This is a genomic window from Rhodococcus opacus (assembly GCF_012396235.1).
Lineage (GTDB): Bacteria > Actinomycetota > Actinomycetes > Mycobacteriales > Mycobacteriaceae > Rhodococcus_F > Rhodococcus_F opacus.
Window position 1 is genome coordinate 1 of the sequence record NZ_JAAXPA010000010.1, and the last position, 115,343, is coordinate 115,343.

Annotated in this window: 94 protein-coding genes and 10 pseudogenes (1 of these 104 running past the window's edge); 56 read left to right on the forward strand and 48 right to left on the reverse strand. The window is 66.1% G+C overall.

The window, feature by feature from the left end; translation table 11 throughout:
* Positions 1-385: acyl-CoA dehydrogenase family protein (locus HGB39_RS15290; RefSeq protein WP_210752633.1), on the reverse strand; the 385-nt coding region annotated here is incomplete at its 3' end.
* A gap of 204 nt (positions 386-589) precedes the next feature.
* Here HGB39_RS15290 and HGB39_RS15295 point away from each other — a divergent pair.
* Positions 590-1,108 (forward strand): MarR family winged helix-turn-helix transcriptional regulator, encoded by a 519-nt coding sequence (locus HGB39_RS15295; protein WP_051055155.1) that lies wholly within the window; start codon positions 590-592, stop codon positions 1,106-1,108.
* Complete coding sequence (locus HGB39_RS15300) at positions 1,105-2,016, forward strand: LysR family transcriptional regulator (protein ID WP_005568041.1); 912 nt, start codon at positions 1,105-1,107, stop codon at positions 2,014-2,016. Before HGB39_RS15295 ends, HGB39_RS15300 begins: the two co-directional genes overlap by 4 nt.
* 83 nt (positions 2,017-2,099) lie before the next feature.
* Here HGB39_RS15300 and HGB39_RS15305 read toward each other — a convergent pair whose 3' ends face one another.
* The 6 genes from HGB39_RS15305 to HGB39_RS15330 form a co-directional block, all read right to left on the reverse strand.
* Positions 2,100-3,314: a CaiB/BaiF CoA transferase family protein gene (locus HGB39_RS15305; protein ID WP_005568043.1), complete on the reverse strand. Its 1,215-nt coding sequence runs from the start codon at positions 3,312-3,314 to the stop codon at positions 2,100-2,102.
* Between the two features lie 14 nt (positions 3,315-3,328).
* Entirely contained in the window at positions 3,329-4,831 is a 1,503-nt protein-coding gene (locus tag HGB39_RS15310) for an aldehyde dehydrogenase family protein (protein WP_005568045.1), read from the reverse strand.
* A gap of 53 nt (positions 4,832-4,884) precedes the next feature.
* A complete protein-coding gene (locus HGB39_RS15315; protein ID WP_005253494.1) occupies positions 4,885-5,454 on the reverse strand; it encodes an adenylate kinase in 570 nt (189 codons plus the stop codon).
* Positions 5,455-5,522: 68 nt separating this feature from the next.
* The gene (gene mmsB / locus HGB39_RS15320) at positions 5,523-6,428 is read right to left on the reverse strand and encodes a 3-hydroxyisobutyrate dehydrogenase (protein WP_005568047.1); all 906 of its coding nucleotides are present in this window, start codon (positions 6,426-6,428) and stop codon (positions 5,523-5,525) included.
* A gap of 258 nt (positions 6,429-6,686) precedes the next feature.
* Positions 6,687-6,941: a hypothetical protein gene (locus HGB39_RS15325; protein ID WP_005568049.1), complete on the reverse strand. Its 255-nt coding sequence runs from the start codon at positions 6,939-6,941 to the stop codon at positions 6,687-6,689.
* Between the two features lie 96 nt (positions 6,942-7,037).
* Positions 7,038-8,090, reverse strand: a complete 1,053-nt coding sequence (locus HGB39_RS15330; protein WP_005568050.1) for a GlxA family transcriptional regulator — start codon at positions 8,088-8,090, stop codon at positions 7,038-7,040.
* Positions 8,091-8,149: 59 nt separating this feature from the next.
* On the opposite strand from HGB39_RS15330, the pseudogene HGB39_RS39855 reads away from it, so the two are divergent.
* Positions 8,150-8,588, forward strand: a pseudogene (locus HGB39_RS39855) (HD domain-containing protein); the annotation flags it as partial.
* Here the strand turns inward: HGB39_RS39855 and HGB39_RS15340 are convergent.
* From HGB39_RS15340 to HGB39_RS38665, 3 genes and pseudogenes are all read right to left on the reverse strand, one after another.
* Entirely contained in the window at positions 8,583-8,747 is a 165-nt protein-coding gene (locus tag HGB39_RS15340) for a hypothetical protein (RefSeq protein ID WP_162276263.1), read from the reverse strand. The pseudogene HGB39_RS39855 and the gene HGB39_RS15340 overlap by 6 nt on opposite strands.
* Positions 8,748-9,041: 294 nt before the next feature.
* Positions 9,042-9,476, reverse strand: a pseudogene (locus tag HGB39_RS15345) (carboxymuconolactone decarboxylase family protein).
* A gap of 109 nt (positions 9,477-9,585) precedes the next feature.
* A pseudogene (locus HGB39_RS38665) lies at positions 9,586-9,789 on the reverse strand (HD domain-containing protein); the annotation flags it as partial.
* 131 nt (positions 9,790-9,920) lie between these two features.
* Between HGB39_RS38665 and HGB39_RS15355 the strand changes: the two are divergent.
* The 8 genes from HGB39_RS15355 (at position 9,921) to HGB39_RS15390 (ending at position 19,518) form a co-directional block, all read left to right on the forward strand.
* Positions 9,921-11,465: a flavin-containing monooxygenase gene (locus tag HGB39_RS15355; protein WP_043790434.1), complete on the forward strand. Its 1,545-nt coding sequence runs from the start codon at positions 9,921-9,923 to the stop codon at positions 11,463-11,465.
* Positions 11,462-12,394, forward strand: a complete 933-nt coding sequence (locus tag HGB39_RS15360; RefSeq protein ID WP_043790424.1) for a metal-dependent hydrolase — start codon at positions 11,462-11,464, stop codon at positions 12,392-12,394. Before HGB39_RS15355 ends, HGB39_RS15360 begins: the two co-directional genes overlap by 4 nt.
* On the forward strand, positions 12,391-13,494 hold the full coding sequence (locus tag HGB39_RS15365) for a PDR/VanB family oxidoreductase (protein ID WP_043790426.1): 1,104 nt from the start codon (positions 12,391-12,393) through the stop codon (positions 13,492-13,494). The genes HGB39_RS15360 and HGB39_RS15365 overlap by 4 nt, the downstream gene beginning before the upstream one ends.
* Entirely contained in the window at positions 13,491-14,003 is a 513-nt protein-coding gene (locus HGB39_RS15370; protein ID WP_043790429.1) for an SRPBCC family protein, read from the forward strand. The genes HGB39_RS15365 and HGB39_RS15370 overlap by 4 nt, the downstream gene beginning before the upstream one ends.
* Positions 14,000-15,484 (forward strand): aldehyde dehydrogenase family protein, encoded by a 1,485-nt coding sequence (locus HGB39_RS15375; protein WP_005568061.1) that lies wholly within the window; start codon positions 14,000-14,002, stop codon positions 15,482-15,484. Before HGB39_RS15370 ends, HGB39_RS15375 begins: the two co-directional genes overlap by 4 nt.
* Positions 15,484-16,455 carry an SDR family oxidoreductase gene (locus HGB39_RS15380; RefSeq protein ID WP_005568062.1) on the forward strand — a complete coding sequence of 324 codons (972 nt, stop codon included), beginning with the start codon at positions 15,484-15,486 and terminating at the stop codon, positions 16,453-16,455. Before HGB39_RS15375 ends, HGB39_RS15380 begins: the two co-directional genes overlap by 1 nt.
* On the forward strand, positions 16,452-18,296 hold the full coding sequence (gene fadD11 / locus HGB39_RS15385) for a fatty acid--CoA ligase FadD11 (RefSeq protein ID WP_005568064.1): 1,845 nt from the start codon (positions 16,452-16,454) through the stop codon (positions 18,294-18,296). Before HGB39_RS15380 ends, fadD11 begins: the two co-directional genes overlap by 4 nt.
* Positions 18,297-18,390: 94 nt before the next feature.
* Positions 18,391-19,518 (forward strand): acyl-CoA dehydrogenase family protein, encoded by a 1,128-nt coding sequence (locus HGB39_RS15390; RefSeq protein ID WP_005568065.1) that lies wholly within the window; start codon positions 18,391-18,393, stop codon positions 19,516-19,518.
* A 312-nt stretch (positions 19,519-19,830) separates the two neighbouring features.
* Here HGB39_RS15390 and HGB39_RS15395 read toward each other — a convergent pair whose 3' ends face one another.
* On the reverse strand, positions 19,831-20,997 hold the full coding sequence (locus tag HGB39_RS15395) for an MFS transporter (protein WP_005568067.1): 1,167 nt from the start codon (positions 20,995-20,997) through the stop codon (positions 19,831-19,833).
* A gap of 33 nt (positions 20,998-21,030) precedes the next feature.
* Entirely contained in the window at positions 21,031-21,738 is a 708-nt protein-coding gene (locus HGB39_RS15400) for a GntR family transcriptional regulator (RefSeq protein ID WP_007297032.1), read from the reverse strand.
* 226 nt (positions 21,739-21,964) lie between these two features.
* Here HGB39_RS15400 and HGB39_RS15405 point away from each other — a divergent pair, with 226 nt between their 5' ends.
* The 6 genes from HGB39_RS15405 to HGB39_RS15430 all read left to right on the forward strand — a co-directional run bounded on the left by HGB39_RS15405 (position 21,965) and on the right by HGB39_RS15430 (position 30,771).
* Positions 21,965-23,353, forward strand: a complete 1,389-nt coding sequence (locus HGB39_RS15405) for an MmgE/PrpD family protein (RefSeq protein ID WP_005568069.1) — start codon at positions 21,965-21,967, stop codon at positions 23,351-23,353.
* A 43-nt stretch (positions 23,354-23,396) separates the two neighbouring features.
* Positions 23,397-24,527: an ABC transporter ATP-binding protein gene (locus HGB39_RS15410; RefSeq protein WP_005568070.1), complete on the forward strand. Its 1,131-nt coding sequence runs from the start codon at positions 23,397-23,399 to the stop codon at positions 24,525-24,527.
* Complete coding sequence (locus tag HGB39_RS15415; RefSeq protein ID WP_247607426.1) at positions 24,524-26,299, forward strand: ABC transporter permease; 1,776 nt, start codon at positions 24,524-24,526, stop codon at positions 26,297-26,299. Before HGB39_RS15410 ends, HGB39_RS15415 begins: the two co-directional genes overlap by 4 nt.
* Before the next feature lie 31 nt (positions 26,300-26,330).
* Positions 26,331-27,473 (forward strand): ABC transporter substrate-binding protein, encoded by a 1,143-nt coding sequence (locus HGB39_RS15420; RefSeq protein WP_005568072.1) that lies wholly within the window; start codon positions 26,331-26,333, stop codon positions 27,471-27,473.
* Between the two features lie 74 nt (positions 27,474-27,547).
* A complete protein-coding gene (locus tag HGB39_RS15425; RefSeq protein WP_037202900.1) occupies positions 27,548-28,690 on the forward strand; it encodes an acyl-CoA dehydrogenase family protein in 1,143 nt (380 codons plus the stop codon).
* 17 nt (positions 28,691-28,707) lie between these two features.
* Positions 28,708-30,771, forward strand: a complete 2,064-nt coding sequence (locus HGB39_RS15430; RefSeq protein ID WP_064080974.1) for a 3-hydroxyacyl-CoA dehydrogenase NAD-binding domain-containing protein — start codon at positions 28,708-28,710, stop codon at positions 30,769-30,771.
* Between the two features lie 438 nt (positions 30,772-31,209).
* On the opposite strand, the gene HGB39_RS38155 is transcribed toward HGB39_RS15430, so the two are convergent.
* Both HGB39_RS38155 and HGB39_RS38160 read right to left on the reverse strand, forming a co-directional pair.
* Positions 31,210-31,566, reverse strand: a complete 357-nt coding sequence (locus HGB39_RS38155) for a hypothetical protein (RefSeq protein WP_155756137.1) — start codon at positions 31,564-31,566, stop codon at positions 31,210-31,212.
* Entirely contained in the window at positions 31,554-32,117 is a 564-nt protein-coding gene (locus HGB39_RS38160; RefSeq protein ID WP_052023996.1) for a hypothetical protein, read from the reverse strand. The genes HGB39_RS38155 and HGB39_RS38160 overlap by 13 nt, the downstream gene beginning before the upstream one ends.
* 220 nt (positions 32,118-32,337) lie before the next feature.
* On the opposite strand from HGB39_RS38160, the gene HGB39_RS15440 reads away from it, so the two are divergent.
* Positions 32,338-32,472 carry a tryptophan-rich sensory protein gene (locus HGB39_RS15440; RefSeq protein WP_005568076.1) on the forward strand — a complete coding sequence of 45 codons (135 nt, stop codon included), beginning with the start codon at positions 32,338-32,340 and terminating at the stop codon, positions 32,470-32,472.
* A 54-nt stretch (positions 32,473-32,526) separates the two neighbouring features.
* On the opposite strand, the gene HGB39_RS15445 is transcribed toward HGB39_RS15440, so the two are convergent.
* Positions 32,527-32,784, reverse strand: coding sequence for a DUF7218 family protein (locus tag HGB39_RS15445; RefSeq protein WP_005568077.1), 258 nt, complete (start codon positions 32,782-32,784; stop codon positions 32,527-32,529).
* A gap of 715 nt (positions 32,785-33,499) precedes the next feature.
* Between HGB39_RS15445 and HGB39_RS15450 the strand changes: the two genes are divergently transcribed.
* The 4 genes from HGB39_RS15450 to HGB39_RS15465 all read left to right on the forward strand — a co-directional run bounded on the left by HGB39_RS15450 (position 33,500) and on the right by HGB39_RS15465 (position 41,202).
* Positions 33,500-34,390 (forward strand): phosphatase PAP2 family protein, encoded by an 891-nt coding sequence (locus tag HGB39_RS15450; protein ID WP_064080973.1) that lies wholly within the window; start codon positions 33,500-33,502, stop codon positions 34,388-34,390.
* A 287-nt stretch (positions 34,391-34,677) separates the two neighbouring features.
* Positions 34,678-35,325, forward strand: a complete 648-nt coding sequence (locus HGB39_RS15455; RefSeq protein WP_043793328.1) for a HemK2/MTQ2 family protein methyltransferase — start codon at positions 34,678-34,680, stop codon at positions 35,323-35,325.
* Entirely contained in the window at positions 35,322-39,746 is a 4,425-nt protein-coding gene (locus HGB39_RS15460) for a non-ribosomal peptide synthetase (RefSeq protein WP_005572619.1), read from the forward strand. Before HGB39_RS15455 ends, HGB39_RS15460 begins: the two co-directional genes overlap by 4 nt.
* A gap of 37 nt (positions 39,747-39,783) precedes the next feature.
* Positions 39,784-41,202, forward strand: coding sequence for a sensor histidine kinase (locus HGB39_RS15465; RefSeq protein WP_005572620.1), 1,419 nt, complete (start codon positions 39,784-39,786; stop codon positions 41,200-41,202).
* Here HGB39_RS15465 and HGB39_RS15470 read toward each other — a convergent pair.
* The 4 genes and pseudogenes from HGB39_RS15470 to HGB39_RS38670 form a co-directional block, all read right to left on the reverse strand.
* A complete protein-coding gene (locus HGB39_RS15470; protein WP_043793331.1) occupies positions 41,178-41,852 on the reverse strand; it encodes a response regulator transcription factor in 675 nt (224 codons plus the stop codon). The genes HGB39_RS15465 and HGB39_RS15470 overlap by 25 nt on opposite strands.
* 346 nt (positions 41,853-42,198) lie before the next feature.
* Positions 42,199-42,738, reverse strand: a complete 540-nt coding sequence (locus HGB39_RS15475) for a hypothetical protein (RefSeq protein WP_005572622.1) — start codon at positions 42,736-42,738, stop codon at positions 42,199-42,201.
* 13 nt (positions 42,739-42,751) lie between these two features.
* Positions 42,752-43,129 (reverse strand): hypothetical protein, encoded by a 378-nt coding sequence (locus HGB39_RS15480; RefSeq protein ID WP_005572623.1) that lies wholly within the window; start codon positions 43,127-43,129, stop codon positions 42,752-42,754.
* Positions 43,130-43,836: 707 nt separating this feature from the next.
* A pseudogene (locus HGB39_RS38670) lies at positions 43,837-44,136 on the reverse strand (VOC family protein); the annotation flags it as partial.
* Positions 44,137-44,323: 187 nt separating this feature from the next.
* Here HGB39_RS38670 and HGB39_RS15485 point away from each other — a divergent pair.
* The 3 genes from HGB39_RS15485 to HGB39_RS15495 all read left to right on the forward strand — a co-directional run bounded on the left by HGB39_RS15485 (position 44,324) and on the right by HGB39_RS15495 (position 46,307).
* The gene (locus HGB39_RS15485; protein ID WP_005572625.1) at positions 44,324-44,590 is read left to right on the forward strand and encodes a sigma factor; all 267 of its coding nucleotides are present in this window, start codon (positions 44,324-44,326) and stop codon (positions 44,588-44,590) included.
* Between the two features lie 139 nt (positions 44,591-44,729).
* The gene (locus HGB39_RS15490; RefSeq protein ID WP_005572626.1) at positions 44,730-45,011 is read left to right on the forward strand and encodes a DUF4190 domain-containing protein; all 282 of its coding nucleotides are present in this window, start codon (positions 44,730-44,732) and stop codon (positions 45,009-45,011) included.
* 981 nt (positions 45,012-45,992) lie between these two features.
* Positions 45,993-46,307: a hypothetical protein gene (locus HGB39_RS15495; RefSeq protein ID WP_005574014.1), complete on the forward strand. Its 315-nt coding sequence runs from the start codon at positions 45,993-45,995 to the stop codon at positions 46,305-46,307.
* A 134-nt stretch (positions 46,308-46,441) separates the two neighbouring features.
* Here the strand turns inward: HGB39_RS15495 and HGB39_RS38675 are convergent, their stop codons facing one another.
* Together HGB39_RS38675 and HGB39_RS38680 are read right to left on the reverse strand one after the other, a co-directional pair.
* Entirely contained in the window at positions 46,442-46,795 is a 354-nt protein-coding gene (locus tag HGB39_RS38675; RefSeq protein ID WP_005574016.1) for a TetR/AcrR family transcriptional regulator, read from the reverse strand.
* Positions 46,796-46,903: 108 nt separating this feature from the next.
* Entirely contained in the window at positions 46,904-47,092 is a 189-nt protein-coding gene (locus HGB39_RS38680; RefSeq protein ID WP_005574018.1) for a TetR family transcriptional regulator, read from the reverse strand.
* 366 nt (positions 47,093-47,458) lie between these two features.
* Between HGB39_RS38680 and HGB39_RS15505 the strand changes: the two genes are divergently transcribed.
* The 3 genes from HGB39_RS15505 (at position 47,459) to HGB39_RS15515 (ending at position 49,646) form a co-directional block, all read left to right on the forward strand.
* Positions 47,459-47,743, forward strand: a complete 285-nt coding sequence (locus HGB39_RS15505; RefSeq protein ID WP_005574021.1) for a hypothetical protein — start codon at positions 47,459-47,461, stop codon at positions 47,741-47,743.
* Positions 47,744-47,783: 40 nt separating this feature from the next.
* Positions 47,784-48,419 carry a TetR/AcrR family transcriptional regulator gene (locus tag HGB39_RS15510; protein WP_005574022.1) on the forward strand — a complete coding sequence of 212 codons (636 nt, stop codon included), beginning with the start codon at positions 47,784-47,786 and terminating at the stop codon, positions 48,417-48,419.
* A gap of 939 nt (positions 48,420-49,358) precedes the next feature.
* Entirely contained in the window at positions 49,359-49,646 is a 288-nt protein-coding gene (locus HGB39_RS15515; RefSeq protein ID WP_005574023.1) for a hypothetical protein, read from the forward strand.
* Positions 49,647-50,132: 486 nt separating this feature from the next.
* Here the strand turns inward: HGB39_RS15515 and HGB39_RS15520 are convergent, their stop codons facing one another.
* Positions 50,133-51,401 carry a serine/threonine-protein kinase gene (locus HGB39_RS15520; RefSeq protein ID WP_005574025.1) on the reverse strand — a complete coding sequence of 423 codons (1,269 nt, stop codon included), beginning with the start codon at positions 51,399-51,401 and terminating at the stop codon, positions 50,133-50,135.
* Positions 51,402-51,564: 163 nt separating this feature from the next.
* Between HGB39_RS15520 and HGB39_RS15525 the strand changes: the two genes are divergently transcribed.
* Both HGB39_RS15525 and HGB39_RS15530 read left to right on the forward strand, forming a co-directional pair.
* A complete protein-coding gene (locus HGB39_RS15525) occupies positions 51,565-51,894 on the forward strand; it encodes a hypothetical protein (RefSeq protein ID WP_005574026.1) in 330 nt (109 codons plus the stop codon).
* A pseudogene (locus HGB39_RS15530) lies at positions 51,891-52,695 on the forward strand (GvpL/GvpF family gas vesicle protein). The gene HGB39_RS15525 and the pseudogene HGB39_RS15530 overlap by 4 nt, the downstream one beginning before the upstream one ends.
* A 928-nt stretch (positions 52,696-53,623) precedes the next feature.
* On the opposite strand, the gene HGB39_RS15535 reads toward HGB39_RS15530, so the two are convergent.
* On the reverse strand, positions 53,624-53,782 hold the full coding sequence (locus tag HGB39_RS15535) for a hypothetical protein (protein ID WP_155756124.1): 159 nt from the start codon (positions 53,780-53,782) through the stop codon (positions 53,624-53,626).
* A gap of 428 nt (positions 53,783-54,210) precedes the next feature.
* The gene (locus HGB39_RS38685; RefSeq protein ID WP_081276655.1) at positions 54,211-54,573 is read right to left on the reverse strand and encodes a PAS domain-containing protein; all 363 of its coding nucleotides are present in this window, start codon (positions 54,571-54,573) and stop codon (positions 54,211-54,213) included.
* Between the two features lie 346 nt (positions 54,574-54,919).
* Between HGB39_RS38685 and HGB39_RS39860 the strand changes: the two are divergent.
* From HGB39_RS39860 to HGB39_RS40215, 5 genes and pseudogenes are all read left to right on the forward strand, one after another.
* Positions 54,920-55,135, forward strand: a pseudogene (locus HGB39_RS39860) (nitroreductase/quinone reductase family protein); the annotation flags it as partial.
* Positions 55,136-55,576: 441 nt separating this feature from the next.
* Positions 55,577-56,245 (forward strand): hypothetical protein, encoded by a 669-nt coding sequence (locus HGB39_RS15550; RefSeq protein WP_155756125.1) that lies wholly within the window; start codon positions 55,577-55,579, stop codon positions 56,243-56,245.
* Positions 56,246-56,563: 318 nt separating this feature from the next.
* Positions 56,564-57,853, forward strand: coding sequence for an ISL3 family transposase (locus HGB39_RS15555; protein ID WP_043786923.1), 1,290 nt, complete (start codon positions 56,564-56,566; stop codon positions 57,851-57,853).
* 244 nt (positions 57,854-58,097) lie between these two features.
* Complete coding sequence (locus tag HGB39_RS15560; RefSeq protein ID WP_376744844.1) at positions 58,098-58,982, forward strand: IS110 family RNA-guided transposase; 885 nt, start codon at positions 58,098-58,100, stop codon at positions 58,980-58,982.
* Positions 58,894-59,445 carry a transposase gene (locus HGB39_RS40215; protein ID WP_376744845.1) on the forward strand — a complete coding sequence of 184 codons (552 nt, stop codon included), beginning with the start codon at positions 58,894-58,896 and terminating at the stop codon, positions 59,443-59,445. The genes HGB39_RS15560 and HGB39_RS40215 overlap by 89 nt, the downstream gene beginning before the upstream one ends.
* Positions 59,446-60,392: 947 nt before the next feature.
* On the opposite strand, the gene HGB39_RS39865 is transcribed toward HGB39_RS40215, so the two are convergent.
* The gene (locus HGB39_RS39865) at positions 60,393-60,845 is read right to left on the reverse strand and encodes a Clp protease N-terminal domain-containing protein (protein ID WP_005560720.1); all 453 of its coding nucleotides are present in this window, start codon (positions 60,843-60,845) and stop codon (positions 60,393-60,395) included.
* 535 nt (positions 60,846-61,380) lie between these two features.
* On the opposite strand from HGB39_RS39865, the pseudogene HGB39_RS15570 reads away from it, so the two are divergent.
* Positions 61,381-61,847, forward strand: a pseudogene (locus tag HGB39_RS15570) (DUF3109 family protein); the annotation flags it as partial.
* A 314-nt stretch (positions 61,848-62,161) separates the two neighbouring features.
* Here the strand turns inward: HGB39_RS15570 and HGB39_RS15575 are convergent.
* The 4 genes from HGB39_RS15575 to HGB39_RS15590 all read right to left on the reverse strand — a co-directional run bounded on the left by HGB39_RS15575 (position 62,162) and on the right by HGB39_RS15590 (position 66,142).
* On the reverse strand, positions 62,162-63,670 hold the full coding sequence (locus HGB39_RS15575; protein WP_005562638.1) for a tripartite tricarboxylate transporter permease: 1,509 nt from the start codon (positions 63,668-63,670) through the stop codon (positions 62,162-62,164).
* On the reverse strand, positions 63,670-64,293 hold the full coding sequence (locus tag HGB39_RS15580) for a tripartite tricarboxylate transporter TctB family protein (protein WP_005562639.1): 624 nt from the start codon (positions 64,291-64,293) through the stop codon (positions 63,670-63,672). The genes HGB39_RS15575 and HGB39_RS15580 overlap by 1 nt, the downstream gene beginning before the upstream one ends.
* The gene (locus HGB39_RS15585) at positions 64,290-65,267 is read right to left on the reverse strand and encodes a Bug family tripartite tricarboxylate transporter substrate binding protein (RefSeq protein WP_064080525.1); all 978 of its coding nucleotides are present in this window, start codon (positions 65,265-65,267) and stop codon (positions 64,290-64,292) included. Before HGB39_RS15585 ends, HGB39_RS15580 begins: the two co-directional genes overlap by 4 nt.
* Before the next feature lie 77 nt (positions 65,268-65,344).
* Positions 65,345-66,142 (reverse strand): alpha/beta fold hydrolase, encoded by a 798-nt coding sequence (locus HGB39_RS15590; protein WP_005574790.1) that lies wholly within the window; start codon positions 66,140-66,142, stop codon positions 65,345-65,347.
* A 433-nt stretch (positions 66,143-66,575) separates the two neighbouring features.
* On the opposite strand from HGB39_RS15590, the gene HGB39_RS15595 reads away from it, so the two are divergent.
* Genes HGB39_RS15595 through HGB39_RS15610 form a run of 4 tightly spaced genes read left to right on the forward strand, consistent with a single transcriptional unit; the run spans position 66,576 to position 70,228 of the window.
* Positions 66,576-67,937, forward strand: coding sequence for a cation:dicarboxylate symporter family transporter (locus HGB39_RS15595; RefSeq protein WP_242323067.1), 1,362 nt, complete (start codon positions 66,576-66,578; stop codon positions 67,935-67,937).
* 45 nt (positions 67,938-67,982) lie between these two features.
* A complete protein-coding gene (locus HGB39_RS15600; protein WP_043794065.1) occupies positions 67,983-68,519 on the forward strand; it encodes a carboxymuconolactone decarboxylase family protein in 537 nt (178 codons plus the stop codon).
* Complete coding sequence (locus HGB39_RS15605) at positions 68,516-69,316, forward strand: SDR family NAD(P)-dependent oxidoreductase (RefSeq protein ID WP_005574796.1); 801 nt, start codon at positions 68,516-68,518, stop codon at positions 69,314-69,316. The genes HGB39_RS15600 and HGB39_RS15605 overlap by 4 nt, the downstream gene beginning before the upstream one ends.
* A gap of 30 nt (positions 69,317-69,346) precedes the next feature.
* Positions 69,347-70,228 carry an amidohydrolase family protein gene (locus tag HGB39_RS15610; protein ID WP_005574798.1) on the forward strand — a complete coding sequence of 294 codons (882 nt, stop codon included), beginning with the start codon at positions 69,347-69,349 and terminating at the stop codon, positions 70,226-70,228.
* 67 nt (positions 70,229-70,295) lie between these two features.
* Here HGB39_RS15610 and HGB39_RS15615 read toward each other — a convergent pair whose 3' ends face one another.
* The 3 genes from HGB39_RS15615 to HGB39_RS38690 form a co-directional block, all read right to left on the reverse strand.
* Complete coding sequence (locus tag HGB39_RS15615) at positions 70,296-71,087, reverse strand: IclR family transcriptional regulator domain-containing protein (protein WP_005242619.1); 792 nt, start codon at positions 71,085-71,087, stop codon at positions 70,296-70,298.
* 175 nt (positions 71,088-71,262) lie between these two features.
* Entirely contained in the window at positions 71,263-73,410 is a 2,148-nt protein-coding gene (locus tag HGB39_RS15620; RefSeq protein WP_005571574.1) for an acetate--CoA ligase family protein, read from the reverse strand.
* Positions 73,411-73,666: 256 nt separating this feature from the next.
* A complete protein-coding gene (locus HGB39_RS38690) occupies positions 73,667-73,831 on the reverse strand; it encodes a hypothetical protein (RefSeq protein WP_240960934.1) in 165 nt (54 codons plus the stop codon).
* Here HGB39_RS38690 and HGB39_RS15625 point away from each other — a divergent pair.
* Positions 73,799-74,503, forward strand: coding sequence for an acyl-CoA thioesterase (locus HGB39_RS15625; RefSeq protein WP_248949841.1), 705 nt, complete (start codon positions 73,799-73,801; stop codon positions 74,501-74,503). The genes HGB39_RS38690 and HGB39_RS15625 overlap by 33 nt on opposite strands.
* Before the next feature lie 616 nt (positions 74,504-75,119).
* On the opposite strand, the gene HGB39_RS15630 is transcribed toward HGB39_RS15625, so the two are convergent.
* The 3 genes and pseudogenes from HGB39_RS15630 to HGB39_RS15645 all read right to left on the reverse strand — a co-directional run bounded on the left by HGB39_RS15630 (position 75,120) and on the right by HGB39_RS15645 (position 79,794).
* Positions 75,120-75,356, reverse strand: coding sequence for a hypothetical protein (locus HGB39_RS15630; RefSeq protein ID WP_005571572.1), 237 nt, complete (start codon positions 75,354-75,356; stop codon positions 75,120-75,122).
* A 217-nt stretch (positions 75,357-75,573) separates the two neighbouring features.
* A complete protein-coding gene (locus tag HGB39_RS15640; RefSeq protein WP_005571570.1) occupies positions 75,574-77,625 on the reverse strand; it encodes an NAD(+) synthase in 2,052 nt (683 codons plus the stop codon).
* A 1,297-nt stretch (positions 77,626-78,922) separates the two neighbouring features.
* Positions 78,923-79,794, reverse strand: a pseudogene (locus tag HGB39_RS15645) (universal stress protein).
* An 800-nt stretch (positions 79,795-80,594) separates the two neighbouring features.
* Between HGB39_RS15645 and HGB39_RS15650 the strand changes: the two are divergent.
* The 3 genes from HGB39_RS15650 (at position 80,595) to HGB39_RS15665 (ending at position 83,511) form a co-directional block, all read left to right on the forward strand.
* Positions 80,595-80,906, forward strand: a complete 312-nt coding sequence (locus HGB39_RS15650; RefSeq protein ID WP_039951491.1) for a DUF4193 domain-containing protein — start codon at positions 80,595-80,597, stop codon at positions 80,904-80,906.
* Positions 80,907-81,286: 380 nt separating this feature from the next.
* The gene (locus HGB39_RS40595) at positions 81,287-81,700 is read left to right on the forward strand and encodes a DUF3592 domain-containing protein (RefSeq protein WP_514120896.1); all 414 of its coding nucleotides are present in this window, start codon (positions 81,287-81,289) and stop codon (positions 81,698-81,700) included.
* A 608-nt stretch (positions 81,701-82,308) separates the two neighbouring features.
* A complete protein-coding gene (locus HGB39_RS15665) occupies positions 82,309-83,511 on the forward strand; it encodes a patatin-like phospholipase family protein (RefSeq protein ID WP_052024052.1) in 1,203 nt (400 codons plus the stop codon).
* 358 nt (positions 83,512-83,869) lie between these two features.
* On the opposite strand, the gene HGB39_RS15670 is transcribed toward HGB39_RS15665, so the two are convergent.
* The 3 genes from HGB39_RS15670 to HGB39_RS15685 all read right to left on the reverse strand — a co-directional run bounded on the left by HGB39_RS15670 (position 83,870) and on the right by HGB39_RS15685 (position 88,666).
* Positions 83,870-84,094, reverse strand: coding sequence for a DUF3263 domain-containing protein (locus tag HGB39_RS15670; RefSeq protein ID WP_005571558.1), 225 nt, complete (start codon positions 84,092-84,094; stop codon positions 83,870-83,872).
* Positions 84,095-84,280: 186 nt separating this feature from the next.
* Positions 84,281-87,082, reverse strand: coding sequence for an AMP-binding protein (locus tag HGB39_RS15675; RefSeq protein WP_064080426.1), 2,802 nt, complete (start codon positions 87,080-87,082; stop codon positions 84,281-84,283).
* A 237-nt stretch (positions 87,083-87,319) separates the two neighbouring features.
* Positions 87,320-88,666, reverse strand: coding sequence for a phosphoribosyltransferase family protein (locus HGB39_RS15685; RefSeq protein ID WP_005564928.1), 1,347 nt, complete (start codon positions 88,664-88,666; stop codon positions 87,320-87,322).
* A gap of 442 nt (positions 88,667-89,108) precedes the next feature.
* On the opposite strand from HGB39_RS15685, the gene HGB39_RS15690 reads away from it, so the two are divergent.
* Complete coding sequence (locus HGB39_RS15690; protein ID WP_005564926.1) at positions 89,109-89,987, forward strand: SPFH domain-containing protein; 879 nt, start codon at positions 89,109-89,111, stop codon at positions 89,985-89,987.
* Between the two features lie 354 nt (positions 89,988-90,341).
* Here HGB39_RS15690 and HGB39_RS15695 read toward each other — a convergent pair whose 3' ends face one another.
* A complete protein-coding gene (locus HGB39_RS15695) occupies positions 90,342-90,614 on the reverse strand; it encodes a hypothetical protein (protein ID WP_005265613.1) in 273 nt (90 codons plus the stop codon).
* Between the two features lie 197 nt (positions 90,615-90,811).
* Between HGB39_RS15695 and HGB39_RS15700 the strand changes: the two genes are divergently transcribed.
* The 6 genes from HGB39_RS15700 (at position 90,812) to HGB39_RS15725 (ending at position 94,378) form a co-directional block, all read left to right on the forward strand.
* Complete coding sequence (locus tag HGB39_RS15700; protein WP_043788862.1) at positions 90,812-91,270, forward strand: Hsp20/alpha crystallin family protein; 459 nt, start codon at positions 90,812-90,814, stop codon at positions 91,268-91,270.
* Between the two features lie 84 nt (positions 91,271-91,354).
* Positions 91,355-91,519, forward strand: coding sequence for a hypothetical protein (locus HGB39_RS15705; protein ID WP_043788861.1), 165 nt, complete (start codon positions 91,355-91,357; stop codon positions 91,517-91,519).
* A gap of 62 nt (positions 91,520-91,581) precedes the next feature.
* On the forward strand, positions 91,582-92,016 hold the full coding sequence (locus tag HGB39_RS15710) for a CBS domain-containing protein (RefSeq protein ID WP_005564923.1): 435 nt from the start codon (positions 91,582-91,584) through the stop codon (positions 92,014-92,016).
* 58 nt (positions 92,017-92,074) lie between these two features.
* Positions 92,075-92,512, forward strand: a complete 438-nt coding sequence (locus HGB39_RS15715) for an SPW repeat protein (protein ID WP_005261611.1) — start codon at positions 92,075-92,077, stop codon at positions 92,510-92,512.
* Positions 92,454-92,774, forward strand: coding sequence for a cold-shock protein (locus HGB39_RS15720; RefSeq protein WP_100228409.1), 321 nt, complete (start codon positions 92,454-92,456; stop codon positions 92,772-92,774). The genes HGB39_RS15715 and HGB39_RS15720 overlap by 59 nt, the downstream gene beginning before the upstream one ends.
* Positions 92,775-92,878: 104 nt before the next feature.
* Complete coding sequence (locus HGB39_RS15725) at positions 92,879-94,378, forward strand: GNAT family N-acetyltransferase (protein WP_005261608.1); 1,500 nt, start codon at positions 92,879-92,881, stop codon at positions 94,376-94,378.
* A gap of 92 nt (positions 94,379-94,470) precedes the next feature.
* On the opposite strand, the gene HGB39_RS15730 is transcribed toward HGB39_RS15725, so the two are convergent.
* From HGB39_RS15730 to polX, 3 genes are all read right to left on the reverse strand, one after another.
* Entirely contained in the window at positions 94,471-97,086 is a 2,616-nt protein-coding gene (locus tag HGB39_RS15730; protein WP_005261607.1) for a cation-translocating P-type ATPase, read from the reverse strand.
* A 314-nt stretch (positions 97,087-97,400) separates the two neighbouring features.
* A complete protein-coding gene (locus tag HGB39_RS15735; protein WP_005564921.1) occupies positions 97,401-98,579 on the reverse strand; it encodes a site-2 protease family protein in 1,179 nt (392 codons plus the stop codon).
* Positions 98,580-98,841: 262 nt separating this feature from the next.
* Positions 98,842-100,575, reverse strand: a complete 1,734-nt coding sequence (gene polX / locus HGB39_RS15740; protein WP_043788863.1) for a DNA polymerase/3'-5' exonuclease PolX — start codon at positions 100,573-100,575, stop codon at positions 98,842-98,844.
* Positions 100,576-100,703: 128 nt separating this feature from the next.
* Between polX and HGB39_RS15745 the strand changes: the two genes are divergently transcribed.
* On the forward strand, positions 100,704-102,512 hold the full coding sequence (locus HGB39_RS15745; protein WP_005564917.1) for an adenosylcobalamin-dependent ribonucleoside-diphosphate reductase: 1,809 nt from the start codon (positions 100,704-100,706) through the stop codon (positions 102,510-102,512).
* Between the two features lie 164 nt (positions 102,513-102,676).
* Here the strand turns inward: HGB39_RS15745 and HGB39_RS15750 are convergent, their stop codons facing one another.
* Positions 102,677-104,740 carry an erythromycin esterase family protein gene (locus tag HGB39_RS15750; protein WP_043788860.1) on the reverse strand — a complete coding sequence of 688 codons (2,064 nt, stop codon included), beginning with the start codon at positions 104,738-104,740 and terminating at the stop codon, positions 102,677-102,679.
* Between the two features lie 374 nt (positions 104,741-105,114).
* On the opposite strand from HGB39_RS15750, the pseudogene HGB39_RS15755 reads away from it, so the two are divergent.
* Positions 105,115-106,103 (forward strand): annotated as a pseudogene (locus HGB39_RS15755) (transposase); the annotation flags it as partial.
* Between the two features lie 571 nt (positions 106,104-106,674).
* Here the strand turns inward: HGB39_RS15755 and HGB39_RS15760 are convergent.
* From HGB39_RS15760 to HGB39_RS15770, 3 genes and pseudogenes are all read right to left on the reverse strand, one after another.
* Positions 106,675-107,097, reverse strand: a pseudogene (locus HGB39_RS15760) (helix-turn-helix domain-containing protein); the annotation flags it as partial.
* Between the two features lie 224 nt (positions 107,098-107,321).
* Positions 107,322-107,615 carry a DUF4193 domain-containing protein gene (locus HGB39_RS15765; protein WP_005564907.1) on the reverse strand — a complete coding sequence of 98 codons (294 nt, stop codon included), beginning with the start codon at positions 107,613-107,615 and terminating at the stop codon, positions 107,322-107,324.
* Between the two features lie 13 nt (positions 107,616-107,628).
* The gene (locus tag HGB39_RS15770; protein WP_081276543.1) at positions 107,629-107,967 is read right to left on the reverse strand and encodes a WhiB family transcriptional regulator; all 339 of its coding nucleotides are present in this window, start codon (positions 107,965-107,967) and stop codon (positions 107,629-107,631) included.
* A gap of 1,196 nt (positions 107,968-109,163) precedes the next feature.
* Between HGB39_RS15770 and HGB39_RS15775 the strand changes: the two genes are divergently transcribed.
* On the forward strand, positions 109,164-110,525 hold the full coding sequence (locus tag HGB39_RS15775; RefSeq protein WP_100229342.1) for a sensor domain-containing diguanylate cyclase: 1,362 nt from the start codon (positions 109,164-109,166) through the stop codon (positions 110,523-110,525).
* Positions 110,526-111,017: 492 nt separating this feature from the next.
* Here the strand turns inward: HGB39_RS15775 and HGB39_RS15780 are convergent, their stop codons facing one another.
* Both HGB39_RS15780 and HGB39_RS15785 read right to left on the reverse strand, forming a co-directional pair.
* Positions 111,018-111,164, reverse strand: coding sequence for a hypothetical protein (locus tag HGB39_RS15780; protein WP_005564901.1), 147 nt, complete (start codon positions 111,162-111,164; stop codon positions 111,018-111,020).
* Between the two features lie 258 nt (positions 111,165-111,422).
* Complete coding sequence (locus HGB39_RS15785) at positions 111,423-111,968, reverse strand: dihydrofolate reductase family protein (RefSeq protein WP_005564900.1); 546 nt, start codon at positions 111,966-111,968, stop codon at positions 111,423-111,425.
* A 1,184-nt stretch (positions 111,969-113,152) separates the two neighbouring features.
* On the opposite strand from HGB39_RS15785, the gene HGB39_RS15790 reads away from it, so the two are divergent.
* Both HGB39_RS15790 and HGB39_RS15795 read left to right on the forward strand, forming a co-directional pair.
* Positions 113,153-114,382 carry an Lsr2 family DNA-binding protein gene (locus HGB39_RS15790; RefSeq protein ID WP_043788857.1) on the forward strand — a complete coding sequence of 410 codons (1,230 nt, stop codon included), beginning with the start codon at positions 113,153-113,155 and terminating at the stop codon, positions 114,380-114,382.
* A 655-nt stretch (positions 114,383-115,037) separates the two neighbouring features.
* Positions 115,038-115,343: the 5' portion of a hypothetical protein gene (locus HGB39_RS15795; RefSeq protein WP_064080425.1), read on the forward strand. 426 nt of this gene lie beyond the right edge of the window; 306 of the gene's 732 nt are visible here — the first part of the coding sequence; its start codon is at positions 115,038-115,040; the stop codon falls past the right edge of the window.

A 115,343-nucleotide genomic window follows, 5' to 3' on the forward strand; every position in this document is an offset into this window, starting at 1 on the left:
CGGCACCCGGCTCGGTCAGGCAATAACTGCCCAGCTGATCCATCGAACACAGCCCCGGCACCCACGCGCGCCGCTGCTCCTCGGTGCCGAACCGGTCGATCATCCAGGTGACCATGTTGTGGATCGAAATGTACGCGGCGATCGACGGGCACCCCTTCGCGAGCTGCTCGAAGATGCGGGCCGCGTCGACACGAGTCAGCTCGGACCCACCCACATCCTCGCGGATGTAGATCCCACCCATCCCCAGCGACGCCGCCTTACGCAGGACATCCACCGGGAAATGCTTGGCCTGATCCCACTCCACAGCGTGCGGCGCGAGATGCTCGGCCGCGAAGTCACGGGCAGTGTCGCTGATCGCCCGCTCGTCATCGGTCAAGGTGAACATATGAATCGACCCTTTCAGATCGGAGAAGTTGGAAGTACTATAGTTGGATATCCATGTAAATTGCCAATGGGTGTGACCCACTCCAAACCGAAACACTTCGACACGGGAAGTGCCGACACAGTCCCGTCGCCAAACGCGAGTTTCGCGAAATACACACTCAGGGCGTTCATTCGATGCTCATTCCGGACAACTAGGAGGCTTCCGGTGGCCACTGCGCAACCACCCCACTCGGCGCCGGCTGCCGAATCTGTGCCGCCGTATACATCGCTGATCGCCGCCGTACTGCAGACGCAGAAGCTGATCACCCATCAACTCAACTCCACGTTGCGACCACTCGGACTGTCGTTCGCCCGGTACGAGGTCTTGGCCATGATGATCGCCGCGAACGCCCCACTACCCATGGTGCGGATCGTCCGTGCTCTCGACAGGCATCCCACCACCATCGGAACGCTGATCGAAGGGCTCGAAGGTTCCGGGTTGGCCTTACGGACGATCAATCGGTCCGATCGCCGTTCGACCCTCGTCACGATCACCGACAAGGGTCGCGAGGTGGCAACCTCGGCGACCCGCGCCCTCGATGCCGTCGCCCTCGCGGACCCGAAGGTCATGCGCCGTCTCCACGAGGACCTGCAGCAGCTACTCTCCGCAACCCGGCGTGCATCGACCGCCGCACGGGGCGGACACCACACCACGGCGGCCGACCTACCGGGAGGCCGGCCGTGATCGACGTCCGGAACATCCGCTCGGATGACCTTCGGTACCTGCTCGCCGTCGCGCGAACCGGACGCCGCCAATCCGCGGCGCTGGACCTGGGCGTCGACCACACCACCGTCTCGAGGCGTGTGCGTGCGCTCGAGAAGGTCCTGGGTGTCCGTCTGCTGCAGCGCAGTGCCGACGGATGGGAGCTGACCGATGTCGGCCGATCGATCGCGGAGAAGGCGCGACTGATCGAGGAAGCCGTTCAGGAAACCGCCGACGTGGTCCTCGGTATCAGTGAGAATCCACTCCGGGGAACCATCCGGATCACCGCTCCGGACGGATTCGGGTCGTTGTTCGTCGCTCCCGCATTGGCCAAGCTGCGGATGAGTCACCCGCACCTTGTCGTCGAGTTGATCACGGATACAAGGCAACTGAATCTGTACCAATCAGGGTTCGACCTCGCTGTCGCGGTGGGCACACCGATCACCAGTCGGCTGGTCTCCGAACGTGTTTGCCAGTACTCGCTGGGGTTGTACGGCAGCGAAGGATACTTCCGCGAGCACGGCGAACCCGGCAGCCTGGACGAGCTGACAGCGCACCCGCTGGTCTTCTTCGTCGACTCCTTGCTGCAGGTCGGGGATCTCGACCTGAGCCGGCATCTGCCCGGTGTCGCTGCAAAGTTCATGTCCACCAACATCTTCGCTCATGTCGCTGCCACGCGTTCCGGCGGTGGCATCGGGCTGTTGCCGGCGTTCATGGCGGACCAGCACACCGATCTGCGCAGGATCTTGCCGGAGGCCGTCGATGTTCGCCTTGCCTTCTCCCTGGCCGCGCGCCGCGAAAGCCTCACCAATCCGGCGGTCCAGGCCGTCCGGCAAGCGATTCAGGAAGAGGCGCGCAGTCGGCGAGACGAACTGGTCCCCACTGTGTAGGTTCCCGGCGCACCCGGGGCGGTGTTGCAGGAGGCAGACTCCTGCAACACCGCCCCGGTGTGCCAGTCGGACTCTCACCGAGTTCACGCCTGCGCGGGCACCATCGCATCGAGCGGATCGGTGGCGTCGACCGAGTCGAGCCAGTCGAGAATCTGTTCGGTGTGCTGTCCGAGCACCGGCGGCGCAACATGCGCGGACCGCACCAGCGACTCACCGCCGGCCGTTTCCATCCGCAGGGACGGACCCGGCAACTGCACCGGCCCCACCACGGGATGCTCGACCTCGAGGAGCAGGCCCTGGCTGCGGGTCTGCTCCCATTCGTAGACCTCGTCGATGGTGCGGATCGACCCGGCGGGAACACCCGCGGCCTCGAGCGCGGCGAGGACGTCAGCCCGAGGACGTCGGGCGAAGTCGGCCTCGATTGCGGTGATCAGCTTGTCGCGGTTCGCGACCCGGTCCCGGTTGACCGTGAATCGTGGATCGTCCGCCGACAGCCCGGCCACCGGAGCGAATTTCGCCCAGATCGCCTCGCTGCCGACCGCGATCTGAACGTATCCGTCGGCGCAGCGGAAGCTTCCGTACGGCGCGATCTGCGGGTGGTGGTTACCGGACCGCTGCGCGACCTGCCCACCGACCGTCCACTTGGTGCCCTGGAAGGTGTGGGCGCTGATCGCGGCGGCCAACAGGGACGTCCGGACGACCATGCCCTTGCCGGTCTTTTCCCTCGAGGCCAGTGCGGCCGAGACTCCCGTGGCGCCGTGGACACCGGCGAGGACGTCGGCGACCGGGACTCCGATCCGCGTCGGCTCCCCGTCGGGGTCACCGGTCACCGACATCAGCCCGGCCTCGCCCTGGGCGATCTGGTCGTAGCCGGCGCGGGATCCCTCCGGGCCGTCGTGCCCGAAGCCGGTGATCGACAACGTGATCAGCCGCGGGTTGAGCTCCTCGAGTACGTCGGCCGGAAAGCCCAGCCGGTCGAACGCGCCCGGCCGCAGATTCTCGATCAGCACGTCCGCCCGCCGAACCAGGCGACGGAGCGCATCCTTACCGTGCTCGGATTTGAGGTCGAGCACGATCGATTCCTTGTTCCGGTTCGCCGACATGAAGTACGACGACTGCGGGTCGTCGGCCGGCCCGACGAACGGCGGCCCCCAGGTGCGGGAGTCGTCGCCGGTGCCCGGGGCTTCGACCTTGATCACCCGGGCACCGAGGTCACCGAGCATCATCGCGGCGATCGGCCCGGCCAGCGCCCGGGAGAGGTCGAGCACGAGGATGTCATTGAGTGGTCCGACAGTCATGGTGCGCTCCCTTCTCAGAGTGTGCGCAGGCGCACGTTGACCTGCTTGGTCTGGGTGAATCCGGCGATCATGCCCTCGAGCGACACTTCGCGGCCGAGGCCACTCTGCTTGTATCCGCCGTACGACTGGCCGACCATCTGGCCGCCGCCCTGGTTGACCTGCACCCACCCGGTTTCGAGGGCATGGGCGGTGGACAGCGCCAGATCGAGATTGTGGGTCCACACGTATGCGGCCAGACCGTAGTGCGAGTCGTTGGCCATGTCGATGACGTCGGAGTGGTCGTTCCACGGGATCGCGACGAGCGCCGGCCCGAAGATCTCCTCACGGGACAGGCGCCAGGAGTTGTCGGCGCCGGAGAACACGGTCGGGCCCATGTAGTAGCCGTCGGAGTTGCCGAGCTTGTCCGGTGAGCCGTCGAGGACGGTGGCAACCTTGGTCGAGCTCAGGCCGTCGTCGAGGAACCCGCAGACCGAGGCGAACTGCTTGTCGTTGACGATGGCGCCCATGTCCGTGGACTCGGCGAGCGGATTCCCGACCTTCAGCCCGGCCAGGGTGTTCACCAGCCGGTCGAGGACCTCGTCGTAGACGTCCTGGTGCAGGAACAACCGGGAACCGGCGGTGCAGCTCTGTCCCTGCCGGTGTACCCGGGTCGACAGCAGCAGTTGATTGATGAAGTCGTCGTCGATGTCCACGTCGGGGAATACGATCGAGGGGTTCTTGCCGCCGAGTTCGAGGGAGACGTGTGCCAACCGGCCACCGGCCTCACGGGCAACATGACGTCCCACTTCGGTCGAGCCGGTGAAGGAGATCTTGTCGACGTCCGGGTGCTGGACCAGTGCTTCACCGGCCACCCTGCCGGATCCGGTGAGGACGTTGAGCACACCGCCCGGCAGGTGTTCGGCGCAGATCTCGGCGAGCAGCAACACGCTCAGCGGAGCCGCCTCGGCCGCCTTGACCACGACGGTATTTCCCGCGACGAGGGCGGCGGGGATCTTGAATCCGGCGATCATCAGCGGGGAGTTCCAGGGCAGGATGCATCCGATGACGCCGAGGGGCTCCTGGCGGGAGTACTGGAGCTGATCGTCGCCGGCGGGGAGAACCGTGCCCTTGATCTCGCCGGCGACACCGGCGAAGTACCGGAACAGGTTCGCCAGGGTGGCGACCTCGGGGCGTGCCTGGGTGCGCAGCGCATTGCCGGTATCGAGGGCGGTGAGGCGGGCCAGTTCCTCGGCGCGCGCGTCGATGGCGTCGGCGATCTGGCTCAGGATCCGGCCTCGCGCCGTGAAGTGCTGAGACCGCCACCGAGGGAAGGCTTTCTGCGCAGCACGCACCGCGCGATCGACGTCCTCGGTGCTCGAGGACGGGACACGGCCGATCACGTGCTCACGAAGAATCGGGGTGGTCACCTCACTCCACTGACCGGAACTGGCGTCCACCCAGGCCCCGTCGACGAACATGGGGTAGTCGCGGGCCTCGGGAATATGGAGCTCAGCGAGTGAGGTTTGTGTGGAGGTCATGTCGGAATCTCCTTGATATTCGGATGGCTCTGCTGGGGTGCAGGGAACAGCGTTCAGGTGGACGGAGCGACGCTTCCGCGCTCGGACAGCGCGCCGATCGCGAGGGCGTAGACCTCGTCGACCTCACCTTCCGCATCGACGGCCAGCAGAAGCGGCGAGTAGTAGTCGAGCAGCGGTCGGGTCTCGTCGTGATAGACCCGCAGACGTCGACGAATGACGTCCTCGGTGTCGTCGGCGCGGCCACGGGCCAGCATCCGTTCGACGACTGCATCGTCCGCTATCGAAAAGTCCAGGACGGCGTCGATCTGGCTCAGCTGTCGGCCAAGGAGCTCATCGAGGGCGATCGCCTGAACCACGGTGCGGGGGAAGCCGTCCAGAATGAATCCTGTGGCCGTGTCGTCGGCCGCGAGGCGCTCCGCGACCATCCCGATGGTGACCTCGTCCGGGACCAGTTCGCCGGCATCGAGGAACGATTTCGCCGTCCGCCCCAGTTCCGTGCTCTGTGCGATGTGGCTGCGGAACAGATCGCCGGTCGAGATGTGGGGGAGCTGCAGCGCCGTCGAAAGCGACTGCGCCTGTGTGCCTTTGCCCGCTCCCGGCGGCCCTGTCAGAATGATGCGCACAACGAATTCCTTTCACATCGAGCAGCGTCTCACTCCCGCGGCACGGGGCGAGGTCTACGTGGGAGGGGCTACGACTGTTGTGCCTGCACGTCATATGCACCGGCACGGATTGCCGTCACGATCGCAGAGAAGTCACGGCCTGGGCCGTCCTGGGCGACGAACTGTTCGTAGAGTTCGGTGGCGCGTCGTCCGAGCGTCGTTTCGACACCGTTGTCCGTCGCTGCGGACTGCGCGAGTCGGAGGTCCTTGAGCATCAATGCACTCGCGAACCCGCCGGCATAGTCGCGGTTGGCGGGGCTGGTCGGAACCGGTCCGGGAACCGGGCAGTTCGTGGTCAACGCCCAGCACTGACCGGACGCGGTCGACGAGACGTCGAACAGTGCCTGGTCGGTCAGGCCCAGCTTTGCGCCAAGCGCGAAGGCTTCGCTGACGGCGATCATGGAGATCCCCAGGACCATGTTATTGCAGATCTTCGCAGCCTGACCTGCTCCGGAGTCGCCGCATCGGACGATACGGGACCCCATGGCGTCGAGCAGTGAGCTTGCTCGGTCCACCGCGTCGGCCGGGCCGCCGACCATGAAGGTGAGCGTTCCGCCGTCCGCGGCGACCGTGCCTCCGGACACCGGGGCGTCCACCGCCTGATGCCCGGCGCCGACAGCCAGTTCAGCGGCGGCTCGCGCGTCGCCGACATCGATCGTCGAGCAGTCGAGGAAGAGGGTTCCCTGCGATGTGGCCGGGACCAGGTCGGCGTAGACGTCGAGCACGTGCTTGCCGCTGGGCAGCATGGTGATGATCACGTCGGCACGCTCCGCTGCATCGACAGGAGATGCAGCAGAGTCGATTCCGTGTGATGACGCCATCTCGGATGCCGCTGGGGAGGGGTCGAATCCGATGACTGTGTGGCCGTTGCGCACCAGATTCGTGGCCATACCCAAGCCCATGTTTCCGAGGCCGAGGAAAGCGATCTTGCTCATCTGTACTCCTAGCGGTGTGGTAACCGACGTTCAACGCGCAGTCCGAGTCGATGCCGGCAGGTGACGTCGACTCGGACGAGCCCATGGGATAGACCCCGGGAATCTCTTCGCTTCGCGCAGTTTCCGGCGGGGACGAATACAAGTGTGCCCGGGTATGGAGGCCGGGGGAATCACCTAACCTGCAATGGGGATGTGCAATATTGCATCACCGCGCGCCGACAGCAGACCCGAAACCGCCATCTTCGTCGGAAGGGGCGATCACCTGGGACCGTTGGGCGGTGGGCCGAGGTCGACGGAGATTTCCATGCTCCCGAATCCGAGGTAATCCACTCGCAGCCCGCCCAGCCTCAGCGTGGCGGTCGCTTCCTGTACCTGGGTAGTCAGCCGGTGAAGCCGGGCGCGGTCCCATTCCGGCGTGTAGGGGTCGTCGTTGTCGAGCAGGAACGCGAACAGCTCGTCCAGGGCCCGCCGGAACTCGCGTACGTCCTGCCGGGCGGCGATGTGCTCGACCACGGTCCTCACCTCTGGTCGGTGTATCGGCGCCGGCTCTTCGCGCGTTGCACAACGACAGGAATCACCGGGTACGGCAATCGCACACCCCCGGGCGGACTACCCCGCGTCGGCGCGGTGCGCGGTGCCGAAGCGGCGTTGGTAGGCAGCCGGTGACATCGACAGCTCCCGCACGAAGACTCTTCGTAGGCTCTCGTAGCTCGGGAAGCCGGCGAGTGATGCTGCCTGTGTTGCGTTGTGCCCCTGGCCGAGCAGCGCCTTTGCCATGTCGAATCGGACCAGCTCGACATACCGGGCAGGTGTGGTGGACAGCTCGGTTCGAAAGAGTCGCGTGAGGTGTCGAGGGCTCACGTTGAGGTGTCCGGCGAGTTCGGCGAGCGAATGCTTCCCGGCGGGGTCCGCCGTCACCAGATCCACAATTCGGCGGAGGGCTGGTGTGCGCGGCGGTGGGCCTTGGAGTGGGGCAGAGAACTGCGATTGTCCGCCCGCGCGCTGCAAGTAGACCACCAGGCGTCGGGCGACGTCGCGCGTCAGATCGGGGCCATGGTCTTCCTCGACCAGCGCCAGCGCCAGGTCGATGCCGGCGCTCACGCCCGCGGACGTGTACGTGGTGCCGTCGCGAACATAGATCGAGTCGGGTTCGACGAGGGTTGTCGGGTGCCGGGCGGCAAGTTCGTGTGCGACTTTCCAGTGCGTGGTCGCGCGTTTGCCCTCCAGGAGGCCGGCCGCCGCGAGGATGAACGCGCCTGTGCAGATCGAACCGACCCGAGCAGATCGCGTTGCGAGCGTGCCCGTTGCCTCGACGAGGTCGCGGGAGATGGCGGTTCGAGGGTAGATGTCGCCGCCGGCCACGAGGAAGGTGTCGGGTGCCGGTTCCGATCCTGCGTCGCCGTCGACGGAGATCTTTATCCCGATAGACGACGCAACACCGGCACCGGTCGGCGACAACAACACGATCTGGTAGTCGGCGCCGCATCGATTCGCCTCCGCGAACACCTCGGCGGGGCCGGCGACATCGAGCAGCTTCACCCCGTCGTAGACCAGGACCGCGACCCGATGCGGGTGGGGGCTCGTACGCACGCTCACCGCCTGTCCGAATTCGGGTGATTCATGGCCGGACCGAGGCGGCGCCGGACCCTCGATGTTCGGCACCGTAGAGGGACGGACACATCGTCTGTTCTACAACATCGAAACCTGAAAGTGCAGGGCTCATGACCGAGATCATCGCAGGAGTAGAGATTCCCGAGACACAGGCGGCAGCCGAAGCCACTCGCCTCGTCCATGGATACGACGAGCCCCCTGATCTTCCATCACTCACGGCGCGAGTTCCTCTTCAGCACGCTCCAGGCTCGCGAGCTCGGCCTGCAGCCAGACCCTGAGCTGCTCTACCTCTCTGCCCTCTTCCACGACACTGGCCTGCTCACGCCCTTCTCGAATGTCGAGCAGCGGTTCGAGCTCGATGGGGCCGATCATGCTCGCAAGTTTCTGCTCGATCGCGGTTTCTCCGCTGCTGCCGCCGAGGTGGTCTGGACGGCGATCGCGCTGCACACCACACCCGGGATTCCCGGCCGGATGGGGGACGAAGTCGCCGCCACCCACTTCGGCGTCCTCACTGATGTGGTCGGGCTGGGTCTGGCCGGACCTTCACCGACTACATCGCACGATCGGCGCCGTGGAAGGATCATGTTCGTCGAGTCGCAGACCGTCCCGGAGCTCGCGCAGCGGGGCGAGCAACTCGTCAAGGAATGCACGGCCGATCGCGGCATCGCTCGGCAGGCCGAGCGGCGACGAAGCACGCGACAAGGTCACCACTCAACTCCACTCGACAGCGATCTTCGACGCTCTCTCCTTCCTTCGCCAGCACTGGCTCATCGGAAACTCTCGAATCTCCAAAAGCTTCGTCGTAGAGCATGTTTCGTTGGTGATCGATCCCAGGTCGACCTCAACAGCGCGTCGGATCCAACCACACATGGTTTCCCATCCGCTTGGATGAGGGTGCGGCAGCGCTTTCGGTGGATTTCGTTCAGAGGGCGAGCTGGTCGTCGCAGGCCCTTCCGAGAGCCGGCCCTCGGCGACAGCGCCGAGGGCCGAGGGCCGAGAACTTTACGGCGCAACCGGGTAGTGACTGGTGATCGCGACCCGATTCCAGGCGTTCATCACGGTTGCCAGCCAGCTGATCGCGGACATCTGCTCATCTGTGAGGGAGCCGTCATCCCAGGTTCGCCGTTCCGGAACGGCGAGAGCGGTGACCTGTTCGGCGAGAGCGAGAGCCGCGCGCTCCTGGTCGCTGAAATACTGCGACTCCCACCACGCTGCGACGACGGCCAGTCGATCCGTCGTCTCTCCCTTGGCGAGGGCGTCGCGGGTGTGCAAGCGAACAGAAGGCGCAGCCGTTGAGTTGGGAGACGCGGATCTTCACCAACTCCACCAGGAGCGGTCCACTCCCGCCGTTTCCAGAGCAGCTTTCACTTCCGCGTCCAGCGTCGTCAGGCTCCGATAGACGGACGGGTGCTGCTTGCCGAGATTCACGCTGGTCATGACGTTCCTTCTGAGTAGGTTGTCGAATGGTTGTGGGTCCGGGCGCCCGCACCGATGGTGCTGAACGAGGTTGCCTGAAGATCGCGCGCTGTCTTCCGGTGCGTCCCGGTCATGCAGACCACGGCGACCCCGTGATGCGATCAACCATGCTCATGCTGCGGAAGCCGGGAACGAAGTGGTCCAGTACGTCGGCATTGACGGTGCCGTAGGTGGTGTCCGGCCGGTGGCTGAGCCCGTCGACGAAGGCACGCAGAAATTCGTTCTTGAAGTCACCCCGCGGATGGACAGCGGTGATCTCCTCGACCCGGCGCGGACGACGTGCCGAATTAGATCGTGTGGCTGCGTGCGGCGTCTTGTAAATGTTGACATCGACCGCTGTTGACAGCGTGTGATGTCAGTTCTAGTGTCTTCGGCATGCGCGGCATCAACGAGGAGGGCGCCCGAATGGTCAGGTCTGCAATACCGGTGGAACTTCCGGTCGACAACGTCGATCAGGCACCCGAAAGGGTCGACGTACTCATCGTCGGCGCGGGATTCGGTGGGCTGGGAACTGCGATCAGACTGAAACAGGCCGGCATCGACGACTTCGTCGTGCTCGACCGTGCGGAGGACATCGGCGGAACGTGGCGGGTCAATACCTACCCGGGAGCGCAATGCGACATCCCCTCGATCCTCTATTCATTCTCTTTTGCTCCCAACCCGAACTGGACCAGGCTCTACCCGCTGCAGCAGGAGATCCACGACTATCTGCGCGCCTGCGCTGAGAACTTCGGCATCGTCCCGCACCTGCGGATGGGTCATGACGTGCAAGACGCGACCTGGGACGACGACTCGCAGGCGTGGCACGTGACCACCAGTCATGGAAACTGGGAGGCGCGGATTCTGGTCGGGGCGATGGGCCCGTTCAGTGAACCGGCGGTACCGAACCTTCCCGGACTGGCGAGCTTCCAGGGCGCTGTTTTTCACTCCGCCGCCTGGGACCACGAGCACGATCTCGCCGGGGAAAGGGTCGCGGTGATCGGAACCGGTGCCTCTGCGGTGCAGATCATCCCCCGAATTCAGCCGAGCGTCGGTTCGATGACGGTGTTCCAGCGGACCCCGACGTGGATACTTCCGCACCCCGACCAACCGATGACCGGATGGCCACAGAGATTGTTCGCGCGGGTACCTGTTGCCCAGCGGCTGGCGCGGGCCGGTCTCGATCTGGTCCAAGAGGCGATGGTTCCGGGTTTCGTGTACAAGCCGGCGCTGCTGAAAGGGCTGGCGGCGCTCGGCCGCGCCCACCTGCGCCGCCAGGTCCGCAACGCGGAGCTGCGGACAAAACTCACGCCCACCTATGCGTTCGGTTGTAAACGACCGACGTTTTCCAACTCCTTCTATCCGGCGCTCGCGCAGCCGAATGTGGACGTGGTCACCGACGGAATTCGTGAAGTGCGATCGAACGGGATCGTCACCGAGGACGGCGCTCTCCACGAGGTCGACACGATCGTGATGGGAACGGGCTTCCGGCTGACCGACAATCCCGCGTTCGATGTGGTGCGAGGGCGCGACGGTCGTACCCTGGCCGAGGCGTGGAACGGCAATGCCCGAGCCTATCTCGGCACCACAATCAGTGGATTCCCCAACTTCTTCATGTTGCTCGGCCCCAATTCCGTCGTCTACACCTCGCAGGTTGTGACCATCGAAGCTCAGATTGCGTACATCCTCAGTTGCCTGCAGGAAATGAACGCGCAGGGGGCGGCGAGTATCGACGTCCGCCCCGAGGTTCAGCAGGCATTCGTCGACGAGGTCGACAAGAGGCTACAGACCTCGGTGTGGAACACCGGTGGGTGCACCAGCTATTACCTCAGCGGCGAGGGCCGCAACTTCACCTTCTACCCGGGGTTCAACCGCCGCTTCCGCGCGCGGACCCGGCGGGCGGACCTCGACCAATACATCCTCAGCGGGGTCGGAGCCTCGGCAAAATCGACAGTGAGGACAGCAGGATGATGTCGTTTCCCCGAATAGGCCGAAACCCTGTGGTCGATCCGGTCGGTGCGCGGCGATACACGGACGAAGCGCACGCGATCACCGCTCGTGACGTCGAGTTCTCCTGGGACGGAGTGCCGTTGCACTATGTTCCCGGCGAGCCGATGGCCACGCATGTCATCAACTTCATGCACTTGGTACTTCCCGAAGGCGAGCGCGCGATGTCCGCGACGTTGGCCGAGGCGCTGCCACTGATCGAGGACGAGCGGCTCCACGAGGAGGTCGTCGGGTTCGTCGGCCAGGAGGCGACTCACGCCGCGTCGCACAAGGGGGCCCGTGAACACCTCGCGGAACTGGGCATGGACATCGAACCGATGTCGAAGAAGATGGACTGGCTCGTAGACCGGATTCTGGGAGATCGAGGGCTGTCCGCCCGTGCGAAACGGGCGTGGCTGTGTGAGCGGCTGGGTTTGTTCGCCGCCATGGAGCACTACACCGCCGTGGTGGGGGAGTGGCTGCTGACGGACCCCGCACTGGAGAAGGCGGGCATGCACCCGATGATGCTCGACATGGTCCGGTGGCACGGCGCCGAGGAGGTCGAGCACCGCAACGTCGCCTTCGACGCCTACATGTACGTCGACGGCAGCTATGCCCGCCGCGTACGAACGGCACTGATCGCCAGCCTCACCCTCATCCTGCTGTTCCTGACATCGATGAACTACCTCTTCCGCACCGATCCGTCGGCGGACAAGGGGCACTTCTGGCCACTGCAATTGATCCGTGCAACCAGGCGGGGGCTCGTGCCCAACATCAAATTCCTGATCACGGAAATCCCGCCGTACCTCCGTCCCAGCTTCCATCCCTCGCAGATCGGTGACATGGATGTGGCGATGCGCTACCTCGCACAGTCGCCTGCCGCCAACCGTTCCTACCGAGAAAGCGACTCATGACAATGACGACGTCGGACAGTTCCGCAGGCTCGGACTCCGATACGCCCGACTTCGAACCCTCCAGGGTTCTCCGGCTGGCTGCGCGGGCGACGGTCGCGTACCGAAACGTGTTCGCCGCCAGTCGCGCTGCTCCGTGGCTGTCGAGGCCGAAGCCCGTGCGTCACTGGGGCTTCGATATGAATCTGATTGTTGCGGAGGTGCGGACCGAGGCAGCTGATGTCGTCAGCATGACAGTGGTGTCGCCGGACGGACGCGACCTCCCGTCCTGGATCCCAGGCGCGCACCTCGACCTGATCCTCCCCTCGGGAAAGCAACGGCAGTACTCACTGTGCGGCGACCCCGACGATCTGTCGTCCTACCGCATCGCGGTGCGTCGGATCGACACCGGCCTGGGTGGTTCGCGGGAGGTCCACGACTCCGTGCGGACCGGGACCCCGATCACCGTGCGGGGGCCTCGCAATGCCTTCCCACTGGTTGCCGCGGAATCGTATCTGTTCGTCGCGGGCGGAATCGGAATCACTCCGATCCTGCCGATGGTGAAGAGATGCCACGACCGTGAGCTGCCATGGAGGTTGGTCTATCTCGGACGCTCCCGAGAAACCATGCCGTTCCTCGACGAACTCGCCTGGTATCCCCGTGGCCAGGTCGAGATCCGGCCGGACGACGAATTCGGTCCTCCTGATGTCGCCGGCATCGTCGCCACGGCTTCCCCTGGTGCCGCCGTCTACATGTGTGGCCCGACACCGTTGATGACCACCGCGCGTCGGCTGATGTCCGAGATCGACCCGACCGGATCGCTTCACACCGAACGCTTCTCACCACTTCCGGTGGTCGATGGCCGTGAGTTCGAGATACGACTCGCCCGCCGAGGGACGACTGTGTCGGTCGGGCCGGACGAGACCGCGCTCGCGGCGATCCGCCGGGAGGTCCCGGGTGTCGCCTACTCGTGCCGGCAGGGCTTTTGCGGCACCTGTCGCGTGCGCGTCCTGGCCGGCGAGGTCGATCACCGCGACAAGATCCTGACGCACAACGAACGGGAGAATTCGATGCTGGTCTGTCTGTCCCGCTCGGCCGGTGGATCGCTGGTGATCGACCTGTGATGCGCTGGTACCCACTCGCCGCCACCGACGACGAGTTCCTGCAGACCGCCCGATTCCGGCTCGTGCACATCGTGAACGTGTCGACGGACACCGACCACGTGTGGAGTGTGTTGACCGCACACGACGCACTGGTGTCGTGGGCGCGGCTGATCACGGCAAGCGAGTGGACGTCGTCCCGGCCCTTCGGTGTCGGTACCACCAGAACCGTGACGCTCGGTCACGGCGCCGCGGCGCTGAGGGAACGCTTCTACCGCTGGGACGAGGGCAGACGGATGACCTTTACCGCCGAGTCCGCCAGCAGACCCGGATTCCGCCGGTTCGCCGAGGACATCACCCTGGAACCGACGTCCGACGGAACCCGGCTCACCTGGACCTTTGCGATGGACACCACGCCCGGGTTCGCCCCATTCCTCGTACTGTCCCTGCCAATCCTCCGTCGGGTGACACGGGGATGGGCGCACGCGCTCGCCGACAAGACGCTCGACGAACCGAAGGGAACCCGCCGATGATCACGACCACGGCTGCGGCCGACATGTTCGATGTGATCAGTCCGGCGACCGGGCGGGTGGTAGGAACCCACCCACGCGGGTCGGCCGACGACATCGACGACGCGGTGCGCCGAGCGCGCGAGGTCGCCGGCTGGTGGGGGTCGCTGGGATTCGACGAACGGGCCCGGCGACTCGACGCGTGGCGGGGCATCATCGCCCGTCGGGCACCGGAACTCGCGGAGCTCACCCACCTCGAGATGGGTAAGCCGCGCGCAGACGCGATGCTCGAAATTGCGATGGCCTCGGAACACCTGGCGTGGGCGGCCAAGAACGCCGCCCGTGTACTGGGTCGGCGCCCGGTCCGCTCCAGCCTGCTCACCGCCAACCAATCGGCGAGCGTCGAATATCTCCCCGTCGGAGTCGTGGGGGTGATCGGACCGTGGAACTACCCGATTTTCACCCCGCTCGGTTCTTTGTCCTTCGCGCTCGCAGCCGGGAACACCGTTGTCTACAAGCCCAGCGAGTACACCCCGGGCGTCGGTGTGTGGTTGGCCCAGGCATTGTCCGAGGTCGTGCCGGAACACCCGGTTCTACAGGTGGTCACGGGTGACGGCTCCACGGGAGCCGCGCTCTGCCGATCGGGCGTGGACAAGATCGGGTTCACCGGTTCCACCGCCACTGGAAAACAGGTGATGACCGCGTGCGCGGAGACACTCACTCCGGTTCTGATGGAGTGCGGCGGAAAGGACGCCTTGATCGTCGATGCTGACGGCGACCTCGACGCGGCGGCCGACGCGGCCGTGTGGGGTGGGTTCTCCAACGCCGGTCAGACCTGTCTCGGGGTGGAGCGGGTGTACGTGCACGAAAAGGTATTCGACGCGTTCGCCGATCGGGTGGTCACTCGTGCACGCACGATCCGGGCCGGTTCCGGCGGGAACGCCCAGATCGGTCCCATCACCATGCCCACACACATCGACGTCATCCGTCGCCACATCGACGACGCGATCGGGAGGGGCGGCCGCGCCGTACTCGGAGGGCCGGACGCCATCGAGGGCAACCTCGTGCAGCCGACCATTCTGGTGGACGTGCCGGAGGACAGTGTCGCGGTCACCGAGGAGACATTCGGGCCCACCATGACCGTGACCAGGGTGCGGGATATGGACGACGCGGTCGACCGAACCAATGCGAGCCGATACGGATTGGGGCTGAGCATCTTCTCCCGCCGACGCGGCGAGGAGATCGCGACGAGAATCCGCACCGGCGCAGTGTCGGTCAATTCGTACGTCATGTACGCCGCCGTCCCCAGCCTGCCGCTGGGTGGTGTCGGTGATTCCGGATTCGGCCGGGTCCACGGCGCTGACGGGTTGAGGGAGTTCACGTTTGCCCGTGCGATGACGAGGCAGCGATTCCCGTCGATTCTTCCGCTCACCACGTTTCGGCGCACACCGCGGATCGACACTCTGGTGCGCGTTCTCGTCAGACTGCTCCACGGAAGGCATTGATGATGGCCACGTTCAGAACCCGATCGACGATCGCTCGCACCCTGAGAGACCTGGGACTCCCACTTCCCGGTCGAGGCGCCGAGTACAACGTTGCCGGAAAGGTGGTCCTGATTACCGGCGGCGGCGGCGGTATCGGACTGGCATCGGCGCGAGCACTGCATGCCCGCGGCGCGACCGTCGCGCTGATCGATGTCAACCAATCCGCGCTGACGGCGGCCGAATTCGCGCTCGGACGACGGCGGGTCCTCACCCTGGTCGCCGACGTCCGCGACCGTCGCGGCATGGATGCAGCCGTACACCGGGTGATCGAGCGGTATGGGCGGCTCGATGTGGTGATCGCGAACGCCGGAGTGACCCCGCCCCCGTCCACCCTCCGCCAGATAGATCCGGCGGGCTTCGACCGCGTGATCGACATCAACCTCACAGGCGTCTTCAACACCGTCCATCCGGCGATCGACGAAGTGATTACGCGACGCGGCCACATCGTGGTGGTGTCGTCTGCGGCGGCCTTCGCACCCGGTCTCGGTGGTGCGTCCTACATGATCAGCAAGGCCGCCGTCGAACAACTCGGCCGGGCACTCCGTCTCGAACTCGCCGGCTACGGCGCCTCCGCGGGTGTCGCGTACTTCGGGATGGTCGACACACAACTGGCTCGGGCAACGCTGGACGACGACGAGATCGGCAGAAGGCTCGATGCGCGTCTTCCTCGTCCGCTGCGCCGCCGCATCAGTCCGGAGGATGCCGCGACTGTGATCGCGGATGCCATCGCTCGCCGCGCCGGACGCACCCTCGCTCCGGCGGCATGGCAACCGTGGGCACTGGGACGAGGACTGGTGAACGTGCTCGCCGACGGCTACCTGGCGGCCGATGCCGAATGCCACCAACTGATCCGCGAGCTCGAAGAACGCCCCGTCACCACATATCCGAGTGGATCCACAGCAGCCGGTCCTGAACCGAGGAGAACGCCATGACCATCGATGAAGCGCCCCACACCCTGTGCGCAGCATTTCAACGCACCGCCGCCATCGACCCGGACGCCATCGCACTGCGAACGGTCGGCGATTCACAGACGTTGACCTGGCGGCAATACTCGAGCCAGGTCCGCGAAGTGGCGGCTGGATTCGCCGCACTCGGAGTCCGCCGCGGCGACACCGTCGCCTTGATGATGGCCAATCGCGTGGACTTCTACCCCATCGACGTCGGAGCGCTACATGTCGGGGCGACGTCGTTCTCGATCTACAACACGCTTCCTCCCTCTGCCATCGCATACGTTCTCGGCAACGCCGAAGCCAAGGTCGTGGTGTGCGAGGCCCAGTACGTGGAGCGAATCAGGGAATCCGGCGCACTGCTGGAGCAGATCGTCGTCATCGATGCGGAGGCAGGAATTGCCCCGGCCGGGACGCTCACCTTGGACCAGATGAAGGCTCTCGGCTCACCGGAGTTCGACTTCGACGCCGCGTGGCGCTCGGTGCGGCCCGACGATGTTGCAACCCTGATCTACACCTCCGGCACTACCGGCAACCCGAAAGGGGTGGAGTCGACTCATGCCGCATTGCTGTTCGAGGCCGGCGCGGTGTGCTGGATCCTCCCGATCGAGTTCGGGGACCGCATCACCTCCTTCATGCCGTCGGCACACATCGCCGATCGGATGACGGCTCTGTACTTCCAGATGGTGTTCGGAACGCAAGTCACCGTGGTCGCGGACGTACGGCAGATCGCTGCCGCACTTCCCGACTGCCGGCCGACCATCTGGGGCGCGGTACCGCGGGTCTGGGAGAAGCTGAAAATCGCGGTCGAACGGGCGGTGGCGAACGAGCCGGACGACGCACGACGGCGCGCGTTGCAGTGGGGCCTCGAGGTCGGCGCGCGCCGGATCGAGTTGCTCCGGGTAGGTCTCCCCGTACCGGAAGAATTGGAACACGAGTTCGTCAAGGCAGAATCGGTGGTGTTGGCGCCGATGCGCGCCGAACTCGGATTCGACAAGCTCCGATGGGCCGTGTCAGGAGCGGCACCGATACCCGCCGACACGCTGGCATTCTTCGCGGGGCTCGGGCTGCAGATCTCCGAGATCTGGGGGATGTCGGAACTGACCTGCATCGCCAGTGCGGCCCCGGCCGATCCCGCCAAACTGGGAACGGTCGGCAAGATCGTGCCCGGCATGGACATGCGGGTCGCGAACGACGGTGAGCTTTTCGTTCGTGGTCCCCTCGTCATGAAGGGTTACCGGGGAGAGCCTGCCAAAACTGCCGACGCCGTCGACGCCGACGGATGGCTGGCCACCGGTGACGTGGTGTCCATCGACCGGGACGGATACCTCACCGTCGTCGATCGGAAGAAGGAACTGATCATCAACTCCTCGGGGAAGAATATGTCCCCAGCCACCATCGAGAACGCAATCAAGGCCACCTCCTCGCTCATCGGCGGCGTGGCCACTATCGGAGATGCGCGGCCGTACAACACGGCCCTGATCTCGCTCGACCCCGAGGCCGCGGCTAATTTCGCCGCGGCGAAGAACATCCGGGTCGATGCCGCTTCCCTGGCAGCGGACCGCGACATGATCACGATGATCGCCGCCGCGGTCGCGATGGCCAACACCGGCCTCTCTCGCGTGGAGCAGGTCAAACGCTTCCTGATCCTCCCCACCTTCTGGGAGCCGGGCGGTGACGAACTCACCCTGACGATGAAGCTGCGCCGTAAACCGATCGCCGAGAAGTATGCATCGGAGATCGAGCTGCTCTACCGCGAACTCCTCGCCCAAGGTGTGTATGAGCCCGCCGCCGACCGGACGTCGGAGGTCCCGGTCGGGACCTGACATCACTAACCCATCGTGACTTAATCGCAACAACTTTGGAGACGAACCCTTGACTTCTTCCACTGTCACCACGGAAAGCGGCGCATCCCCGTGGATGGACGACGAGCTCGACGCAGTTGCCGAACTCGCACGCAACTTCTTCGCCAAAGAGGTCACCCCCCACCAACGCCGGTTCACCGAACAGGGCTTTCCGGACAAGGAGGTCTACGGCACCCTGGGTAAGCTGGGCTTGTCGGGTATGTCGATTCCTACGGAGTTCGGTGGAGGGGGAGGAACTTTCGCCCACGATGCCGTGCTGTTTCACGAACAGGTGATGGCAGGTGACCACTCGTTGCAACTCGGTGTGCACTCGGGAATCGTTCCGCACTACCTGAACGCGTACGGAAGCCACGAGCAGAAATCGCGATGGCTTCCCAAGCTCACAAGCGGTGAATGGGTCGGTGCCATCGCCATGACCGAACCGGGAACCGGCTCAGATCTGCAAAACATCACTACCAAGGCCGTACGCGACGGGGGCGACTATGTCATCACCGGCGCCAAGACCTTCATCTCGAACGGTCGCAACTGTGACCTCGTCATCATCGCGGCCAAGACCGATGCCACGCTCGGGTCGAAGGGGGTGTCTCTCATCGTCGCCGAGGTGAACGACGACACTCCCGGATTCTCGCGCGGACAGATCTTCGACAAGCTGGGCCAGAAGGGGCAGGACACCACTGAACTGTTCTTCGACGGTCTTCGCGTCCCCGTGGACAACCTCCTCGGAGAACGCGAGGGTGCCGGATTCGTCCAGCTGATGCAGCAACTACCACAGGAAAGATTGATCTGCGGCGTCGCTGCCGTCGCCGCGATCGAACGCGCGGTAGCCCTCACCATCGAGTACACCAAATCGCGGACAATGTTTGGGAAGACACTGTTCGATCTCCAGAACACGCGCTTCGAACTTGCCGAATGCGCTTCCCTCGCAAGGGTATCGCGCACCTTTATCGACGACTGTATCGGCAAACACCTTCGCGGCGAACTCGACGTCACCACCGCCGCGATGGCGAAGTACTGGTTGACCGATCAACAGTGCGCCGTGATCGACCGCTGTCTACAACTGTTCGGAGGATACGGCTACATCCTCGAATACCCCATCGCCCAGATGTACGCCGACGCCCGCATCCAGCGCATCTACGCCGGATCCAACGAGGTCATGAAGGAATTGATCTCGAGAGCGCTGTAGCAAGCAGTCCGCCCAGCATCTTCGCGTAGTGGCCGATGACACCAGTTCCTGGGTCACGGCGGCGACGGCGGTCTTTCCCACCCCGGCGGGCGACGACGGGCACGATCGTGACTGTGGGATCGCCGAGGAGTGTGAGGACTTCCGTGACGTCGGCCGCCCGCCCGACGTGACCGGTCGGTGGCGGCACAGTGTGCCGCGAACATCTGGGTCCATGGGAACCCCCCTTCGTCGAAGGTGCCGTGCGCAGCGGAGATGTGGATCGAACGGTGTGCGATACCGGATCAGCGGGACCGTTACCGCTGCCGGCGGTGGCTATTCGCGGGTGAGAGCCCTCCACGTCGAGAATGCTGCGCCGGCGAGGAGCCCACCGGTCAGCACGAAGACGGCGTCGGTCCCGGTGGAGCCTGCGATTGCGCCTGCGGTGAGCGGGATGAAGACTTGCCCGAGCCGATTGCCGGTCAGGCGAAGTGAGAGCGCCGACGCACGGTTCGAGGGAGGTACCAGTCCCGCAACCCAGGTCATGGTGAGGGGCTGTGCGAGGCCCCAGAAGAAGCCGGCAACTGCCATGAGGATGCCGACGATGATCGGTTGAGGCACAGCCGGTATCAGGGCGACTGGCAGTGCCGAGCACAGTGTGCCGGAGATCAGGAGCCACCGGCGCGGTGCCAATTGCAGAAGTCTGGTCAAGAACACACGAGAAACGATCGCGGCGATCGAGCGGGCTGTCAGGATCGCGGTGACCGTCAGTACGGAAAATCCGTACTGCTCCCCGAGGACCGGCAGGTAGGCGGTGGTCAGGTCCATCGAGGTCAGCACGATCAGGCTGCTGAAGACGGCGGGGCGCATGCCGGAGGTGGACAGCATCGCCATCGTCGACTGGCGTACGGGAGCTGCGGATTTTCGCGGTGTCGCGGTCTTGGGTGTCCGAAGGTGCGGTGACAGGCTCGCGGTGGCTGCGAGTGCCGCGAGCACCAGCATCGCGAGTAGCGCGCCGCTGGTTTCGACGTGTCCTTCGTGGCTGCGGGATGCGATGATTCCGGCCACCGGAATGCCGATGGACTGTCCCACGGAGATCCAGACGGTCAGGCCGCCGAATCTGCGGTCGTATTGATCGGGGGAGGACATGAGCGGTACGTATCCCTGGCCGGATACCAGGGTCAGGATGTGGCCGAATCCGAGCAGGATGCTGCCGGCGGCGAGCACGACCAGGTCAGTGCTGGTGATGATCACGACGACCGCGACGCCGGAAAGCGCTGCGCCGATACGCAGTACCGCGGCCGCGTGCCTGCCGTCCACGGCCCGGCCGATGGGGATCGCTGCGACCAGCGGGACGAGCGAATACAACGCGGTCAGGATCCCCACGGTCGCGCCGTTACCGCCGAGCTCGAGGGCTCGGTACGAGATCATCACGCGCACTGCCGCGTATACGGCCTGTAGGAGTGCGGTGACGAGGCAGAGGGAGACGAACCAGGACTTCACGAGTGAGTAGAAGAGATTCGGCGCCTGACGAACTCAGACATTCCCGAAGTCTTCGCGCTCGTCCGATCCGGCCGCGCGCAGTTCGGGTTGGCTCTCCCGAATCTTGTAGGCGCGCTGGATGTGCTGTGCCATGAAGTCACCAGCGGCCTGGGCGTCTTTCCGCACGATGGCCTCGAGGATCTGGTCGTGATCCTTTTCCAGTTCGTGGGCGTCGGGTGGGTGTCGCCACACAGTGGTGCTGGGTGTCAGTCTCGACCACAGCAGTTCGATGTGCTGGACGACCAGGGGAGAGGTCTGGCTGTAGATGGCGAAGTGGAAGGCCCGGTTCATCAGGGACAGGTCGGCCGCGGTTGCTGCGCCGTCGCGTTGCGCCCGGTCGAGGGCGGCGTGCTTTTCCCTGATGGTCTCGAGCCCTGCCGGTGTCATCCGTTCGACCGCCATCACGGTGGCCTCACGTTCGGCGGCGGCCCGCAGCCGGTACAGGTCGCGGGCGGTGTCCGGGGTCATCTCCCGTACGGAGGCGCCCTTGTGTGGGGAATAGCTCAGAACCCCGTCGGCCGCGAGTAGTCGCATCGCCTCCCGCACGGGTGTGGCGCTGACGCCGTACCGCTTGGCCAGTACGGTCTGCTTGATCAGTTCGCCCGGTTTGATCGCGCCGGAGGCGACGTCCTGCTTCAGTCGCTCGGCGACGTATTCCGTCCGGCTCACCGGAGGAGCGGCTCCCATGTCACTCGACGTCATGACGGCTCCTTTCGGGAGCAAACCGAGCAGCGAAACCACCACTCTATTTTCTGTACTCCATAGTGTCTATCAGCCCGAACCGGAAGGCGCCCATTCAGGTGGCTTTCTATCGATAGTAGACAACACTCTATAGAGTATGTAACTTGAGTCACGCAGACACGCCGATGTGATCGGAGCCTCCACGGGGCTTCTCGGATCGCGGCCCGGAACTACTGATGGAGACCCCATGACCTCCTCTGATCGCCTGACCTGGAACATTGCCGAGTGGATCGTCGACCAGCAGCAACGCCCGCTGCCCGAAAGGATGGATCACCACGTCAGGCGGCTGCTGCTCGATCACCTTGCCGGTGTCGTTGCCAGTTCGCCGGGTGCGGTGTCCGGGGCAGTCGGCGAACATGTGCACCGCATGTACCCCGGCACCACGGCGACCGCCATCGGTCACGGCCGGAGCTCCGCGTTGGGCGCGGCCCTGATCAACGGCACCAACGGGCATGGCATCGAAACCGATGAGGGGTACACACCAGGCAGTATGCATCCCACCTCGGCGATCTTCCCGGCGGTGTTCGCGGTCGCCCAGGAGAAGGGGATCAGCGGGGATCGTGTGCTGACCGCGGCAGCCATCGGGATGGAACTGTCCTGCCGGATCGCTGCCGCCGGTCACCCGGCTACCCGGAACCGGCATTTCCACAACACCGCCATTGCGGGTGTCTTCGGGGCCGCGGCCGCAGTTGCGGTACTTCTGGAGCTCGACGTCACCGGAGTGGCGAACACCCTCGGTATCGCCGGCTCACATGCGAGCGGATTGTTCGAATTCCTCGGCCAGTCGGCGGAGATCAAACGATTCCATCCCGGCAAGGCTGCCCGTGACGGCATCACCAGCGCGGATCTCGCGCAGGCAGGGTTGACGGGCCCGACCACGATCCTCGAAGGCAAAGACGGATACTTCGCCGCCTACGCGGGAGTCGAGGGCACCGATTGGGACCCTGGGATCCTCCTGGGCGGCCTGGGGGAGGAGTGGGTGCTGCTCGGGACCTACGTCAAGCCGTACCCGTGCTGCCGTCACCTGCACGGGGCAATCGACGCCGCCCTTCACCTGGTCAAAACCCACACCATCGACCCGGCCGACATCGCATCGGTCACCGTCGGCACGTTCGCCATCGCCACCCGGCACGCAGGACGACAGCTCGACACCATCCTCCAAGCACAGTTGAGCCTTCCGTTCACCGTCGCCGTCGCGTTGCTCCGCGGCGGGGTGACCCTGACCGACTTCAGCGAAGACACTCGGTCGAACATCGCGGTACAGGCACTGATGAACAAGGTGCAGGTCGTCCTCGACGACGCCGCCGACGCGGCATACCCGAAGTCCGGCCGCCCGGCCGATGTCACCGTCGTCATGAACGACGGCACCCGATACCAGCACCGCGTCGAACAGCCCTACGGCGAACCGTCGAACCCGCTGTCCGACAGCGACCTCGAAGGCAAGGCCCGTGCTCTGGTCGAACCCGTCATCGGCGCCGACGGCACCAAGAACCTGATCGAGTCGTCGTGGAACTTCGACTCCCTCGAGTTCCTCGATTTCCTCGACTCCGCGGTCCGCAACGCCGACCCCCGATAAACGCCACGGCCCACCCACCAGCTCCACTAGGAAGGGACCTCTCATGGAGGTTGTAGTACAAGATCTCGAACTCGCCTACGGCGACTTCGTCGCGATCAAGAGACTCGATCTGACCATTCCGGACGGCGAATCAGTGGTCCTGCTCGGCCAGTCCGGGTGCGGAAAGACGAGCACCATGCGGTGCATCGCCGGACTCGAATCACCTACCGGTGGAAGGATTTCCATCGGAGACCGCACCGTATTCGACGGCGCCAGCGGAAAAGTCGTCCCGGTGTTCAAACGCAACGTCGGGATGGTCTTCCAGTCGTACGCGGTCTGGCCCCACAAGACGGTCCTCGAAAACGTCTCGTTCCCGCTGAAGATGAAGGGCATCGCCCGGGCAGACCGCCGCCGCCAAGCCCTCGAGGTCCTCGAGATCGTCGGCCTGGCGCACCTCGCCGAACGCGGAGCCAGCATGCTTTCGGGCGGACAGATGCAACGAGTCGCGCTGGCGCGCTCGATGGCAATGTCGCCCAGCGTGCTCCTGCTCGACGAACCCCTGTCCAACCTCGATGCACGTCTTCGCGACGACCTCCGCGTCGAACTGCGCCGCATCCAAACCGAACGCGGCCTGACCAGCCTGTATGTCACACACGATCAGCAGGAGGCGCTCGCGCTGGCCGATCGGATCGCGATCATGCAGGAAGGCCGCATCACCCAACTCGGCACCCCCGAGCAGATCTACGGATCTCCCGTGAGCGCATCGATCGCCGGCTTCCTCGGCGTGACCAACATCTTCCCCATTGCCCCCTCGTCAACACCTCGCTCACTGGAGCTGACCGACCACGACATCACCCTGCGAAGCACCTACCCGGTTCCCCGCACTGCTGCCAGCGTGTGCATCCGGCCCGAGGACATCACGGTGACGCTCGAACAACCGACCGACCGGGTGGGTCACGACGCCGACACCAACTACCTCAGCGGCACCGTCGAAGTTGCGGTGTTCCAGGGCGCATCCATCCGCTGCAAGGTGCGCACCGACAGCGGCCTGCCACTCGACGCCATCTGCGCACCGCCCGCCGTCGGGACCTTCGCACCCGGCGCCCGTGTGTCCATCTCCATCGACTCGGACCGGGTGAAGGTCCTCCCGAACGAGGCACCGGTCAGCGACATCCCGCAGGCGGTGGCGGCATGAGTTCGACCAGCGTGCTCGAGCCTGCACCACCGATGACACCCCGGCCGCCGGCACCCACGCGGCGACGCGCCCGTCGCATCGGCCGGCGAGGAAAGGTGGCAAGCCTGCCGCTCCTCGCGGTGGTCGCCTTCCTGGTGCTGGTCCCCGCCGGGTTCGTCCTCCTCGCGGCATTCAGCAAAGAGGTACCGAGACCAGGCAGCATCGGCCTCGATCTGACCCTGCAGAACATCCGGGTTCTCACCGAAGCGGGCGTTCTCGGCGCCACGCTGAACTCACTCATCATTGCGTTCTCGGCAACTCTGCTGGCCTTGACGATCGGTGGATTCCTGGCCTTCGTGACCGCGCGGACCAATGTCCCCTGCAAGGGATTCATCTTTCTGATCGGTCTCATGCCGCTGTTTCTGCCGTCCTACGTCGGCGCGCTGGCCTGGTCGCTGCTCGGCAGCCCCGGCGCCGGCCTGATCAACGTCGCCTTCCGCGATCTCGGTATGGGCAGCCCGGTCAACGTGTACACCATCGGCGGCGTCGTCATGGTGATGGCGATGTACTACGCGCCCTACGCGTTCCTGCTGATGCACAGCTCGATGTCCCTGATGAATCCCGACCTCGAAGACGCCTCCAGCGTCCACGGCGGATCCACCTGGCACACCATCAGATCGGTCACCACACCCCTTGCCCTGCCTGCCATTCTGGGATCGGGCCTGCTGATGTTCATCCTCATCCTGGAGAACTTTCCGGTCGCGCAGGTCCTGGCCACCCCCGGACAGATCGACACCCTGCCGACGTTCATCTACCGACTGATGAACACCTCACCCTCACGCGGCAACGAAGCCTCCGTGATTGCCATCGTGCTGGTGGCCGCGGTCGTCACCATCACGATGGTGCAGCGGCGCATCCTGGCCAAGCGCTCCTACACGACCATCTCGGGCAAGGGCGTCAAGGCCCGCACCCTGCCGCTGGGACGATTCAAGGCACCCGTCGTCGCTGTGGCCCTGGTGTACTTCCTGCTCGCGATCGTGTTGCCGCTGCTTGCCCTGTTCCTCTCGGCGATCCGCAGCTCCCCGTACATGCAGTCCTTCGCCAGCCTGACCGAGCCCGGCGCCCTCGACATCACCTCCTTCGCGCACGTGTTCACCTCCGAGGTGTTCACCACCGCGGCGACCAACAGCGTGATCGTCTCCCTGCTCGCCGCGCTCGGCGGCACCATCCTCGCGTTCCTGGTCGGCTACACCGTCTACCGCACCAGCTCCTACGCACGCGGCCTCCTCGAGGCGCTGTCGATGGTGCCCCTGGCAATCCCCGCGATCGTGCTCGGTATCGGGTTGCTGTGGACCTGGCTCGTCATGCCCATCCCGGTCTACGGCACCCTGTGGGTGCTGATCATCGGCTTCGTCGCGGTGCAGATGCCCCAAGGCTTCCGCGGCATCGCCGCCGCCATCCAGGCCACCGACCGCGACCTCGAGGACAGCGCCGTGCTCCTCGGCGCCCGCCGCACCCGCGCCATCGGCTATGTCACCATCCCCCTGCTGCGCGTCGCGGTGTCCTCGACCTTCCTGATCCTGCTCATGCTGAGCATGCGCGAGCTGACCGTGCCGCTGTTCCTCTACACCACCGACACCCGCATCCTCTCGATCGCCATCTACGACCAGTTCGAGAACGGCGGCGCACTGCAGGAAGCGTCGGCGATGGCCCTGATCTACTGCGCCATCATGTTCCTCCTCAGCTACCTGCCCCGCCGATTCGGCGCCAAGAACGGAGCCGGCGGTGCCTGAGCGAACCCCCTCGAACACCGAAAGGAACACCATGCGCAGCACCACACGCCCCGGTGTGCGCCGGTGGCTCACCGCGGCCGCCCTGGCCGCCGCGACCGTCCTGACCGTCACCAGCTGCGGCTCACCCGACGGCGGAAAAGACGACCAGGCGCGCGAACTCCTCCCGCCGTCCGCCGTCGACACCTCCGACGGCCTGCGCATCGACGGCGAACTCGTCGCCGACAAGCAGCTCTACGACGCCGCCAAGAACGACACTGTCATCTTGTACTCGGGTACCGGCAAGGAAGCCGAGGACCTCACCGCGGCCCGCTTCATGCAGGAAACCGGCATCAAGATCGAACTGACCCGCCTGCCCACCAATAAGCTGGCCGAGCGCGCGCTCTCCGAACACGGAGCCGGCCAGCTGCCCGCCGAGATCATCCGCATCACCGACCCCCGGGTCGCCCGCGAGTTCGAGAAGCAGAACGTGTTCGTGCCCTACCAGACCCCGTTCCACGACCTGCTGGTCCAGCAGAACACCGGTGTCCGCGACACCTTCGTGAACTGCTACTACTTCGTCAACGCGATGGGCTACAACTCCGCGATGATCGAGGACGACCAGCCCACCAAGTGGGAGGACCTGACCGATCCGCGCTATTCCGGCAAGCTCGGCGTTGTGTCGGTGACCACCGGCGGCACCTTGAACGCCCTCGCGCACTTCCAGATCGAGACCCTCGGCGAAGACTTCCTGAAGGCGCAGGGCGCGCAGAACCCCCGCATCTTCGACTCCACCTCCACCGAAGTCGACGCCCTCGCCCGCGGCGAGATCGCAATCGGTTCACTGAGTTTCAACAACGCCTTCGCCGCCCAGCTCGCGGGCGCCCCGATCAAGCTGGTCATCCCGGACAAGGGTGTCTCCGGATCGGAGAACCTGATGGGAATGACCGCCAAAGGTGTGCAAAGCCCGGCCGCGAAGGTCTTCATGAACTGGACCATGTCGAAATCGGGCCAGAGCTTCGCCGCCGCACAGGGATTCGTCCCGGCCCGCACCGACATCGGGCCGGTCAAGGCCGGTGAATACCAGCTGCCGCAGGCGAACTCGCCGCAGTTTCACCTCTTCACCGAGGAGCAGTTCGCGCAGTATGCGGTCCGTGACGAAGAGATGTGGAAGAAAGCCTTCAACTACATGGGCTGACAAGACAGTCCGCACGATTTTTCCGCCGTTATCCCTACCCACTATCTCTATAGAGTATTGACTTAGGAGTGATCATGACCGCCGTACTGACCGAACGTGAGGCCCTGCTCGACTCGGTGCGTTCGTTCGCCCAGCGACATCTCGCCGACGGGGCGCTCGCACGCGCCCACGACCCGAACTACTCCTGGGACATCGCCCAGCTCCTCGGCGCCCAGGGCCTGCTCGGGCTGACCATTTCTGCCGAGGACGGCGGCCAGGGTGCCGGACTGGCCGATGCGGTCGCCGTCATCCAGGAAGTGGCGATGGTCTGCCCGAAGAGCGCAGACATTCTGCAGGCCGGCAACTTCGGTGCCATCCGCACCTTCGCCGAGTTCGGAACACCGGAGCAGAAGGCCAAGTACCTGTCCGATCTGATCGCGGGCCGGACCCTCATCGGTCTCGGGATGAGTGAGCCCGAGGCCGGGTCGGCGGCGACGGAGTTGACCACCAGCGCCACCGAGGACGGCGACGGGTACCGGATCAACGGCACCAAGATCTGGGGGACTCACAGCGTCGATGCCACCTTGTTCCTGGTCTACGTCCGATTCGGACCCGGGACCGGCAACATCGGCTCCATCCTCGTCGAACGCGGCGCGAAGGGGCTGACCCTCGGAACCCCGTCGACGTACATGAGCGGTGAGCAGTGGGCACAGCTGTACTTCGACGACTGCTGGGTGCCGAAGGGGAACGTCCTGCTCGGGCCGGGCGGATTCAAGAAGCAGATGAGCGGATTCAACGTCGAGCGCATCGGCAACGCCTCCCGCGCTCTCGCTCTCGGCCGTCTCGCGTTCAACCTCGCCCGCGACCATGTCAGCGAACGCACCCAGTTCGGCCGCACCCTCAACGAATTCCAGGGTTTGCAGTGGAAGTTCGCCGAGGTCGCGGTCGCTCTCGACTCGGCCGAGTTGCTCCTCGATCGGGCCGTGCGGAACGCCGCCGCCGGGCTGCCGTCCGCCTATGAGACCTCGGTGGCGAAGCTGGCCGCCAATGAAGCCGGTTTCAAGGCCGCCAACGAGGCCATGCAGGCCATGGGCGCACTCGGTTACAGCACCGAATCCCTGGTCGAATACTGCATGCGCCGGACCCGCGGCTGGATGATCGCCGGCGGCTCCATAGAGATCCTGAAGAACCGGATCGCCGAGGAGATCTTCGGCCGCCGCTTCAGCCAGCGTCGATGACCGGAAGGACACGCTCCATGACACAGCAGGTGTCCCCACTTTCCCTCGGCACCATCCCGGTCACCTACACCGTCGAAGACCGGGTGGGGGTTCTGACCATCGACAACCCCCCGGTCAACGCCAGCAGCGCCGCGGTACGCGCGGGCCTGATGTCCGGACTCGAGGTGGCCGAAGCCGACGACGAGGTCGACGCGATCGTCCTGATCGGGGCGAGCGCCAACTTCGTCTCCGGATCCGACCTGCGCGAGTTCAGCGGCCCGGTCCCCGAACCGCAACTGCCGTCCGTCATCGCCGCCATCGAGGCCAGTGCCAAACCGGTCGTCGCGGCGCTGTCAGGCGCCACACTCGGGGGCGGCTTCGAACTCGCGCTCGGATGCGACGGCCGGATCGCACTTGCCGGTGGGGTGGTCGGGCTCCCCGAGATCACGCTGGGCATGATCCCAGGCGCCGGCGGCACCCAGCGGCCACTGCGCCTGGTCGGGCCGGCCCGCACACTCGAACTGGTCACCTCGGGGGAGCGGCTGCCCGTGGAGCAGGCTCACCGCGAAGGACTGATCGACGAGGTGGTCACGGGCTCCCTTCGCGCACAGGCGATTCGCTTCGCCCGTGCGCTGCGAGGCAAACGCATCCTGCGGAATCTGCCCGTTCGCGGTGCCGATCCCGGTGAGGTCGAGCAGGTGGCAACCACGGCGCTCCGCAGAGCGGCCCGGCCGCAAACCGTCGCCGCCGTCGGCGCGATCCTCATGGGTGGCTCCGCGCCGGCGGACCGGGCCTTTCAACATGAGCGCGCGGAGTTCAACAGGCTGCGGAACGGCACCGAATCGTCTGCGCTGCGGCACCTGTTCTTCGCCCGCCGGGCCGCCCTGAAAGCCAACCGGCCCGCTCTGCCGCGAGAACTGAAGTCGGTCGGCGTCGTCGGCGCCGGGACGATGGGTGCGGGCATCGCCCGCGCCTTCGTCGAGGCCGGTGTCCCGGTGGTCCTCGTCGATCAGCAGCGCCAGGCGGCCGCTGCGGCGGCCGAACGGCTGCAGCGCACCTATCAGGGCATGGTCACTCGCGGTCGACTCACCGAATCCGATGCTCAGCACCATCTTTCCCTGCTGACTGCCGGGACAACGATCCGCGACCTCGAGGAAACCGACCTGGTGGTCGAGGCCGTCTACGAGGACCTGGAGGTCAAGCAAACGGTCCTGCGCCAGCTCGAGACCGTCCTGCGCCCGCACGTGCCGCTGGCGACCAACACCTCGTACCTCGACGTCAACGAGATCGCCGCTGCGGTTGCCCGACCCACCCGGGTGCTGGGGATGCACTTCTTCAGCCCCGCCCACCGGGCCGCCGTGCTCGAAATCGTTCGCGGCGAGAAGACCTCGACAGAAGCACTGGATGTGGCACTGACCGCCGCGAAGGTACTGGAGAAGATGCCGATCCTCGCCGGTGTCTGCGACGGGTTCATCGGCAACCGGATCTACAACGCCTACCGCCGACAGTGCGAACTCATGCTGGAAGAGGGCGCACTCCCACAGCAGGTCGACGCGGCTCTCACCGAATTCGGTTTCGCCATGGGACCCCTCGCGGTCTCGGACATGTCGGGTCTCGACATCGCCTGGCGGATGCGCAAGAGCAAAGCGGGTGCCCGCGACCCTCGGGAACGGTACCCGGACGTCGCCGACGCGCTGTGTGAACTGGGCCGATTCGGGCAGAAAACCGGGGACGGCTGGTATCACTACGAGCCAGGATCGCGCACCCCACACCCGGACAGCACGGTCGAGGCCCTCATCGAGCAGTCCTCGCAACGCAAGGCCATCACACGAGCGGCGTTCACCTCTCAGGGCATCGTCACTCGCGCGTTGGTCACGATGGCGAACGAGGCGGCACTGCTGCTCGTGGACAAGATCGCCGACCGGCCCTCGGACATCGACCTGATGCTCACCCTCGGATACGGATTCCCCACCCACGAGGGCGGGATCACCCACTGGGTCGGGCGGCAGGATCGCCGCTTCCTCGAACACGAACTCGACGCCCTGGCAGCCCGCACCGGGCACGGCTTCACCAAGGGAGAGCTCGACCTGCTGCGTTCCTGAGAACGACGAGTCGCCCGGTGAGCGGCCACCACCGTCCGAGACCGGTGCCGTCCGGGGGGATGCCCGACGATCCACACCATGTCCCCGACCTGCCCGCCGTCCAGCACCCGGTTGGGCAGCGCAGCTGCGTCGACGACGGTGAGCTCGTCGAGCACACGGTAGGCATTGGTGCCGTCGAAGATGGCCGGTGGTGTGCCGGCCAGAAACGGCCGATACGAGTCCACCGCTGTGCTCAGCGGCGGCCCCACGGTCGCGATGCCGTGCAGGTCGACCCGAACCAGACGGGTCACGCCCAGGGTGCCGGTGCTGGGGTCACGCTGGCGGAACAGCAGCAGAAACCCGTCGTCGATGGTGTTCATCGACTCGATGTCGCCCCACCCGCTGGCACTGCTCGATACCGCATCCTGATCCGGTCGGATCAGCAACAGCTCGGCCGCATTACGGCTCGGCACCGCCACGGGCGAGCAGGACCTCGCCGTGGGTGGCGCCGTCGCGGATCGGCGAATCGCTGACCTTGGCCGCGGTGCCGTCCAGGTTGCAGTGGTAGATCCCGTCCCAGCCACCGACCCAGCACCCTCCCGCATGCGCCCACACGCGCCGGGTCCGGACTGCCGGAGGGTTGTCGAAAATCTGCCCGGAAAGTGTGTACTCGGTGACGTGGCGGTGGGAGTCGAGACGGACGACCAGGGGGCAGCTCGCGGTCGACCAGCCACAGGTCGGTGCCGTGTGCGACACGGCGCCGGGGACCACACTGGGGCGCAGCGGTGGCGGTGGGACGTCGGTCAGGTCCAGCACGCCCACCTCGCAATTGCCGTCTCGGTGGTTCGGGTGACACCGGCGAAGAAACGCGGTGCGGTGGTGACCTCGCGGTAGTGGCGGGTCCCGGGCATCTGCTTCCACGGGGAGTGCGGGATATCGGGGTCTCGGTGGTATCGGTCGGCGGCCACCTGGACGCGGATGATCCGACCGCGGATCCGTCCGGTGGTGGCGTACGCGAGGTCACCGATCAGTCGCCCCGTGACTTCGACCTGACCGAGTACCGGACGGCGGGTGTACCAGGTGGCCGTCCAGCCGGCACCACGCAACAGCACAGCCCAATCCCACCACTGCTCACCGGTTCCGGGTTGCTGGCGTGTGGGTTTGCCCGAGTGCAGAGGTTCGCCCGAGGCGCGGAGCGTGACGATCGACGGATCGGCCGGATCGGTGGGGAACTCTTGGAACAGCAGCGGAAACTCGCCGATCACCCCGACTTCCGGTGGTGGTGTCTCGCCGTCCTCGATCGACGAATCCGTCACCAGCACCGGCAGGTGCGTTGGTGGACGCCACTTCTCGTGCTGATCGGTCACTCTGTCAGCTTGCACGAGGTACTGCTGTCCTCACCGACTTTCCGAGGATGGAGCGTCGAGATGAGCCAAACGCACCGATCGTCGGCAACGAGGTGCCGGTCAAGGATCGCTCTTCGACCCGCGTGAGCGTACTGGTCCGAGTCGCCCTACCTGGGCATACCCACGCGCCGGCGGTGGCCGGAGCCCTTGTCCCAGGTTCCGCTTCCCGAGGTGACGGCGGTTGCACACCGATCTGGTCCGCCGCACCGCCGAGGTCGACCGCACCGCGGCAACCGCTCTGGCCCCCTATCCGCTGTGGTGCGTCTTCGCGACGGTTCTGTCCGCCAGCATCTGGCACCGCAATCGGAGCCGCTGATCGGGTTTTCCGCAGTTGCACAGGGCGCACAGGCTCCGCGATAGAGCCTGGAAATCAGTGATGACGCAGCTCGTCGATCAGCTCACCCTTGCGCTTGGACGAGTACCCCGACATCCCCAGCTCTTTGGCCCTCTTCTTCAGCTCGTCAACCGTCCAGTCCTCGTATGATCCGGACTTGCCTCCCTTACGGCCGACGGTAGAGCGTCCCTTCTTCGCGGACGCGTTGGCGATCCGGGCCGCTTTCTGTTTCGATGCACCGTCGTCCCGTAATTCCTCGTATTGCTTCTCGTCTTTGATCGACGACCTGGCCATGAGTCGACTCCTCCCGTGCAACGTCTGACGTCCGGCGAGTACCCGCATTCGGTGGAGATACGCCCGCGGCGAACACATCAGGGTGTCTGCAACCAGCCCGGCGCGAACGAACAGGGAGGCACCTCGGTCAGCCCCGTCTTATTCCGATGGCCCCCACCCGCCAGGTGAGACACGGACATGAGACGGAATCGGGCGGCTCCTGCCGCACTAGTCATTCCGTGGCCAGGACCGGGTCGGCAAGCGCGCCGCAACCTCGGCCGCGGACTTCCGAACGGGCGATTCGCCACGCCATGTGACGACGGGAGTGCGGTCGATCTACTCTTTGTGTTCGAACCCGTGCCGCACCACCTCTATCCCGTCGGAGGTGGATTTCCCCGACTGGCAAAGAACTGGGTTCAATCATGGCCGTTCTTGTTCCGGCTGCGTTGAGCTACAGGAGTCCTGCGATGGACATCAGCGGTTGATCATCGATGTCTGCGTTGGCGGGCCCGGCACCAAGGCCTCCGCAGTCCGCTGGACGCCGCGGCGTCTCGGCTCGTCGAGACTCTGTTGGGGATTGGCGATGGAGACTGGAAGACCCGTCGGTAATTCAGGCTACCGCGCGAGTCGCCGCATCGAGACAGGTCGGGGGTGGAAATTCCTGTTCAGCGGCATCGGGTGTGATCGCGGTCGCGTTCTCAGCGGCTCCTCAGCTACCGGCGCCGATACTGCGGCCGTGAGAGATGCAGGACAAGTCCCGGTCCATACGAACCTGGTCGGGCGGGCCCACGACGCGGTTGCCGAACTACAACAGAACGGTGCCGCGACGCTCGTCCTGGCCGTCCTGGTCGGGGGTCTGGCGATGTTCCTCGGAGCGTCGATGTGGCGGAGTTGGTCAGGTGAGCGGCGTGCGACCGGATCTGCGCTGGTCGGTCTGCAATGTGCCGGATTGGCGGCGGCGCTGATCGCGCTGGCCTACCAGGTCAGAGTAGGGGCCTGGTTGATTATTGCAGACCCGGCGGTCCTGGGCTGGTTCGCCGAGCACAGGTCGAACTCGGTGACCGGCCCGGCTATCGCGGTCACCGATGCCGGCGGACCGGCGGGCACCATTGTCCTCGCGGTCGTGTTCGGGGCGGTGCTGGCCCGCCGGACCCGCTCACCGATCCCCGCGCTGGTCCTCATCGGGACCGTCGGCGGCGCGGCCCTGGCCTCCACCATGACGAAATACGTTGTCGGGCGGACTCGCCCACCGATCGTGACGCAGGTGCTGCTCGAGACGGACTACTCCTTCCCGTCCGGTCATGCGACCGGGGCGATGGCGTTGTTCACCACGGTCGCCGTCATGGTCGGGTACACACTGCCGCGGATCCGTCGAGCCCTGCTGCTGATTGTGGCCGCGGCGGTGACGGTCGTGGTCTCTGCAACCCGCCTGTACCTCGGCGAGCACTGGCTCACCGACGTGATCGGCGGCGTGCTCCTCGGCGGCCTCGCCGCGGTGATCGGCGGTGCGCTCTACACGGCCTGGATGGACCGCACCCGCACCCACGGCTGGCAGTCGACGACCCCGAATGAGAACGCCGCGCACCCTGACCACACCAACAAGACGACGGCGGGACGCGCAGGATGAATGTGGCACTGGGGTTCGCGTTGCCGGACGTGGCCAGAACCTGGCGAGCTCATACCCGGCGGTCTGCGCCCATGTGCGGTGGACGCACTTTCAGCGTTCTTTCAGCTTGCATGTGTGACGATCTGGCAAAGTGACATCAACAACCGAACAGCGACAGCGGTTTCGTCCCGCGCGCCATGCACGACATTGCTTCGGCATGGTGATCCGAGCTGTGAGCGCTGAACGCGCACTGCGATCAGAGTTGGATCGCTGCGCTGACGGGAGGCTGGGAGGAAGGGGGGGCGTTGGTGATCTTTCGTTTTCCGGGTGTGTATCGGCCTCAGCATGATTCGCGGCTTCTTGTGGATTCGCTCGGCGACGAGCAGGTGGACGCGGGTACGCGGATTCTGGATTTGTGTGCGGGTGCTGGGGTGGTCAGCGTGTGGGCGACTCGGTCCGGTGCGCGCAGCGTGACCGCGGTCGACGTTTCGCGTCGGGCGTTGGTCAGTACCTGGCTCAATGCGGCGGTTCGCGGGCACAGTGTGCGGGTTGTTCGCGGTGATCTGGTGTCGCGAGTACGTCACCGGCGGTTCGACTTGATCGTAGCGAACCCACCTTATGTTCCTGCCGAGCACGATGGGCTGCCGGCGAGGGGTCGTGCGCGGTGTTGGGACGCCGGGCACGAGGGGCGGGCGTTGTTGGACCGTATTTGCGGCGATGCCCCGGATCTCCTTGACGAGGGGGGCCGGTTGATTCTCGTGCAATCGACGCTGAGCGGCACGGAGAAGACGCGAGTGATGCTGGGGGAAAGCGGCTTACACGTTGAGGAAGCACGCCGTGTCCGCGTCCCGTTCGGTCCGGTGCTGCAAGCACGGCGGGATCTTCTCGTTGATCGCGGTTTGATCGGGCCACAGCAGTGCACCGAGGAGCTTGTCGTGTTCCGGGCGGTCAAATGAGCACCCAGCTGACGCATTCCAAGTCGTCCGGCCGGTTGGTGCCACTGACCGCGGCGCAGCAGGCGATCTGGCTTGCGCAGCAGCTGACCCCCGAGGTGCCCTACGTCATCGCCCAGTACGTGGATCTGAGCGGGCCCATTGAGGTGGAGAAGCTGTGCGAGGCGCACACGCGGGCGATGGACGAACTGGGCGCGGAGGTCGTGCTGGTCGACGTCGACGGACACCCGTATCAACGTGAGAGGATTCGATCGGCAGGTCAAGTCCTGGTTTTGGACTTCCGCGCCGAACGCGACCCGGCCGAGTTCGCGCGGGAGTGGATGCGACGTGACTGCACGGTCCCACTCGCGATGGGCGATGACTCGCTGGTCTTCTCGCGTGTTCTGCGGGTCGGTGACGATCGTGTGTTCTGGTATGCGCGTGCCCACCACCTCGCATTGGATGGATATGCGGCGATGCTGCTGATGCAACGGACCGCGCAGTGGTACGTCGCGGCTCTCGGCGGCGGCGAGCCGGGTCCGCACCGGGTGGTGGGGCCCGAGCAGTTGAGCCGAGCGGATCGGGACTATCGATCGTCGGGGCGGTTCGATGCCGATCGTGAGTACTGGGCCGGGCTCGCCCCTGATCTGCCACCGGTGGTCAGTCTTGCCGGGCGGAGCGCTGCGCCTCGGCCGGCTGTCCGGGTCACCGGCGACCCCATGGCGGTGTCTTCCATGCCGATGCCGGGCGGCCGGTCCGTCCTCGATCGCACCGCTGTCCTCGTGGCGGCGTTCGCCGTCTATTTGGCACGGATGACTGACGTCGACGACGTCATGGTGTCTCTTCCGGTGACGGCCCGCACCACCGGATCGTTGCGGGCGGCGGCGGGCTCGGTCTCGAATGTGGTGCCCTTGGCACTGCCGGGGATCGGGGCCACGACCGTCGAGGAAGCGATCGGAATCGCCCGGGCGGCACTGATCGCGGCGTTGCGCCACCAGCGGTATCGGCGTGAAGACATCGGTCGTGAGCGCGGCACGGCCACTGGTGAGCTCGCCTCGTTCGGCCCCGTGCTGAATTTGATGCTGTTCGAACCGGACATCAGCCTCGGTGCGGTCACCGGTCGCGTGCACGTTCTCACGACCGGTCCGACCGCGGATCTGGCGGTGAACATCTACCCGGGCTCCACGGATCTGATGCCGCGGATCGACTTCGAAGCCAACCCCGCCCTCTACGGCGAGAGGGAACTGAGCAGCCACCACCGCCGGTTTACCCATTTCCTGCAGACATTCGTGACCGTCATCGGAGAGGACTGCGCCGTCGCCGACCTGGAGTTGTTTCTGCCCGGGGAACGCGAGGTCCTGACACCGGCGCGCGGCCCGGCCGATGTCGAACCGGCAACCCTCACACAGTTACTCGCCGCCGCTACCGGTGCATCCGGTGAGCGAATCGCGGTCCGCGACCGCGGACGATCCTTCTCCTACCGGGATCTCGACCGTCATTCGACCGCGTTGGCCGGCAGGCTGCTGGGCGCCGGCATCGGTCCGGAAGATCTCGTGGCGGTTGCCGTACCCCGTTCTTACGAATCGGTGGTCGCCGTGTGGGCGGTCGCCGCCGCTGGCGGAGCCTATGTCCCCGTCGACCCGACGTATCCGCGTGCACGCATCCAGTACATGCTCGACGACTGCACACCTGTTGTCGGCCTGACCTCCTCCGACACTCGGGGCCAGCTGCCGGCAATAGTGCGATGGCTCACCGTCGACCTCGATACGCTCGACGTGCCGCCACCGCGCCCGGTGCGCCCGGTGCGTCGGGAAAATGCCGCGTATGTGATCTACACGTCCGGGTCGACCGGCGCACCCAAGGGTGTTGTCGTCACCCACGACGGCCTGGCCAATCTCGCGCAGGAGATCCGCGACAACTACGCGCTCTCCGCCACCTCACGGGTCCTGCATTTCGCTTCCCCGAGCTTCGACACGGCTCTGGTCGAAGTCCTCGCCGCCGCCCTGGCCGGCGCCACCTTGGTGGTGACCCCACCGGATGTGGTTGGCGGCCAGGAACTGGCCGATCTCCTGCGCGACGAACACGTCACCCATGTGCTGTCGACTCCGTCGGCGCTGGCGACGGTGAATCCTGACGGCCTCGACGACGTGGAACTCGTCCTGGTCGGCGGTGAGGCGTGCCCACCGGAACTGGTGACGCGCTGGGCGCACCACCGGACGATGCGCAATGCTTACGGCCCGACCGAAACCACGTGCAGTGTCACACTCAGCTCCCCGATGGCCCCGGATCGGCCGGTGACGATCGGTGCACTGATGCGCGGCGTCGACGCGGTGGTGCTGGACCGGCGCCTGCGGCCGCTTCCCTCCGGCGCGGTCGGCGAACTGTATCTCGGCACCCCCGGGTTGGCCCGCGGTTACGCGCACCGAGGGGGGATGACCGCCGGCCGGTTCGTCGCCAATCCGTTCGGCAAACCCGGCTCGCGCCTGTTCCGCACGGGCGACCTGGTCCGATGGACACCCGAGGCGACACTCGAGTACGTTGGCCGCAGCGACGACCAGGTCAAAGTCCGCGGGTTCCGGATCGAACTCAGCGAGATCGACACCGCCCTGCGTGGCCACCCGGATGTGGAGTTCGCGACGACCGTGGTCCATAACAGGGCGGGGGATGCGCTGCTGGTGTCGTATGTGCTGTTGCGGACGTCGTCGGAGGTGACTCCGGCGATGCTGCGGGCAGCGGTAGCCCAGCTGCTGCCGGACTACATGGTGCCCGTGGTGATCACCGTCTTGGACGACGTTCCGCTGACGCCGACGAAGAAGCTCGACCGGGCTGCCCTGCCGGCCCCCGAGTTCGGCTCCGTCGTTCCCGCGGCGCGGCCGCCGCGCACACCCGATGAACACGCGGTGGCTGGCGTGCTCACCCGGGTACTGTGCACCGACGTCGTGGACGCGGAATCGTCCTTCTTCGACCTCGGTGGGGATTCGCTCTCCGCCACCCGGGTGATCGCGGCACTCAACGCCGATTTCGGCGCCCAGTTGGGGGTGCGCGATCTGTTCGAGTTCCCCACCGTCGCCGCCCTCGCCCAGCTTCTCGCCGAGGAACACCCGGAGTCCGGTGAACTCTCCTCGCTGCGCGCGTTCGCAACACAACCGCTGCCCCAAAGGGTCCCACTGGCCCCAGCGCAGCAATTCCTCGACCGCACCGCCACCCGCCCAGCCCTGTACAACCTCCCGTTCACCGTCACGATCCGCGGTGTCCTCGACATCGAGGCGCTGCGCGATGCCACCACCGACGTGCTCGACCGGCATCACCCCCTGCGCACGGTGTATCCCGATTCGGCGGACGGCCCCTGCCAGCGGTTCCTCGAGGTCACCGACGCCGTCCCCGACCTCACCCCGGTACACGTCACCGCATCCGAACTTGCGCAACACATCCGTTGGCTGCTGCACCGTGGCTTCGACGTTCGTACCGAACCGCCGTTGCGGGCCACACTGTTCGCCAGCGGGCCCGAGGAGCACCTGCTCGCGTGCGTGATCCACCACATCTCCGCGGACGGGTGGTCGCTGGCAGTCCTCGCCCGCGACCTGTTGACCGCGTATGCGTCCCGTGCTGCGGGCACCGCGCCGAGGTGGGCGCCGCTGCCGGCGCAGTACCCGCACTACAGTCTCTGGCGGCACGACCTTCTCGGCGACGACGCTGATCCCGGCAGCCTCACGGCTCGTCAGATCGAGTTCTGGAGAGCCGAACTGGCAGGGTTGCCCGGGGAACTGACGCTGCCGGCGGACCGACCCCGTCCACAACGGTGGACGTATGCGGCCGGCCGGCTGAGCTTTGCGATCGACGAACAAACGCACCGAGCACTGTTGCATGTCGCCCACGCGCGGCGGGCGACCATGTTCACCGTGCTGCATTCAGCGCTGGTACTGCTCCTCGCACGCCTGTCCTCCCAGCGCACGATCGCGATCGGCACACCGACAGCCGGCCGGACCCATCCCGACCTCGATGACGTCGTCGGCATGTTCGTCAACACTCTCGTTCTCGGCTCGACGGTCGACCCAGACACATCCCTTGCCGACCTTCTCGACCAGTCCCGCGACACCGAGCTGAATGCGTTCGCGCACGCCGACGTCCAATTCGAGCATCTCGTCGACGTGCTCGACCCGCCCCGATCACCGTCGCTGCACCCGTTCTTCCAGGTCGCGTTGTCCCTGAACAACTTCACCGCCGTCACCCTCGACTCCGACGGACTGGAGTTCGAGATCGCACCGCAACCGCTGGATATCGCCAAATGCGATCTGCACTTCCACTTCACCGACCACCACAATGCCGATGGTGACCCGGCCGGCATCGACTGTGAACTGGTGTATTCGGCCGATCTGTTCGACCGCGACACCGTCGCCGGATTCCTCCCCGTGCTGCGCGCCATCCTCGCCGAGGCCGTCGCATGAGGTTGGGCACCGCACCGACACCGGGGCGGCGGATGCGGTGTCGGTCAGACTGAACACCATGGACCGCCGCAGCCTGAACCCCGGAAACTGGAATGTGCGGGTGCGATCCACCGCGGCCGCGGTCCTCGCCGTCACGGTGTGCCTGCTCCTCGCCGGCGGGGCACTCCTGTTCGTGCTGTACCGCAATCTCGAACACTCCGCCCGAGCCGCCGCAGACTCACGGTCCCACCAGATCACCGAGCAATTGCGCACTCAGCCGCCGCAGGAACTCGACGCATCGCTACTCGCCACCGACGGCCAGATCGGGGCCGTCCAAATCCTCGACAGCGCCGGAAACGTGCTCGCCACCTCGGCCGGGATTCCGTCGTCACCGGTCCTCGCCGCCCCGCTGCCACCCGGCGAGTCCGCCTACCTCGGAAACCTCCACTTCGGGCACGAACGCGACTACTGGGTGGCCGCCCACGGCACCATGTCCCTCAACGGGCCGGTCACCGTGGTCACCGGTGCCGACCGCGAACCGGTTGAAGGTGTCCTGGCCACTGTCGCGGCGCTGCTCGCGATCGGTGCGCCGGTCGTCCTCGGCTTCGTCGCCGTCGCCACGTACCGGCTCATCGGCGCGGCCCTGCGCCCGGTGGAGAGGATCCGCGCCCGTGTGGCGGCGATATCGACCGATCAACTCGACGAGCGGGTTCCCGTGCCGGCGGCCCGGGACGAAATTGCCGATCTCGCGGTCACCATGAACAGCATGCTCGCCCGGCTCGAGGCCGGGCATCTGGCCCAGCGGCGTTTCGTCAGCGACGCCTCGCACGAACTGCGCAGCCCGCTGGCGACCATCACCGCCGCACTCGAACTCGCACAATCCCGTCCCGAATTGATCGACATGGCCCTGGTCGACGAGTCGTTGCTTCCCGAAGCCCGACGAATGCATGCGTTGGTCGAAGATCTTCTCCTGCTCGCGCGTGCCGACGAAGACTCACTGACCCACCTGCGCGTCGACGTCGATATCGACGATCTGATCCTCGCCGAACGCGCCCGCCTCCGGGGCCTTCCCGGCATAGCGGTCTCAGCCACCGTCGACCCTGTCCGGGTGGCCGGGGATCCGCAGCAGTTGGCCCGGCTGGTCCGCAATCTCGTCGACAACGCCGTCCGCCACGCACACACCCGAATCACCCTTGCCTGCCGCAGGTGCGAGGGGAACGCCGTCATCGACGTGACCGACGACGGGCCGGGCATCGCTCCGGCGGACCGGGCCCGGATCTTCGAGCGATTCGTCCGCCTCGACACTCCCCGAACCCGCGAATTCGGTGGTTCCGGACTCGGTCTCGCCATCGCCGCCGAGATCGTTGCCGCACATCACGGGTCGATCGATATCCGCGATCATGAAGATGAGGGTGCGCACTTCGTGGTCACGCTCCCGATCGGCGACGACCCCTATGTCTCCGACGGCATCGAATAGCCCACGCCGCGGACGGTGTCGATGCTCGTCGTGCCGAACGGGGCGTCGATTTTGCGTCGAAGGTAGCCGATGTAGACCTCCACGATGTTGTCGTCGCCCTCGTAATTGACATCCCAAACAGATTGCAGAATATCGTGTTTGGTGACGACCGCACCGGCGTGGCGCATCAGGTATTCGAGCACGCTGTACTCGCGGGGCGTGAGCTGGAGGCGGGTGCCTCCGCGGGTGACCCGCCGCATGGCCGGGTCCAACTCGAGCCCCGCAGCACTGAGAACCGGGGGCCGCGGCGGAGCCCCACGTCGCACCAGCGCCCGCAAGCGGGCCACCAGCACCACGAACGAGAACGGTTTGACCAGATAGTCGTCGGCACCGAGGTCGAACGCATCGGCGAGGTCGTATTCGCCGTCCTTGGCCGAGAGCATCAGCACCGGCGTCCACACCTGCTGCTGCCGCATCTCCCGGACCACGTCGTACCCGTGTTTGCCGGGCAACATGATGTCGAGAACCACCACATCGAAGCCGCCACTAACCGCGGCCGCCAACCCGGCCACACCATCGTGCTCGACCTGCACGGTGCATCCGTCAGCCGTCAAGCCGCGCCGCACCGTCTCAGCCAGGCGCGTTTCGTCCTCGACCAACAACACCCGCACCGTCGCCTCCTCCAACAACATTCCGTAATCAGTGGACCCCAACGGTACGACCGGCAGCGCGGTTACCGCCCTACCGGACCCGGACCGGTCGAAGGTGCTGCACCTGCAAATTTCCGGACCAGCACCGGAAGGATGGACGCTCTCGTGCGAAGGTCGGAGTGTCGGAGGCCTCCAAGATTGCCGGTGTTGCGGTGGGCGCCTCGGAGTCGCAAGGGAGCCTGGTGCGCCTTGGTGATCGACAGTTCATCGACGGCGTAAATGCGGAGGACCCCCGTACCGTGCGCACTTCAATCGACCCTGGGGCACCACCATCACCTGGTCTTCCAGCGCCGTCGCACCGGTCTGCTCATGTCCGCACCCGGGCTACATCGACCCCCGTGTCCTGGGCGAAGTCGTCCCGGGCTGTGTCCGGTGCCATCCCGACAGTCGCCAAACCCAGCAGTACCCCCGCCAGCGCAAGCACCAGCGGCGCGGTTGCCGGGGTACCACCGACAGCGCCGGTCGATGCCAGCCACAGATGTTCCCAGCCAGGCAGCTCCGCCCATGCGTACTTGTGGTTGAGGACCCCGGTGTCGAGGTTCGCGCTCACGTGCTCATACACCCCGAACAGAGCCGCCGGAGCGGCGCACAGAGCGATGATCCGGGCCTGCACGATGGCGATCCGTGAACGGTTGAACACGACGATCAACGCCGAGCAGACAAGCACACCCAGCACAATCCACGGCACGATCTGCTCGGAACTCTTCCAGTGCCGCAACGATGCCAGCTCAACCGCGACGAATGCGCATGAAAGCACAGACAGCGCGAGCAGTGCCGCCTGAAACCGCGCGACAAGCCGTGCTGGACGTGCGTCGCCGCGGTCCGGGGCAACCACCTCATCGTCCATGCCCGCTCATCTCCTACTGTGGGGCCAGAACACTCAAAATCGTGTCCAGCGTCTGTTGATCGATTCCGTATTTGCCCAATTCCGTCGCCAGGGTGTCGGACATCGTGTCGGGACTATAGGGGCCGTACTCCGTGACCTCCTTCGCCCACTTACCCGCGTTGCTGACGCCAGCTGCCTCGAACGCCGCCTGAATCTGACTCTGGCTCGCCGTGTTCGGGTCGACCTGAGCCACTCCCGCGGCACCGCCGCCTGGGGTCATGGTGGAAGACGCAACCACCGACGTCGTCGGACTCGGCGACGACCCGGTGCCACTGTCGTTGGAGCTGCATCCTGCAAGCAGGCCGGCAGAAAGCAGAAGCGGAATGCCGAACTGGACGATCTTTTTCGCCATAGTGGTCAACCTACTTTCGGTGTCTCGGCAGCGCCCTGGCTGTCGGCTGAGAACAAGCTGGCAGAGCACGCCACGGGCCGCGACCGTCTCGCGAGGGAAATGCTCCCCGATACCCGACCGACATGACCGCCATGGTTCGCGCTGGCCGCTGAAGAAATGCTGAAAGCAGTGCCTGACGTCGACTTGCGCCACCGACCGGCGGACCCCGCCGCCGACACCACCGTGCCGTAGCTCGGTAAGCGGTCAGCCGCGACGGTAATCGTCTGCCAGCACTGACACTGACAACGTCGGGATCGACACCTAATCCGCCGAGACCGTGCACGGATTACAGATCAACATATTGACCAATCTCAGGTGGTCATCGCGTTGGGCAGTGGACTTTGGGGCTCGCGCAGAATTCACTGGTAACTGATGGATTCGATGAGCTGCGCACGCAATCCGCGAGTTGCCAGCGGATTCCGAGACTCGTCGGCCGAGAGGCAACCGACCTCAGCGCACCGTTCAACGCACCAGCCGGCGATCTTCACCGGACGGGTCAAATGGCGATCCGCCAGCTCAGACCGATGCCGGGTGAATGCCCCTTTCCGGGACGATGCCGGTCAATGTTCGGCATTCGGGACGCCTGCCAAGGGAGAACCGGCAGTCCGGAGGCCGCCTCGGTAAGCACCCGCATGAGCAGACGGGTCTTGCGGTTGACGGTGGCGTCGGCCTATTCGCTCGGCTGTCGACACGATGATCCCTTCGGGTCCGCGCACGTAGGCCATCCACCAGATGTCCTCGTACTGACCGATCCCGCCGACCAGGCCGTTGCCGTCCGCGGCGACTCGGTGGAGGCCGCCTGGAGGTCGTCCACCTCGAGCGCCACGTTGCGCATTCCTAGTTCGGTGGACATAGCCTTCAGGCGATCCGGGCTGGTGCTCGTCGTGGACGAAGTTCGTCAGCTCCACACTGGCGCCGCCGTCCGGTGGCCGCAGCATGGCGATCTCGCTGCGGGAGTAGCGGATGCCGTGTCGGATCGCTGACAACCGGCGTAGCGAAAAGTTCTCGGAAGAAAAACGGGAGGTGGTGTCGGATCGGGGCGGTGGTGTTCGTAGTAGGGGTGAGGCCGCCCACAAGGGGGCGGCGCCAAGGTGAGGAACCGCGATCAACGCCCGCGAGGCGATCACCCACGTCCACCACGAGGAGTGGGCCCGGGTGGCCGCCGCCCTGACCAGGCGATTCGGTAACCTCGACATCGCCGAGGAGGCAGCAGCCGAGGCGTTCACGACCGCCGTCGAGCGGTGGCCGCCCGACGGCGTACCGCCCAACCCCGGCGCCTGGCTGACCACCACCGCCAACCACAAGGCCATCGACCGGATCCGGCGCGAGAACAAGCGCGACGACAAGCACAAGGAGGCTCAGATGGTGTACGACGATGACCCGAGTCTCCCGGCGCCATCGACGACGACTGGCTCCGGCTGATCTTCACCTGCTGTCACCCGGCGCTGGCGATGGAGGCCCCGATCGCGTCACCACTTATCCCGACCAGACAGAGGACGCCGCCGCCCGCGGCGGCACACCTCGCGCCGGCAACCGGCCGTCGGGACTGCCGCGTTCGTGTGTGCTGATCGCGATCCTGTCCCCGGTCGGATTGGTGCTGGGCATCATCGGGTTGATCCTCGGTGTCCTCGGTCTGCGGGCGGCCCGCGGGTGGGGGATCACCGGCAAGGGCGTGGCGATCGCCGGGCTGGTGCTGAGCGGGTTGGCGATCGTCATCTCGATCGCATTCGCCGCCGGCGTGGTCACCGTCCTGAACAACGACTCGGCGGTCGAGAGGATCGAGCAGCAGGTGGACAAGATGCGCGACAAACTCCCCAGCACTGTCGAGGTGCCGCAACCCTGACATCCCGGTACGGATGCCCCAGGGTGTCCTGCACCGGTTGACCCGGATGAGCGACGGTGCCGCACCGGTTTCGCGTTCGGTCGCGAATCGACGAAGGTTCGCGGTACGCATGCCCCGGTGCCTCCGCAGCTCAGGTGCTGTTGCCTGCAGCGAAGCAGGCTTCTCAATGTGAGTTGGGGGCCGGGCCGGTGGTGTGATCGCGCTGCGATCGGGCGTTTTGTGATCGACGATCGCGTCCTGCCAGTGCAGCTCGGAGCAGTCGCAGCGGCGGTGTGGTGCAGGGATCGGGTATCCCGAACCGGTCGGCGATCTGCGTCCAGGACGCACCCCGTATCAGGGCGGCCGCCGCCGCTCGGGCGAGGAGTTCCTCGCCCCACTCGCCCGGCGTCGGGAGGGCGCCGCGGGCGTTGTCGTGGTGCAGCTGGTGCGGCGGGTCCCGTCGGTGGTGGGGGACTGGCTGATCCCTCGGGTGACTGTAGCGAACCGCCGGCCGGGCAGGAAGGTGTATCGCCTTCCATACGAACAACCCGGGTGCGGCGCACAGCCGCGGAAGTGGTTGGGGGCTGTGGGACATGGTTCGGCGCTCCGGGGGATCACCCCGGAGCGCCGATACTCGTGGTGGATACGTCCTGGTCAGCCGACACCCAGATCGATCCCGAGCGCGACGCTCAGGAACTTGAGGAACGCGTCGAAAGCCAGACTGAAGTCGATTCCTGCCGAGCCCATAGCGGGTCACCTTTCCGTCGAATTTGTGTTTCTTTTCCATCCCCCGCCTATTGGGTTTATCCGTCGGGGAACCCCGAATGTTTCACATTTTCTGGGATTCCTCGAGGAATTATTTGAACAGTCGACCAAATGATTGAATGTTCGGATCGGTGACAGGGTTATCTGTTTGAGTCGGTGCATTTCAGGGAAATTCGCAGAGGCCCCATGAAACACGTGGGTCCGTAGTCGGGGATTCTCGAATGAGGTGAATGAGCCATGACGAGGAAGATGGCAGTGCGTGCGGCTGTGGCGTCGGCGGTGATCGCCCCGGCGATGCTCTTCGTGGCCGGTGGTACCGCAACGGCGGTGCCGGCGTTGACTGCCGGTGCGGCCGGTGAGGTCACGGTCACGGTCCCGGCGGGGGAGAGTTGGACCTGCTTCGGATTCGATTCGGCGTTCAATTTCAAGACCGGTGCGTTCGGTCCCGGGATGGCCGGCAGGCTCAGCGGTTTCGCGAAGGGTAACGCCACCGTCTTCTGCTTCGGCGGTACGGCACCGTTCTTCTTCACCGGGAGCGTGAGCGTGTCGTGAGCGTGCCCCAGCGGCCCGGTCTTCGTTGGCGAGCGAGCAGACTCGTTCGCCAACGACAATCGAAAATGTCAACAGCTCAGCAACATTCGGTTCCCGAGCGGCGCTGACCCACGCGTCCCCCCCGCCCGCGAAGTCTACGGCGGGGGTGCGGTCCGGTGTGGTTCTCGCCGGAGCGCGAACTGGTAAAAGTACTCCAGGGCGGCGGGGTCGGTGACGGCCGGGAGCAGCAACTGCCAGGCCTGGGTCATCCGGTGTGGGAGGTCGGCGACCGCGTCGGGGTTCCTGGCGAGCACGCGGGAGCCGAATGCGGTGGTGACGACGGCCGCGGTGAGGGTGCGGGTGTCGGTGCCGGGCCGCAGGTGGCCTTCGGTGGCGGCGCGGGCCGCCAGGTCCCGGTAGCGGGCGGTCCAGGTAGCGAACAGGGCGGGCCGTGCGGGGGTGGGGTGGTCGCCGAGGTCGAGGACCAGTCGGAACGCGGCGCAGATCAACGGGTCGTCGTGGCCGTGGGTCGACGAGCGCGTAGGACAGTTCGATGAGCGCTTCGAGCGCGCTGCTCTGGTGTGCCGCCCGCTCGGTGCAGCCGTCGTCGAACCGGGTCAGACCGACGTCAGTCGCCTGCCGGGCGAGGTCCGTTTGGACCGGAAGTGGAAGTAGAGGCCGCCCTTGGTGGCGTGCGAAACTCCGGTGATCTCGTGCAGGGCGGCGTGGGTGTACCCGTGCCGATCGAATTGCTCCGCCGCCCGCGCCAAGATGGTGGTGCGGGTCAGTTGGACCCGTCGTTGCATGACGGACCTCGCTTTCGCATAGTGTCTTCTGCCCTCGCGGGAAGAATCATAAGGAAATCGGCGCGGCCCGCCTGAACTATTTCATGTCGCGGCGCATGGTGTCATCTACGAACAGCGCTGCGGACGTCACCACCAGGTTCCTCACGCAATTTCCTGCGTCGCCGTTCGGAATGGCGCCGCGACCGCGTCGAATTGGACGAGTGGTCAAAATGGAATTGGACGACTGATCAAAATAAAGAAGAAAGTTTATGGGCCGATCGGTGCAACACGATGAGCCCTACCGGCGATACACGACCGGGCGGGACCGAAAGGTGGCCCATCGCCGAGCGGGGAGACCCGCGGAACAAGGAAGTTCGAGTTGCCGGTATGAATGTGTTCTGGATGGTCGAAGTCCTGATGGTCACGTTGTGCGTGATCGCGGTGTCGCTCGCCGCGGCGGTGACCGCCGATGCGGTGTCCGGACGCTCCCGCGAACGGGGACCGGACCGGGTCGACGCTGCGGTCTCACCCACGGCGTCGCCGGTCCTCACTACCCGGGAGGTGCGCCGCGACCGGGACTGGCACCGGGTCGCGACACGGGCGTGGACGATCTGCATCCTCGCCTCCGTGGTCGCGGTCGCGGCCGTCGGGGTGCTGATCGTCGTGGGATAAAGCCCCCGGCCCACGACCGCCGGACGCTTACGCTCGATTGATGGCGAAGAAGCTGCCCGCCGATGAGCGCCGCGCCCAACTTCTGGAGGCGGCGTTGATGATCGCGGCCGAGCAGGGCGTCGACGCGCTGACCATGCGCCCACTCGCGGCCGATGCCGGGGTGTCCCCCGGAATCGTGCACTACCACTTCCACGACAAGGACACCCTCCTCACCGAACTGGGCGAGACTCAGATCTTGCAGGTCAACGAGGGGATGCGGCTGGCATTCGGGCAGTACACCGAACCCTCCGGGCTGACCGGGATCCCGGCCCTCGAGGATCTGCTGCGCGCCGGAATCCGCGGTCTGTGGCCGATCGTCGAAGCCACCCCCCACCACCAGCTGCTGGCCTACGAGCTGACCGCCCAGGCGCTGCGCCGCCGCAGCGCCGGCAACCTGGCGGCGGGGGCGATCGCCGAGCGGCAGTACTCCGCAATGGACGCCGAAACCGTCGCGTTCCTCACCCTGTGCGCGACCCGCGCCGACGTCACCTGGATCACCCCGGTCGAGCAGGTCGCCCGGTTCGCGCTCGCGTGCATGAACGGATTGGTGCTGCGTTGGCTCGTCGACCGGGACAGCGCCGCCGCCCTGATCGCCCTCGACGACCTCGTCCAGATCCTCACCAGCAAAGCTCGCTGACTGTCGCGGACGTTCTGTCCCTGCGCGCGGTTGACGCATCGGGTCACACCGCAGCGGGCATGAGAGGAAGAGCCGGGGGTGTGTGAGTGACTTCTCGCGCGGGGCCGCGCGGGGCCCGAGGGGGTGAGCGCGATCGTTCGTCCTCGGTCCACGCGCGGCGGGTGACGGCCCTCGGTCGAAAGGGGGAGTCGACAGAGGGTCTCGCCGCCCGCGGACAGCCGTCGAGCCGTGGGCAGCGTGTGGGTGGAGTACCCCGAATCGGTCGCACTATGTGTCCAACCCATGACCGGATTCTTGCTGACTTTGCTGTTTCAGCGAAGTTTCTGCTGCCGATATCTTCGTGGCGATATTCCTTGTGGCGGAGGGGCCCTCGGTCGTCGCGGGCGATGGTATTGGTCGCCCGGGCGGGTAGACATCGACGGCGGTTTCGAGGCGCATGCCCGCCACGCTGTTCGCCAGACAGCGGCTGACGGATTGACCGTCGCCGCCACTGTGCAGCGGTTTGCCCACTCTGCCACCGCAGATCAGCGCGAGACCGGAGCGGCCAGCTCATCCGAACAGTCTCGCCGTCGCCGGGAGGGAGGGGCTAGCTCGGTGCACGCTTGGAGGGTGCTCGGTCAAGCGTGTGCGTACCCGGTAGTCGCGGCGAAAGACTTGCTTTGATCCGAAGGTCGGGCGCCGGAGAGTGGGCGCTATCGGCTGCATCTCGAACGCACGCGTAGCAGCCGGTAGGGAAACCGGAGAAGGGACAGCGTGAGACCGCCGAGCGTCACACCGCGGATCGTATCCGGATCGATGTGCCTGGGGCCTGTTGATGCGGAAATCGGGGGGGTCGGCTTGCGGCTCGCAGGTGGGGTTCAAGTCGCGCTGGCGCGGGTAACCCGAGCCAATCCGAAACAACACCCGCGTACGGCTGCCCCCAACCAGGACCGATCCGACATGACCTCACACCGGCACATCACCACCGATCACGACGAGATCCGCGGTTGGATTCAGGCGCATCACGGCGTACCGGCACGAACGGCGACGACCACCGACACCGCAGCCGCCCTGCACATCGACTTTGCCGCGGTTCGCCCCGGCGAGCTCGAGCACATCTCCTGGGAGGAGTGGTTCACCGCGTTCGATGCGCAAGGCCTCGCCCTGTGCTACCCGGATCCGCATCTGCGCGGCGGAGCGAGCGCGTGGTTCGAACTCGTGCCCCGCGGCGGCGGAATTCACCCGTGAGGTGAGCGGCGTGGCAGGCGTACCGCGGCATCGACGCGGGTACCCGATCCGGGTGGGGCAAGCCGATGTCGAGAGGCCCCGCGTGAAGGTGATCGTCGATGACCAATCTGTACTATCCACTGGCTGTTGCGCTGTACATCCTCGTGGCACTCTGGCAAGGCAATCTCGGCCACTGGTGACATCCGCCGAGTGCGTCCAGGCCCGGGTGGGGCGTGCCGCTCGATGTAGGAAATCGATGACCATCGAGGACCCCCTTTTGTGCTCCTCGATGGTGGAAGCGCGGTGTGCCCGAACCTTTGGGTGGATGGTTGATGTCGACGGACGGTGAGGATAGGTCAGCGCGACGACCGTGAGGGGATCGCCTGTGAGCGTGTGGATCCCGAGCGCCGGTGCCGTTCGGATCCCGTGTTCGACCGTTCTGACGTCCCGCCGGGGGAGCGGCGTTTCCCTTCCTCATGAGGTCGGCGAGCACTGCGGGCGGTCGGCTCAGTTCCCGCCGCCGCCACCGCCGTTGCCCCCGTTGCCGTTTCCGTTGCCTCCGTTGCCTGGACCGCCCTGGCCGTTGCCTTGGTTGCCGCCGCCCTGGTTGCCGTTCCCACCGCCGGTGTCCACGCCTGCGCCCGGTGCGGTGTCGTCTGGCGCGACAATCTCGGGTGCCGGGGCGATCGGTTCGGAGCTGATCATGGTAGCCGGCGGCGCCGGTGCCGGGGTGAGGTAGCTGCTCGGGGCGGGAGCGGTCGGCGGGGGAACCGAGGTCGAACCTGTGGTGCTGCCCTCGTCCCGCGACGCGAAGGCCAGTGCCAGCAGCGCGATGGTCACCAGCACCGCCGCGACCGCGCCGATGATCACCCCGGCACCGGGTGACCGGCGCGGCTGTGCGGGTGGACCGAGGGGAACAGCGGCGGCTGGGATGGAGGTGACCACCTGGGTCGGGGGCGGCGGCATCGTGCGTGGGTTCGCGAGGCTCGCGCGCATCTGGGTGGCGGTGGCGAACCGTTGCTGGGGGTCGGGGCTGAGGGCGCGCTCGATCACGGTGGTCAGTGTCGGGGCGAGGTCGGGGCGTACCGCGGTGAGCGGCTCGTGGTGTCCGTGGACGATCGCGTGGGCCAGCGACAGGATTGTGTCCCCGGTGTAGGGGCGGTGGCCGGCGAGGGCTTCGTAGCCGACGACACCGACGGCGTAGAGGTCATCGGTTACCGAGGCAGGTTTCCCTGTGATGCGGTCGGGGCTCAGGTAGGCGACGGTGCCGAGGACCTCTCCAGCGGTGGTGTGGTCGGTGTCGGCGCTCTTGGCGATGCCGAAGTCGGTGACCTTTACGGTTCCGTCGGCGTCGAACAGGATGTTGCACGGTTTGATGTCCCGGTGCAGGATTCCCGCCGCGTGTGCGGCCCCCAGGGCGTCGAGGGTCTGGGTGAGGATCGTCCGGGCTCGCGGGGCGGGGAGCGGGCCGGCGAGGAGGTCGTCGAGCAGGGTCCGCCCGGGCAGGCGTTCCATCACGATGTACGGGGCGCCGTGGTCGTCGCCGCTGTCGTGTACGGCGACGACGTTCGGGTGGTTCAGCGTCGCGGCGAGGCGCGCCTCGGACTCGAAACGCCGCCGGGTCTGCGGTTCTGAGGCCATCTCCGGGCGCAGCACCTTCACCGCGACAGCCCGGGCCAGGCGATGATCCCACCCGTCGTACACGTCGGCCATTCCGCCGCGGCCCAGCACCTCACGCAGCTCATACCGACCTGCGAGAACCACCGACCCGGGCATACGTTCACGCTAATGGGCGCGGCCACCGCCCGGTAACCGCGCCGCCACCTACCGGCATTTGCCCGTTGGCCACGCCACACGCTGTGGGCACCCAGGGCCACCGAGTGCTCGCGACCGGTTCGTCTTCCGTGTGGGATCGGTGAGAGGCGGGCACGCGAGGGGCATGAGCACAATCACCGAAGAAGTGGACGTCGATGTTCCGGTCCGGGTCGCCTGCGACCACTCGCTGGTCGGTATCGAACTGCTCACCATCGACGCCCGCATCGTGGTCGCCAGCGTCGATACCTACCTGCGGTTCGCCGAGGCGGCGAATCGGCTGGCGATCGGCAGCGAACCGAAGGGCCTGTCCGACCTCGTGTCCGATGTCAAGGGCAGCGGCAGCACGAAGTCCAAGACCAAGGGCGTCCTCGAGGGCGTGGGGGAGACGCTCGGTGAGCTGCTCGGCGGATCCGCGAGCGAACGCGAACCGGCACCGCGTCGGAGGCGGAAATGACCTCGACCGACGATACCCACGACACCGAGGTCACCGACATCGACGAGGGCGCTGCGGCAGCCGTGATCTACGTGTACGCCATCGTGCCCGCGGACGTGCAACCGGAAGAGGACGCCACCGGCATTCACGACGCCCCGATCGGGATCGTCACCCATGGTGACATCGCGGCGTTGGTCAGCGAGATCGACCCGGACGACCGGCTCGGCACCCCCGCGGACCTGCAGGCCCACGCCCGCATCCTCGATGGCACCTCACACGTCGCCCCGGTGCTGCCGCTGCGGTTCGGTGCCGTCGTGTCCGACCGCGACGCCGTTGTCAACGAACTGCTCGCCGAACATCACGACGAGTTCGCCTCCGCCACTCGGCGAACTCGAGGGCTTCGCCCAGTGCATGATCAAGGGCCGCTACGTCGAGGAGAGCATCGTGCGGGAGATCGTCGACGAGAGTCCGAAGGCGTCCGCACTGCTCGAGTCGATCCGGGGCCAGCCCGAGGAGCGCACCCGCGATGCCCGGATTGCTCTGGGCGAGCTCATCGGCCACAGCCTCGAGGCCAAGCGGGAGATGGACACCCGTATCACTCTCGAGGCGTTGTCACCGCTGACCGACACCGTCACCGTCTGCGAACCCACCCACGACGAGGATGCAGTCCAGATCGCGATTCTCCTCGAGGTCGACCGGCAAGACGAACTCGAGCAGACGGTCGGAGACCTGGCCGCGCGTTGGGACAACCGGGTCACCATGCGCATCCTCGGCCCCATGGCCCCCTACGACTTTGTGGTGAGACCAAAGCCGGAGGACTGACGAAAGATCTCCGGCGTGCAGGATCCGAAGAGTCTGTGTTCACCTCCTTTGTCCATGCTGCGGCCGGGAATTTCCGAGACCGATCACTCTCGTGCACGGTCAGATGAATATGCAGACACGGGACCCTCGGATATCCGATGTTGGCAAAATCACGAGTACACATTACGAGGCCCACACTCTCGAACCACGCTTCGCGCAAGGCTATTCCGTGTTCGGCCGGCCCGATTCGGCGTGGCAATTTCGACTCGACTGCGCGCCCGCCGACCGAGCATCCCCGCAGACCGAGCCTCACCTCACGGCCGAGGATGGCGGTCGGGACTGGGGGACCGGGCCGGTGATCGTGCTGATCAGGGCGGTGGCCCGGCTGCCCCTGGTGAGCCGGGCCACTGCGGCCTGATTACTCGGTCGGTCAGCTCGGTCCGATGCCGCCGCCGAAGGCGGCGCTCAGCCACCTACCTCTAACGCGAGGGTGAAGTCGATTCCTGCAGAACCCATAAGAATTCACGCCTTTCCTCGTGATGAATCCACGGGATCGTCGATCCCCGCTTGCGATGCCTATCGCGCTCGGGGCCGAGGAGCGTTTCGCGAAAAGCGAATTTCTCACATTATGAAAATTAACAACCGCCCATAATGTTGCTGGGCAATCGATTTAGGAAATGGGGGTGACGTCAAATTCGGTGCATGTGCTTCTCGTATATTTGCGTGATCCACGACGTTACGACGGTCGGGGCCGCGCGCGGCCGAGGTCGGGGTGGGCGAGCACTCGACCTCGGTCGCTCGCGACGGGGCGCCCCGCCGGCCGAAGGGGTTCGGCGGCCGGAGCGGGGCTGGATGCCCGGTCCGCCTTCGCGGCGCGGGCAGCGTACTCAGCGGGTACCCACAGACAACCGCGGTACGCGGGTATCCCGAGGGCCGGCAGACCCCACGGTCATTCGGTGCGGTCCTGTCCGATCGTGACGCGGTGACGAAACGAACTGCTCGCCGAATACGACGGCGAGTTCGCCTCCGCCCTCCCGGAACTCGAGGCTTCGCGCAGATTGAGCGTCGCGGTCCCGGGGTAGTCGGCGGGAACGAAGGCACCACCCACCGACCACGGCCCCCATCCTTTTCGCCGACGCCGGCGCCGAGGTGCACCACATCTTCTCGACAACAAGGGGTTGGGCGATGACAAGCAAGGGTCAGGTGGCCATGGCCGTGGGTGCCGGTTACATGCTGGGCCGTACGCGAGTTGACCACGCGTCGAAACCGACACGCTCGCCACCAACCCAGATCGACCGGGCCCACAGAGGCGGCGCCCACGACGACGGTCCTGGACGCCGCCTCGCCCTGCGTCCTTGACAAACCGGCGTACATATCAGGTCGCTGCACACGCCACCTCGACCGATGAAGGAACTCAGCAGCGTAAACGTTCGTGGTTGGCCCGGCGATCCGGGCTCGGAGCATTCGCGGTGCGGTCCGCAGGAGTTCCTGGCGCGGCACTGGCGACGGCCTACGCGGTAGCCGCCGGTTGATTGATTACAGAGCTGGACGATCAGAACCGGGTCTTCCTCCCATTCCAGCACGGACTTGCTGATCGCCGCCCGCACGGTAGAACCGCCACGGTGCGTGAGGGTCACGACCTTGCCCGCCGAGTGCCGCAGATCCTCCGCAGCCGGCCACGGGGGGGGGGGACACTGTCGGGACCGGATCGTGTATCGAACGCCCCGAAAGCGCATCATGCGGATAGCCCAGCATGTCCTCGAATGCCCAATTGACGTGCACGACGTGACCGTCCCGGTGGAGGGGAAGCACCGGGACCGGGAGCCGGGCCAGCAGCACCAACGCGGGAGTCCTTCGAGGAAACCCAGTGCGGTTGTAGGGTCTCGCTCCCAGTGGCATTTTCAGACGCTGTGACCTGCGTATTTATTACTTCTCTCACGGCACGGCACCGCAGTCAGTCTCAATTCCCTGGCATTTCTTCAGCAATCACAGAGCGGGCCGGCCGTGCCGATGCCCGTGCGGGCATCGGGTGCGACAGGCAAGGATGATCTGCGATGCTGATCAGAACACTGCGGAGGACATGAAGAGGCTGGAGATGACGGAGGCCCCGAGCAACGGCTCCACATCAGGTGATGAAGCGATGACCGTTCGTGCCGCCGCGATCCGGGCCGCGGCTATCCGCGAAGTACCTAAGCACGGACGGCTGCTGAAATCGGCCAGGGATGGTCGCATCCTCAGCGCGCTTATGCTCCGGATCTTCGCTATCTCCACACCCCATGGGCACGGGGTGCTCACGACGACCGGTCGCAAGAGTGGCAAGGAGCGACGGAACTACGTTCGCGCGATCCGGTGCCACGACAAGGTGTACGTCGTGATGCTCCGCCCTCCCGCATTGGCAATCGAGAGGCCCCTAGCCGTCTCATCCTGGATGTGGAACATCCGGGGAAACCCAAACATTCGCCTTCGGCTGCGGCGTCGAACTTTTGCCGGCGTCGCGCGCGAGATCAGCGACCCGATCGAGTTGCGACAGGCCCGAGAGGCAATCTGCGAGACGGTTCACCTCGTTGACTACGGTGAGTGCAGCCTTCATCTGCGCGGGCGTCCCTCCCGGCCAAGATCAAGGACCTCCACGGCTACTGGTTCGACACCGGTATCCCACTTGTAATCGAACTCGCGGTGTAGGTAAGGGTGGCGGGTACTCCGTACGCTGTCGCCGGTACCGCGCGACGGCCATAGGACGAACCTCCGCCTGCGCATCCTGCGGACGCTAAGCCGGTGCCGGTGGGTGCCCCGCAAGGGGATCGCTGACCGGTTAACGATCGTCACATGGTGGAACCCATCGAACGGACGGCGCAAGATCCGATCCGCCAACTTCCGGACGTCACGAGCACACAATGGAGAAGTGTCCGACGATTGCGTCACGATGAGCACGGAGAGACTGATCGCATGGTCCGAGTATTCATCCACCGAGCCAGCTCAGTGGCTCGCGCCTTTCGCGTATCCCCACGTCTATGACCAGGAGGGACACGCATGGATGTCGTCCGTATTCGATACCACTGTTCGAATACTGCATCCCGCTCACTACGGACAGAACCTAGTTCGATGGCATGAAGTGGCGACCTTCTACGGCACCGTGCTCACACGCACGTCCAGATTTGACCAGCTCGTCGGCGACCAGCCTGCCAATGTGTTCGACAATGTCTACGACCGGTATCCGAGCCTGGGCGGCCCTCCGCACGAGGTCCTCCGACCACTCGAAGAACTACTCGCGGACGCCGCTCAGTTTGGACTGATCTGGGAAGGAATCGCCGAAGTCAGCGTCGAGTGGAAGCGTGCCGCGAACGTGAAAGGACCCGACTTCACCTATCGCACCGCGCGGGCAGATCACGACCTCCCTGACTTCCCCAATCCGTACCTATGCCCCAACTTCTGGTGGCCAGAAGACCGAACATGGTGCGTCGCGACCGGAATCGACTCGGACAGCACCCTGCTTGCGACGAACGACGGGGCGATAGTCGACGCCGTTCTCTCCGATCGGCGACTCGAAACATTGAGCTTGAGAGCAGAATAGGCTGGCGAGCTGTCTTCCCTTAGGCCGAACGGTGACCGGCACGTCATCGGAAGCGGGTCGTTGACCGAGACTCCTGATCTGCGCGTTCCCGTTTGACCCGTCCGGTGATGATTGTGCTTTCGGGGCGTCAATCGGGACACCCCGAACGATCAGGATCACGCCGCCCGCTCCGGTTAGTGGCGATTCGGTGAACCGATTGAAATGGGGCTCTATTGCTGTGATCGTGGGTGAATTCCGGTCCTGGTGAGGGCGCACGCCGTTGTCCCAGTAGCGTTCTGGCTTGTCTAGGGTCAGTCGGCTACATGTGTGGAGAACGGCGTGCGCGAAGCCAGGATATGGCGTCAGGTGTTGGGTGTCGAAAAGACGGTGATCGAGCACGTCGATTTTGACGAATCGGCCGCGGCGGTGATTGTCGCGGTCCGGCCGCAGGCCCGGGCCCGGTCCCGGGGCGGGGTGTGCGGTCGGCGCAGCCCCGGCTACGACGGCGGTGCCGGGCGGCGGCGATGGCGCGGCCCGGACTGCGGCCTGGTCCGCACCTTTATCGAGGCCGACGCCCCACGGGTGTCCTGCCGCGAACACGGGGTCACGGTGGCCGCGGTGCCCTGGGCCCGGCACACCTACTCGTTCGACCAGACGGTGGCGTGGCTGGCCACGCACACCTCGAAGGCCGCGACGTGCGAGGTGATGCGCACCGCGTGGCGCACGGTCGGGGCGATCGTGGACCGGGTGTGGGCCGACACCGCACCCGCCCGGGACCCGCTGGCCGGGCTGCGTCGGATCGGGATCGACGAGATCTCCTATAAGAAGGGCCACAAGTATCTGACGGTCGTCGTCGACCACGACTCCGGTCGGCTGGTGTGGGCCGCCCCCGGCCGGGACGCGGCCACCCTGTCCGGGTTCTTCGACCGGCTCGGGCCCGAACGCTGCGCGAAAATCACCCACGTCACCTCGGACGCGGCCGGGTGGATCGGATCGGTGGTGGCCCGGTACTGCCCGGATGCGATCCGCTGCGCGGACCCGTTCCACGTGGTCGCCTGGGCCACCGAAGCCCTCGACGCGGTCCGCCGGGCCGCGTGGAATCGGGCCCGGGCCACCGAGAACGCCTCCCGCGGCGGCGGTGGGAAACCACGCCGCCGCCCGAAGGCCGGACCAGCTCGAACGGTGAAACGCAGCCGGTGGGCGTTGCTGAAGAACCCGGACAGCCTCACCGTCGGGCAGCAGGCGACGCTGCGGTGGATCGAACTGCACGATCCCGTGCTGCACCGCGCCTACCTACTCAAGGAAACCTTGCGGTTGATCTTCCAACTCCCGGCCGAGAACGCCGCCACCGAACTCGATCGATGGATCGGCTGGGCGAGACGGTCCCGGATCCCGGCCTTTGTCGCGTTGCAGAAAAGCATCCGCGCCCACAAACCCGCCATCCTCGCCGCCATCGAACACGGCCTGTCGAACGGGCGCATCGAATCGGTCAACACCAAAATCCGCCTCATCACCCGACGCGGATTCGGGTTCCACACCCCCGAGGCCGTCATCGCACTCGCGATGCTCAGCCTCGGAGGCGCTCGACCACAACTACCCGGCCGAACCCACCCACGAATGAGTCAGTAGCGACGTTGTCCCTGGCGGGACGCCCATTCAGGACTGAAAATGATCTCGTGGTCGCCTGTCGACGCCGTGGCTCTCTAGTTCTTCGAGACTGTTCAGTAGCGGGGCGCGGGGATCACGCCGTGGGCCCTTCAGTGTTGCCATTCGATCACCGAGCACGAGGATCAGATTCTTACTCCTTTCCCTCCTGTGACCCCCACGGGCGACCACCTGTGACACGTCGATACGCCGAGGATAGGAGCAGAAGATGCTGACAGAATCCCGCGACGAGGAACAAATCATCGCCAGGGTCGCGGCACTCGACATCGGCAAGGCGGAACTGGTGTGCTGCGTCCGGGTCCCGGGGAAGGGCGCATCCACTCCGCGACTACAGGAGGTGACCACCCATTCCACGATGACCCGGGCGCTGACCGAGCTGGCCAACCACCTGGTCGACCTCGGGATCGAACGCGTGGTGATGGAAGCAACGTCTGATTATTGGAAACCAGTCTTCTACCTCTTGGAGGCACACGGACTCGACCCGTGGCTGGTCAACGCCCGCGACGTTAAACACCTACCGGGTCGACCGAAGACCGATGTGCTCGATGCGGTGTGGCTGTGCAAGGTCGCCGAACGGCAGATGCTGCGCCCGAGCTTCGTGCCCCCGCGCCCGATCCGGCAGCTGCGGGATCTGACCCGCTACCGCAGCACTCTCGTCGCCGCCCGCACAGCGGAGAACAACCGGATCGAGAAACTCCTCGAGGACGCCTGCATAAAACTCTCCGTCGTCGCCTCCGACATCTTCGGAGTCTCCGGACGGGAGATGATGGATGCCCTGATAGACGGGCAAAACGACCCGAAGGTGTTGGCGCAGATGGCGCGGGCCCGGATGCGGACAAAGATCGCCTGCCTCGAGGAGGCCCTCGACGGGCACTTCGATCACCACCACGCGTTCCTGCTCACCCGGATGCTGGGCCGGATCGATACCCTCGATGCCGACATCACGGCGGTCGACGAACAGATCGAGGCGCACCTGGCCCCTTTCGCGGCGGCGGCCCGGCTCGATGAGATCCCCGACCGACATCACGGCGGTCGACGAACAGATCGAGGCGCACCTGGCCCCTTTCGCGGCGGCGGCGGCCCGGCTCGATGAGATCCCCGGGATCGGCCCGGTGGTTGCCGCGACCATCATCGCCGAGGTCGGGGTCGACATGTCGAGGTTCCCCACCGCCGGACACCTGTGTTCCTGGGCGAAATTCTCCCCCGGCATCAACTCCTCGGCCGGAAAGACCAAGGGCAACGGTTCCTCCGGGCATGGCAACCGGTACCTGGCCGCAGCCCTCGGTGAGGCCGCCGTGATGACCCGCAGGACCGACACCTTCCTCGGTGCCCGCTACCGCCGGCTGGCGAAACGGGGAAAGAAACGCGCCATCGTCGCCGTCGGTCGCTCCATCCTGGTCGTCGTCTGGCACCTGCTCTCCGACGAACAGGTCACCTTCCACGACCTCGGTTCCGATCACTACACCCGCCACATCCACCCGGACACCAAGAAACACAGTCACATTCGGCAACTCGAAGCGCTCGGCTACACCGTCACCCTCGCCCCGGCAGCCTGATTCGAACCAGCACCGATCCGAACCTCGTGAGACCACCTCACTGCGGGCATCACAACGCGTGTCCCGACCGCACGCACCTCACCCCATTTTCGGATCAGAGCCTGAAATGGCGCGCCGCAGCACGATGGCGGATCCGCCACGGCTCGCCACCCGCCGTGAGATTCCGCCTCGGGATTCGAGACCCGCCGCGCAGCCACATCGAATGCAATCTCAGCCATTGGCCAAGTGGCCACTGAGTGGCCCTCCGATCTGAGATTTGGCCACGAGTCTCAAGACCCTACAGGTTGTACCTGACGTGTCTACCTCGGCCACCACCACAACAGGCCCATGCCGTCCAGCCAGTAGATCCACTGGTAGATGTCCGGATGGATGAAGTAGTTCCAGTCCATTACTTATTCACCTCGATCCAGTCCACGAGCTGTTGTTGGCCACCTTCGGTGTCCCCCAAGAGGATGCGGTGTCAGGACCCGCACGTCATCTCTCCATATTGATGTATCGACGGCACAACCTCACAGTTACCACCGACCTGGAACACCGGTAACGGCTGCGCCCCCAATCCTGGGGTTTGTGCTCGCGGTGCAATACGCAACAAAATGCGCCATCCACCCCAAGCCGTCGCCTCGGGATCTGCTGGTCGGATCGGCGAGCGCTCCGGGTCGGCCCCGGCGAACTCGGGCGGTCCTGAGGCCCTGGCCGGGGTCGGCGTTCTTTCGAGGGCATCGTCTTCGGGGTGGATCCTTCTAGTCGGATTATCCACCAGCGTCCGGCTCGGCGGGGCTCAGCAGTTGTCGCACCCACCGCGGGCGGCGCAGAACGGTATCGGTCGATCAGGGACAACGCTGCAACCGACTCACACCGAAATCTTGACCTGAGCTCTGGTGTCCTCCGGGCGTAGCGGTCGCGCGTGGAGGTCGGGAGGATGGACGAGTTCGCTGGGGTGTGCGGGTCTACTCGTGGGGTTGCGGGTGTTCGGCGAGTTCTCGGAGGCGGTCGCGCATCTCGTTCGGGTTGATGTCGGCGAGGTGGGTGAGGATTCGGGTGCCGGTGCAGGTGGTGTCGGCGAGGAGGGCGAGTAGGAGGTGTTCGGTGTCGATGGTGTCGTGTCCGATTAGGGAGGCTTCGCGCAGGCTTTGGGCGAGGGCCTTCTTCAGTGTCGGGGTGAAGGGGGGCCCGGCACATTCGCTGTCGGTGTTCGGGTAGGCGGGGATCTCGTCGAGGGCGCTGTCGATGTGGGGGCCGGTGATCCCCCAGGAGGTGAGGGTGGCACCGGTGGGGCCGCCGGCGGCGACGATGCCGGTGAGGAGGTGTTCGGTGCCGAGGTGGTTGTGGTGGTGGGTTCGGGCCGCGTCGGAGGCAAGCACGACGACGTGGCGTGCTTGGTCGCTGAATTTGTCGAACACCGTTGATCACTCCCTCGGCGAGTGCCCTGCGCGTGGGTGGAGAGCTGTCGCCCTTCCAGTCTCCGTGTGGGGGCGCTGAGCCTGCAACGATGAGTCGCCTCGGTGAGGATGGTTCGGTGCTCGGTTGCGGCTCCGGGTGACTCGGTGCGCATGCAGGCGTGGGGCCGCGCAGTGCGGGGTACGTGGGATGGCACGGACCGGCGTCCACAGGTCCGGCGAAGAATCGCACCGGGCCACACCGGGAGCTGCGCTTCCACCTGGGGTAGTCGCGCCCCGCCGGGCTCGTGAAACGGTCCTCGCGGGCTGACCGGGTGCCGGACGTCTTGGGGCCGTGCCGCTCGCCGTTGCTTCCGATGTGCGGCACCGGGCCTGGTTGATCGACCGCATATCACCGCGGGGTGTCATGGGGGTGCCGGCGAGAGTCGGGTCGGGCGTCGTTCGCTTTCGGACGGGGATCCGATCAGTCCTTGTCTGTTATGTGGGTCGGCTACCGTGGGCGTTTGTGACAGCAGGCAGTGCGGGGCGTGCTCGCAAGATGACGCCGAGCCCTGAGTTTGGGCTCGACTTCGCTCGGGAATGGGTCGAGTTCCTCGATCCCGACAACGCCGAGCACCTCATCGCCGCGGACATGACGTGGCTTCTCTCGCGCTGGACCTGCGTGTTCGGCACCCCGGGCTGCCAGGGCATCGTCGCGGGCCGACCCGACGACGGCTGCTGCTCGCACGGCGCGTTCTTCACCGGCGAGGAGGATGTCGCGAGGTTGCGCGAGTCGGTGAAGCTGCTCAGGCCCGAGGGCTGGCAGTTCATGAAGCAGGGTCTCGGGATGAAGGGGTACATCGAGGAGGCGAGCTCGACGACGAGCCGGCGCTGCGTACCCGCCGCTACCGGGGCGGGTGCATCTTCCTCAACCGCCCTGGATTCGCGGGTGGCATCGGGTGCGCACTGCGTGCGATGGCCCTCAGGCGTGGCATCGAGCCCCTCGAGGTGAAGCCGGGCAGCTGCCGAAACCACTGCAACACGAGCTAATTGACCATACTTCATGGGGTTCTCCTATGAGCCGACCCGTCGGCTCGATGCGTACGGAAATGGTGCTGCGAATGTGCTGCGTGAAGTCGCAGCAGAGTGACGTGCGTACGTCAGACGGACTACTGTACGCAAGACGGTCGTGACACTAGGGATGCCGTGCACCGCTGTCAACCCGCACTATGGGCGGCCCCACACCCCTTGTGGGGAAGACGCCAGCGCGCCCGTGCGCCCCGATCATGAACGGGGCGAACGGGCGTCACATGCTGGAGAGCGGTGTCGGGGGTGCGGGGTCAACGAACTTTCTGCGCACGGTGCCGGAGATGCTGAACACCACTGACCGCGAGGGCGGTAGCCAACACCAGATACAGAGTGATGGTGATGGGACTGTCGACGAGGATGCCGAGGCTGCCTTCGGACACCGCCAGCGCGCGCCGCAACTCCGTTTCTGCCATCGGCCCGAGGATCACCGCGATCAGGACCGGCGCCAGGGGAATGTTGTAGCGGCGCATGATGACACCGATCAGTCCGATGCCCACCAGCAACCACAGGTCGATGACGGACGAGCTGATGGCATAGATCCCGAGCATGGAGAACACGGTGATGCCGGCATAGAGGTAGTGCCGGGGGATCGTCAACAGTTTCGCCCAGACCCCGGCGAACGGCATATTGATCATGACCAGAATGACCAGACCGATGAAGAGGGACGCCAGCAGGGTCCAGACGAGGTCGCCGCTGCGCTCGAACAGCAGCGGGCCGGGCTGCATGCCGTATTGCTGGAAGGCGGCGAGCATGATGGCCGCCGTCGCCGAGGTCGGCAATCCCAGTGCCAGCAGGGCGCCCATTGCAGTACCCGCGGTCGCGTTCGCGGCGGCCTCCGGAGCCGCCAGGCCCCGGATGGAACCGGTGGTGCCGAACTCGGTGTCGTTGCTCCGCTTGGCCAGGTGCTTTTCGGTCCCGTAGGCCATGAAGGTAGGCACCTCGGAGCCGCCGGCAGGAATGAGACCGAAGGGCGCCCCGAACGCCGTGCCGCGCAGCCAGGCGGGCAGTGCCCGGCGGAAGTCGGCGAGGGTGAGCCGAGCCCTGCCGCCAGACGGTGTCCTGGTTGCCACGGGGTCCCGGTGAATTCGGGTGCAGACGTAGAAGACCTCGCCGAGAGCGAGCAGGCCGACGGTGATGACGACAACCGAGATTCCGTCGAACAGTTGCGGCATACCGAGTGTGAAGCGGGCGGTACCACTCGGTCCGTCGATGCCGACCAGGGCGAGGGCGAGACCGATTCCGAGGGCGGCCAGACCGCGGATGACCGATTCGGACACCACGGCTGAGATGGCGAGGAACGCGAAGATCGCCAGCGCGAAGTACTCGGCCGGTCCGAAGACCGTGGCGAGGCGGACCAAGGTCGGGGCGAAGAACACCACCATCGTGGTGGCGATCATGCCGCCGATGAAAGCCCCGATGGCGGCGGTCGCCAGCGCCTTGGCGGCCCGGCCACTGCGAGCCATGCGATGTCCTTCGAAGGTGGAGGCGATCGCCGAGGAATTGCCGGGGGTGTTGAGAAGGATCCCGGACGTGGAGTCCCCGAAGAGGCCGCCGAAGTAGATGCCGGCGAACATGATGAACGCAGCGGTCGGTTCCAGGGAAAAGGTCACCGGCAACAGCAAGGCGACGGCCATCGACGAGCCGAGGCCGGGCAGGACGCCCACGGCCGTGCCCAGAAGCGCTCCGATCAACACCCACAGCAGATTCATCGGAGTCAGGGCCTGCGCGAAGCCCTCGAACAGCAACGGAAGCTGATCCATCAGAACATCCCTCCCACGAACCCGGACGGCAGCGGTAATCCCAGGCCGGCGCTGAATGCGAGCTGGATGACGGACGAGAACAACAGCGCGACACCGACGTCGAACACCGGGCGCGTACTGCCCAGGGCCCGGGCAACCACCCAGAACAGCAAGGCGGCGCAGAGGATCCAGCCCACCGGGTTGAGCAGGACGATGAACACGATGGCGGCAGCGAGCACCTGCGCGAGGGTGCGCCAGTCCGAGTACGTCTTCCAACGCGGCGACTTCGGTGCGGGGCGGGCGTCGGTGCGCTCGTCGCCGACGTCACCGAGGTCGCGGAGCATCTCGGCGGAGAAGTCGCCGTGTCCGGGATGCGGTTCGGTATCGGGCACGCGGGGGTGCCGCAGGATATCGATGGCCAGCGCGGTCGCTGTCCCGTACAGCACGGCGCAGACGATGATCGGGAAGAACTGCGGGCCCGGGACGGCGGTGCCGAGGACGTGCATGGAGACGGTGCCGATGGTGAAGCAGACGGCCAGCACGTAGAGCAGTGCGGCGACCACGAATTCGCTGCGACCGGTCCAGAATCGTCGTCGCTGCGAAGCGCTGGTCGACGGGACGGCGTGGCTGTGGATGATACTCATCGTCCGAGTTCCTCGATGATGTCTTGGGCTCGTGCGACCTCGAGTTCGATGAACTGCGCGAACTCGGTGTCGGTCGAGAAGGTGTCGGTCCAGTTGTTGCGGTCGATGGCCTCTTGCCACTGCGGTGAGTCCCGCATCTCGGTGACGATGTCGACGAGTTCTCGTTTGGCCTCATCGGTGACGCCGGGGGCTGCAACGACGCCCAACCAGTTCGACATGGCCACATCCACGCCCTGTTCGCGGAACGTCGGCAGATCGATTCCGTCGATGCGCTCGGGTGCGGAGATGGCCAGGGCCCGCAGGGTGCCGGCTTCGATCTGGTCACTGACTTCGTTGTAGCCGGACACTCCGGCCGTGGTGACGTGGGAGAGCAGGGCGGACAATGCTTCTCCTCCTCCGGAATAGGGGATGTAGTTGACCTCTCGCGGATCGATGCCGGTCTGTTTGGCGAGCAGACCGCTCAGGAGATGGTCGATTGAGCCGAGGGAGCCACCACTGACCGAGGTTCCGCCGGGGTCGCGCCGCCACGCGGCGATGAAGTCGTCGAGGGTCTGAATCGGAGAGTCCGCGGGGACGACCAATGCCGCGTAATAGTCGGCCATGCGGGCGATCGGCACGACGTCGGCGAGGGACTCGGGATTGTCCGACAGTTCCACCGCGCCGACCATCACCCCGCCGGTGACCATCAGGGCATCCTCGCGTCCCGGGTTCTGGACGAATTGGCTCAATCCGATGGTGCCGCCCGCACCGGGAACATTGACGACCTGGGGATTGTTCACCGTTCCCTGACTGCGCAGTGCTTGCTGAGCCTCCCGTGCGAAGCCGTCCCACCCGCCGCCGGGAGCCGCGGGGGCAACCAGGGTGAGTTTGCTGCGTGCGGTGGCCGTTCCTCCCGAGGAGGCGGCGTTGACGAAAGCCAGCACGGTGACTGCGGCGACCAGGAGGCCGAACAGAACGGTAGGGAGCGGCTTCATGGCGGGTCCTCTCCCCGGACGCGTTCGAGGTCGGCGGTGCTCATCGGTCGGCGACGTGCGTGCAGCGCGCGGCATGGCTAGCGACCGGTGAAGTACAGGCGGCGGGCGAAGTCGGCGACCGCTTCGCTCATCGCGGCGGGCTGCTCGGGCGCCAGTGCATGCCCGGCGTCAGGGATGACGGACACGGTGACGCGCTCGCCGAGCATCGGCTTGAAGATGTCGGGCACGACGACCGCGTCGAACTGGGCTTGCAGGTCGAGCATAGGGGCCGTGCCACCGGCGAAGTAGGCGTCGACCGGGGTCACGTTGCGCGCGTGTGCCTGTGCGCGGTGGGTCTCGGGGAACCACCCGGTCAGCCACGGACGGGGGTCGTGGCCGGGGGCGAAGAACGCTTGCTGAAGGTAGCGGAGGCGCTGTGCTTCCGGCAGCGACAGATCGCCGGCCCCGTCGATGGCCTCACGCAACCTGCCGTAGGGCTTCTCGGTGGACTCGGGAGGCAGCTTGCCGGCCGACGCCGCGGCCATGACCAGCCCGCGCACCAGCTCCGGCCGGTCCTGAGCCAACATTCGCGCCGGCTGGCTGCCCCAGGCGTGCCCGACCACGACCGCGGGCCCGGCCTGCTCGTGGTCGAGAACAGCCGCCACATCCGCCGCGAAGGCGTGCATATCGAGGTGGTCCATCGGCCCCTTGCTCGCACCGATCCCGCGTGGCTGGGGGCGCAGAACCCGGAAACCGGCAGCGGTGAGGCGGGGAGCGACGTCGTCGTAGTCCTCGGCTGCGCGACCGAGGGACGGCAGGATGACGATCACGGGACCGCGGCCCTGGCTCAGGGTTTCGATCTGAACATCGTTGTAGGCGAAGATCGTTCGTTCCACCTCCGCCGAGGTGCCGGGGGCCGGGGCAGGTGATGCCGTCGAGGGCGCGGTCGCTGCGCCACGCAGCGGGCCGGGGGGTAGGTCACTCGGGTTCACAGGGTTCCCTTCATGCCGAATCGGCAGGTATCGAGTTCTGAGGTGGGGAGGGGAGAGATGTCCGGAACCCACACGCCAGACGAGGGCGAAGCGGGCTCACCGCCCGCTGAAATGTTCGACAGACGTACATCCGTACGGCTGTCGAATACGCTAAACGTGCTCCACGACACTGTCAACACCTCACCGTGACTGCCATCACTGTACGTTGACCTGCTCCATTCGACCTTGAGTGCTGTGGTCGACGCCCGAGCGGGTGTTGACAGAGATTCACGCCACTCCGTATCGTCGTGAACGTCTTACGTACAAATGTACGTCCTGCGAACAAATGGACTTCGATATGTCTGACTCGACCCCCGCGGCACCCGCGAAACGCCCGTCGCTCTTGCGCAAGGCCTTCATCACCCACCTGTACGTCACCGTCCTGGTCTCGATCGTCCTGGGCGCGGTGGTCGGGCTGATCTGGCCGAACGTGGGTACCGCCCTGCAACCGCTCGGTGACGGCTGGATCTCGTTGATCCGCATGCTCATCGGCCCGGTGGTCTTCTGCGCGATCGTGACCGGCATCGCCTCGGCCGGCCAGCTCGCCGGAGTCGGTCGCATCGGCCTCAAGGCACTCGTCTACTTCGAGGTCGTCACGACGATCGCGCTGATCGTCGGCCTCGTCGTGGTGGACGTGATCAAACCCGGCGCCGGCGTCAACGCCGACCCGGACGACCTGGCGATCACCGGATCGGCGGAGAAATACATCTCCACCGCCGAGAACACGCACTGGTACTCGTTCCTGATCAACATCATTCCCGACACCGTGGTCAGCGCCTTCACCGGACACAGCATCCTGCAGGTGCTGCTCGTCGCACTGCTGTTCGCGATCTCCCTGCGTGCGGTCGGCACCCCCGCGGCACCGGTGGTCAAGGGAATCAATATCGTCGGCGACATCTTCTTCGACATGGTCCGGCTGGTGCTGTACTTGGCACCGATCGGCGCCTTCGGTGCAATGGCCTACGCCACCGGTGCCTACGGCTGGTCCACCCTGCAGAGCCTGGCCTCGCTGGTCGTGACGTTCTGGGTCACCGGAATCCTGTTCTGCCTGACCGTCTTCGGCATCATCTGCCGGATGGCCGGCATCCGGGTGCTGCGCCTGTACGGCTACTTCAAGCCCGAGATCCTGGTGACCCTGGGAACGTCGAACTACGAGGCCGTCATGCCGCAGCTGATGGAAAAACTCATCAAGATCGGCTGCCCGCCCCGCATCGTCAACCTGGTAGTTCCCGCCGGATACGCCTTCAACTCCGACGGCGTCTGCCTCTACCTCGGGTTCTCCTCCCTGTTCCTGGCCCAGGCCTTCGGCATCGACATGAGCTTGACCCAGCAACTCGCCCTGCTCGCCGTTTTCCTCATCACCTCCAAGGGCGCGGCCGGGGTGGCCGGCGCAGGATTCGTCATCCTCGCCGCGACCTTGCCCACCACCGGGGTCATTCCGGTCGCCGGCATCATGCTCATCCTCGGCGTCGACCGGTTCATGTCCACCATGCGCGGCCTGGTCAGCCTGTCCGGGCAGATGCTCGGCAGCATCGTCGTCAGCCGCTGGGAAAAGCAGTTCGATCCCACCTACGCCACCGAGGTCATGAAAGGGCACACCACCCCGACCGTGATCGACGCCGAACCGACTGTCGCCCCCAAAGAATTCGCCGCGAAATAACGCGCCGACCCGCCAGAACACCGATCGACCAAAGGACGAATAATCGTGGCAAGAGTCGTACCCGCGACGGGTACCGGAGAAGTCGCCGACCGAGTGCGCGCTCGCCGCGGCGGCCACCTCACCCCGCTCGACGAGGCGCTGCTGCACAGCGAGCCCTTCGCCGACGGCTGGAACACCCTGCTCGGCGCGGTCCGCAGCAACATGGACCTGCCGGGCGAGTTGCGGGAGCTGGCGATCTGCCGGGTTGCCGACCTCAACAGCGCCGAGTACGAGTGGCGCGCCCACGCCCCGCTGGCACTGCGTGAGGGCATGTCCGCAGAACAGGTCGCAGCCCTACGGGACGGCGCCGACTCCACGCCGCTCACCCCGCGGCAGCTGCTGGTCCGCGACTACACCGATGCGATGACTCGGACGGTGTCGGTTGACGACGAACTGAGCAACCGACTGCACTCGGAACTGGGCACCCAGCAGTTCGTCGAACTCACCGGAACCATCGCCGCTTACAACATGGTGTCGAGGTTCCTCGTCGCCCTCCACGTCGGACAGCAACGACAGACCGAAGAAAGTGAAGTAACAGCATGAGTGCACGCCTGCAGGGCAAGGTCGCGATCGTCACCGGAGCCGGAAGCGTCGGCCCGGGCTGGGGCAACGGCCGGGCAGCGGCCGTCCGCTTCGCCGAAGAGGGCGCACGCGTCTTCGCCGTCGACCTCAACCGCGACGCCCTCGACGAAACCGTCGCCCGCTTCGACGGGCCCGACGGTGCCATCGTCCCGTTCCAGTGCGACGTCACCGACACCGACGCGGTGCGCACAATGGTCGACGAATGCCGTGGCACGCTCGGAGCCATCGACGTCCTGGTCAACAACGTCGGCGGATCCCGCGCCGGGGGACCGGTGGAGATGAGCGAGGAGGACTGGAACCGTCAGCTCGAATTCAACCTCACCACCACCTTTCTGACCTGTAAGCATGTGCTCCCGCACATGAAGGAGGCCGGGTCGGGCGCCATCGTCAACACCGCCTCCACCTCCGGTATCCGCTGGACCGGCGCCGCCCAGTCCGCCTACGCGGCCTCGAAGGCCGGCATCATCGCCTTCACCCGTTCGATCGCCGTGCAGCACGCCCCGCTCGGCATCCGCGCGAACACCGTCGTTCCCGGCCAGCTGCACACCCCGATGGTCGAGGTCCGGCTCGCGGGCCAGCGGACCGGGGGAGACGTCGACAAATTGCTCGAGCAGCGCGTGGCCCGGATCCCGCTCGGTTTCATGGGTGACGGCCGCGACACCGCGAACGTCGCGCTGTTCCTCGCCTCCGACGAGGCACGGTTCATCACCGCCACCGAGATCGTCGTCGACGGCGGCATGTCCGCCCGCTGCGACTGACGACCCGCCCGTCGCCCGACAGGAGATCCCATGACCCTCGGACCCGAACCCACCATCCCTGGACCACTCGTACACCCCACACCGCCGTCCTTCCGGCCCCCGCCGGGATCGTGTGACAGCCACTGCCACGTCTTCGGCCCGGCCGCGACGTTCCCCTTCGCCCCGGACCGCACCTTCACCCCACCCGACGTCCCCGAAGCCGCACTGGCACGGTTGCACCGGACGCTCGGGATAGACCGTGCGGTCATCGTCCAATCCGCCTCGCACGGACGAGATCAGGCGGTTCTGATCGATGCGCTGCGTACCGGCGGCGGCCGCTACCGCGGTGTCGCCCTGATCGGACTCGACACCCCGCGCAGCGAACTCGACCGACTACACGCCGAGGGTGTGCGCGGGATCCGGCTGCAGTTCATGCCGCACCTCGGGGCGGCACCGACGGACGAGGAGATTCTGCGGTACGCCGACCTGGTCGAGCCGCTCGGCTGGCACGTCGAGATTCACGTCGCGGGCACCGGAGCCGTCGACCGCTTCGGTGTCATCACCAAGATCCCCACCCGCGTGGTGATCGACCACCTCGGCCGGGTGGACTTGAACGACGGCCTCGACAGCCCGCCCGTGCAGGCACTGCGACGACTGCTCGACACCGGCACCGTCTGGCTGAAACTGAGCGGCACCTACCGAGTCACCCTCACCGGCGCGCCCTATGACGACGCCAACGCGCTCGCCGCATCCCTGGCGGCGCACGCCCCCGAGCGCGTCGTGTGGGGGACCGACTTCCCCCACCCCAACCTCTACGGCCCGATGCCCGACGACGGGATCCTCCTCGACGGCATCCCGGACATCGTTCCCGACGAGAGAAACCGACACAAACTCCTGGTCGCCAACCCGACGGAATTGTTCGACTTCTCCTGACCGCCAGCACCGTCTGAAATAGATACGGGCGCAGATCCTTTGCCGGGTCTGCGCCCGTATTGATGTGTCAGCCCGAGGCGGTGTGATGCCGCGAAAAGCGGCTGTGACTCGAGATGGTCTCCGCAGTACGGAGCAACTGCGGAACCACCTCCTCTTCCAGAGACTGCACCGTCACCCGTGCCGCATTGGCAGAGACGTTCAGCGCCATGATCGGGCGGCCCTGATGATCGTGCACGGGCACGGCCGCCGACCGCACCCCTTCCTCCCGCTCGCCGTCGATGATCGCGAAACCTTGCTTGCGGACCCGGGCCAATTCCTCACGCAGCTCGTCCGGATCGCAAATCGTTGTGGGCGTCAATCGTCGGAGTTCGGTGCTCGCGAGATACTCGTCCAGCGCCTGCGGCGACAACGAGGCCAACAGCACCCGGCCCAACGACGTGGGATACGCCGGCAGCCGGGCTCCCACGGTCAACGTGATCGTCATCGACCGGGCCGCCGGAACGCGGGCCACGTACACGATATCGGGAGCGTCCAGGACCGCCAAAGACACCGACTCCCGCACCGAATCGGCAAGATCGCGCATGTAGGGCATCGCGTGATCCCACACCGGCGTCGACGACAGGTAGGCGTACCCGAGTCGCATCATTTGCGGCGTCAGCACGAAGGTCTTGTTCTCCGCGGGTGATGCGAAGCCCAGTCGCACCAACGTGAGTAGGATCCGCCGCACCGTGGGGCGGGTCAGCCCGGTCAGCGCGGACGCCTCCGAAATGGTCAGGGCGGGATGCTCGGCGCTGAACGCCTCGATCACTTGAAACGCCTTGCTGACCGACTCGATGTAGTCCGGATCGTCTCTCGGCATCTGCCTGTGCTCCTCCTCGCGTACGCACCCGGTCGTACGCCGCTGCAGTCTCTGAGCACGCTGGGCACGGCCGAAACCCATCCTAACGTCCTCTCGGCCAGTACCCCCGACGCAACGCTGCCACCTGCCCGATCCCCTGGGGATCGGGCAGGTGGCAGCTGGCAGGGGAAGTTCGTCAGCTCCGTGCAGGCACCGCCACGGACTCGGTGGCCGCGGACGCGCCCGCGGCCACCGGGATCCGCCGAACGAGAGCGTCGAGCGCAACCACGCCCGTGCCTGCGGCACCGATCGACAGCGGGTTCACCTCCGCCTCGAGGACGTCGGGATCGTCGATCGCCAGCCGGGACAGGCCGACGATGGTCTCCGTCAGGGCCGCGACGTCACCCTCGGGCAGACCCCGGTATCCGGTGACGACCGAGAGTCCCTTGACCTCGTCGATCATCTCCCGCGCCGTCGCGGCATCCACCGGCGCGAGCCGCACCGCCGAATCGGCGAAGATCTCGGCGAGCACGCCACCGGTCGACAGCACCACCATCGGCCCGACATCGGGCGAGACCCGGTATCCCACGAGAGCGTCGGCCAGACCCTTCGGCGCCATCTTCTGGACGAGCACTCGGTCGACCACCACGCCCGGGTCGTAGCCGGCGACGTTGGCCACGATCTCCCGGGCCGCGCGCCGCACTCCCTCGTCATCGGTGACCCCGAGGACCACGCCGCCGGCATCGCTCTTGTGCGGCACCTTGTCCGAGAGCACCTTCACGACCACCGGATAGGCGAACGGAAGCCCGAGGTCGCAGTCGAGTTCGTCGACCGACACCGCCACCGACGGCGCGAAGGCCACACCCTGGCGCGTCAGCAGATCCGCCGACACCTTTTCGTCGAGGACTTCGGTGTTCGCGGCCGCATCGACGGCGAAGCGAGCACCCTCACCGATGGTCGCCGACACGCGCGTGAACGCCGCCGCCACCACATCGGCGCACGACTCAGGAGTCCGGAACGCCGGGACTCCTGAACGATTGAGGAGTTCGGCGGCCTCGGGCGCCTCGGGCAACGCGAACGCCACCACCGGGACCTCGTGCCCCCCGCTCTCGGAAATCGCCTGCACGGCCAGTTCCGGGTTCAAACGGGCGGACGAACCGATGACGAAGACGATCAGGTCGAACTCACCGCTGTCCTGGAGCAACCGCAGCGCCGTGGTCACCACGTCGTGCCGGGCCCCGGCCAGGCCCAGGTCCGCAATCAAGCTGTGGGGGATGGGAGCCCCTGCCGCGTTCATGTCGGCGACCAGCTGCTCGCTCGGACCGGCGATCGTCATTCCCCGAATAGCCAACTGGTCCACCATGATCGCCGCACCGCCGCCTGTGGTGGTGACTACACCGATCCGGGGTGTCCGCGGCTGGTCGGCCGTCCCGACCCGCTTCAGCAGAGCCGGCGCCTCGACCAGCGACTCGAAGTTGTTCACGCGGGCGAAACCGCAGGCCCGGAAGAAGGCCTCCGACTCGCTGTCCTCACCCGCAAGCGCGCCGGTGTGTGACACCGAGAGTGCGGCAGCCTCTTCCGAGCGTCCCAGCTTATACACCGCAACCGGCTTACCGGCCTTCTGGGCGGCATGTGCGAACGACGCCAGGTCCTCGGAATGGCGCAGCGATTCGAGGAACAACGCATACGAGGTCACCCCAGGATCGTCGAGGGTGGCCTCGCAGATCGAACCCAACGACAGATCGGCCTCGCCACCGGTCGACACCAGGCCGGCGAACCCGATTCCCCGACCGCGAGCCCGGCTGACCAGAGACCCGATCACGCTGCCGGACTGCGATGCCACGAAGATGCCGCCCTGGGGGATGTCCGGTTCGCCGAACGCGGCGTTACCCGTGAGCATCACACCGTTGCGGGGATTGACCACGCCCAGGCTGCTCGGACCCACCACCCGCACGATGCCTTCCGCCGCCGCGGCACGCAGGCGATCTTCCCGTTCCTGCCCCTCCGAGCCTTCCTCGGCGAAACCGGACGAGAGCACCGTCGCCACAGCGACGCCGAGGCGGGCGCACTCGCGGACCGCCTCGATCGCGGCCTCCGCACCGGTCATGATGTACACGTGCTCGGGAACCTCCGGCAGCGAAGACAAACTCGGCCACGCCTTCACTCCCTGCACCGTCTCCCGCCGCGGATTGACGAAATAGGCCTGCCCCTCATATCCGGCCTGCGCCAGGAACTGTTGCGGTCGGGCCGTCGTCTTCGTCGGATCATCCGAGGCGCCCACAATGGCCACACTCTTGGGCGCGAGCAGCGGTCGCGCGATAGCCGTATCTGACTGCTTCTGCATATCTGTCAACTCCTGTGCAGCGAATAGTGCGAAAGGGGTCATGCACCCCAGGCCCGAAGCGGCTCAGCGACCGGATTCGGATTCGAAGTGCGCCGAATCACCGGCCTCCATGCCTTGTGACCATAGTTACATACTCTATAGAGTACTGTCTATGGAGACAAAAAGCAGCGTTCGACGAGCCGATGAGAAGCTGACGGGACCCACCGATTGCGTAGATGGCGACGACTCATCTATCCGCGGCATGGTGAATACGACCTCACTCGCCGCCCGACTGGCGCTGACTGCGGTCGCTGCGGATCGCTTCGTCGGACATCCACCAGACGGCTTCGATCAACGAGTATTCGGCGGGCATCTCCTGGCCCAGGCGCTTCTCGCGGCTACCGGCACGGTGGACGACAGCCGAATAACGAACTCGCTGCATGCATACTTCCTGCGTCCCGGACGGCCGGGGGAGTCCATCAACTATTCCGTCACCCGTATCAGGGACGGAAGATCTTTCTCGACCCGATCGGTCACCGCACACCAGGGAGCTCGGGAACTGATGACCTTCCAAGCATCCTTTACCGAGGCTCGCCCGCTGCAAGATGTGGTCTCCAAGTCCCCACCGCCGTCGCCCGATCCCGAATCGTTGTTGCCACTTCATCAGCGTCACCGGGACCCCTCGGTACCTCCGGACGGGATAAATTGGCCGACCCGCACCCGGTGGCGCACCGCATCCAGGCCGTTGGATGTGAGGTACATAGACGACGGTGACGATCCGGCGCTTCGGCGCTTCTGGTTCCGTGCCGAAGCGCTCAGGTCTACGGCATCACAAAATCTGCACCGGGCGATTGTGGCGTTTGCTTCCGATCGGTCGTTACTTCCTGTAATCGCAAATACACGTGGCGACCTTCGCCGTTCCGGCGAACAGAAGGTGGCAAGTGTGGACCACGCCTTGTGGTTTCACCAAGACGTGCACATAGGTGAATGGTTGTTGTACGTTCAGGACAGTCCACACAGCACCGCACACGGGCTAGGTACCGCACGCGGTCTGATCTACTCCGCCTCAGGGGATCTCGTCGCCACAGTCACCCAACAGGGATTTCGGCAGTGAGATGTCAATTCCAAACCGTCGTTGACAGGCCCTCGTCGACTATCGAATTCGAGGCCTCCCAATCGCACCGGTCCTCTGAAAATGATCTGTCCGATTCTCCTCGGAGACCGGATCTGCAGTCCGATCAGTACAGAATCGTCATCGAAGTGGCCCTCTTTTCGGGGCTATCGCGGTGAAGCCGGGGTCTGGTCGGTGTTCATCAGCCGATTGTTGGCGGCGCTTCTTGAAGCGGTGGCCGAAGATCTCGATATTGCGTTGATTCAGAATCTCGCTCGACCCACTGGCGATCATCACGTTGCGTGTGCGGGCTATGCAGGCGTACATCGATCCTGATCACACCCGAATGTCTGTGCCAACTGGATTCGCTTCACCGTTGGATCGGTGACGTCCTTGGCGGTCGATTGTCGGCGTGGGTGGTTGGGGATCTCGCTCTGTCGGAGGGCTGATAGCCGATTCTGCGGAACCTTGCGTCCGTTGGGGGTTCAGGCATGGCCTTGCGCGTGGTGTAGTGCACCCGCGACGTGGCCGAGTGCGAAACCTCTCTTGCCGACTGTGTTCGGTCGGATCCCGTGCTCGAACGCGCATACGCGCTGGTACACGGCCTTGTCGGAGCACCTCATACGAGTCCGTACCGTCGTCGAGTGCAATCGCTCGCCGGGTCGCCGACCCACACCACCAGGCACGGCTTGTCGTAGTTCCCGGACCGATACCACTGAATGAGGTCCTGTTTCATCGCATCCATCTCGCGGTAGTAGTCCTCGGAGGCCTCACGGAACTCCCACGAACCGAAACGCCCGCACATTGAGCGACCGGTACGGCGGAACGGGTTGCCGACCCTGGTGCGTGAGACCATCGTCGATGGAACCTTCCCTCCGAGATCGCGGCTGTCCGAACCAGAAATATGCTCTGCTGTGGGGGTTTACCGAAATACTCTGCGCGAGTCCTTCCATCTGAGCATCTGTCGATAACTCGATGTGCGGGACAGAGCGGGATCTTCGGGTTGGAGGCTTGGTCGTCGGGCTGGTCCTCGTGCCGCACGAGGCCCGCGCTCCCAGAGCGCAGCTGGGCGATCATTCCCAGTGTGTGGGGACATTGCGCTCGAGTTCGTCGAGCCAGATGCGGGCGGAGGCGTCCGAGGGCGCGCGCCAGTCTCCCCGGGGGGACAGTGATCCTCCCAGGCTGACCTTGGGACCGTTCGGCATCGCCGATCGCTTGAATTGGCTGAACCCGAAGAAACGTTCGACGAACACCGTCAGCCACTGCCGGATGTCGGGAAGTTGGTAGGCGACTCGGGTAGAGGGCGGGTATCCGGGTGGCCAGTCGCCGCCGGCTGGGTCGTGCCAGGCGTGCCAGGCGATGAAGGCAGTCTTCGAGGGGGTGAATCCGTAACGGAGTGCGTGGAAGAGGAAGAAGTCGTGGAGGTCGTAGGGTCCGATCGTGGTTTGGGTGCTTTGGGGCGGCTCACCGGGTGCGGCGGGAATCAGCTCGGGGCTGATCACGGTGTTCAGTACTCGCGCGAGGGTGTGTGACACGTCATCGGAGAATTGGTTGGTCGTCATGACCCATCGGATGAGGTGTTGTATCAGGGTCTTCGGGATTCCCGAGTTGACGTTGTAATGAGACATGTGATCGCCCACCCCGTAGGTCGACCAGCCGAGTGCGATCTCGGAGAGGTCGCCCGTGCCGAGGACGAGTCCGCCGCGTTGATTGGCGGCGCGGAACAGGTAGTCGGTGCGCAGACCCGCCTGAACGTTCTCGAAGGTGATGTCGTACAGCGGAATTCCACGGGCAAAGGGATGGCCCAGTTCGCTGAGCATGAGCCGTGCCGTCGGCGTGATGTCGATCTCGGTGAGGTCGACGCCGAGTGCCGCGCTGAGCCGGCTCGCGTTGGTGCGTGTTCGGTCGCTGGTGGCGAAGCCGGGCAGGGCGTAGGCGAGGATGTCTCGTCGTGGCCGGCCGAGGCGGTCCATCACCTTGGCGGCCACGATCAGCGCTTGGGTGGAGTCCAGGCCGCCGGAGACCCCGATCACGACCTTCGATCCCGGTCGCGCCCGCAGTCGTTGTTCGAGCCCTGCGACCTGAATGTTGTACGCCTCGTAGCAGTCTTGTTCGAGCCGGGCGGGGTCGGCGGGGACGAAGGGATATCGGCTGATTCGGCGGTGCAGGCCGATGTCCTCGGAGGGGGGATGCAACTCGAAGGTGATGCGGCGCAACGACTCGCCTCGTGCGCTGTGTTGCCGCCGGTTGTCGTCGAACGTCCCCATGCGGGTCCGCTCACTGCGCAGAAGCTGCAGGTCGATGTCGGCGACGGCGCGTTGGCGCCCCCGCGAGAACCGTTCTGCCTCTGCGAGCGGCACCCCGTTCTCGTAGATCAGGGTCTGTCCGTCCCAGGACAGGTCCGTGGTCGACTCGCCCGGACCTGCGGCGCAATAGATGTACGCGGCCAGGCAGCGGGCGGACGCTGACCGAACCAGCAGTCGGCGTTCTTCGGCCCGTCCGATTGTGACGGGACTTCCGGAGAGGTTGGCCAGCACGGTGGCACCGGCCAACGACGCCTCGGCGCTCGGTGGAATGGGAACCCACATGTCCTCGCACACCTCGACATGAAACGTGAATCCGGGAACGTCGCCGGCTTCGAACAGCAGGTCGGGGCCGAACGGCACCTCCGTTCCGCCGAGCCGGGTCGTGCGACCGCGCAGGTCGTCCCCGGGCGCGAGCTGCCGTCGCTCGTAAAATTCACGGTAGGTGGGCAGATACGACTTCGGGACCGCACCCAGTAGGCGTCCGCGATGAATCACGGCGACAACGTTGTACACCCGATGCCCGTGGCGTGCGGGCAGGCCGACCAGGAGGACGGGCAACAACTCCGCCGAGCCGGTTACTACCTCACCCAACGCCTGCTCGGCGGCGTCGAGCACGGTGTCCTGCATCAGAAGGTCGTCCACCGAGTAACCCGAGAGTGTCAGTTCCGGGAATACCGCCAACCCGACGCCCTCGTCATGGCAGGCGCGTGCGGCACGCAGAACGGACACCGCGTTCACCCCGGGTTGGACAATTGCCGTGGGAATGGTGCAGGCTGCCGCGCGGAGGAAACCGTGCCGATAGCTGGAGCGGAAGTTCATCGATCACCACCCTTGTCCCGCCGTGTGCGGCCGTGCACCTGCACGTATCCACGATAGGACGTGCGGACCGGATTGGAGACGATCCCGCATCGCGCAGGTGCGCGGCAGCGAGACCGAAAGCGCCGAGACCACGCTGGGGTCACCAGCACCACCCACTCGTCCACCACGACCTTGCTGGTCGTCAGTTCCTCTGCGGCCGCGATGAATGCACCTGACTTCCGATACGTGTCGCCGACGAAGTTGTGTGCGCTGTCGAATTTTTCTCCCGGAGCGTGTGCAATCGGCCTCCGAAACCGACAGTCGGCGAGTGCGCACAATTCATGAATGACACAGGCGGGTAGCGGGGAGCGTCCCGGCTCCCAAGCTTTCGTGTCGGTTCCGTACTCGTGTCGGTCGGGCAAGAGCTGAGCCATGACGTGGGCCGACGGGTCGAGGTCAGGAACGTGCGATGGAGAGCAGTGGCTCTGGTCCGGCAGCGTAGGCGAACGATCCGAGACGCTTCCCCATACTCCCCTTACACCGCGACGGGACTGAATGACGGCGAATTGCTCTTCGTGTTTCCGCCGGCGGCGCGGCCGAGCGAGATTGTGCGGTCCCTGGTCGGCGTATCGATATGAACGTCTGACAAGTGCGGTATCAGCGTTGCCGTGACTGCAGGACGCATCGTGCCGATGCCCCCGGCTCCGTTGCGAGCCAGATGAAAAGGCTGATGGCAATTGCTGCGACGATTGCGCCGACGAGAACACCACCGGGTAGGTGGCGAATCCACGTATACGAGGGATCGGTGCACCGTCGCCGTCGGTATGCAGTGTCGGCGACAGGGTGTGGGTACTGTCTTTCGGGCATGACTGTCGGTCCGCTTCCGCTTCCATCGAGCTCCGCAATTGGCGTTAGTAGTACAACTGTGCGGTTGTTCGTCCTCCCGCCGGAAGAGTCCTAGGTCATCTCCATGCCGGATCGTACTGCCCCGCCCCTTTCATCGCATCAGATGTTTTCTCTGGTTCTGGTTTGAACCCAGCCCACGGACGGGGAACCGGTGGACCGCACATCCGATAATCTGCTATCAGCGCATGCGAGCGCATGTGTCTTTGCTCAACTCCGCGAGGGCCTCGGCTTGCCCCGGCCCGCAACAGCGTTCGGCGAGGACGATCGACTTCGCAGGAGCGCCGTCGGCGTTCGCGTCTGCGATGTTCAGTGCCGGCCCGCCATGGCTTCCGTTCGGCGACCGCAGTGACAATGTCATTCGGCCTAACTGTGTTGTTGTTCGAGAGCGGGCATGACGGTGAAGTGTTGCCGATTAGTGGACGACGATGAGCGGACAACTGACCCAGTGGGTAAGCGTTCTGCTGGTCGATCCCAGCAACATGCCCGGGAATCCACCGCGACCACGGCGACCCACGACGAGCAGTTGCGCGGTTTCTGCGTGCTTGCGCAGATTGTGTGCCGGGCGGTCCGCGACGACCACCGGTCGAACCTTCACGTCCGGGTAATCCTGTACATGCCCTGCCAAGCTCTCGGAGAGTGCGGCGGTTTCACGCGTGCGAACGGTGTCCCATGCGAAATCGCGACTGCCGCGGACTTTGTGCAGGTCAATGTCTGACCATGCGTGTACGGCTACAAGGTCGACATTTCGGAGTGCTGCTTCTTCGAACGCGAGGTCGATCGCGGGTATGCTGCTTGCCGTCCCGTCGACCCCGACCACGACTGGACCGGGTATCTGGTGTGGCTGTACATGCGGGAGTTCGCGTACGACCGCCACGGGACAGTGGGCGTGCGCGACAGCGGCGGCGCTGACCGACCCGAGAATCAGCCGCTCGACGGGCCCATGCCGGTGAGTTCCCACAACCAGCATCTGAGCTGATTCCGACCGCGCGAGAGCAGTTCGGGTACGGGTGATCCGATGCTATGCACCGAAGTGATCTCGAGTGAGCGCCCTTGTACGACTGTCATCGCGATCGCCTTGGCTCGCGCCAGAAGCGTTTCCGCGTCCTCGTCGGCGCCCTCGAAGACCCCGGCGGGCGCCTCGATCGGGACACCGGCGGAACCGGGGCGGGCCGTGACGGACACCAGCGTCAGGGACGCGCCTCGCAGAACCGCTTCCCGCGCGGCCCATGTGACTGCAGAGAGGGCGGAATGTTCGTCGACTCCGACAACGATCGGATCGGCCATGGTGTCCTCCTCCGTGAGCGTGCGCTGGTCGCCTGATCGTGTGATCTCCCGGTGCAGCCCGACTTCACCAAGCATCCCGCAGACGATTTGGGGATGTCAGGAGTCGAAGGTCCTCGCCTGCCGGGCGGCGGGGGCGCTTCGTTCGCGCCCGGGTGGGCGGGCCTTTGCGGGGCACGCGTTGCCGGAGCAGGTGTACACGGCCACCGCGATCGGCGGTGGCCGCATACGCTCGGCGCTTTGGACGGAACCGAGCGCGGTGCCGAAGCGGTGTGGTGCGCGTTCGAGTACCCCGTCTCGTCGGTGCCCCGGTGGTCGCGGTGCGGGTCGATCACGTGGTGCCCGCGCGCTACTGTGCTCGACCGCCCTGCGACTGTCGAGCACAGCGCCTGCCAGGTCATGATCTGTCCCGCCCTCCCTCCCTCACCTCTGATGCGCACCGCGCCCACCGAATCCGGGGAGTGCGCGATGCCGGTGACAGCGGGTAGGGCCTGCGACGAGCCGGCAGGTGATGGCCGGCGATCAAGTCGTTCTGCGAGCGGTCACGAGTCCAGGGTCGATCGGTAGCGCTCCGGATGCGCCGGATGCAGCCTCGCCGCGGAGCCAGGTGGCTGCTCAGGGTAGCGGCCTGCGCTCGCGAGGTCGGCCGGGGCGAAAATTCCCGTCCGCGAATGCGGTGCCGCCGACCGGTGACCCTGTGGGCGACGGTAGTGACCTATGGCCTCTGTCGGTGTGCTGTTGCGGGATCTAGCGTCGATGTCACCGTGTCGGGTGTTGGCGCGGTGGAAGTTGTGGAGGTCGTCATGGTCACTGATTACGACGCACCGCGGCGTACTCGCGTCGAGGATGTCGATACCGACGATGCGGTGGAGGAGCCGCCTGGTCGCCGGCAGTCCCCGATGCCGGTGATCGATGAGGATGCCGACGACGTCGCGGTCGAGGAGGCGTTCGAGTTGCCGGGGGCGGACCTGTCGGGGGAGGGGGAGTTGACGGTGCGAGTTCGGCCTCGGCAGGCGGACGAGTTCGTGTGTTCGGGTTGTTTTCTGGTACATCATCGTTCGCGGCTGGCGGCGACGAAGGATGGAATGAAGTTCTGCCGGGACTGCGCAACCTGAGCCGGCTTGTCGGATCGATCAGCCGGTGCGCCTTCGGGGTCAGCGGCGGTCACCGCCGGGGCGGGGCAGGGTGAGGTGGTGCCCGCGTCATTCGATGACCGGCAGGTGCCGACATCATGCCCGAGCCCATTCGGTGGCGGTCACCGTCTCGGTCGACGACGACCTGACGATCGACGTCGCCGATGACGGTGTCGGTCTTCCTCGGGCGGTGGCGCGGAGCGGGCTGCACAATCTGACTGTTCGGGCCGAGCAGGCCGGAGGTACCTGCACCGTGGCACCCCACGAACCCACTGGCACCCGTCTGACCTGGACTGCTCCGCTGCCGGAACCGTGACTGCGCACCGCCCGGACGGTGGTCCCCTCCGTGTCGGTCCTTGGAGGTGACAGAAGTCCGCCGGTGCCATCGGTACGGCAACGTACACCCGCCTGACCGACCAGGCGCACCAGGCTGCTACCAGCGGGCAACAGGTGCCCGCTGTGTTGCTCGACGATCCCCGCCCACCGATGGGGGCCCGACCGGACAGGACCAGGTCCGCGCCCGGTGGGTGGTCGACGGAGCCGAGCACACCGGCATCGTGGACAGCGGCGTCGGGGCCCGGGCCGGCCAGACGGTCACCGTCTGGGTCGACGAGGACGGCAACTACATGCAAGCCCCGAACACCGGCACCGACAACGCGATCGGGGCCCTTGGTGGTGCGGCACTCGGGTTCCTGGTACTCGGAACGGTCGGCTGCGGCCTGCTCCTGATCGGATTTCATTGGCTGCTCGACAAACGCCACCGCGCGCAGTGGTAGCGGGAATGGCAGAGCCTCGGACACACACCGGGATGGTCGATCAGCTGACGGTCGACGCATACAACTGCGCAACACTCGGCGCCCGTGGGTGGTCCTTGACAGTGGCTGCCATCAGGTGTTCACGGAGACCGTGAGATTGGAAGGGTACCGAACCGCGCAGGTTCCGATGGGATTCGACGATCGCACCGATGCCGACCACCGCTACCGCCTCGACCGACAGGTCGGATGGGTGCGACGCCTCGCGACGGCGGTACACGAGACCGAGCAGGGGCTTGGATTCTCGCAGCTGCTTCGAGTTCGGAGCCCGCGGCATGCCGTGTGCAATAGCGCTGATCAGCTTGATGATCCGACAGTAGGGGTGCCTCGAAATGGGGAGGGATCTCGCCGGTGGTCGAGGACGAACGTTGCTTGGTCCGCACATCGAGTTCTCCGCGGATGTTGCGCCAGTGTGTTGTCCCATATGCCTCCGGTGGGAGCAGTCGGACGCGTTCCGGACCCGGTCGAGGGAGCCGGAGCCTTTCCCCACAGATCGACTCCCGCAGAAACCGACCCGCTCCAGGGCGTTGAGTTGGTATTCAGCGGGTGAAGCGGGCGGGTAGCGTTGGCGCATGCCCAGACAGGCGGCGGGCGGTCCCCACGGAGCAGGTCGGACGGCGCTGGTCGTCGCGGGGGCAGGGGCGCGCGGCGCCTACCAGGCGGGTGCAATCACGACCCTGCTTCCTCGGATGGCCCCGCACAGCGCGACTCCGACGATCTTTGTCGGCACGAGCGCCGGTGCGCTCAACGTGGTGGGGCTCGCCGCATTCGCCGACGACGGACTATCCGTTGCCGCGGAGCGGATCGTCGAATTGTGGACCGACGTCGAGTCGTCCGATGTGTACTCGTTGGTCTCCAGTGTCCTCGGGACGGGTGCGGCATTCTTCGGGCAGGCAATCGGTGTGCCCCGGGTACGGCTGGTCAGCCTGCTCGACACGTCCCCGATCCGCCAGACGCTGCAGCGGCTCGTCCCGTGGGGCCGGATGCATGCGAACATCCGCCATGGACTGGTGGACGCGGTCGCCGTCACCACGACGTCCGTCGAAACGGGCGGAACAGTGGTGTTCGTGGAGAAGAATGACTCGGTCGCCCTGCCCGAGTACGACGCACGGCGAAATATCAGTTATGTTGCGACGACACTGACCGTTGACCATCTCCTCGCGTCCGCGGCCGTCCCAATCCTGTTCCGGCCCATCTACATCAGCGACGGGTGTGCGCCTGAACGCTCGGGCTGGCACATCGACGGCGGTTTGCTGCTCAATACCCCGATCAAACCGTCGCTGGTGCTGGGTGCGAACCACGTGGGTATCGTCGCAACGCAGCCGAGGGTGTGGCCACCGGCCGTCGCGGAAGGTAGTCGGCGGCGCCGGCCCGTATCTCCTGACGTGGCGGGTGTAGCCGCGCTGGCACTGCGGGCGATGCTCGGATATCGCATGATCGAGGATCTGCATGAACTCGAGTTTCGTAACGCGTTGGTCGCGCAGGGCCTGGCGGTCTCGCCCGCCGACCGTCCCATCGGCATCGATTTCGCCGGCCCACCGCTCGAACAGGCAGGACGCATCGGCGAGATCGCGGAGGAGGTGACGGGTGGCCGTTCCGCGTTGCGCAGGTTCCTGCGCAACCCGGCACCATCCGTGATCGCGCGGCTGGTCGGTGGGGATCACGAGGACCGCGGCGACTTACTGAGCTTCTTACTGTTCGATCCGGAGTTCACTGGTCAGATCGCCGAGTTGGGTCGCAAGCATGGCACAGACCCTGGCGGAAGAACGGTGTAGTCCGTATACGAAGCTCCGCGTTGTCGACCGCACACAGAGAACGCAAACCACGCGAACGTGAAGTTTCGTTACCGCCAGCCTGCCTATCGTGACGAAGAGTAGTGGTCAGAGCCCTTGGCCCACCCACACCGTCACCGCCTCGGACCTCGTCCTCACCCACCTGATCCCCGCCGGCGCACCACGAAACGCGAGCGCCGCCGACTCCGCGCCCGAGACGCTGTATCGGGTCCGTTCCGGCGGCGTCGCCGCAAGATCTTCCTGGGCTCGCTGTCGACCCTCGTCGCCGAGACGCAGCACCTGCCGAGAAGACCGACGCGGAGACGGCGATGCCAGAGGTTGTGCCTGGGCCGTACAGGGATCACTCGTCGAGCCAGAGTCGGCGTCGGCATACTCGCAGCATCTCCGAAGCCTCGGACTGGGTGATGGTGTCGGGTGGGTCGGTTTCGAGAAGGTCCTCGAGGCGCCGGAAGAACGTGGTCGCGGGCAGCCCGAACTCGGTTCGGATGCCGTCGGCGGGCCCACCGCCGTGGCGATACCATCGCCGTTCGAAGTCGACCATCTGCACCGCTTCGGTACTGGGCATGATCGTCGCCTTTCACCGTTCAGTCCGGTGCGCCGACATGAGGAGGTGCTGGCGCAAGTTGTGCTCAGTTGCGCACACCGGGGCCGGGCCGTGCTTGCAGTCAACGTATGGCGATCATCGGGGCTCGCTCTAGAGTCCGAAGTCCTCGCCCGGGAAGGTCGGAGGGCTTGCCGTCGCGGTGGCGGGTCACCGGCGGATGTCGGGTTCCCCACAGTGTGCGGCTATCGCGGCGTGTGCCTTTCGTTCGAGCACTGTGGCGGCGGTCCAATCGTTCCCGACAGGGAGGATCGGCTCGGCAACAGCGAGGTGGATGGCTCCACGGTGGATGATCGTGCCTCGGTCGGGCCACATCATCGCGCGGGTGCCCGAGATCGCGACCGGCACGACGGGAAGACCGGCTCGAGCGGCGATCACGAAGGCCCCCATGTGGAAGGGGCGCAGGCCCGGCACCGGAGAGAGGCTGCCTTCGGGGAATACCACCAGAGGTTCGCCACCAGCGGCCGCTTCCTCGAGGTGACCGGTGTCGGCCACGCTCTGTTCGCGCTCGGTCCGCTCGACGAATCGAGTGCCGATCCGCCTCAGCAGGAAGCCGACCAGCGGTTTGTGCTCGAAGACTTCACCTGCCACGAAGGTGAAGTGGTGGGGAAGGATAGTGGACATCGCAATGCCGTCGAGGAAGCTGGCGTGGTTGGCGACCACGACACAAGACGTCACCTGCGCGAGCCGGTCGACTCCGTTCGCGGTCACCGGGGTGCCGGTGAGCCGGGCGAGGCTGCGGGCGGCCGCGTGCACGACAACCCTGCGGGCGCCGAGGCCGGGAACGAGAGCCACGGCGATCAGGGTCGGCAGGCCCACCGCGACGACCACCGACCAGCACCACAGGGCGTACGCCCCGGTCAAGGTGATCGCACCGGCGCGCCGTAGGCGAGGGAGCACACCCCGTGCCCCGAATCTGGCCAGCTGCCACCACACCGGGCGGGGACGAGCCCGCACGTCTCCCTGCTCGTAGTGGTGACGGGTGGCGGCGCGCCGGAGTTTGCCGCTGGAGGTCTTCGGCACGGTACCGGGTGGTGCGAGCACGATGTCGTCCGGTGGTGTGCCGAGCAGGTCGATGCTGATCCCGATGATGCGTTCTCGCAGTCCGGTGAGCGTGGCATCCGCGGTCTGCCGCGTTTCGGCGAGCACCACCAGGCGTTCGGTGCCGCCGGGGTGCCCGGATGTCGCGAAGACGACGACGCACCCCTTCCTGATACCAGGGATATCGCCCACCGCCCGCTCGAGCTCTTCCGGGTGCAGGTTCCGGCCTGCCCGGATGATGAGGTCTTTGATCCGGCCGGTCACGTAGAGTTCTCCACCGTCGAGATAGCCGAGATCGCCGGTGTCGAGCCATCCGTGCCGCAGCAGCGCCTTGGTGGCCCGCGGGTTGCGGAAGTATCCCGTGGTGGCCGAGGGTCCGCGGAACTCGATCCTGCCCTCGCGCCGGTCGCCGAGCACATTTCCCGCCGAGTCGACGACGCGGATCTGATGATTGGGAATCGCCTGGCCGCAGCCGACGAATCGGAGCGGATCCAGGTCGGCATCGGCGGCCCGTATCGCCCGTCCGGTGCGCAGGAAACGCTCGCGGTCGACACGGTCCACGACCGGACCGCGCCCCACCGGGGGGAGAGTGAGGCCGACGCACGCCTCCGCCAGTCCGTAGACCGGGGCCTGGGCCTGGCGGCGTAAGCCGTAGGCGGCGAATCGCTCGGCGAACCTGGTCACGGTATCCGCGCTCACCGGTTCGGCGCCGTTGAACACCATCCGCAACGAGCTGAGGTCGAGCCCGCCGAGCTCCGCGTCGGTGATTTTGCGCATGCACAGCTCGAAGGCGAAGTTCGGGGCCGCGGACAGCGTGCCGAGGTGGGCATCGATGGCCCATAGCCACCGCGCGGGCCGGGCCAGGAACTCCAGCGGCGACATCACCGCCAGCGGCACACCGAAGTACAGGCTGGACAGCCACGCACCGATCAGGCCCATATCGTGGTACAGCGGCAGCCAGCTGACGAAGACGTCCGAAGTGGAGACTCCCGTCGCCGTGCCCATCGCCCGGATGTTGGACAGGAGGTTCGCGTGGGTCAGGGTCACCCCCTTGGGGTCGCCGGTGCTGCCCGAGGTGTACTGCAGCAGAGCGATGTCATCGGCGCCCCGGACCGCGCCGGCCGCTTCCCCGTAGCCGGTCAGTTCGTTCGGGGTGAGGACGTGGCGCACTGACTCCACCTGGCCGCGTACCAGCCGGGCCAGGCGCGCGGCTTCCGGATCGGTGACCAGCATGCGGGCCTGCGCGTTGCCGAGGATGTGGACCTGGCGGCGCAGGTGCTCGGCGAGTTGCGACGGACGGGCAGGCGGGTAGACCGGTACCGGGACGCCGCCGGCCAGAAGCACGCCGAGGAAGGTGGTGAAGTAGTCCCGGCCTGTGGGCAGCATGATGGCTGCCCGGTCGCCGGGCCGGAGGTCGCGCGCGAGTAGGGCGGCGGACACGGTGGCGGCGGCGGACTGCAGCTCGCCGTAGCAGACCTCGTCCTGTGTTCCCTCGTCTTCCGTCCCGCCGGAAAGGATGCGCAGGTGTACGCGATCGGGGTGGGTGCGGGCATGCCACGACAGCGCCTCGGTGAGGGTGGCGGTCGCGTCCGGAGTCCGCGCGATCGGCGGTGGCGCGGGGTGCCGCACGGGTATCGACGGCAGACGGCTCCGCGACGGGGCGCGGCGCACGGCGGTCATAAGATCACGGGGCGTCTCTACGGTGGCGAGGACGCCGCGGTCCAGGCTCACCCCGAACGCATCTTCGGTACGGGCGAGCAATTCGGTGACACCGAGGCTGTCCAGCCCGAGGTCATGGCCGAACTCGCTGTCGAGCGTCGCGGGCGCCGCACGATCGACGGTGCGCCGTTCGGCCACGAGATCCCGGACAACCGCGAGCAGCAGGTCCTCGTCCTGCCCGGAGGTCGTCACCGGTCATCCATCATGGGACCACCTCGTCACGTGCGGTGGAGGAGGTTGTCCCGCTGCCCGTCACTGTGCAGGCGGGCGATTGCCTCGGCCGGCAGAGGCGCGAGTGAACACATTTGCCGCGGCGACGCAGTGTCCCGTTGCGCCACGATGTCGGTGGCCGGAACGTGGCGCATGTCCAGCCCTCGAGCGCGACGTCCGCGAGCGGGCGGTTGGCCGTACCGGAGTCAATGTGAAGAGTCATCGGGTCCCGGACCCGGTTTGCTCGTCCGATCGGGTCGGCGCCAGGTGCTCGGCGAACCAGTCGCGGGCGAGGACGGCGACCTGTTCGAGGGTGCCCGGCTCCTCGAACAGGTGGGTGGCGCCGGGCACCACCGCAAGCGCGCTCTCGCATGTCAGGGCCGCCTGCGCCCGCCGGTTGAGTTCCAGCACGACGTCGTCACTTCCGCCCACGATGAGCAGTGTCGGTGCGCGCACGGCGGCCAGCTCGTCGCCGGCGAGGTCGGGCCTGCCGCCGCGGGAGACGACGGCGGCGACGTCGACCTGTGGGTCGGTCGCGGCCCGGAGTGCCGCGCCGGCGCCGGTGCTCGCCCCGAAGTAGCCGATCCGGAGATCGTTCACTTCCGCTTGGGTGCCCAACCACCGGGTCACCGCGACCAGCCGCTGCGCGAGCAGCTCGATGTCGAAGACCCTGGCCCGGTGGGTTTCCTCTTCCGCGGTGAGCAGGTCGAACAGCAGGGTACCCAGCCCGGCCCGGTTGAGCACCGAGGCGACGTAGCGGTTGCGCGGGCTGTGTCGGCTACTACCGCTGCCGTGTGCGAACACGACGATGCCGACCGGATTCTCGGGGACGGTGAGGTGCCCGGTCAGCGACACTTGCCCGGCCCGAACCGTTACCTCCTCGTCTCGCAGCAGGGGGTCGGCTGCCGGTGGCGGAACCGGTTCCGGGATGCGTTCGGCGGCGCGGCGTAACAGGTCGCAGACCTCGTCGTCGGAGGTTTGCCCGAAATGGACGTACCACTGCCCGACGGCGTCGAACCACGTCGGAGCCTCCAGCGAGATCACCTCGTCGGCTTCTCCGGCCAGGTCGTGGATCGCCTCGCGAGATCCCACCGGAACGGCCAGCACCACCCGCGCCGCGCCGTGTGCCCGGGCCACCTGGCATCCCGCGCGGGCGGTGGCGCCGGTCGCCATCCCGTCGTCGATGATGACCGCGGTCCGCCCGGTCAGCGGAACCCGTGGGCGCGCGCGCCTAAATCGTGCGCTTCTGCGTTGCAGCTCGGCCCGCTGGGTTCGCTCCACCATCGTGAGCTCCTCGGCGGTGACGTGCGCCATGCGAACAACGTCGTCGTTGAGCACGCGCACCCCGTCCTCGCCGATCGCGCCGAAGGCGAACTCCGGCTGGTAGGGAACGCCGAGCTTGCGTACGACGATCACGTCGAGCGGGGCTTCCAGCGCGCGGGCCACTTCGTAGGCAACGGGAACACCACCTCGCGGCAAACCGAGAACCACGGTGTTCTCGTCGCGAAAGGCCTGTAGTCGTCCGGCCAACCGACGTCCTGCGTCGCGGCGATCGAGAAACGGCATCGGGAGCCACCTCCTACCCAGGTTGTTCACCACCCTGCGCCCGATCCCTCTCCCTCGACAGGGCCAGCCGTTACCAACCGGTGGGACCTTGGTCCTTCACGAGAACGCATCACCTCACCGGTAGGCAGGACTCGACGGGCATCCACGTCCGGCCGTGAAGTCCGGAACGCAACCCAAAGTCCCGATTCCGGGAGCGTGAAGTCAGCATCGCAGGGTCCGGTCGCACGACGGGCTGAATGTGCCGGACGCCCGGACCGCCAGGCGTGGCCGGATATCGAATCAAGTTCGGAGCGCGAGGTGCCCTCTGCGCACCGCGGGTGATGGCGGCCAGGCAGTGCCGTGCCGAAGATCGTCCGCTGTTGGTGACGATGGACCCTGATGTCCCCGGCCACTGACGGGTTCACTGGAAGACAGCATCGTTCCAGGAGAGGTTGGAGTCGTCGTGACAGCCACCATCGTCATTGTCGCCATCGTCGTCGTTGTGGCCTTACTGCTGTCGGCTTCGATACGTGTGGTGAAGCAGTATGAGAAAGGGGTGCACTTCCGGCTCGGGAAGATCATTGCCGTCCACGATCCCGGCTTGAGGCTGATCATCCCGGTCGTCGACAACCTCACGAAGGTCTCGATGCGGATCGTGACCATGCCGATTCAGTCCCAGGGCATCATTACCCGGGACAATGTCAGTGTCGACATCGCTGCGGTCGCGTACTTCCGGGTCGTCGACGCGAGGAAATCGGTGGTCGTGATCGAGAACGTCGACAGCGCCATCAACCAGATCGCCCAGACCACGCTGCGGAACGTCGTCGGGCAGCATTCTCTCGACGAGGCACTGTCCGACACCGCGGTCATCAACGGGAGCATCCGGCAGATCCTCGATACCACCACCCTCGAGTGGGGCGTCGAAGTCACTCTTGTCGAGCTCAAGGACATTCAGTTGCCCGACACCATGAAACGGGCGATGGCCCGCGAGGCCGAGGCCGAACGGGAGAAGAGAGCGAAGATCATTGCCGCCGAAGGGGAAGCGCGGGCGGCAGCGGCGCTCGGCGAAGCATCGGACACGATGATGGCCCACCCCCTCGCCCTGCAGTTGCGCAATCTGCAGACCCTTCTCGAGCTCGGGGTCGAGAAGAACACCACGGTGGTGTTCCCTGCCCCGCTGATGAGTGCGATCGGCGAAGTAGCGGCGTTCCTGTCCCGCGAAACGGCCGCCGCCGCACCCCTCACCCAACCGGTCATGGGGCAGTCGAACATCGACACGAGGGACGGCAACCCGTCGACGACTTCGCCCTACCCGGCCACAGCCGCACCCACCGTCAACTAGAAGAGACATTGCGAACATCGCGTGTGGTCGCTGCGAATGCCGACAGACACCTCGCCGTAGAGGGGGAGTACCCGGCATTCCTGCCGCAAGGCGGCCAATCCCTTCGGCGATAACGCCTGTGTGGACCGCGGTTCGGGTCTTGGCGCCTGCTCGGCACGAGCGAATGAACGGGGTATCCGTCCTGTTCGGTTTGAGGGTGTCCTGTGCATGGTGAGTGGAGGAGTTCACTTGTGGGCCATCGCAGTCTGGAAGCAGGCGGTGTTCCCAGTCCTCGCTGCGTGTACCGTCGCGATCGCTCGCCAACTTCCGGCGACCGGTGTCGACGGTCACCCGTGGCTCCTCGCGCACCTCGGATCAGCGGGGGCTATCGGGAGAACGGCTGCCCGGCGCGGGTTCGGCGAGGGTGTGGGCTGACCAATGGCCGGTGACCCAATCCGCGTCCGGGGCCCGGTGGTATCCCAACGTGAGCAATGCCGACTCCAATGCGGCGAAATCGATGGATCCTTCCGGCAGCAGACCCCATCGCGGCGGCTTCTCGATGCGGTGCACCACCTCCCCGGAGGAGTCACGGACGATGAGGACGGTGTGTGTGGGGTCGATGTTGGCGCACACTTCGAACAAGCCCATGAGTTGATCCTGCGCGCTCGCGCTGCGGATCGGTAGACCTCGACAACCCCGGCCCGCCGTCGAGCATGCCCCGGGCCAGGATGGTCGCCGTCCCGGGGAAGTTCTCGAGGTAAGGACCGTTGGCCCTACTGCCAGATCCCGAGGGGGAGTGGACTCGGAAAGGTCAAACAACCACCTCCCAGTTTCTGGAGTCAGCCATGAGTATTTTGTCCCCCCGCCGTCCCAGCCAGTCGTCGTGGCCGGCATTGCCGGATTGGTCGGATCTGATGGCCCGATTCGAGTCGATGCCCCCGTGGACGTCCCTCGAGGGTCACATGATCCGCGTCGAGGAACACCTCGACGAAGGCCGGTACACGTTGCGCGCCGAACTGCCCGGGATCGACCCCGCCAAGGACGTCGACATCAGCGTCCGGGACGGGCAGTTGACGATCAAGGCCGAACGCACCGAACAACACAAGGAAGGCACCCGGTCGGAATTCCACTACGGCAGCTTCTACCGGTCGATGCCGTTGCCGGCCGGGGCGAAGGAAGACGACATCGACGCGTCCTACACCGACGGCATCCTCACCGTGACGATGCCGGTCACCGAATCCCCGACCCCGGAAAAGCACATCGAAATCACGAAGACGGCCGCCGCCGGTAACGGCCGCAACTGACGCGCGGTCGGCAACTCGGGACCAGGCTGATCACCACCACCATCGCCCCGGTCCCGGTGGGTGACCCCGCATATCGAGGACAGCATGCCCAAGACGATCATCCCGATCGTCGCGGCCCTGTGGCTCGTGCTTGCCGCGCTCGCGGCCTGGAGCACCATCGCGTTCGCGTTCGCGGTCGCCTCGCTGGCCACCGTCGTGCTGGGCTGCTACCTGCTGTCGAGCGCGGTCACCGGGCCCCGACACCGCTGACAGAATCAGGCTTCCTCGGATGAATTCCATTCTTTGACAACGACTTTTGGAGATCACCACTCATGACCACAGCACGTGACATCATGCACACCGGTGCAACCTGCATCGGCGAACACGACACCCTCACCACCGCCGCGCAACGCATGCGGGAGTTGGACGTCGGGGCGCTGCCGATCTGCGGTGACGACGACCGCCTCCACGGCATCATCACCGACCGGGACATCGTCCTCAAATGCGTTGCCGCCGGCACAGATCCCAACACGATGACCGCGGGTGATCTCGCACAGGGCAGCACCTACCACGTCGATTCCAGCGCGAGCGTCGAACAGGTCGTCACCGTGATGGAAGAACACCAGATCCGCCGCCTGCCCGTCCTCGACGAGCACCGGCTCGTCGGCATGATCAGTGAAGCCGACATCGCCCGGCACCTGCCCGAACACGCCGTCGGCGCATTCGTCGAAGCCATCTGCGCCCCGAAAGCCCTCCCGAGTCAATGAACCCGTGGCGGGGAGGCCCGTGCGGGCCCTCCCCGCCGCCCAGTAGGAGTTGAGAACAATGTCGTCCTCGACACACATCCCGATCCACACCCATCCGGACATCGTCGCGTTGCGCCAACGCTACGACCAGGCGGCCGAACAGCCCACCGCCCAGGTCGCCGACGGGCTGATGTTGCTGTCCGGACTGTACGGCGCGGCGTCCGCCTGGATCATCGGCTTCGCCGACCAGAGTTCGATCACCATGTCGAACCTGATCGCCGGTCTCGCGGTCGCGCTGTTGGCGGCCGCGTTCGGGTCGGCCTACGGCCGCACCCACGGCATGACCTTTGTCGCGCCGGTGCTCGGGATCTGGTTGGTCGTATCCCCCTGGCTCGTCACCGGTGTGACCACCGGCACCGCGATGATCTGGTCCAACGTTGTCGTCGGGGCGGTGGTGTGTGTACTGGGCCTGGCCGCCATCGCGGTGGGAACCGACCTTTTGCGGCGATCATCATGACCAGCGGCCCTGCGCGGTCGTTCCCCCGACGCGCGAACACGGAGTCGTCCACTGGTTCAACCCTGAGCAGGGGTTCGGTCTCATCACCCCCGATGACGGCGGCGCGGCCGTCTTCGTGCACTTCTCGGCGATCGCCGGAAACGGCTTCGGCACCCTCCACGACGGTGAGGTGGTGGCCTACGAGATCGACGGAATCACGACGAACCAACCGCAAGCCCGCAACGTGCACGCCCTCGGGGTGCAGTCCCGCCACACTGCTTGATCAACGAGGTTGAAGTCGAGCACGGCACCGCCCATCGCGCACATGCGTGGCGGCGGAGACGATGACGGGGGACGTCGCAGCCGGCCGAATCGTGAGGAAGACTCATGCTTGCACACGAACAGGCCCCGATCGTGGTCACCGTGGACCAACCACCCATCGGGCGCGACGCCGCGCTGTGGTCCGCCGCCCTGGCCGAACGCCTGCACTGCCCGCTGCGGATCGTCCACATCGTTCAGGCCACCGACCACAGGTGGGCGGACATCGCCCACCACCCGGATGCGGGCCCACCGTATACGAGCGCTGTCGGGGTCGTCGACGATGCGATCGCGGTCGTGCACCGCCGATTCCCCGATCTCGACGTCAGCGGTGCGCTGATCGAGGAAGTCACCAGCACACCGATCGACCCGTCCACCACGCGAGCACTGGCCACCGCAGGACAGGGTGCGCGGATGGTGGTACTCGGGCACCCCGACGCCGGAAACACCGACGTCCTGGCAGCAACCTCGCGGGCCGCCAACGTCACCGAACACACCCCGTGCCCGATCACCATCTGGCGGGGGCAACCGGGACAGCTTCCCGACCAGCGGCCCGTGGTCCTCGGAGTCGACACCGACACCGACAGCGCCGAAGCCGCCCTGATGGCGTTCGAATACGCGGACGTGTTCGGCGCCCCACTGATCGCCGTACACTCCCAGCCCACCGCGCCGGCACCCGAGCAGGCCACAGGTCTGGACACCCTCGAGGGCATCCTGTCCGCGGCACGGGCGGCGTTCCCGGGCGTCGCCGTCACCGCATCCGTCGTGCCCGGCCCGCCCCGGGAGGCGTTGAGCGAACGCGCAGCGGGTGCACAACTGGTGGTCATCGGAACCCACGGGCGACGACCCACCGCAGCGGCTGGGACAGGTGACTCGGTGAGCCCGTACCTGTTCCACCACAGCCGGTGCCCGACGATGGTCTGCCCACCCCGGCCGCCACCGGATGAACCCGGCCGGGCGCGCCGGCCGACCGCGCAAGCCAGGGCGGTGCCCGCGTCCGCGACCGACACCGCGATCCCCGGTGTCACCACCCGCGCGCTCGGCCCAGACGATTGTGACGCGGTCGTGCACCTGCACGAGCAGCTGTCCGACGAGGATGCCTATCTGCGTTTCTTCGCGCCGCGCCCGAAACACCTCGGCGAGTTCGCTTCCCAGATCTGCCGGCAGGACTACGCGCACCTGTCCCTCGGCGCCTTCGAAGACGATCACCTTGTCGGCGTCGCCAACTACGTCGTCACCGACACCACCCCCGGACACATCGGCGCCGAGATCGCACTCGCCGTCACCGGCCACGAACAACGGCACGGCATCGGCACACAGCTGGTGCGGCAATTGGGAACAGCCGCCTACCTCCACGGTGTGGCACACCTGACCGCGGAAATCCTCGCGGAGAACACCCTCATGCTCGCGATCATCACCGAACAGGGCTGGACCGACGCACTGCACCACGACGGAGCAACGGTGCACTTCGACCTCGAACTGATCTCACACCGGGAGTTGCACCCGCAGATCCCCGAAATGCCGCAGGACGGAAACGCAGGTCGAGTCATCCGGAAACGAAGCCTCTGAACGCGGAACCCGAATCGCAGTGGGCGACGGAGGTCAATTCCAAGGGCGAAGAGGCCGTCGGGTAGCCGCGGCTCTCTCACCGGCGTGACCGGCTAGGCCACCGGCCGAGCACCGACGGCCTTACGACGCTGCCGCACTCGCTTGTGGGTGTAGTCGGCGAGGAGCACTGCCGGAATGGCCAGGACCGCGACGACGAACCCTTCTGTGGGCGGCACCGTGTGCCCCAGAAGGTCCGCGACGGGAGTGACGAGCAGGAAGAACGCCAGTGCGCCGAGCTCGGCGAGGACCGCCCACAGCAGCAGTCGATTGGTCGTCCACCCCATCGCCCACGGCGGTCGGCTGGTGCTCCGGCACGCGAACGCGGTCCCGATCTGACCCAGCACCACTGCTGTGAACGCGGCCCCCGACGCGGCCAGTAATGCAGGGCCGGTGGGGAACTCGCCGCCCGGCCGCCACCCTGCCACCATGAGGGCAACGAGAAACGCCGTCATCTCCACCAACGCCTCGGTGGGACCGAGAACACCGAAGACCCTGGTGAACAACGACGTGTCCACCAGATGCCGGCGTTCCGGTGGCCGTTCGAGGACCCCCTTACTGGGCGCCTCGCCGCCTAATGCAAGGGCGGGTAGAAGGTCGGTTCCGATGTCGATGCACAGGATCTGCAGCACGCTCAATGCCAGCGGGAACAGGCCACCGGACAACCCCCACAAGGCGAATGGCGTCAACTCCGCCACGTTGTCGGTCAGATGGTAGGTGAGGAACCGGCGGATGTTGGCGTATGTGGCACGTCCCTGTTCGACTGCGGTCATGATGGTGGCGAAATCATCGTCGAGTAGCACGAGATCCGCGGCTTCGCGGGCGACGTCGGTTCCGCCCCGGCCCATCGCCACCCCGATGTCGGCCTGACGTAATGCCGGACCGTCGTTGACTCCGTCCCCGGTCATCGCCACGATGTGTCCACGGGCCTGCAGAGCCTTGGCGACGCGAAGTTTCTGTTCCGGGGACACCCGGCTGACGACTATCCCGTCGCGATCGAGGAGGGCGCCGAGGATCTGATCGTCCGCGGGCAGGTCCGCGCCCTGGACAACCATGTCGTCGGGGCCGAGCAGGCCGATCTCGCGGGCGATGGCGTGCGCCGTCGACGGATGATCGCCGGTCAGCATCGCGACTCGGATGCCGGCGCTGCGCGCCGCCGCAAGTGCCCGGGGCACGGTCGTGCGCGGCGGATCTTCCAAACCGAGCAACCCCAGCAACTCCAGATCGCGCTCGATGAGGTCGGGCGAGGCGTCGGGGCCGGGGTCGTCGAGTTCACGGCGGGCCACCGCAAGCACCCGTAGGCCTCGGGAGGCCATGTCCTCGACCGCGGAGTGGGCCTGGACGAGCAACGCCCTTCCGGCGGCGCAGCGGGGAAGCACAGCGTCGGGCGCTCCTTTGAGGAACAGCTGCCCGCGCACGATCACCGATTCACGCCGTCGTCGCGGGTCGAAACCGAAACGTCTGACCACCTCCTCTGCCGGCACCGGTGAATCCGGCGATAAGAGACGCGCCGCGAAGGCCGCGATCGCCGCCTCCATCGGATCACCGACCGGTTGCCACTCGCCGTCCTTGTGGACGACCCGTCCTTTCGAGGCCGCGACTCCGGCCCTCCCGGCTTCCGCGGCCCGAGCGATGGCCGACGGCGCGCCCGCCACCGAACCTGTCGGTTCGTATCCCTCGCCGTGGACCGACACGGACCCGTCCGCAGTCCACACTTCGACGACGTTCATCTGGTTCTGGGTGAGAGTCCCTGTCTTGTCGGTGCAGATGAAGGTGGTGGCGCCGAGTGTCTCGACGGCCTCGAGGTTCCGGACGAGTGCGTCACTGCGTGCCATGCGCTGGGCCCCCATCGCGAGGGACAGCGTCACGGTCGGGAGCAGGCCCTCCGGCACCAGCGCGACCGTGATGCCCACGGCGAAGAGGAAGGCATTCGTCCAGGAGATGCCCACGAGCAACGACACCGCGAAGAAGACGGCACCGACACCGACGGAGACGAACGCGAGCGTGCGTACGATTCGCTGGATCTCCTTGTCGAGCTGGCCGGGCGGACGACGGACGGAGGTGGTCAGCGCGGCGATCCCGGCGAGACGGGTACGGGCCCCGGTCGCCGTCACGACGCCCTCGGCCTCGCCCTCGACCACGAACGTGCCCGCGAGGACTGGGGTGCCCGTCGCCCGGAACACCGGCTCGCTCTCACCCGTGAGTGTCGACTCGTCGAACGAGCACCGCTCCGACACGACCAGGGTGAGATCCGCCGGGACCCGGTCCCCGCCACCGAGCGCGACCACGTCACCGACCACGAGATCGCGGGTGTGCACGGGGCTCAGTTCACCGTCGCGGCGCACGACGATCGAGGTCGGGAGCAGCTCCCCGAGCTTGTCGGCGGCTTTTTCGGCCCGCTCCTGCTGAGCGAAGGCGAACAGTCCGTTGACGACGATCACCACGACGATGGCGATGCCGAGTTCGGGCATTCCCGCTACGAGGGCGAGAACGGCCGCGAACCACAACAACAGCGCGAAGAAATGTGTCAACTGCGCGAACAGCCTTCGCCACCAGGGCACTCGGCTCGGTGCGGGGAGCTGATTCGGGCCGTCCCGGCGCAGGCGCGCGGCCGCTTCGGAACTACTCAGGCCACTGCGGGTGGCCGTCTGTGCTGTGCGGTCGCCGTCCACGCCGCCTCCTCGGCTCGGTTGGTCGTGTTCTCCCGAAACTGCTCCGTGGTGCGAAGGGTCAAGCGCCTGCCCAGGCAAACTGCTTGCCGATCGCCCCCACGGCAGGAGGTCCCGGATTACGCGGATCATCGAGTCCCCACCATCGTCGCCGCTGCTGTGATGGCGCCGTAGGGGAGAAGGTCCTCACCTTGGCGGGCTGCTCGAGGAGTGAGGGCGGGGACGCGGACCGGCGGAGCGTAGTGCCGTCATGTGTCGGTGGTGAACCGTCCGTTGGTCTGTTCCGGGGCGAGGTGATGATCTGCTGCCCGCCACGTTCAGTCGAGTCCGCCGCCGTTGCCGGGGGTCGTCGGGTGGTGGCGGAGGGGAAGTCCGAGCGCGGTCCGGTCGCACACCCGCACGAGGTCGGTGGCCGTGACGATACCCGTCAGGCGCTGCCCACCGTCGACGACTGCGATCAGATCCAGACCCGGTCGGAGCAGTACCGCCGTGGCCACGTCCGCCAGCAGGGCATCACTCGTCACGATGTCGGCGTCGGGCAGGGGCCGGGCGAGTGATCCGATGGTTGTCCGGCTTCGCGCCGCCGGGGCTGTCCGGGCCAGGTCACTCAGGGTGATCACTCCGATGGGGTGTATGTTCGGGTCGACGACCGGGAAGAGCCGGTGGTGGGACGACGATGCCGCGGTGGCGAGGAATCCTTCGACGGTGTCGCCCGCGGCCGCGGCGAGGGGAGTGGGTGTCATCGCGTCGGCTACGTGAAGGTCCCCGAGTCGGTGCCGTGCCGATGCGGTCATCAGTTCCACATTCGCCGCCGTGCGGAGAAACCACCCGAGCAGCATCAACCACAGCCCGCCCACGCTTCCGAGCAGTATTGCCTGTGCTCCGCCGAGCAGGATCAGCGCCAGTCCGAGGGTCCGTCCGCTCCGGGCCGCGGACGTGGTGGCAGCCAGTCGGTCGCCGCTGCGACGCCACAGGACGGCACGGAGCACCCGGCCGCCGTCCAAGGGTGCGCCGGGCAGCAGATTGAATATCGCGAGGATCAGGTTCGCCGTCCCGAGCCAGATGAGGCCAGCGGTCACGAGCGGACCGGTGAACTGTTCGACCGAGAAGGCCACGACGAGGGACGTCACACCGATGAGCAGGCTGGTGATCGGTCCGGCGAGGGCTATGTGGAGATCTGCCTGCGGATCGGGTGGTTCGTCGCGCAACTCGGACATCCCGCCGAGCAACCACAGGGTCACCCGGTCGACGGAGACGCCGTGGCGGCGTGCGACCACGGAGTGAGCGAATTCGTGTGCGACGAGAGTCAGGATGAACAGTGCCGCGGTCACCGTGCCGATGATCCAGTAATGCGACGTGGGCCGCCCGGCGAGCTGCATGGGCAATACCGACAGCGACAGCAGCGAAGCCAGCAGCGCCAGTGTCGCGATGAGCGACCAGTGCACCGAGATCCGGATGCCGGCTATCCGGCCGACGGGAATCGCTCCGCGCAACATCGGGGGACCTCCTGCTGGAAGCCGTGGTCGCCGGACGCGACCCGAACCGTTCCATTCCACCCCGGACCGGATCCGCACGGCAGGGCCATTGGTCACGTTCGCCGGGACTGCAACCGGCGCGCGGTCGATTCGGTCTCCGCACCGAGTTCGGTCAGCAGTAGGTCGCCCGAACGTTACTTCAGCGTGTCGTGTGTGTAGAAGGGATATCGGCCCGTCTAGCTGATTCCCGACAGAAGACGTCGCGGAATCTGGGCCGCACATCTCACGGTGGTGCGCCGTGACGTTGTTTCGCAAGAAACGGGTTCAGCTCATCGAGTGGGTAGGCATTGATGATTTCGGTGGGGGAGGCCCAGCCTCGTTGTGCTGTCGCCACGCCGAACCGCATGTTGTCCAGGTGCGGGACCGCATGGGCGTCGGTGGAGACCGCGAATCGCACGCGGAAGTGGCGCGCTCGCCGAACCAGATCACCGCTGAGATCGAGGCGGTCGGGAGACGCATTGATCTCCAACGCCGTGCCGGTGCGGGCTGCCGCGCAGAATATCGCATCCAGGTCGATATCGATGGGTGCCCGGGTCCCGATGAGGCGGGCGGTGGGATGGCCGATCACATTGACGCACGGATGTTCGATGGCGCGCAGTACTCGGGCGGTCATCTCGTCGCGCGACTGGCGGAACTGGGAATGCACCGAGGCCACGACGATGTCGAATGTGGACAGAAACTCGTCGTCCCAGTCGAGGGACCCGTCGGGCTGAATGTTCAGTTCGGTGCCGTGCAGCAGCTGGATCCCCGTGCGGCGTTCCAGTTCCCGGATCCGTTGCCGCTGCGCCAAGGCCTTCGCGGTGGTCATGCGCTGCATGTAGAGCAGCGGTGCGTGGTCGGTGATTGCGTAGTATTCGTACCCGCGGGCCTTTGCCGCCGCCACCATATCCTCGAGCGTGGCCACCCCATCGGTCAGATCGGTGTGGGTGTGCAGGTCGCCACGAATGTCGTTCAGCTCCAACACTTCCGGCAGTCTTTCGTTGCAGGCGGCCTCCACCTCGCCGGCGCCTTCCCGTAGAGTCGGCGGAATCCACGGCATCCCCAGCTCGGCATAGACCACTTCTTCGGTCTCGGCCGCGACGAGCCTTCCGGTTTCGATGTCGAACAACCCGTACTCGGACAGCTTCATCCCACGCCGTCCGGCCAGCTCACGGACCTGGATGTTGTGCGCCTTGGAACCGGTGAAGTACATCAGTGCGGCACCCCATACCGAGGGATCGACGACGCGGACGTCGACCTGCATCCCGGTCGTGGTGATCACCGATGTTCTGGTCGGGCCGTGAACGAGCACCCGGGCGACCAGCGGCAGTCCGACGACAGCTGTCATGATCGGCTCCGAGTCCTGCGCGGCTACCAGTAGATCGATATCCCCGACGGTGTCTCGCATCCGCCGCAGCGATCCGGCGTACGCGGCGCGGCGCACCTGTGGTATCCGCGAAATGCTGTCCAGCAGCTGCGTTGCGAGTCCCAGCGCGAAGGCCAGCTGTACCCGGCCGCCCGCCGAATGTGCGGCGCGCAGAGATTCGGCGAGGTTCTCCTCACTCTTGGCACCCCAGCCGCGAAGCTCACGCAAAACGTGGCCGTGCAGGGCCTGCAGCAGCCCCTCGATAGAGGTGATGCCAAGTTCTTCGTAGACTTGATGCGCCCGCTTCGGACCCAGCCCAGGAACTGTGAGCAGTGTGCGCAGCCCTTCCGGCACCCGGGATCGCAGGTCCACCAATTCCGTGACCGAGCCGGTGTCGAGAAATTCGCGGACCTTGCGGGCGATGTGACTGCCCACGTTCGGAATCTTCTCGAGCGCCTTCGCATCCATCGCCGCGATCTCGGCCGGATGCCCAGCGACTGTGCGCGCGGCCTTCTCGTAGGCCCGAACCTTGAACGGTGCTCTGCCGGAGATCGCGAGTAGCTCGGAGTACTCCTGCAGCATTCCCGCGACTGCGTCGTTGGATCGCGGCATCTGCGCACCTCCCTTGCCCTCCATGCCCACCATCGGCCAGGTGGATGCTGGCTTCAAGTGACTTATGGCCTCGATCCGGACGCCGTACGGCCCCTGTATCGCACACGCGTCCGCGCGAGACTGAGGCAATGAGCGAGCCCCGTCCCGGGGGCCGCCGCGACCGGGTGACCGATCTCGGACAGCGGCAGTTCAGCCCGGCCGCAGCAGCAGTGCTGAGCGAGCGGTACCTTCGCCGCGACGAGCACGGCAGGATCGTGGAGTCACCCGAAGAGATGTTCGATCGAGTCGCGACCTTCGTTGCGGGCGTCGAAGATGGTTTCCAACCCGGGTCCTCCACGCAGTGGGCGCCGCAGTTCTCCTCTCTGCTGCGTAGCCTCGAATTCCTGCCGAATTCACCCACACTGATGAACGCCGGCACCAGGCTCGGCGTTCTCTCGGGTTGTTTCGTGCTCCCCCTCGAGGATTCGCTGCCCTCGATTTTCCGAACGCTCGGACAGACCGCCCTCTTGCATCAGGCTGGCGCCGGTACGGGCTACACCTTCGGCCATTTACGTCCCGCGGGCGACCTTGTCGCGAGCACCGGCGGCACAGCCAGCGGCCCGTTGTCGTTCCTCCGCCTGTTCGACACCGCGGCGGACGTCATTCAGCAGGGTGGCCGTAGACGGGGCGCATCCATCGCGGTACTGGACGTCTCCCATCCCGATGTCTTCGACTTCGCCGCCGCCAAGGAGGCGACCACCGGCGATCTGCGTCACTTCAATCTCTCGGTCGCCGTCACCGACGCCTTCCTGCGAGCAGTCACGCACAACCGGACGCACCGGTTGGTCAATCCGCGCACGGAGCGAACTGTCGCGGAGGTGCCGGCCGCCGACCTCTTCGACACGATCTGCACAGCGGCCCACCGCAGCGGCGATCCCGGCTTGCTGTTCCTCGACACGGTCAACCGTGCCAATCCGCTGCGAGAGCGCATCGAAGCGACCAACCCGTGCGGGGAGGTCCCATTGCTGCCGTATGAATCGTGCAACCTCGGTTCGGTGAATCTCGCCCTGCTTACCCGGGACGGTGAGGTCGACTGGGACCGGTTGGCTGAAGTCGTGCGGTTGGCGGTGCGGTTCCTCGACGATGTCATCGACGTCAGCCGCTATCCGTTCCCCGAACTCGCCGACGCAGCGCAGGCAACCCGCAAGATCGGGCTCGGCGTGATGGGCCTCGCGGATCTGCTCGCCGACCTCGGCATTCCCTACGACAGCGAACCGGGTGTACGCCTCGCGGGGCGGATCGCGCAACACATCCAGCACATCGCGCATGCTGAGTCGGCCGCCCTTGCCGTCACGCGCGGACGGTATCCGCGGGCCGCCGACAGCAGGTTTGCCAGTACCCGCCACCTACGCAACGCGCAGGTCACCTCGGTCGCTCCGACCGGCACCCTTTCACTGATCGCCGGAACGTCCTCCGGAATCGAGCCGTTGTTCGCCCTCGCCTACGAGCGCAGAGTTCTCGGTCGTCGCGTTCTGGAGATCAACCGGGGTTTCGAGCGCCTCGCCCGTGAACGCGGCTGCTACAGCGATGAACTGATTGCCGACATCGCACACAGGGGAGGCGTGCGCGGCAATCGCCACGTTCCCGAGGACCTGCGGGCCGCCTTCCCCACGGCGCTCGAGATCGCACCTGAATGGCACTTGCGGGTGCAGGCGGCGGTTCAGCGCCACGTGGACGCCGCCGTGTCGAAAACGGTGAACCTGCCCGAGTCTGCCACGGCCACTGACATCCGCGACCTCTACTTGACCGCATGGCGATATTCGCTGAAAGGCATCACCGTCTACCGCTACGGCAGCAAAGAGGACCAGGCCCTGTCATTCGCCACGCACGAACCAGGGCTCTCGCGGACGGACATCGGCTCCACCGGAGGTTGCGCCGGCTGTGCCTGCGAGTTCTGAACAGTGCCCTCCAGAAACACAGTGCCTCCAGAAACACAGTGCCTCCAGAAACACAGTGCCTCCAGAAACACAGTGCCTCCAGAAACCGGACACTATGAGACGGACGATCCCACCGGATTGAGGCCGAGCGGCGAATCTGCCACTCGCGCACCTCCGAGGCGGGGTCAGAGGGCGAAGGGGTAGGTCTCGGGCCGCTCGCCCTCGACCCACAGACTCGTGTACTCGAGGGGTTCGAGAGCGTGGGTGGTGTCGATGTGGATCACCGCATCGAACTGGTCGGACAGCCTGGTGTGGAAGTAGTGACTCTGTCTCTCGGTCTCGGGCAGGTAGATCACGCCGATCGCCCGTTCCAGGCGTGCGGCCCGCAGGGTGTCGGCGACCGACCCGTCCTGAGTCCGGATGAGGAATGACGACTTGCCGACCTCATGGAACAGTTCCTCGACGCTGCTGGGCAAGGCGGCGCGGACCACCTTGCGTGCGGCCGGCCCACCCCACTCGCCGGCGGCGGTGACAGTCCCCGAGTAGGTGCTGAAGCCGATCAGTCGGCAGGCGTCGCGGTAGCGTTCGCGGACCAGCTGTCCGACCGTGAGCTCGCCCTGGGTGCCGACCTCGGTGGCACGGGCATCGCCGACGTGCGAGTTGTGGGCCCACACCACGACGCGGGCGGGGCTCTTCGATCCTCGGTCGAGGTGCGCGATCAGCGCGTCGAGGGTGTCGGCCATGTGACGGTCACGGAGGTTCCACGACGCGACCCGGCCCCGGAACATGGTGCGGTAGTACTCCTCGGCATCGCGCACGCTCCAGGCGTTGCGTTCGGCGTAGAACTGGTCGTCCTCCGCTGTCGCGCCGTCGCCACGTAGATAGTCGACCGCGTGGCGTTGAAGGTCCATCAACTGCTCGACCACCTCGGTCTCGCAGGATTCGCCGGCACCGAATGCCGCGGCGTAACCGTAGGCCTGACCGTCCTCCCCGGAGACGTGGTCGAAGCAGGAATACCGCGCCCGAGCGCGGCGTGCCGCCTCCGGATCGACACGATCGAGGTAGTCGACGACCTCATGCATGGACCGGTGCAGGCTGTAGAGGTCGAGTCCGTAAAACCCCGCCTGACGGTCCCGACCCGGCGCGCAGCCGTCGTTGTGTTCGCGTAGCCAGGCCACGAAATCGCGGACCTCGGTGTTGCGCCACATCCAGGCGGGGAACCGTTCGAATCCGCGTAGTGATTCCTCCGCCGATGTGTCCGGGCCCTGCCCGCGCACGTACCGGTTGACCCGGTAGGCATCGGGCCAGTCGGCTTCTGCGGCGACGGCGGTGAATCCCTTGTCTTCGATCAGGATTCGGGTCATCTCGGCACGGGCGGCGTAGAACTCCCGAGTACCGTGGGAACTCTCCCCGATCAGGACTACACGTGCATCACCGACGAGGTCGAGCAGGTCGACGCGAGAGGGGATACCATTCGGTGCATCCCTGCATGCGAGCCGAACGATGCCTGCTGCGGAGGTGAATTCGAGTATCCGGGCATCTCGGGTTCCTTGTCGGCGAGTCGAGGTGGCCAGGAGTCTGCGGACTTCCTCGTCCGTCACCTGACTGAAGTTCCAGAACGAGACACCGACCGCCCGGAAGGGGAAAGGCATGGTTGCGCATACGACGTCGTCGACCATCGCTCCCAATGTGCGGCACGTCGATTCCGGCGCGGCGGGCACCGCGACGACGATCTGAGCCGGCTCTTGCTGCCGCAGCGATTCGATTGCGGCAAACATGCTGGCCCCGGTGGCCAGACCGTCGTCGACGAGTATCACGATCTTGCCCGTGACATCGAGCGGCGGCCGATTGCCGCGATATGCCGCTTCTCGCCGCACCAGCTCACGACCCTCCCGGTCCACGACCTCGCGCAGCTGCTGCGGGGTGATGGCGAGATCGCGCAGCAGATCGTCGTTGAGAACGACCGCCCCACCGCTCGCGATCGCCCCACCGCTCGCGAGCGCACCCATGGCGAACTCGTCGTGGCCGGGCACCCCGAGCTTGCGGACGACGAAGGTGTCGAGCGGCGCATCGAGCGCGGCCGCGACCTCCCAGGCGACGGGGACCCCTCCGCGGGCGAGGCCGAGCACGACGACGCGAGGGTTCGACCGGTACGCCTCGAGCAGCTCACCCAGTACCCGCCCTGCTTCGCGGCGGTCCTGGAACACGTGTTCGGGCCTGCCTTCAGGAGTTTCCGTGGAACTGCTCATCGGGTCCTCACTCCTCAATACTTCGTCTGAGTCTTGAACATGGGTGACTCTTCGATCGTGGCTTTCACGGCTTCGGCGGCGACAGGGCCGAAGGGCACCAGCGGTAGCACGGGATCACCGAGCCGGGCCCCGGCGAACTACACCAGTCACTGGCGTCGTGGGGCCCGCCGATCATCCCAACTCCGGAAGACTTGTTCACCAGCCACAAGTGCTGCACTCCTCGAATCATGGCGGCTTCGCCGGTCGTTTTCGCCCCTGGCGCGCGGAGCCCTCGCGTAGTCGCGGTGGGAGTCGACCAGACGGGGGACTGTCAGGAAATCGGTTGAACTGGATCTGGCCGACACGCCGAGCTAGCTTGGCGAGAAGGGAAGGCGATGACCGAAACACTCGATCCCATGGATCAGCTGAAGATTGACCATCAGCAATTGGCTCAGCAACTGCTCGCGCAGGCAAAAGCCGAAGGTGGGGAGCTGGTTGGCCCGAACGGACTGCTCAACCAGCTCACAGCGAACGTTCTGGAACCCGCGCTCGACGCCGAGATGGATGAACACCTCGGATACGAGAAACACCATGTCAAGGGGAGAAATGCAGGGAACTCCCGCAACGGGCGACGAGCGAAAACGGTGCTCACGGAGATCGGCCCGGTCGAGATCGAGGTCCCGCGAGACACCGACGCCTCCTTCGATCCCCAGATCGTCAAGAAGCGGCAGCGAGGCCTGACCGGCGTCGACGAAATCATTTCGTCCCCCCCTGCGAGAGGCCTGACCACAGGCGAATCGCAGCACACTTCGACGACGTCTACGGCGCATCGGTCGCGAAGGAGACGATCAGCAAGGTTCCCCCCGAGCACTGCGTGCAGGGAGGTGCCCCCACCGACGAGGTCCTCACGGAGATGACCGAATGGTCCGTCCGCCCCCTGGGCCCGGCGTATCCGGTGCCAAGTTCTGGATCGCCGTCCTGACGGAAATCCTTGGGCCGCGGCGTCGCCGACGTGTGCATCGCCGTCTGGGACGGGCTCAAGGGGCTGCCCGAAGCGATCACGACCGAGTGGCCACTGACGGTGGTGCAGACCTGCCTTATTCATCTGCTGCGCAACGCCTTCCGGTACGCGTCCCGTCAGTACTGGGACGAGAAGTCACGCGACCTGCGGCCGATCTCTCCCCCGAGCACTGCGTGCAGGGAGGTGCCCCCACCGCAGTCAACGAACCAGCGGCCAAGGAACAGTTCACCGAGTTCGCCAGCAAGTGGGGACCGAGGTATCCGGCGATCGTCCGACTGTGGGACAACGCGTGGAGCGAGAACGCGGCTGTTCCTCGACTGCGACCCCGAGATCCGCCGGGTCATCTGTTCGACGGATGTAATCGTCAAGTCTCCACTCGTTCAGCAGGACCGTTCATTACCTCCTTTCCGCGGTCGGTTCAGAGCAGCTGTGTGGGCGGCCCCAGGTCCGTGGTCAGGGCTGGCCGCAGGCCACCGCGCAGCGGTGTGCCTTGACCTCGGAGTCAGCCACCCTATGATCCGTTGGATCGACCCCGGAAGGCTGCGGTCGCGTTGTGATTCGGCCGCCGCGGCTGCCATCCTGCGATAAGTGTTTCGTAGGCGCGTTCGGCAACCTCGATCACTTCTCGCTCGTGCCGGCGCAACTGTTTGTCGTTGTAGTCGTAGCCGGGACCCCGGCGGGCGTGCGCGCGGAGCGCCGGCGGTGAGGGCAAGCTTGCGCTCGACAAACCGACCACCGCATCGACTCCGGGGATGGTCATCAAGTGGCGCACCACCGGATCGGCGAGCGCCTCGATCGCCAACTCGCGGTCTGCGGTGGCGAGTTCGCTGCCGAGAAAGTCCAGCTGCCGCAACAGCGCTCCGATTGCGTGATGCTCGTCCTCGGGCAGCTCCTGACGGAACAGCCACCGGCGCCCGGCGGCGCCGAACAGATCGCTGACCGGTGGGCGCGGCATCAGATTGCGGTGCAAAATCGCCTGCAAGCCCGGCGGATGGTCGATGATCGCGTTCGCCCGATCGGTGGCCGTCGCGCAGGCCTCGCATACCGGGCGGAGTTTGCGGTCGCGGATCTGACGGGTCAGCGTGGGATACGACAACCGGTACCCGAGCTCTTCGAGCTCGTCGCACAGGGTGCGAGCCCACAGGTGCGGATCCTCGGCCAGCCGGCAGGTGACGTACTCGACGAACGGCCCGAACGGGTCCTCACGTGGGGGTTTGCGGACGCCGGGCGTGGTGACGCCGTCGATGTAGTTGCGGATGGTGCGACGGTTGCGTCCGGTGTGTCGGGCGATCGCCGAGATCGTCCAACCCTGCTTGTGCAGTGCGTGTACTTCCACGTCTTCCGCCCCTGTCAACATGAGATGCGGGTCTCCTTCGCGGGCGCTGGTGCGTGGTCCGAGACCACCAGCATCGAAGGAGACCCGCCCTCATCGGCGGAGCCACACGGGTGAGCACTCTCGGTAAGCAGAACTGAGAATTTTCAGCGAGCGCCATCAAGCTCAGAATTTCGGGATGCGAGGTGCGCGTGCACCCAGCTTTGAGCACTCAGAAAGTGTCCGAGACACGCGAAGTATCTCGGTTCTCAGGTGCAGTCTCGGCAGATCCGCTGCTCGCTGTCGACGAGGCGGCTGCGGTGGTGGACCAGGAAGCAAGTGGTGCAGGTGAATTCGTCCGTCTGCCTGGGGATGACGCGGACGGCTAGTTCTTCGCCGGACAGGTCGGCGCCGGGCAGTTCGAAGGACTCTGCGGTGTCGGTGTCCTCGACGTCCACCGCGGGGGACTGGGTGTCCTTCCGGCTGGCGGTCAGCTGTTCGAGGGACGTGTCCGTTGACTCGTCGGATTCGGTGACTCGTGGTGCGTCGTAGTCGGTGGCCATGACTGTTCTACCTTCACGCTCTGGGTGTTCGGATCCGCCAGGTTAAAGGGTCCGGCGGCGCGCCACACTCGCGGGGTCGGGCCGGGAGGCGGGTGCGTCGGGTGAGGCGGGCACGTTCGTTCTCGGACAACCCACCCCAGATGCCATAAGCCTCGGTGGCGGTGAGGGCATGGGCGCGGCAGTCGGCGAGCACGGGGCAGTTGTGACAGACCTGTTTGGCGGCGTGCTCACGCTGGGCGCGGACGTTGCCGCGTTCACCGTCGGGGGAGAAGAACATTTCGGTGTCGGTGCCGCGGCAGGAGGCGCGGTGTTGCCAGTCCCGGTCGCGGGGGTGGTGGAAATGATGAGGCACAGCGGAATGGTCGCTTTCGGAGTGGAGCAGTGAGCCGATCCGTCGGCAAGGGCGGCGCGGCGCGTGGGTGTGGCCGGCGGGCCTGGGCTTGTTGCCGAGGGTGTGTGCAGGGCAGGCCGATGTGGCGGCGTGGGTGGGATGGACCTCCTTGGAAGCAACCGGGTCGGACCGGGCGCGTACTGCCGTGCAGTCTGAAAGTGTTGTGCGACATGACCCCTCGACACATCGCGGTTTCACTCCTGATGCCCGAGAGTCAGCAGTCGGGTAGCGGCAGCGACAGGCCGGGTTCCGGGACTGTAAACGGTGCGGCACCACGTCCACAGGGCGTGTCGGTGCGTTGATGCCTGGTCTCGACATCGGTGGGACCGGGACGAACCCGGAGGATCCACCCTTGCAGCCTCTCGAGAGGTGGTAAAGGGTGTGCTAACGATGGTAGCGACCCGGCGCTCGATGCTGAAGGGAATCGCTCGAAAGTAACTGGCATCACATCTGCAGTCTCGTCGCGAGCATCGAGGTGACCGGCTCGGTCGGCAGTTCGGCGCTTCTCCGACGTTGTCCGAGACGGCCACGACGCGGGCGGTGCCCGGGTCGCGGGACGGCAGAGCCTGACGGTACGTCCCTGCGGCCTTCCCGTAGCGGGGGATCGCGACGAGGGTGCCACCATCGCTGATGGACACACCGACCCGGTCTCGACCTGGGCGATGGGGGGAGGGTGAGCGCCGACGTCCCCAACCCACAGGGTTCCTGGACAGGGGAGTGGCGGCCCCGTCGCCCAGGGGAGGTCCGGCGTGCGAGTGCGGTCGGTCGACGCGGGTGGCGGAGAACGTAACACTATTGCGTGTGAATCAGATCACATGTGTGCGTGGTTGCTGACAACACCTACGCGGCCGCTCACGGCGGCGCCCCCCAAGAAACAGCGACGAAGGCAGACTTCTCATGGCAACACCCACGAACCCGACGATCTCCGTGTCCACGCCCCGCACGCTGCGGCGGCCCAGCACGATGAGCACCGCCGAAATCAAGGCGAGAATCGAAGCCATGTATGCCCAGGATCGCCGACCTGGCACTCGCACTGCTCGCTGACACACCGCTGGTGGGCCACGGAACTGAAACACCACCTCTACACCTCGACACCTCGACACCTCGATGGGACAGCCAGGATGGAATCGGCAGCGACGGACGCTCGCCTTTTGCTCATGGTGATCGAACGTGCCCAGAACCTGGTCGCCGTCTCCGACTACGACAGCGGTCGCCTGCGCTATCTCAACCCCGCTGGGAGGCACCTGATGGGGTTGGCCGACGAGGCCGCGGTCGGGGCGCGCAGGGCGCCGGAGTTCTTCACCGATGTCGGGGTGGTGCAGGCCCCGGAGATGGAAGCGGCCCTGCTCGAGCGGGGCCTGTGGGACGGCAGGTCGGAGTTCCGGCATTTTCTGACCGGGGAACCGATCCCGGTGACCGTGTCGATCTTCGTGGTCGAGCACACCGACGACCATCGCCCGGCGGTGATCGCCTGCATCGCCCAGGACCTGAGGACGGCGCAGGAGCACGAACAACGCCTGCACACGGCGATGGAGGCGGCGGCGTACCGGGCCCGCGAACAACAAGCTCTTGCCGAGCTGAGTCGGCTCGCCGTGGACGGTGACCTCGACGACGTACTCGCGGGCGCGGCGGACGCGGCGGCTGCGTTGATGGGTGTCAACTGCGCCGCGGTGGCCCGGGCAGGCGACCCGGGCGGCGTATTGCGGGTGCTCGCCTACCGGGGGCAACCACCCGCCCCGCAGACCTTCGCCGCCGATTCCCAACTGGGATATGCGGCCGCGGTCAACGAGACCATCGTCTGCTCCGACCGGTACGGAGAGAACCGATTCTCCACCGCCGCCATGAAGACCGGCGGATTGCGGTCCGGGGTGTGCGTTCCCATCGGCCGCGCCGGGTCGGTGTGGGGTGTGTTGACCGCGTTGAGTGCTCGCCCCCGGGAGTATTCCGATCGGGAGGTGATGTTCCTGCGCTCGGTGGCCGCGGTGCTGGCGGCGGCGGTCCGGCGCATCGAGGCGGAGGAGGCGCTGCGGTATCAGAGCGTGCACGATGTGTTGACCGGGCTACCGAACCGGGCCCTGGCACATCGGCGGATCGATGCGGCATTGGAGGCGGCGCGCGGCAGCGAGTTCAGGGTTGCGGTGTTGCTGGTCGACCTCGACGGGTTCAAGATTCTCAACGACCGGCTCGGCCATGCGGTGGGCGATGACGCCCTGATCCAGTGGGCCGAACGGCTGGAGTCGGTGGTGCGTCCCGCTGACACCGTGGCCCGGATCGGGGGCGACGAATTTCTCATCGTGTGCCCGGAGATCGCCTCGGCCGAGGACGCCATCACGGTCGCGACCCGGGTCACCGAATTGCAGGTCGGCCCCGGTTCGGGCGGGCGCGGTCTTCGGTTCACCGCCAGCGTCGGCATCGCACTCGCCGGTCCGGACGGAACCCGAGAGTCGCTGATCCGGCGCGCGGACGCGGCGATGTATCAGGCCAAGGCCGCCGGGAGCGGGTACGCCGTGGCCCCCTGACCTGAATCCCATTGCCTCTGAGTCGATTCTGCGCTGACATCGGGGTGCTGAAGGAGGGTCTTGTCGTCAGCGTGGCGGCCCGCCGTGGGAACGAGGTACCCGCACCTTGCCGTCCGCCCGGTCGGTGCGGTCCGGCGGACGATCGGACTTGCCGATGCTGTGAATGGATATGGTCGATGTCGTTCTGCGGCGCGAAGGTCCCGGACTGAACGGCGAAGACCGCCCCGAACCGACCATTGATGTCCGTCCGAGGGCGGTTTAACCTGGAGATGCGGGCCGTATCCCGTCGGGTCGAGATTAGGCAGTCCGGGATACGACTCGCCGCGGGCTTTTCGAGGAAACCGTCGGCTCAGGGAGCGGTTCCGGTCGAGTGCCCGACCGGCTGGACCGGTGCCCGACCGCGGTCGTGACTCGGTCGGGGTTCTGCGGGTTGGCCACCCAGCCCGGCGGGGATACCGGAGACCAGCATCGGAGCACCCTCGGCCTGCTCGATCACCGCCCGTGATTGCGCGTCAGCTGACCGGTGTCGTCGTGCAGGCGGTCCAGGACTCGGGCGACGCGCGGGTGATCGTCGGGATGCTTGTGGGCCAGCAGCAGTTCGGTGGTCAGGGTCACCTTGCCGGGTTGGTAGCCGTGCATCCGGGCGACGGCGTCGGTCCATTCTTATCGCTGCCCGGTCAGGAAGAACCGGAAGCTGCCCACCCGTTGCGCGCGTCGAATGGACGGTCGATTTCGGGCTTGCCGGGCAGGGTCTGTTCTGGGTTCGACGACAATTGTGGGGCGAGCCGTTGACAGGTTCGACACGAATGGATGGAGGGAAGGCTAGTTTCGTCCCGTTCCGCCGTCGGGATCGAGTGTGCGGATCGTTCGTCCGGTGGTTGCTCTGGGGTGATGTCCTCAGATGGTGTAGCGCAGCAGAGATACGCCGTTCGGGAAGCCGCGGGCCTCCACCAGCTGCAGCGTCGGCAACTCGTACCCGTCGGGGAACAGACGTCGTCCCCGACCCTGGACGGCGGGGTACACGAACAGCCGGTACTCGTCGACCAGGCCAGAGACGATCAGGGCGTGGGTCAGCGTGATGCTGCCGGTGACCACGATATCGCGGCCCTCCTTCCCCTTCAGATCCCGCACCTGGGTGATCCAGTCGCCCGTGAGCACGGTCGAGTTCCGCCATTGGGGGTCGGCCATGGTCGAGGAGACGACGTACTTGTGGATCTGGTTCAGCTCGTCGGTGATCCCCGTCTGGTCGTCGGTCTGTTGGGGCCAGTAGCCGCGGAAGTCCTCGAACGTCTGCCGACCCAACAGCATCGCATCCGCGTGCTCGGACTGCCGGCGGGTCGCCTCGCGCAGTTGCGGATCCTGGTCCGCGGGATCGAACCAGTCGCCGAGCATCTCGATGGAGCCGTCGAGGGTGATGTTCTGGGTGATCGCGAGTGTCCTCATATCAAGTACTGACCCCGCTTCGGCCGGAAAATCATCGCCAGCAGAAAACAGCCCCACCCGTGCCGTTGCGATCCAAGCACTGACGGCCCTCGACTTCATCGCGGCGCGAGGGGCGTGTCTGGGCTTCAGGTCGACCGGCATTCTGTGATCGGCCATCCATCGGGTCGTCATCTGGATCGGGTGAACTGGGCCTTGGACGGTTCTTCCACCCGTGCCCCGGGCGATATCTGTCTGCGCGAAAGGCTCCCGGGCGGTGGATGGTTACTGACTCAGCCCGCCTGAGTCTGAATCAGGTCGGTGAGGACAAACACGTGTCAACCCCGATCGCTGCCCCGGCCAGTAGCAGTATCCACCACATCAGGTCTGTGTCGGAGAGCGCGGCGTCCGACGTCGTCGAAGTCGGATTCAAGAGCTAGCCACGAAGGGCGAGACAGCGGTCTACGCGTCCACACTCGACCACGTGATTGCTCCCGTTCGGCGAGATCGGTCGGTGGCAGATTCTCGATCCCGGACTCGCATCGGAGAAGGCAGTCCGCTTCCGTCAAGAACCTCCAAGCCCACTGCACCAGCCTACAAAGCAACTCTGGGAAGAATTCGTTGGTGTCCGGGGCGTGGGGATGTCATGGTGCTCGGTGAGGAGGTTGTCACGCCGTTGAGCGGGCGGGTTTGCGCTTCGAGCAGATGGCGTAGATCGTATTCAGCAACGGCCACCAGGAAGCGGCCTCTCGAGAAATATCAGAGAAATATCAGGAGTTGGCCGATTTCCCGAACGGCTGAAACGAAAGCCGGATTTCCTGGCCCACAATTGGATGGCTGTCTGGTTCAGGCCTCGTTCCGGAAACACGCAGATACGCGTTCCGCCCCGAGAGATGCGGCTCGATATCGCTGATCCGGATCGGAGTGACTCGGCCTGATGGATACCGCCGGACCTGAAGTGCAATTCTAAAGTCTGTCGTCGCTGCGGCCAACCAATGTTGTTAATTGCCAAGGTAAGCCGCGCTCGTTCTGCCTGAAGCTTGGGGCGTCGTGAGTGTGGAGCTTCAAGAGGACCGTGACTTCCTGCCCAGATCGGCGATGAGCTGGGGACGGTGAATTGTCAGTTCGGGTGAGCTTCCTGATTACCGGGAGAAGCCGCCTGCCGTTACTGTGTGCGTTCGACGGTTGCCCGGCGAAGAAGGAGACACATGGCGGTATCACCGAGGGGTTCAGAAGGTTCGGCGAGGAAGACAACAAGGGAGATTCGTGAGTGGGCGATCGGGGCGGGGCGCGAGGTGTCATCCCGGGGCCGGATCTCGGCCGAGCTCGAGCAAGCCTTCCATGACGCTCAGGCGAAGAAGGTTCAGACAAGAACGCCGCCGGTAAAGAAGACGGCCGTGAAGAAGCGGGTCGCGCCGAAGGCGCCGGTCACGAGGACGGCCGTGAACAAGGCTCCGGCGAAGAAGTCGTCCAGGGAGATTCGTGAGTGGGCTATCGGGGCGGGGCGCGAGGTGTCTTCTCGCGGCCGGATTCCGGCCGAGCTCGAGCAAGCCTTCCATGACGCGCAGGCGAAGAAGGTTCAGACGAAATCGGCGCCGGTAAAGAAGACAGTTGCGAAGAAGACAGTTGCGACGAAGGCGGCTGCGGAGAAAACGGTCGTGAAGAAGCCAGCCGCGGCGAAGGCGCCGGTCACGAGGACGGCCGTGAACAAGGCTCCGGCGAAGAAGTCGTCCAGGGAGATTCGTGAGTGGGCGATCGGGGCGGGTCGCGAGGTGTCTTCTCGCGGCCGGATTCCGGCCGAGCTCGAGCAAGCCTTCCATGACGCGCAGGCGAAGAAGGTTCAAGCGAAAACGGCGCCGGCGAAAAAGGCCGCTGTGAAGAAGATCGTCGCGAAGAACGCTCCGGCGCGGAAGACGGTCGTGAAGAAGGCAGCCGTGACGAAGGCGCCGGTCACGAGGACGGCCGTGAACAAGGCTCCGGCGAAGAAGTCGTCCAGGGAGATTCGTGAGTGGGCGATCGGCGCGGGTCACGAGGTGTCTTCTCGCGGCCGGATTCCGGCCGAGCTCGAGCAAGCCTTCCATGACGCTCAGGCGAAGAAGGTTCAAGCGAAAACGGCGCCGGCGAAAAAGGCCGCTGTGAAGAAGATCGTCGCGAAGAACGCTCCGGCGCGGAAGACGGCCGTGAAGAAGGCAGCCGTGACGAAGGTCCCTGCGAAGACGACGACACCCGGGAAGACACCCGCGAGGAGGGTGGCCGCGAAGACGACGGCTGCGGAGAAGACAGTGGTGAAGATGGCTTCGGCGAAGAAGTCGTCCAGGGAGATTCGTGAGTGGGCGATCGGGGAGGGGCGCGAAGTGTCCCCTCGTGGCCGGATTTCGGCCGAAATCGAGCAGGCCTTCCGCGACGCTCAGGCGCAGATGCCGGTCGCGGTCGGCTGAAACGGGTGGTGTCCACTATTAGGGATTCATCGGCGCCTGTTCGTCGCGGTTGGTGTGGGCACCGCGCTCGGCCGAGCAGACCGCGACTATGGCACCTGCGTTGCCTGTGTGGCTAGGCACGGGTCCGCGTGCACCGATCGAATTGTCTCCGATGGCTCAGCTTCCGAAGACGGTCCCACCCCACCCGGTTGCCGGGTGTGGTGGGTGTGGTGGTTGGCGGGTCGGTGGGCGTAGTTGTGTTGGAAGCGACCGAGACGGTGTCGTATTGCCGTGATGTACGCGTCGACGCTGGTGGGCGTGGCGGCGATGAGTTGCCCGGTGCTCGGTAATCCGGACCGTCGCGATGATCGCGTGGGTGGCGGTGTCGATGACGCTGACCGCGTTGGTGGGGGTGCTGTGGGCGACGTAAGCGGTGTGTTCGTCGGGTGCGATTACGTCAATACCGCCTGCGTCAGCCCAACGGGAATGGTTGCGGTGACGAAAAACCTGTTGGCGGATCACGGCGACCACTGCTACTTTTCCGGAGGCCGTGCCAGAGAACGAGGAGGTGGTACCCGTGAACGCAGTATCGACATGGGTGCTCCCCTCTGGGGTCACGGTCGGGCGATAGGTCGTCCGGGAGCGCCGTTCAAGTGCACTCTCGAAAGGCACGACAATGCAATTCACCTCCGAACAGCGCCTCGACGACGGCGTCCTCGAACGCGAATTCACTCTCGGCGAGATCCCCGGCATCCTGTGGACGCCCAAATCTGCATCCGCACCGGCACCGCTGATCCTGGTCGGCCACCCCGGCGGACTCCACATGATGTACCCCCGGTTGGCGGCCCGAGCCCGGCACGCCGCGGCGGAGGGCTTCGCCGCGGCCACCATCGAGCTCCCTGGGAGCGGTGACCGCCCCCGTTCCGCCGCCGCCGAGCAGGCCCGCGCCGACCTGCGCCGGGCGCTGGATGCCGGCGAGCCG

Coding starts and splice junctions, on each gene's coding strand:
- HGB39_RS15305 (WP_005568043.1), bottom strand. CDS start 3,314: ATGACTGTCGGACCACTCAATGACATCCTCGTGCTCGACCTCTCCCGG.
- HGB39_RS15310 (WP_005568045.1), bottom strand. CDS start 4,831: ATGACCTCCACACAAACCTCACTCGCTGAGCTCCATATTCCCGAGGCC.
- mmsB (WP_005568047.1), bottom strand. CDS start 6,428: ATGAGCAAGATCGCTTTCCTCGGCCTCGGAAACATGGGCTTGGGTATG.
- HGB39_RS15355 (WP_043790434.1), top strand. CDS start 9,921: ATGGTCAGGTCTGCAATACCGGTGGAACTTCCGGTCGACAACGTCGAT.
- HGB39_RS15360 (WP_043790424.1), top strand. CDS start 11,462: ATGATGTCGTTTCCCCGAATAGGCCGAAACCCTGTGGTCGATCCGGTC.
- HGB39_RS15365 (WP_043790426.1), top strand. CDS start 12,391: ATGACAATGACGACGTCGGACAGTTCCGCAGGCTCGGACTCCGATACG.
- HGB39_RS15375 (WP_005568061.1), top strand. CDS start 14,000: ATGATCACGACCACGGCTGCGGCCGACATGTTCGATGTGATCAGTCCG.
- HGB39_RS15380 (WP_005568062.1), top strand. CDS start 15,484: ATGATGGCCACGTTCAGAACCCGATCGACGATCGCTCGCACCCTGAGA.
- fadD11 (WP_005568064.1), top strand. CDS start 16,452: ATGACCATCGATGAAGCGCCCCACACCCTGTGCGCAGCATTTCAACGC.
- HGB39_RS15390 (WP_005568065.1), top strand. CDS start 18,391: ATGGACGACGAGCTCGACGCAGTTGCCGAACTCGCACGCAACTTCTTC.
- HGB39_RS15400 (WP_007297032.1), bottom strand. CDS start 21,738: ATGACGTCGAGTGACATGGGAGCCGCTCCTCCGGTGAGCCGGACGGAA.
- HGB39_RS15405 (WP_005568069.1), top strand. CDS start 21,965: ATGACCTCCTCTGATCGCCTGACCTGGAACATTGCCGAGTGGATCGTC.
- HGB39_RS15410 (WP_005568070.1), top strand. CDS start 23,397: ATGGAGGTTGTAGTACAAGATCTCGAACTCGCCTACGGCGACTTCGTC.
- HGB39_RS15415 (WP_247607426.1), top strand. CDS start 24,524: ATGAGTTCGACCAGCGTGCTCGAGCCTGCACCACCGATGACACCCCGG.
- HGB39_RS15420 (WP_005568072.1), top strand. CDS start 26,331: ATGCGCAGCACCACACGCCCCGGTGTGCGCCGGTGGCTCACCGCGGCC.
- HGB39_RS15425 (WP_037202900.1), top strand. CDS start 27,548: ATGACCGCCGTACTGACCGAACGTGAGGCCCTGCTCGACTCGGTGCGT.
- HGB39_RS15430 (WP_064080974.1), top strand. CDS start 28,708: ATGACACAGCAGGTGTCCCCACTTTCCCTCGGCACCATCCCGGTCACC.
- HGB39_RS15445 (WP_005568077.1), bottom strand. CDS start 32,784: ATGGCCAGGTCGTCGATCAAAGACGAGAAGCAATACGAGGAATTACGG.
- HGB39_RS15460 (WP_005572619.1), top strand. CDS start 35,322: ATGAGCACCCAGCTGACGCATTCCAAGTCGTCCGGCCGGTTGGTGCCA.
- HGB39_RS15475 (WP_005572622.1), bottom strand. CDS start 42,738: ATGGACGATGAGGTGGTTGCCCCGGACCGCGGCGACGCACGTCCAGCA.
- HGB39_RS15480 (WP_005572623.1), bottom strand. CDS start 43,129: ATGGCGAAAAAGATCGTCCAGTTCGGCATTCCGCTTCTGCTTTCTGCC.
- HGB39_RS15495 (WP_005574014.1), top strand. CDS start 45,993: ATGACGAGGAAGATGGCAGTGCGTGCGGCTGTGGCGTCGGCGGTGATC.
- HGB39_RS38680 (WP_005574018.1), bottom strand. CDS start 47,092: ATGCAACGACGGGTCCAACTGACCCGCACCACCATCTTGGCGCGGGCG.
- HGB39_RS15505 (WP_005574021.1), top strand. CDS start 47,459: ATGAATGTGTTCTGGATGGTCGAAGTCCTGATGGTCACGTTGTGCGTG.
- HGB39_RS15510 (WP_005574022.1), top strand. CDS start 47,784: ATGGCGAAGAAGCTGCCCGCCGATGAGCGCCGCGCCCAACTTCTGGAG.
- HGB39_RS15515 (WP_005574023.1), top strand. CDS start 49,359: ATGACCTCACACCGGCACATCACCACCGATCACGACGAGATCCGCGGT.
- HGB39_RS15520 (WP_005574025.1), bottom strand. CDS start 51,401: ATGCCCGGGTCGGTGGTTCTCGCAGGTCGGTATGAGCTGCGTGAGGTG.
- HGB39_RS15525 (WP_005574026.1), top strand. CDS start 51,565: ATGAGCACAATCACCGAAGAAGTGGACGTCGATGTTCCGGTCCGGGTC.
- HGB39_RS38685 (WP_081276655.1), bottom strand. CDS start 54,573: ATGCCACTGGGAGCGAGACCCTACAACCGCACTGGGTTTCCTCGAAGG.
- HGB39_RS15560 (WP_376744844.1), top strand. CDS start 58,098: ATGCTGACAGAATCCCGCGACGAGGAACAAATCATCGCCAGGGTCGCG.
- HGB39_RS40215 (WP_376744845.1), top strand. CDS start 58,894: ATGAGATCCCCGACCGACATCACGGCGGTCGACGAACAGATCGAGGCG.
- HGB39_RS15575 (WP_005562638.1), bottom strand. CDS start 63,670: ATGGATCAGCTTCCGTTGCTGTTCGAGGGCTTCGCGCAGGCCCTGACT.
- HGB39_RS15580 (WP_005562639.1), bottom strand. CDS start 64,293: ATGAGTATCATCCACAGCCACGCCGTCCCGTCGACCAGCGCTTCGCAG.
- HGB39_RS15585 (WP_064080525.1), bottom strand. CDS start 65,267: ATGAAGCCGCTCCCTACCGTTCTGTTCGGCCTCCTGGTCGCCGCAGTC.
- HGB39_RS15595 (WP_242323067.1), top strand. CDS start 66,576: ATGTCTGACTCGACCCCCGCGGCACCCGCGAAACGCCCGTCGCTCTTG.
- HGB39_RS15605 (WP_005574796.1), top strand. CDS start 68,516: ATGAGTGCACGCCTGCAGGGCAAGGTCGCGATCGTCACCGGAGCCGGA.
- HGB39_RS15610 (WP_005574798.1), top strand. CDS start 69,347: ATGACCCTCGGACCCGAACCCACCATCCCTGGACCACTCGTACACCCC.
- HGB39_RS15615 (WP_005242619.1), bottom strand. CDS start 71,087: ATGCCGAGAGACGATCCGGACTACATCGAGTCGGTCAGCAAGGCGTTT.
- HGB39_RS15620 (WP_005571574.1), bottom strand. CDS start 73,410: ATGCAGAAGCAGTCAGATACGGCTATCGCGCGACCGCTGCTCGCGCCC.
- HGB39_RS38690 (WP_240960934.1), bottom strand. CDS start 73,831: ATGCAGCGAGTTCGTTATTCGGCTGTCGTCCACCGTGCCGGTAGCCGC.
- HGB39_RS15630 (WP_005571572.1), bottom strand. CDS start 75,356: ATGGTCTCACGCACCAGGGTCGGCAACCCGTTCCGCCGTACCGGTCGC.
- HGB39_RS15640 (WP_005571570.1), bottom strand. CDS start 77,625: ATGAACTTCCGCTCCAGCTATCGGCACGGTTTCCTCCGCGCGGCAGCC.
- HGB39_RS15650 (WP_039951491.1), top strand. CDS start 80,595: ATGGTCACTGATTACGACGCACCGCGGCGTACTCGCGTCGAGGATGTC.
- HGB39_RS15665 (WP_052024052.1), top strand. CDS start 82,309: ATGCCCAGACAGGCGGCGGGCGGTCCCCACGGAGCAGGTCGGACGGCG.
- HGB39_RS15670 (WP_005571558.1), bottom strand. CDS start 84,094: ATGCCCAGTACCGAAGCGGTGCAGATGGTCGACTTCGAACGGCGATGG.
- HGB39_RS15685 (WP_005564928.1), bottom strand. CDS start 88,666: ATGCCGTTTCTCGATCGCCGCGACGCAGGACGTCGGTTGGCCGGACGA.
- HGB39_RS15695 (WP_005265613.1), bottom strand. CDS start 90,614: ATGGGCTTGTTCGAAGTGTGCGCCAACATCGACCCCACACACACCGTC.
- HGB39_RS15700 (WP_043788862.1), top strand. CDS start 90,812: ATGAGTATTTTGTCCCCCCGCCGTCCCAGCCAGTCGTCGTGGCCGGCA.
- HGB39_RS15705 (WP_043788861.1), top strand. CDS start 91,355: ATGCCCAAGACGATCATCCCGATCGTCGCGGCCCTGTGGCTCGTGCTT.
- HGB39_RS15710 (WP_005564923.1), top strand. CDS start 91,582: ATGACCACAGCACGTGACATCATGCACACCGGTGCAACCTGCATCGGC.
- HGB39_RS15715 (WP_005261611.1), top strand. CDS start 92,075: ATGTCGTCCTCGACACACATCCCGATCCACACCCATCCGGACATCGTC.
- HGB39_RS15725 (WP_005261608.1), top strand. CDS start 92,879: ATGCTTGCACACGAACAGGCCCCGATCGTGGTCACCGTGGACCAACCA.
- HGB39_RS15735 (WP_005564921.1), bottom strand. CDS start 98,579: ATGTTGCGCGGAGCGATTCCCGTCGGCCGGATAGCCGGCATCCGGATC.
- polX (WP_043788863.1), bottom strand. CDS start 100,575: ATGCCGCGATCCAACGACGCAGTCGCGGGAATGCTGCAGGAGTACTCC.
- HGB39_RS15745 (WP_005564917.1), top strand. CDS start 100,704: ATGAGCGAGCCCCGTCCCGGGGGCCGCCGCGACCGGGTGACCGATCTC.
- HGB39_RS15750 (WP_043788860.1), bottom strand. CDS start 104,740: ATGAGCAGTTCCACGGAAACTCCTGAAGGCAGGCCCGAACACGTGTTC.
- HGB39_RS15765 (WP_005564907.1), bottom strand. CDS start 107,615: ATGGCCACCGACTACGACGCACCACGAGTCACCGAATCCGACGAGTCA.
- HGB39_RS15775 (WP_100229342.1), top strand. CDS start 109,164: ATGGTGATCGAACGTGCCCAGAACCTGGTCGCCGTCTCCGACTACGAC.
- HGB39_RS15780 (WP_005564901.1), bottom strand. CDS start 111,164: ATGCACGGCTACCAACCCGGCAAGGTGACCCTGACCACCGAACTGCTG.
- HGB39_RS15785 (WP_005564900.1), bottom strand. CDS start 111,968: ATGAGGACACTCGCGATCACCCAGAACATCACCCTCGACGGCTCCATC.
- HGB39_RS15790 (WP_043788857.1), top strand. CDS start 113,153: ATGGCGGTATCACCGAGGGGTTCAGAAGGTTCGGCGAGGAAGACAACA.